This is a genomic window from Gordonia amicalis (assembly GCF_022059885.1).
In the GTDB taxonomy this organism is placed as follows: domain Bacteria; phylum Actinomycetota; class Actinomycetes; order Mycobacteriales; family Mycobacteriaceae; genus Gordonia; species Gordonia amicalis.
Genome location: NZ_CP091855.1, coordinates 2,997,019 through 3,111,241, shown reverse-complemented (window position 1 = coordinate 3,111,241; position 114,223 = coordinate 2,997,019). Strand labels below are relative to the sequence as shown.

The window sequence follows — 114,223 nt, the reverse complement described above, 5'->3', positions numbered from 1 at the left end:
GGTGTTCTCGGTGATCTCCCCCTGGTCGGCCAGCCAGCGCTCGGCGTCGATCGCGGCGGCACAGCCGGTGCCGGCCGCGGTGATGGCCTGACGGTAGGTGTGGTCGACCAGGTCGCCGGCCGCGAAGACACCCTCGGTGGAGGTGGCGGTGGTCGGCGACTGCACCTGGACGTAGCCGGCGGCGTCGACGTCGACCTGGCCCTTGACGAGCTCGCTGCGCGGGTCGTGGCCGATGGCGACGAACATGCCGGTGACGTCGAGCGTGGACCGCTCGCCGGTGACCGTGTCGCGGACCACCAGGCCGGTGACGCTGTTCTCACCCAGCACCTCGACCGGCTCGGCGTTGGTGACGAAGCGGATCTTCTCGTTCGCCTTGGCGCGCTCGAGCATGATCCGGGACGCGCGGAACTCCTCGCGGCGGTGCACGAGGGTGACGCTGCGGGCGAACTTGGTCAGGAAGGTGGCCTCCTCCATCGCGGAGTCGCCGCCGCCGACCACGACGATGTCCTGGTCGCGGAAGAAGAAGCCGTCGCAGGTGGCGCAGGCGCTGACGCCGCGGCCGAGGAGCTTCTCCTCCCCCGGGATACCGAGGTAGCGGGCAGCGGCACCCATCGCGAGAATGACGGCGCGGGCGTAGTACGTCTCACCGTTCGCGACGACCTTCTTGACCGGGCCGTCCAGCTCGATCTCCTCGACGTCCTCGGTGCGGATGTCCGCGCCGAAACGCTTGGCCTGCTCGCGCATCTCGTCCATGAGATCCGGGCCCATGATGCCCTCGCGGAAGCCGGGGAAGTTCTCCACCTCGGTGGTGGTCATCAGCGAGCCGCCGAACTGGGTGCCCTCGAAGAGCAGGGGCTCGAGCTCCGCGCGGGCGGCGTAGACGCCGGCCGTGTATCCGGCGGGTCCGGAGCCGACGATGATCAGGTCGTGGATGGTCGCGTCAGTACTCAATGAGGAGCCTTCCGTGCGGCCCCCGCAGGGGCGAAGAGGTGGACGTTGTCGGTCAGGAACGGGCGGGCTCGGCGGTCAGTTCTGCGATCAGCGCCTCGACCTTCGCCTTGATCTCGTCACGAATCGGGCGGACCGCGTCGACACCCTGACCGGCCGGATCCTCGAGAACCCAGTCGCGGTAGGACTTTCCGGGGAAGACCGGGCACGTGTCGCCGCAGCCCATCGTGATCACCACGTCGGAGGCCTGTACCGCGTCCACGGTGAGGATCTTCGGGGACTGCGTCGAGATGTCGATGCCGACCTCGGCCATCGCCAGGGTCGCGGCGGGGTTGACCTGGTCGGCCGGGGCGCTGCCCGCGGAGCGGACCTCGATCCGGTCACCGGCCAGCGCGGTGAGGAATCCGGCGGCCATCTGGGAGCGGCCGGCGTTGTGCACGCAGACGAACAGGACCGACGGAGTGGCGTTCGGGGAATCGGTGGTCATCGAGAACCTTTCGGGAAGATGGAGGGGTCAGGCCTGGGTGGTGGTGGTGAGTTCGGTGAGCAGGCCGCGGACACGAATATCGATCTCGTCGCGGATCGCGCGCACCATGTGCGGCGATTGCCCTTCCGGGTCGGGTACCGACCAGTCGAGATACCGTGTGCCCGGATGGACCGGGCAGGCGTCGCCGCAGCCCAGGGTGACCACCACGTCGGCGACGGCGACGACCTCGTCGGTCAGCGGCTTGGGATACGCGGCGGCCAGGTCGATTCCGGTTTCGGCCATCACCGCGAGGACGGCGGGATCGATCCCGCCGGTCGGGGCCGAGCCCGCCGAATGGACGTGGACACGGCCGCCGCTGTGGTGGTCGAGCAGCGCCGCCGCCATCTGCGAGCGGCCGGTGTTGTGGGCGCAGACGAACAGCACCTCGGGCGCCGTCTTCACCACGGAACCGTCGGTGTGGGCGCGGGCGGTGAGGCGTTCGGCGGCCAGCCTGGGCGCGAGCGCCGTCAGATGGGTGTGCACCGTGGCGGTCTCGCGGAGCGCGGCGTACGACTCGAACACCGTCCGCTCCACCGTTTCCGGGGAGAAGACCCCGACGTATCTGCCGGCGAGATGCTCGGCGGCCCGCCGCAGGACCGCCTCGGGGACGAGTAGTTCGGACTGATGGCGGTCGACATGCTGGGACATGTTCGTCTCCTGGCCTTCTCGGGTCACGAAGCGATGGGTGCGGGAGAGTCCGTGCGGTTGAAGCGTTTGCGTAGCGCGAGGGAGACGTAGACCAGGCCGACGAGGACGGGGACCTCGATCAGCGGTCCGACGACCCCGGCGAGGGCCTGGCCGGAGGTGACGCCGTAGGTGGCGATGGCGACCGCGATGGCGAGCTCGAAGTTGTTGCCCGCGGCGGTGAACGCGAGGGTGGTGGTGCGCTCGTAGCCCAGTCCCATTGCGGCGCCGAGTGCGTAGCCGCCGCCCCACATGATCGCGAAGTACGCGAGCAGCGGGATCGCGATCCGGACGACATCGAGTGGCTGCGAGGTGATCTGGTCGCCCTGTAGCGCGAAGAGGATCACGATGGTGAACAGCAGGCCGTAGAGCGCCCAGGGGCCGATCTTCGGCAGGAACCGCTCCTCGTACCACTCGCGGCCCTTGGCCTTCTCCCCGAAGTGGCGGGTGAGGAACCCGGCGAGCAGCGGGATGCCGAGGAAGATCAGTACGGACTTGGCGATCTGCCACGGTGAGGTGTCGATGGTGGTCTGTTCGAGGCCCAGCCAGCCGGGCAGCACCGAGAGGTAGAACCAGCCGAGGACGGCGAACATGATTACCTGGAAGACGGAGTTGATCGCGACCAGGACGGCGGCCGCTTCGCGGTCGCCGCAGGCGAGGTCGTTCCAGATGATGACCATCGCGATGCAGCGCGCGAGGCCGACGATGATCAGACCGGTCCGGTATTCGGGCAGGTCGGGCAGGAAGATCCAGGCGAGCGCGAACATCAGCGCCGGGCCGAGGACCCAGTTCAGCAGCAGGGAGCCGAGGAGGAGTTTGCGGTCGCCGGTGACGGTGTCGAGGCGGTCGTAGCGCACCTTCGCGAGGACCGGGTACATCATGATCAGCAGACCGAGCGCGATCGGCAGGGAGATGCCGTCGAGTTCGACGGCCCCGAGTGCGTCACCGAGGCCGGGGATCATCCGGCCCAGGAGCAGGCCGGCGACCATCGCCACACCGATCCACACCGGCAGGAACCGGTCCAGGGTCGAGAGCTTGCCGACAACAGCGGGATGGGTGGTCGTCTCGGTCACCGGGCCACCTCCACGACCGCAGCTGCGGGCACGCAGGCCGAGCCTTCGACGACACCGACCTCGGACGCCAGCACCGCCGACAACTGCGCGAGCGCGGACGGGATCACCCGGTAGTAGACCCAGGTGCCGCGGCGCTCACAGTCGAGCAGACCGGCCTCGCGCAACACCTTGAGGTGATGCGAGATCGTCGGCTGCGACAGCTCGAACGCCGGGGAGATGTCGCACACACAGCTCTCGCCGTTCTCGTGGCTGGCGATCAGACTCAGCATCCGCAGACGCACCGGATCCCCGAGCGCCTTGAACATCCGGGCCAGGTCAGAGGCCCAATCTGAGGTCAACGGCTCCCGCGTGATGGGCGAGCAGCAGGCCTCGACCCCACTCGACGATTGATTCGACATACGTCTATATTGACTCTTATCGATTCAACTCGTCAACCGAACGGCCGGTGAACACGGCCACCCCGGAAGGATCCGAGCGTGAACAAACCTTCGGTGCTGTTCGTCTGCGTGAAGAACGGCGGCAAGTCCCAGATGGCGGCCGGGCTGATGCGCAAGGCCGCCGGCGACGCGGTCGAGGTGCACTCGGCCGGCACCAAGCCTGGCGCCGCGGTCAACGCCCTGTCCGCGCAGTCGCTTCTCGAGGTCGGCGTGGACATCACCGCCGAGACCCCGAAGGCGATCGACCCGCAGCTGCTGCGGGCAGTCGACGTGGTGGTCACCCTCGGCCGCGAGGCCCACGTCGATCCCGTCCCGGGGACCCGGTTCGAGAACTGGGACACCGACGAGCCGTCCGAACGCGGCATCGACGGCATCGACCGCATGCGCCTGGTCCGCGACGACATCGCCGCCCGCGTCGACCGGCTCGCCGCCCAGCTCACCGCCCCCACCCACCCCTGAGAACTGAGAGGCCCCCCTGATGACCCGTATCGAGGTTTTCGAGCCCGCACTGTGCTGCAACACCGGAGTGTGCGGCGACGACGTCGACCAGGCCCTGGTCACCTTCACCGCCGACATGGACTGGATCAACACCCAGGGCGGCGACATCGCCCGCTTCAACCTCGCCAATGAGCCCCTCGCCTTCGCCGAGCGGGAACCGGTCAAGGCGTTCCTGCAGCTCTCCGGCTCAGAGGGCCTGCCCCTCGTCCTCGTCGACGGCGTCACCGCCGTCACCGGCCGCTACCCCGACCGCGCCCAGCTCGCCAAGTGGGCCGGCATCGCCCCCGAACCGGTGGCCGCGCCCGCCGCGATCCAGATGCTCGGCCTCACCGACACCACCGACGCCGGATCCACCCGTGGGCCTGGGTGGTCAACAACTCGATCGCTGCAGCTCACCCGACATCACCGCTGCTCCGACGGCGTGCCGGGACAGAAGTCGTCGAGATCAGCTCCATCACCAGCACACACAACCGGAGTGCGATCGTGCCGATGCTGGCCACTGAACCTGTAGGGATCAACGCACTGAATGCACTGACCCGCCCGTCCGAGACGACCCAGTCGAACCTCCCGCCGACCTAGAATCTCCCGCACCACTGGAACTTGGTCTGGTCATCCAATTCCCGACGTTCTTTTGAACTTCGGCGTGCCGCTGGTTCACTGAACGACCGTCTCGCCCTGAGCGGATCAGCGAGCCGACGGGATACCCAAGTCGGCCAGGCCTGTTCGGCCGTACGGGCCCGATCGGTCGAGGACCGTGAGCTTGCGGATCGCCGCGTCTCGGCTGGTCTCGAGCCCTTGGATTTCGCCGAGCCACCCGTTTGTTCGCGCTTCAGCGATCCTCTCGCGCAGGTTCGCGATGATCGCGACCAATCGTGGTCGCGCCCGGGGGTCGACACGGAGCATCGGGCAACGGATACAGGCGTGTTCATGGTTGCAGGGGGATCCGTAGGGGCGACCGCAGGTGCCGAGTTCAAGCTGTCGGGTCGCGAAGTGCTGCTCGAACTCAGCCCACTCTGTATCGGTGGGTTCCCGGTACTCGACGGCGGGGCGCATCGCTCGACGGTGGTCGAGGTAACGGCGGTAGGACCCGATCAGCTCATCCTGGAAAACCGCGACGTACCCCTGCGTGGTGGTGATGTTGGCGTGTCCGAGGAGCTTGGCGGCGATGTGGACCGGGAGTCCGCCCGTAACCGCGTCCGTGGCGAACAATCGCCGGAAGTCGTGCGGTGTGAAGTGCAACGGCTCGCCGGCCGCGTCACGAAGGCCGATGCGCTCGATCGCCTCTTCGAGAAGGCGTCGCAGGGTTCCGTACCCGATCACTGAACGTCGGTGCCCGTTGCGGCACTGGAAGAGGTGCGGAAGCGCTGGACCTGTCGTCCGCTCATGCTTGTCGTATCTGGCGACCAGCGGGATCACTCCATCGTTCTCACCGCGTAGTCGAGTGATAATCGAGGCGAGGACGCTGGCGAGTTCGGGGCTGACGAGCAGCAGGCGCTCCTCGTTGCTCTTCGAGGGAAGAATCTGCAGAAGTGGCACCGTCTCGCCCGTATCCGGCGGCCTGTAGGTGACGAGTGCGAGGTGAGTGAGTTCGCCGAGCTCTTCCACTCGTATTCCGGTGTGGCGCAGTGTCTCGATAACAGCCCAGGTCCAGAAGGCGTCGTCTTCCTCCTTGACGACGTCGATGCGCCGGCCCGCTGGATCGATGACGTGAACGAACGTCGTGTTGCCGTTGACGCGTCGCTTGTCGCTGGGGTCGACCCTGCGGTATTTCGTTGCGCGGTACTCGAACTCTTCGCCGGGTTGGGCCCTCCGCGCATGGTCGAGAAGCGCCGCCCGGTCTTCGCGATGGTCGTTTGCGCTGTCCACGAGACGGTCGAGATGTGGAAGCCGAGTGCGGACGCGTTGGTGCATCCGGGCTTGTCGGGTGCGCTTGGCCTTCTCGATTCCCTTTGTGTCCATACGGTGCACGGGAGACGGAGCCGCCCACGGAGCCCAATAGGGATCCGCGAGGGCCCACTCCTGGATGTCGAGGTAGAACGCGCGCACAACCATCAGCACGTCCAGGTAATTCAGCCGCGGTCTGGTGGACCCATCTCGATTCGTGACGGTACGCAAGCGCAGCTTCCAATCTCGCGCGGCATTGTCGCTGAGGTGCAGGGAGTCGACACCCGGATGGTGGGCTTCGATATCAGCCCAGAAGGAGCCGAGTAGGCGGGCTGTTGAGTCGAAGGAGGTGTAGTCCAGCGCTGGCTTCCTCTCGTTGAGATAGCGAACGAGGAGATCCCGGATAGCCGAGTTCTGGATGGCGAATCGGTCGATGATCTGTTCGGCGCTGCGCTGGCCGACTCTCAGACACGTCAGCAGGTCGTTGTCGGGAATGGGGGCAATCCCGCGGACGAGATCCCAGGCCGCGTGGACGCCGTTCGGGTTGGACCCGTTGGAGTGCCGGTTGTCTGCAAGATAGTCGGTGAAGTCATGTAGCTGCAGTTGGTTGAGGTCTCGGCCGGTTGCCAGGACCATCTTGCTCAACACCAACCGCGCTTCGCGGAACTGGTACGCCGTCAGTTTGGCGCGCGGTGCGTTGGCGGCGATGCGTTCCCAGAGATCGGGGCGGAGCCTCTCTCGAACCGTCTCGTACAGGCTTCGTGCCCTGTATGCGCGCAGGAACGCGTAGTCGACGATCACCACTCGATGGATGAGGAGCGCCGGCACTGTGTCGATCACGTTCCTGCGGGCGACTCCGCGCGCCGAGAGATGCTCGGTCATGGTGGTGATCCAGCTCGGGTAGTCGTTCCCCGATGCGGCTGACCACCGCTCTTGCCAGCCGGTTCCGGGGAATGTGGAGAGCCACTCGAGGATGCCGCGCAGCGCGATCGCGGCCCGCTCGCCGCGTACCGGGTGATTCCGCCAGCGAAGGTCTGCCTCCACGGCGGCAAGCACCTCATCGATCGAGTGGCCGTCGTGGTGTCCGTGAACGCGCTCGGGGCGGACGGTCACTGAGGGAGTTGCCACTGTCGTCAGCACAGATCCTCACCGCCAAACAGAACAGACATGTCATGGTCCCGGTATCCCAGCGACTTCCCCGCGAGGGGGTGTGGTGGTGAAGGCCTGCTCAGGTGCTCGAGTACACGCGACGCCACCTGGACATCTGATTCGTGCAGGTACACCTGGACGGTCGTGGCGATTTGTCGGTGGCCGAGGATTGTCTGAACGTCACGGAGCGAGAGCTTCGAGTCGTCGGCCATACGTCGTGCGGCAGTGTGCCGCAGATCGTGCATGCTCCAGTTGGTTCCGAGCGCGACGTTGGTGCGACGGAAGACGCCTCGGAGCGTTTCGTAGTTCATCGGTTGGCGGGACGCACCAGCCCGACGATTGCGGACGCGAAGGGTCCACCACAGTGGGGCGTTCGGTTGCACATCATCGATCTCGGACAGATACAGGCGGAGCCACAGCAGCGCCTCCGCGCTCACAGGTAGCCATTGTTCGTCCCGTGAACCTTTACGAGTCACCCGCACCAACTGCTCGCCCCAGTCGACGTCGGCCATCCGCATCCCGAGGATCTCCCCAGCTCGGGCACCATTGCTGACCGCCATCGACAGCAGTGCCCTGTCGCGATTGGAGGTGAGCGCACCGAAGAGCCGAACCCATTCCGGATCGGGAAGGACCCTCGGACGACGTTTCGGTATGGGCGGGTTGTAGCGAAGCCGGCCGTCGGTTCGGAATGATTCGAGGGGGTTGTGGTGCGCATGGGCGCGCCGGCTCGCGTTGCGCAACTGGACTGGGTTTACCAGGGGCCCAGTCCCTTCGATGATGGCCCATTCGTAGAAGGTGCGCAGCACCGCATTGCTGTGGCGGATGGTCCGCGGCTTGTAGCGGTCGTCGAGGTACTGCTTGCGTGTGACGGCGTTGATCGTGCCCGCGGTCGAGACGGACACGGTCCGCCGACCACTTTCCGGCTTGATGGCATCAGACAACCAGAGAACGAACTCGCGCAGGTCTTCTTGTGTGGCACGGTTCCACGGCCGGTCGATCACACGCAACCAGCGCCACCATCGCAGCAGGTCATACGCATAGCTCCGAACCGTCCCGGCGCGGTGACCACGAGTGACCAACTCCTTCAGAAACTCGCCGACCGGCTCGATCTCACGATCGTCCGGTCCAACCAGAGACCAGAACGGAACCCCATCTACTGGGTTCACACGACCCCAGGCCGGAAGCCTCGTCGGCACACCCTTCGCGTCTTCACGGTTCACGGACACTCCCTTCAACAGTGCCCTCGACAATGACCACGCTGACCGCCCCCGCCTCGATCGTCCTCGGCGTGTCCGAACTTAGTCCGGTCAACATCCCGTGGGTCGTGCCTGGTTGTCCGGCGGTGCCGAAGAACAACGCATACAACGACCACAACAGCGCCGCGGTGGTGCCGACCGAGATGAGGGTGTCCATGGTGGCCGCACCGTGGCGCAGGTTGAGCAACGCGGCGCGATGAAACGGCCATGCCGCCCACACGATCACTGGCGCGGCCAACGTCAACGACGCCCACTGCCAGTAGGTGAACTGCAACGCCGGGACCATTGCCAGCGCGATCACCGGTACCGAGAGAACCACCGCACCGATCAGTCGGTGACGCAAGGCCACGAGCTCCCCGTCGTCGTCCGAAGGGTCATCGTCGGGGGCGGCACCTTTGGTGGGAGTGGCGGGCAGCGCAGCGTGGTATCCGGCCTGTTCGATGGTCTCGATCAGCAGGTGTGGGTCGACACCGGCGGGTGCGCTGACGTGAGCTTTTTCGGTGGCGTAGTTCACCGAGGCGCTCACTCCGTCGAGTTTGTTCAGTGTGCGTTCGATGCGTGCCGCGCACGATGCACACGTCATGCCCGACACGGCGAGTTCGATATCGACGGCGCCTGTCTGCTCGGCGGTGGCCGCAGGTGGGTGGATCGGAGCTGAGGTGGTCATGGGGGGTTCCTCGTTGGGTGAATGCCTCGGCGCAGTGCCCCGGGTGGCGCTGGTCAGCGAGTTAGTGTCCGGCGTGCGGATCGGCCGAGGGGGCCGTGGAGTCAGGTGTCGGGGCCGGGGCGCCGGTGGGGACGTCGAGAACGAAGGTGGCGGTATGCACAGCGCCCTGGACCTGGAAGTCGAGGTAGAGCAGATAGCGGCCCGGGGTGGGGGCGGTGGTGGCGAAGCGGACCTGTGGTCCCGCGAGTTGACCGGCGGTTGGTGCCGCGCCTTCTGGGTGAACATGCAGGTAGGCCAGGTCACCCTGTCGCAGGGCCACCAAGTGACCGAAAGCGCCCAGATACGGCTGCAGGGTGGTGACTGGTTGTCCTGCTCGGCGCACGGTGACGGTCAGTTCGGACTCGGCTCCAGCGCGCAGGTGCCCGGCCAGTTCGATGTCGAACCCGTCGACGGGTGACTGTCGTGATTCGGCGGCGGGTGGGGCCGGCTGGTAGTCACCGCTGACTTCGACGGTGCTGGTGAGGGTGAGGGGTTGGCCGGTGGCGGCGGGCACGAAGTCGGCGTAGATCCGGTAGCTGCCTCCCGTCGCCCACTGCCAGGGCAGCGTCCAGCGCCCTTCGGGCGAGAGAGTGGGGTGCACGTGTCGGAAGTGGGTGCCATCCGCGCGGACGACGATCAGGTGCAGCTGCTTGTCGTGCTCGGCGGCGAAGTCGGTGACCGCGGCCCCGGCGGCGTCGAGGATCTCAAAGCTCAGCGGTGCCTGCACCCCGGACGCATGGGGTGCCACCACATTCCCCAGGATGAAGCCGGCTGCTGCCATCGAAACTCCGCGAACCTGATCGGCCCCCGGAGACGAGGCGGATGTTCGCGACTGTGGTGCAGCATTGTGATCGGCATGGGCGGACTCAGCCGGGGAGGTCGACGCCCTGTCGGGAGCGACACCAGCGGCGATGGCGTACGCCGCAGCGAAAACTATCAGCAGGGCCGCGGCGAAGACGCCGAGCTTGGTTGGAACATTCATCGCTGGATTCCTGTCATCGGTGGTGGCGACACCCACGCCGCCCGGGAGAGGCTGAAGTCGCCAGTGGGGCAGACACTTCAGCCCCCCATCGGCTACTGCGCCAGGTGGTAGCCGGCCTCTTCGATCGCGCCGCGGATCGCGTCGGGCTCGATCGGGGCCGAGCTGGAGATGGTGACGTGCCCGCTGGCCACGTCGACGTCGACGTCAGTCACGCCGGCCAGTGCTCCGACTTCTTCACGCACCGACGACGCGCAGTGCCCACACGTCATTCCGGAGACGATCACTGTCGATGTGCTCATGAGATGTGCCCTTTCGGTACAGCAGTGGTGCCGACGACCCTCAGGGGGTCTGTCGCTGTGGCGTCTCGCCACACCACATTCATACCTTACCCCCCTAGGGTAATCAATGGGTTGTGGTGGGCTGAGCTTCGGTGGTGGCGGTGAAGCCCAGCCATCCGCGGCGGTGCAACAGCAACAGGGCTGACGCCGCCGCCATGCCGGTGAGGACTAGAGCGATCCACACCAGTTCGGGCATGTCGCGGGTGGTGGCCGCGCTGAACAGCCACCCGGTCGCGGCGTTGCCGAGCAGAATCCCGATCCCGACGATGGTGTTGTAGAGCCCGTAGTGGGTGGCGACAAGCGTGCCGCGGGCCAGTCCCACCACCGTGTCCATTTCGAATGGGAACACTGCTGCGGTGGCGGCGGCGAGCAGAGCTGCGGTGAGTAGCAGGGCGGCGATGTTGAGGGCGATGTTGCGCTGATGCGTTGCGGTGCTGGCGACTAGGGGCAGGAAAGCTGCAGCCATCAGCGTCATTCCCACGCTCAGGCTGCCGGTGCTGCCCCAGCGGTTGCCGAACCATGTGGTGATGCGTAGCTGGCCGGCGATGGCCACCAGACCGGTCACCACGAACATTGCGGTGACAACACTGGTGGCGAGGGTGGGGTTGTCTGCTATGCGGTCGGCATGTAGGGGCAGGGCGAGGTAGACCTGGAAGGACAGCACGTAAGAGCTGGCCATCGCCGCAGCGAAGAGCAGGAATCGCCGGTTACGGACGACGCTGCGCCAGTCCTGAATGATTGAGGTGCTGCTCGGGGCAGGTGTTGTTGCGGGTAGCGCTTTGATCTGCACGAGGGTCAGGACCGCGAAAACTGCTGCCGCACAGAGAGAGGTGAGCCGGAAGTCCAGGGCGGTCAGGGCTAGTCCGACCAGCGGCCCGAGCAGGATCCCGGCCTGGTAGAACACGTTGAACACGGCGAATGCTTCGATGCGGCGCTCACCGGCGTCGGCGGCCAGGTAGGCCCGTACGGCGGGGTTGAACAGCGCCCCGGCGAATCCCGTTGCCGCCGAGGCGATCAGGATCGCCGGCAGCGAACTGACCAGGGCCAGTAGGACGAATCCGATGACCCTCATCAGGCATCCGGCGATGATGAGCGGTTTGTAACCCCAGCGGTCAGCGAGTGTTCCCCCGATCAGGAACATGCCCTGTTGGGAGAAGTTGCGTATCCCCAGGACCAGGCCCACTGCCCATGCGGCCAGGGCCAGCGGGCCGGCGAGGTAGGCGGCGAGGTAGGGCATGAGCATGTAGAAGCCGAGATTGATGGTGAACTGATTGACCATCAGCACTTGGCTGGGGCGATCGAAGCTGCGGAAACTGCGGTAGAGGCGTCGCATAGATCAGCTCGTGGGCTCGGCGTGCGGCACGCAAGTGGGGTCGATGATGGTAGGGCACCACGTCCAGCTGCTCGCGACCTGAGTGAGCGGATCGCTGATGGTGCGGGGTTCAGTGGGCGGCGCCGGGGCGCCGATCAGGTCGTGAGCGCGGCAGTACTCATCGTTGTAAATGGTTCCGTAGTAGCGAGCGGGGCCATCGGGGAACACCGCCGCGATGCGCGTATCGGCCGAACGAGTACGCGCCAGCCAGCCCGAGACCAGGGCCACCGCGCCCACGCTCCAGCCGCCGGTGGCGTAATGCGTGGCGGCCAGGGTGCGACATGCCCAGACTGCCTCGGCCGGCGCCACCCAGTGCACCTCACTGAACTGGTCATAGGCAACGTTGCGGGGGTAGATACTCGAGCCGAGTCCCCGCATAATCCGTGACTGTGCCGGCTGGCCGAAAATCGTCGAGCCAATGGTGTCTACGCCCACAACCTCCAGCTCAGGGTTGAACTGCCGCAGAGTATGAGCCACACCGGCTGAGTGCCCACCGGTGCCCACCGAGCACACCAGCACATCGATATGTCGCAGCTGCGCGATCAACTCCACACCCAACGAGCTGTAACCGGTCACGTTGTCGGGGTTGGAATACTGGTCGGGACACCACGCAGCCTCGTCGCGCTCGAGCAGGGTGCGCACGCGGTCGCGGCGGGCTTGTTGCCAACCCCCGACCGGATGGGGATCGCTGACGACATCGACCTGGGCGCCGTATGCGGCGAGCATCTGCCGCAAGATCGGTTCCAGTCCTGGATCGGTCACCAAGGTCACCGGATGCCCGAACACGATGCCCGCTAAAGCCAGGCCTAATCCCAGTGTCCCACTAGTTGATTCGATGATCCGCGCCCCCGGGGCCAGCTCTTCACGGGCGCGGGCGCGTTCCACCATGTGCAGCGCAGGCCGGTCTTTCATACCACCGGGGTTGAAGCCTTCCAGCTTGGCCCAGAAGCCGCGCCCGTGCTCGGCGAAGGGTTCCTCGATGCGCAACACCGGGGTGCCGCCCACCAGCTGACGACTCAGCCCAGCACGGGGCGACGCGGCTTCGGCGGGGAAGGTACTGGCGAATGGATCACTGGTGGTGAGGCTGTAGGAGACAGTCACACGGGCATCCTCTGCGTTGTTGAACAGGACGCCGCCGGGCAGAAATCAGATCATCAGTGTGAGAGGGAACTGTGTCGTAACGTTCCACCCGGCGACACCGCCACCTTGCCCACCGAACCTCAAGGCTGATCGGCAGCGTGGATCAAGATCTGCTCAAGAATGCCCACGAGGTTGGATGATCGTGTAGACCACCGCCACCATAGGAGCGTGCCCCAAGATCGCAACGTCGTCGACGACCTCCATATGCCGGTGGTCCGACCACCGCACGGTCTGCACGCCCTGGTGATCGAAGATGAGCCCGACATTGCCGAAGTCGTTGCTGACTACCTGCAGCGCAGCGGATTCACGGTCACCGTTGCGCCCGACGGCCAGGAGGGAGTCGCCGCCGCACGCACGGCGAGTCCGGCAGTAGTCATCCTCGACCTGGGCTTGCCGTCACTCGATGGCGTCGAGGTCTGTCGACAGTTGCGCACCTTCACCAACGCCTACATCGTGATGGTCACGGCCCGCGCGGACGAAGTCGACACAGTCGTTGGCCTGTCGGTGGGGGCCGATGACTACCTCACGAAACCATTTCGCCCTCGTGAGCTGATGGCGCGCATCGACGCCATGCTGCGCCGACCACGGCCGACCCCAACCGGCGAGTCGCACCCGCGGACGATAGGGGAGCTCACCCTCGACCCTCAGGGTCGTGAAGTCCAGGTGGAGAGCACACCCGTGGAGCTGACTCGGACTGAGTTCGACGTTCTCGAAGCGCTCACGCGGCGGCCCGGTGTTGTGTTCAGTCGAGAGCAACTGCTCACCGAAATCTGGGGACCCGACTGGGTCGGCGATGCCCACGTCGTCGAAGTCCATGTCGCCAGTCTGCGCCGCAAACTCGGTGACAGCGCCGTAGCCGGCCGATTCATCCGCACCGTTCGCGGAGTGGGCTACCGGATGGGTGACGGCCAACCTCGAGGAGCCAGCGATGAACGATGAACGTCGACGGTTACGTATCCCCGGCAGCTTCGGCTCCCGGCTCATGCTCGCTCAAGCTATCGTCATCGCCGGCGGCGGCATCAGCGTCGCGATCGTGGCACTATTCGTGGCTCCACACACCTTCCACGACCACCTCGGCCAAGCTCGCCTCGAGCCAGGGTCAGTTCAGGCCGACCATGTCGAAGCCGCGTTCACTTCCTCGATCGTCGTCTCAATGTCTGTCGCATTGATCACCTCGACGATCCTGGCCACGGCCGTCAGCTGGTTCCTGGCTCGCCGCGTACAACAGTCAGTCGCCAGTGTCGCCCGCTCAGCCGTGGCTATTGGCGCCGGCAACTACCGCACGCGCGTACCCGATCGCCAGCTCGGCACCGAGTTCACCCAGCTCAGCCGAGCTATCAACCAACTTGCACAACGGCTGGATTCACAAGACGACATCCGTAAGCGGATGCTGTCAGACCTTGCCCACGAACTGCGCACCCCACTGACCACCATCGGCGCGATCACCGACGCCATCGAAGACGGAATCCGGGCTCCCGACTCACAGACCTTTGACGTCGTGCGCACCGCCACCACCCGCCTGCAGCGTCTCGCCGAGGACATCGCGACCGTATCCAGCGCCGACGAGCATCAGATGCCCCTCCACCCGGCGACGATCACTGTCAACGAACTGCTCATCGCGACCTACGAAGAAGCCGCCGACCTGTTCACCGACGCCAAAGTCACGCTAGGCATCGTCACCACCGCCGCGCGCGTACACATCCATGTCGACGCCGAACGAATGAGCCAAGTACTGCTCAATCTGCTCACCAACGCGCTGCGACACAGCTCCCCGGGCCAGCGAGTCGTAGTGAAAGCCGACACCGCCCCGGCACACGCGGTGCGCATCAGCGTCGTCGACTGCGGTGACGGCATTCCCCCTCAACACCTTCCACACATCTTCGACCGCTTCTACCGCACCGACTCCTCACGCACCAGAGACGCCGGCGGCAGCGGAATCGGCCTCACCATCGCCCGCTCTATCGTCGAAGACCATGGGGGCACCTTGCTCGCCGAAAGCCTGGGAGCCGGACACGGAGCCACCTTCACCATCACGTTGCCGACCACCACCCGACGTCACATCCACCGCAGCACCCCTGGAACCGAATTCTCCGTGGCCTTCAAACACCGCCCGCGTCGCGGCGCTGCCGATGCGCTCCAACGGGACCAAGCTACTAACTGAGGTAGTCCGTCGTAAGATTGACCCGCATCTAGAGATGGTGGGTGAAAATGACTGGGCTGGGTTCACTGGAACGCGCAGTGATGGACGTGCTGTGGTCAGCCGGTGCGGCGATGTCGGTGCACGACCTAGTCGAGGAACTCCACGACCGCGAACCGGCCTACACCACAGTGCTCACCGTCGTCACCAACCTGCACAAAAAAGGGTTCGTCGGTCGAGAAAAAGTCAGCCGCGCCTACCGGTACTTCCCCATGCAGACCCGTGAAGAGGCCACCTCACGCACCTTGCGTCAGGTCCTCGACGCCAGCGGGGACTCCGCGGCAGTACTGATGCACTTCGCCCAGACCGTGACACCCGCCGAGCGTGAAGTGCTCAGCGAATACCTCACCCTTAAACCTCGCCACACCCGCGGCGGCGGCACCAAAGCCTAAGCCATAGAAACCCTCCGACAAGGGAAACTCCGGCGAGGCCCAGGCCCGACTACTCAACCGGTCGCGCGCCCCTTGACTGCTGGGAGTAGACGCGCCACCAGCGCACCGGCCACACCCGCAGCGAAGGCCGCAGCACTCAGAGCCGACACCCAGTCGTGCACATCCACAGCGGTCAGCACCCGCAGCTCAACCGGATCACCGCGCCCGACTCCTGAGCGGGGGTCGGATGGCACGAGATCCGACGTTCGGAGCAGCATCACCAGCCAGAACGCGGCCACCGCCTCAAACATCACCACAGCAAGACCCACCGCACGGGAGATCGTACGGGCAGGACCGCGCGGGCCGAACCGACCCGCACGCCGCACCGCGACACCGTCAGTCATGCCTCACCACCTCCCCGCACACCCGCATCACACCCCACTTCTACTAACCACCTTCGTATTTTGTGGCCATCGGGCGTGGGCGCCGGGAACGAGGGTCTCGAAGCAATCACCACAGGAGGCCGGCCGGGCCAGGCGGAAGACTATCGCGGCCACCAGACCGAAAATCGCGATCACACTGCCAGTACGGACCCACCTCGGGGGTCGATTGAGCTCTGCCCTCAACGCCAACTCGGCAATCGGATCAGCAGGCACCACACCACCCTCGATCGGCCCGCCCGTGGCGGCGAACACGATGAACACCCACATCGCCGAGGCCATCCACACGAGCGAGTCCACCATCACCGCCAACGACGCGCCGTGCAGACGAGCAGAAGACAGCATGAACGCCCCAACACAGAGCAGCGCCAACACGATAGCCGCCGCGAAAAAGCCCTGGGGAGCAACCACCATCACGCCGCCGGCCGCACTCACAGCAAGCGCACACGAAACGAGCGCCCGCCAAGCCTCCCCACCTCGACCCGGCCGACGGGCAGCGGCGACACCACACGCTACGACCGCACCGAACAGCCCCAAGAGTGCCCCTTGGGCCACAACGCTTGCGATCACCGCGCCTCCAACAGCCATCTTGAAACTAATCCAAATAGTAGTTCAGATGAGCCGGAGGACGCTGAGCGGAGGGGGAGTAGCCCTACCCCATGGATGAACCGAGGCCTCCCGAGGCGAGGAACCCTGGGCCGCGCTCACACCAGTCCCTAAAAGGTGTCTGCCACCCGACTTCGAGAGTGACCGCGCGGTACACGCCAAACTGGCGTGCCCGTAACTGGAAGCGCAACAACCAAGTGCTCTCTGGTATCAGATCTCCTGGCAGGTCCCCGATAGCCGGTCCAGGCAGGGGTCACGGTAGTAATGGCGCAAAAAACAACGAAGTTCGCGTAGTGCCTGGTCAGCGGGTAGACGGACGCTCTTGTTGGTGGCCGCTATCGGTGGCTGCGGTCGGGGCCGATGAGGCTGGTGATGCCGCGCATGGCTGCCGGTGAGGGTTTGAAGTAGCGGCGTAGGTTCTCGGGTTTGCGGTGGCGGGACTTGGCCATCAGCTCCACCAGGCTGGCACCGGCCTCGCCGAGATGCGTCAGGCCGGAATGCCGAAGTTCGTGCAGATCCCAACCGGTGCCGGGCCCATTCGTCGCGGTGGCGGCATCCAGCACGGCGCGGGCCTGGCCGTAGGACAGCCGGGCCAGCCCGGTGTCGGGGCAGATGTCCCGGTCGGCGGCGGCCTTTCCGGGGCCCGGTCGGCGGTGGGTGACGAACAGCGGTCCGCGGGTGCGGCCCTTGGTGAGGCGTGGCAGGAGCCGGGCGGTGCCCGCGTCCCAGTACACGAGCTCGTGCGCGTACTCGTGGTAGGTGGCACCGCGGCGGCGGGTGCGGGGCTTGGCGCCCTTGGACTTCACCGGGCAACACCGCCCGGCCAGATCGAGGTCCTCGATGTTGACCTGGAGCAGTTCCTCGGTGCGGGCGCAGGTTTCGTAGAGCATCCGCCACAGCGTCTTCTCCCGGAGGTCGATGTCGCGGCGGGCGATGAGCCGGTCGATCGCGGTGCGCGAGTGCACCGGGGTGGTGGAGTCCGGTGGAGTGGAGCGTTTCACCCAGGCCGGGACCGCCGGGGCGGTGTGGCCGTGCTCGCGGCACCACGCCAGCCACGACGCGACCGCGGCGCGGCGGGCGTTCCAGGTGTTGACTGCTGAGGAGCCCCACAGGGTTTCGAGGGTTTCACCGATCTCATCGTCGGCGACGTCGGCCAGCCGCCGGGTCTCGCCGAGCGTGGCGGTGGTCTTGTCGACGGCGATGCCGTAGGCGCGGCGGGTGTTCGGGGAGCCGATCGAGTCGAGGAAGCTGTCGCCGGCGGCGCGGACGGTGATCCCGGACGGCACGGTGGTACCTCCCTCACTGGGCTTGCCGCAGATAACAGGTCCGCGTCGCGCACCGCCGGAGCGGAGTCGGCGCAGGCCGGATGTCATGATGCTACAGATAACAGGGTGTTATCCGTGGCAGTCGGAAAATGGCCTCACCCGAGTACCGGGCGATGCTCATGGGGTGTCTATGCGCCGATTTCGCGGTGGACGCCGCCGGCGGCGGTGTTGACCGCTTCGGCGAGGGTGGGGTGGATGTGGATGGCTTGGGCGAGTTGGGTGTAGGTGGCGCCGGTGGTCATGGCGATGACGGCCTCGTGAACGAGGTTCCCGCCGTCGGGTCCGGCGATGTGGCAGCCGAGGATACGGTCGGTGGCGGCGTCGGCGACGAATTTGACCAGGCCGCGGGTGTTGCCGATGGCGCGGGCTTTCACGACGCCGGTGAAGTCCTGGCGCCCGACGACGACGTCGTAGCCGGCGGCGCGGGCGGCAGGTTCGGTGAGCCCGACGGCGCCGACTTCGGGGTCGGTGAACACCGCGTGCGGCACGATGCGCCCGGTTGTGGTGCGGTCCTGGCTTCGGAATATGGTGCGGTAGACGATGTCGGCGTCGTCGCGGGCGGTGTGGGTGAACATGGGCCCGCCGCGCAGATCGCCGAGCGCCCAAACATTTTCGGCGTCGGTGCGCAGGGAGGCGTCGACGGTGAGGAAGCCCTGTGGGTCGGGTTCGAGACCGAGGTACTCGAGGCCGAGATTGTCGCTGTTGGGGGTGCGTCCTGTCGCGATCAGCAGGTGGCTGCCGGTGATGTCGTCGGCTTCGCTGCCGGTGCAGCCGAGCCGGATGTTCCCGGTGGTGCCGGTGGCCGCGGTGCAGGTGGTGCCGGTGAGCACGGTGATGCCGTCGGCGGTCATGCCCTCTCTGACGGCGGCGGAGATGTCGGGGTCCTCGCCGGGCAGCAGCCGGTCGGCGCGTTGGATGAGGGTGACCTCGGAGCCGAATCGCCGGAACATTTGGGCGAACTCGCAGCCGACGTAGCCTCCGCCGACGACGAGCAGATGTGAGGGCAGGTCGGTGAGGTCCAGCAGGGTGCGGGAAGTGAAGTAGGGGACGGTGTCGAGGCCGTCGATGGCGGGGATGGTGATCCGGGTCGGGGCGGACAACACCCCGTGGCCTTACGGGCGCGGCGCCGCAGGGTGTAGCCGACGGCGGCGGCCACGACCAGCACGCCTGCGGCAAGCAGCCACGGGCTGGTCAAGACACCGCCGAGACCGGCGAGCACGCCGCCGGCGATCAGGGCGGGACCGGCGCAGCAGGCGACCATCACCAGCACGCCACCGGCCACTGCGAGCAGACCACCGAACCCGCCCGAGTCGTTGTCGGGTGTGTTCATCGCCTTGTTGTCGGGTGTGTTCATCGCCGCCCACTACCGTCCGCGGCGGGGATGCGCGGGCAGCAGCCCAGCGCGGCGGAGTTGTCGGCCGCCAGCGACCGCGCCAGCATCACCAGGTCAGCTACCCGCGGATCACCCACGGAGTACCGCAGTTTCTTCCCGTCGCGGCGCGCGAGGACATACCCGCAGTCGGCCAGGCAGGACAGGTGTACCGACACCCGGGGCTGCGAGATGCCGGCGTGTTCGACGCAGTCGGCGGAGGTGCGCTCCCCGGCGAGGATGAATTCGAGGAGCTTGAGCCGGGTCGGATCCGACAGGGCGCGAAAAAACTTCGCCGTCGTATCCAGATGCGTACACGCCGACTCGGCACCGGGCACGGTGACAGTGGCGGTGGTGGACCGGGCCATGGGATCGCCTCCACGAGACTTGAACTATTCGGATAAGCGCATAATATGGTTCCGGTAGATATTCGTCAACACGAATAGCAGCCGTTGTCGGTTCAGCGGTTGCCCGACCAGGAGGCACCCTCGTGACCTTGACAGATTCCCGCGCCGATCTGGCGATCATCGGTTCCGGCTCGGCGGCGTTCGCCGCCGCCATCGCCGCGGTCAACCTCGGCAAACGGGTGGTGATGGTGGAGCGCGGGACGGTCGGGGGCACGTGCGTGAACGTCGGGTGTGTGCCCTCGAAGGCGCTGCTGGCCGCCGCCGAGGCCCGCCACGCCGCCGAGGCGGCGGGCCGGTTCCCCGGGCTCACCCCCGCCGAGGTGCCGCTGGATTTCCCCGCCCTGATCGCGGGCAAGGACGCGCTGGTCGGGCAGCTGCAGGCGGAGAAGTATGTCGACCTGGCCGCCGACTACGGGTGGGAGATCGTCTCCGGCACCGCGGTGTTCGACGGCAGCGCCGAGGCACCCGTGCTGCGGGTCGCGCGCGCCGAGGGCGGTGTACGGGTGATCGAGGCCGACCAGTATCTGATCGCCACCGGTGCCGCGCCCTGGGCTCCGCCGATCGACGGCCTCGTTGAGGCCGGGTATCTGACCTCGACCACCGCCATGGACCTCCAGCAGCTGCCGGAGTCGCTGATCGTGGTGGGTGCGGGCTATGTGGGGCTCGAGCAGGCCCAGCTGTTCGCCCGCCTGGGCAGCAAGGTCACGGTGATCGCGCGTAGCCGGCTGACCTCGGGTGAGGAACCGGAAATCTCGGCCGCGCTCGAGGCCGTCTTCGCCCACGAGCGCATCGACGTGCTCACCGCCGCCACCGTCGAGAAGGTCCTCGCCGACGACGGGCACAAGGTGGTGACCGTGCGCACCGGCGGCGGCGCCAGCACCGAGCTGCGGGCCGAGCAGGTGCTGATGGCCACCGGCCGCCGCCCCAACACCGCCGGGCTGGGCCTGGATGCGGTCGGCGTCGCCGTCGACGAGCGGGGCGCGGTCGTGGTCGACGACCGCCAGCGCAGCAGCAATCCGCGCATCTGGGCGGCCGGGGACGTGGCCGGGGATCCGCAGTTCGTGTACGTGGCCGCCGCGCAGGGCACCCTGGTCGCCGACAACGCCCTGGCCGGTGCCGATCGCGTCCTGGACTACACCACGGTGCCGCGCGTGACGTTCACCAGCCCCGCGATCGCCTCGGTCGGACTGACCGACGCGCAAGCCGCCGCGGCCGGGCTGGCCTGCCAGTGCCGGGTGCTGGGGTTGTCGAGCGTGCCGCGGGCGCTGGTCAACCGGGACACCCGCGGCCTGGTCAAGATCGTCGCCGAAGCCGGCACCGGCCGGATCATGGGCGTGCACGCCCTCAGCGACGGCGCCGGGGACCTGATCACCGCCGCCACCTATGCGATGACCGCGGGTCTGACCGTCGACCGGCTCGCCCACACCTGGGCGCCGTACCTGACCATGGCCGAAGCGCTGAAACTGACCGCGCAGACTTTCACCACCGACGTCACCAAACTGTCCTGCTGCGCAGGCTGACGCCGTCGGACGGGAGGCAGTGATGAACGGACACATGACGATCGGGGACCTCTCGGCCCGCACCGGGGTGCCGGTGAAGGCGCTGCGCGAGTACACCGACCTCGGCCTGATCTACACCCTGGGCCGCAGCCCGGCCGGCTACCGCCTCTACACCGACGACGCGGAGTGGTGCGTGCGGTTCATCGGCGAGCTGCGCGGCCTCGGGCTCACCATCGCCGAGATCTGCCAGCTCACCTCCACCGACCGTGACGACCACGGCCGTTCGGTCGGCGCCCATCTCGCCGAGCTGCTGCAGCGGTCGCGGCAGCGGCTGCGCCAGCGCATCGCCGATGCCGAGCAGATCCTCGACCGCATCGACGCCTTCGAAACCGCACACCGTGCGCATCTGGCCACCGACGACCTGTGCTGGGCCGGTGACCCGTGCGGATGCGAGCTACGGGCTTGACCCTCACCCCGGGGACAGACCCTACCGTCGGCACCGTCACTGTCCGATCGCCCTCGAGGAGTCCGATCCCATGAGTACCGACAACCTCACTGCCGACGTTTTCGCCAAGATCCTGCCCGCCGGCCGGGACCGGGCGCTGATGCGCGCCGCGCTGCGGCTGCTCACCCACGGCACCCCGGTCACCGTCACCGAACTCGCCGCCGCCGCGGGAGTGCCCGACCTCGACCCCGCGCAGACGCCGATCGGCGCCGACGTCGAATACGACGAGGCCGGCCGGATCGTCGGCTGGGGCCTGACCCTCAACCCGACCCCGCACCGGTTCAGCGTCGGTGGCCACCAGCTCTACACCTGGTGTGCCCCCGACACCCTCATCTTCCCCGCCGTCATCGGCGCACCCGCCTGCATCGAATCCGACTGCCCGATCACGGGCACCACCGTGCGCCTGACCATCGACCCCGTCACCGGGGTCAGCGACCTGGAACCGGCCACCGCGATGGTGGCCTTCGTCGACCCCGACCGGATCCAGCCCGGTCACCTCCGCGCCACCTGCTGCAACCCGCAGATGTTCCTCGCCACCTCCGACGCCGCCCACCACTGGCAGGCGAAATTCCCAGGCATGACGGTGCTGCCGGTCACCGACGCCTACCACCAGCTCGCCCGCCCCCTCGCCGACGCGATCACCGACCCGACCACGACCACCGGAACCAGCGCCTGCTGCTAGATCGCGCCGCCGCCGATCCGGGCCGGCGCTGCGGGTCAGAACAGGGTGTCCCGCACGCGCAGCGGCCGGTACCCGGTGGGGCCGAGCTGGGCGAGTTCGGCGTCGATGTCGACCTCGATGGCGCCGAAGAAGTTGATGTTCTCGCTGTGGGCCGGGGAGATGTGCGTCAGCACCTCGTCGTCGATGCGCCGCCCGGCCCGCCGCATCTGTTCGGTCGCCAGCCCGTAATACTCTGTGGTCCAGGCGATGACGGCGTTGGTCGCCAACGTGAGGCACCATGCCTGTTCGGTCTGTCCCTCCAGGTGCCTCGCGCGCACGGCGCCTTCGTGCGCGTAGAGCAGGTCGCGGCGGAGCGCGTGCAGGGATTCGCCCTTGTTGAGCTGTCGGGAGATCTTGCGCCGATAGCCCGGGTCGGACAGGTACCGGGCGGCGTAGATCGTGCGCCGCAGCGCCCCGTATTCCTTGAGCGCCGCCGCGAGGGCGTTCTGCCGGCCCGACGCGGAGAGCTTGCCGACCAGCAGCGACGCGGTGGCGTGCCCGAACTTCAGCGACCCGCTCAGCCGGAGCAGGTCGTCGTAGTGCTCGGCGATGAGATCCAGATTCAGCTTGCGGGTCAGCAGCGGCCCGGCGTGCGGGAACGCGGACTCCACCTGGGCCCGAGGCGCCGCCCGATACAGGGTGATCCGGCCCAGGTCCCGGATGCGGGGCGAGAGCTGCAATCCGAGCAGGTCGAACAGCCCGAAGTTCACGAGGGTGACGCCGTGCGTGTCGGTCGCATGCTCGGTGATCGGCAGATCCGTTGCATTGCCGAGGATTTCGTCCAGCACGTAGTGAGCTTCGCGTCTCGTCGCGACGATGACCTTGGTGCCGTAGGTGGCGTGCTGATCGGTGACATGGGTATACGTGCTCAGTCCTTCGTTCGCGAAATAGCGGCTCAACGCTCTGGCGGTGACCGATTTGCCGCGGGTCGGGAACCGTTGCCCATCACTCGACGACAGGGTGCCGGCGCCGAAGACCGGGGTCAGCGGCAGCCTTTGGTGGTAGTCGATGATCGTCAGGTTCGCCGCCCGCAGCGTCTCCTCCCGCACATACCATTCGCTGGTCCAGGCCAGGATGTCGTAGGAGAGGCCCGACGCCTCGGCCATTCGGGTCAGCCCGAGGTTGGTGGAGTAGGCCAGCAGGACGGCGATGAGGTTGCGTTTCAGCTCCGGGCTGCGGGCCTGTTTGCCGCCGGCGTGGGTGAAGCAGTCCAGGTAGCCGGTGCGTTTGTCCAGCTCGATCAGCAGCGACACGATCGGCGCGAACGGCAGCATCTCCGTCAGCTCGGCCTTGAGCGCCGTCGCCTCCGCGGGCACATCCTCCGCCGACAGCGGTGAGATCACCAGGTCACCGGCCTCATCGAGACGGACCGGCCCGTCGCCGCCGGCGAGCACCTTCTCCAACTCGCCCATAGCGGCGTCGAGCTCGTCGGTGGCGGTCGCCAGCGCGCGAGCGGGATCAGCGGACTTGCCGACCAGGCGGCAGAACTCGTCACGCTGCGGCTCCCACGCCTGCGGGGTCAGCAGGTACGCGGCCGGGTCGGCGTAGCGGCGCGACCCCGGCACGAACACATCCCCGCTGCGCAACCCGTCACGCAGCCCCAGCAGCACGCACAGCTCCCAGTAGTGCCGATAGGCGGTGGTGTTACCGGCTTTGCGGGCCTCGTCGAGGTAGCCGCGCCACTTCGTCGGCACGAACCCGGTCGGCGCGTCGTCGGGCACCTTGCGGGTACCGGTCGCGTTCAGCTCCCGCAGCATGTGCACCCCGATCAGCAGCTCGGTCGCGGCGGTGCCGCCGGCGAACCGGACTGTCGACAGCACCTGCGGGGTGAACTGCCGCAGGTAGGAGTACGAGCTGTCCAGAGCGGCCAGGTGCCCGTGATCGCGCGGCAGCCGAGGCTTGGCCTGCGCGACCGCGGCCCGCAACCGCTCCCATCCGATCCGATCGCCCCGGATCAGGCCGCCGATCTCCTCGTCGGGGATCTGCAGGTCACAGACGATCGCCAGCAGGTCGTCGAGCAACCCCTGCCGATCCTCTCCGGCCTTACCGCGCTCGGCCAGCTCGTCGCGCATCCGGCGTTCGGCCTTGCTCAACCTGGCCGAGATCGCCTGATCGAACAGCTGCACCACCTCGTCGAGCACATCGGTGGCCGACTGCGCCAACACGGTGAGCAGAATCGGGTAGCGGCGTTGCGGATCCCGGCGTTCGAGGGCTTGGCCCGTCAAGCGGCGGCCCACCGTCGCCAGGAACCGCCGCCGCTCCGCCGGCAGCACCGACATGTCCAGCTCATCCGCGCCCAGGTTGCGCAGGAACACCAGCTTCTCGACCTCGGCCTTCACCGCGGTCGCCGACGCCTCCACCGGGCCGGTCGACAACCACCGCAACCGCGACATCTCGATCGACGGGTCGACGACCAGCAACGCATTCAGTTCCTTACACCGCTGCGGCGTGAACTCGCGCGCCAACCGGTCGTAGGTCTCCCGCTGCGCCCGCGTGCGAGCGTGCGCGACCCGGCGGACCACCGTTTCCGGGCCCGGCCGGATCACCCGCGCCGAGATCAGGTACTCACACGCCAGCCGGAACAACAGCGTCGGCGAATCGTGCTCCATCGCCCGCGCCAGCAGAAACTCATCCAGCTCCTTCAACTCCATCGCCCCGGCAGGCCGCCACCCCAGATACTGGGCCACCAGCCGCACATGCTCGGTCCGCGTCTGCGCCCGCTTGCCATACGAACGAAGCTGCGCTGCATCGATATTCAGCTGATCCGCCAGCCGGGCCACCGCCACCGGCGGCGCCGACGGCACCTTGTCCGGCACGAACCCCAGCCACGGCAAGGTGCACAACGCCACCGCCAGGCCCAGACGGACCGCAGGGCCCCTGCCCTGCGGAGCAACAAACGCCAGATCCGCCGGGGTCAGCGTGAAGTACCGGAACAACTCCTCACGACTGATCTCCGGGAACTCCCGCAGGCGCTGCAACTCCTCGTCCGCGAATACCCGCGTCGCCACGAACCCCAGCCTCCAACACGCCGACCAACCTCATCGGCAGACAAGCCAAGCACCAACCACCCCGGCCCGCAGCCCGAACCGAGAAATCGCCGCTGACCAGGCACTACGCGAACTTCGTTGTTTTTTGCGCCATTACTACCGGGACCCCAGGCAGTTCTAGAGCCAGTTTCTTCTAGCTGTCGGTCAGTCGATCTCGCAGCCCACAGGGTGGTGCTGGTGGGTGCATCGGGCAGCGTACTCGGCCGGGGTCTGGTAGCCCAGCGCCGAGTGGCGGTGCCGGTGGTTGTGGTCGTCTTTGAAATCGTCGATCACCACGCGAGCTTCGAGCAGGGTGGGCCAGCAGTTGCGGTTCAGGCACTCGTCGCGAAGCCGGTTGTTGAACGATTCGATGAATCCGTTGTTCCACGGCGTGCCGGGCGGAATATAGGAGATGCCTACCGACCCTGCACAGAACGCCTGGAGCGCCTCTGAGATGAACTCAGGGCCGTTGTCCATGCGTAGCACCATGGGTGGGCCACCCCAGATCGCGAAGGTCTTCTCCAATTCCTCGACCAACCGGTCGGCGGTGATCGAGCGATCCACGATGTTGAGCAACGACATCCGGGTGTGTTCATCGACCATTGATGCGATCTTGACCTTCTTGCCATCCACGGTCGAGTCAAACTGAAAGTCCAATGCCCACACCACCTTCGGCGCATCCGCCGCCACGATCGGCACTGACGATTGCCCGGCTCGTTTGCGCCGCGGCGCCCGGCGCACCTGCAGGCCCTCCTCCGTCCACAGCCGATGCACCTTCTTCTTGTTCACCTCGATACCGTCGTCGAACCGCAGGTGCGCCCACGCCCGCCGGAACCCGTGTCGCGGGTGCTTGCGGGCGTAGGTGCGTAGCTGTGCACGCATACCAGCGTCCGGGTCGGCCGGTGTCTGAGCCAACGGCAGACGCCGGTAGGTAGACCGTGAAAGCCCAACAACCCTGCACGCCATACGTTCTGACATGTTCTTCACGTCTTTGAGCATGTCGATCGCGGCGCGTTTGGCGGTCGGGCTCAGAATTTTCCCTTGGCGATCTCCCGCAGCGCGTCTTTCTCCAACTCGGCGTCGGCGAGCAGGCGCTTGAGCCGGCCGTTCTGCTCGCGTAGCTTCTTGAGTTCCTTGGCGGCATCAGCGTCCATACCGCCGTACTGGCGGCGCCAGTTGTACAAGGTGGCCGCCGACACCTCGAGGTCGGCGGCGATCTCCTCGCCGTTCTTGCCCTCGGCCGCCAGTTCATCGGCTCGGCGCAACTTGCGCACGATGTCCTCAGCCGAGTGACGCTTCCGTCCCGCCATGATCCCTATCGTCCCTTCTCCGCCCTCAACAGGGCAATCAGGACTCTAGAACCACCCGGACCGGTTCACGGGGGACACGCCACTCCGACCGTGGGTGAGTGCGATTGACGGGCTTTGCAGCCGAGGCGCGTGCCGCGCCGTGTGCCGTTGATCGCGACCGCAAGAGTGTTGCGGCTCAATCTTGTGTCTGCGTGAACGCTGGTAGCAGGATCGCACCGATGAACCACGGGGCGTCGTCAGCGTCAAGGCGTCCGGCGCGTACTTCCTCGGCTGCCGCGTTCATCACCACGTGGGTGGTGGTCAGGAGCCACGTCACGGGCAGATCAGTTCGGAACGCATCTTCGCGTTGTCCACCTCGATCGGATTGCTGGTCGCCGGCCCGGTTGTCGGGCTGTGGTTCGTCATCCGCCAGCTGCGCGCTCAACGTCATCATCGGCTGGGTGCTCACTACAGCCGTCGTGGCCGGGGTGAACCGTCTGATCAACCGCTCCTAACCTCGGGTGCGACCTTCGAGATCACCCTCGACCGGCGGAGCCGCTGACGTTACGTCAGAGAATGTTCAAATACATACTCCCCCAACGCCTTTCAGCTGGTAGCGAGACGTGTTGAAGTAGGACGAGTAGCGACGGGAGTGCAGCGTGCCGTCCACGACACCAACCGGCCCGTGCGGCGAGCGCTACCAACAGGCACTGTAACCGCCACCCCACCATCCTCACCTCGAGCAGACGTATGCAGGGAGGAGTGGCACAACCACGCAGGGCCACTACAGCGAGTGGTCGGCAAAATGCGCGACACGCTGTCCACACCTCGGACGATCGTTGACAATGGCTCAATGGATGCTTCCGCCATCGTTGCCGCGATTGCCGCCGCCATCACTTTGGCTGCCCTGTACTTCACGCGACGACAAGTCAAGACCGCAGAAGAACAGACCGCAATCCAGCGGGGAATGTACAAAGATGCCGCTCAACCGTACGTCTGGGCAGATATCCGACCTCACGCCCAGCATGCTTCATTCATGATGCTCATCCTGAAGAATGAAGGACCGACCGTCGCTACCGACGTCTCACTGAAGATTAATCCAGGATTGCCGTCTGAATGGGCCCGGAACGAAGACCACGAGAAGTTCGCGAGCATGCGCTGCTTTGATTCGCTACCACCTGGACGTATGATGCAGTGGAATCTCGGATTGCCACAAGACCTCTTACCATCCCCCGATACTCCGGGTAACGGTGATGGGCGTTTCAAAATATCGATCTCTTTTCGTGGACCGAACGGGACGAAAACCACTTTAAGTTATTCGATAAACCTAAGCGAGTACCGATGGGTCGCAAAGACGACACCCGGCACCCCAATGACTATCGCAAAGTCAGTGGACGACGCCACCAAGACCCTATCCAAGGCAATCAATAACGTTGCGATACAGCTTTCCGAATAGCTTTTTCACGAACGGCAGCAGCGCAATTTCGGAAGCAGGGCTGTCAGTAGTATAGCTCCTAGTCTGGCAGCCCTCCCTCTGAGCGTCGCTCTTGAATTAAAGCATCAAGAACAGCTTGATCTCGAAGCATGGACCGCGGAATAGGTGCAGGCAGGCCGAGTTGATCAAGTAGCTCTCTCAATGAGACGGGGACAGGGCCAGGCTGTAACGTCGTCCACGAACCCAATAGATCAGCGATGTCTCTGGGAGTCGTGGAGAATGCTTCACCGAGGCCCTCGAACAACGCTAGGTCACTCAGCCTCAGTGGCACAGGGGCTCGCGCGGAGCCCCGCAACTCCTCGAACGGCGCAGACCTTGTAATCCAATCCAACCGGACGGAGGTTATGTTTGCGAGACCGTTATTCGGCACAACAACGTACGGTATGAATACCGGATTCGCCTCAACTCCAAAGGATAAGTGCTCCCTAATCAATCTCGCAGTTGACAAAATCTGGTTGAACTTGCTTTCGACAAACGAAGTATCCATATCTTTGTCGTAGGCAGAGACGTCAGCAAGACCTTGAGCAAGCCTGGCACTCAGGTGGTGATTCGTTGCGTCAATGAGAATGCAGGCACGTCCCGCAACCAACAGGAAATCGCAGACCGAAGGGGCTTCCCCTTTAGTACTAGACCACTCCTCCCGCATTTCGCTTTCATATACTACCCTCGAAATTTTGGAACTATAGGATGCAATCCGCCCCAGAATGTCACCAGCGACACGCTCGAACGCATAATTCATTGCAAGGCTGAATGCCTCGGCCGCTGAACCTGGCTTCGCAGGACCAAACGAGAAAAATGTTTGCCAATACAACTGCGAACCAAAGAACCTATCAACAATCCATTGATATCGGAGCGCAAAAACTGTGTCGTCGTCGTCCCGAAGAAATGGACGTTCCGTGAAAACGTATCGCTGATTCGTAACCGGACCCTGCTCGCGATCACGACGAAGCCTGCGCGCATAATCATTCGCCGAATATGCCATGTTCTTAAGTACGAACTCTACGGCGCATTCGGTAGCACCAGCACGCACTAGGTCCGAGCGTCGAACAACGAACCGCCCAGAGGAAACGATCTCGCTAATGATCTGGCCTGCAACCATGACATCGAGCAGCGGGATGCCATTTGCGAGTTCGAAAGCCTCAGCCGGGTTGGCACCTACTCGCGCGTCACTCACGCGTGCCGGCCAAGGCCGAAACCACAGATCGTACGTTAGAGCCTTGATCAACTCGATCTTGACGGGTTCATTGCTAAGGAAATTCGCCATATCATCCAATGCATGCTGACGAATCGCCGCGATGGTCTCGTCAGAGGTATACGCTTCGATCTCTGCGATGTACGCACCGACGTCGGCGGGGTCTGGGTTCGCCATTGAATCGAGTGCGTTCTGTACGCTTACGTGTTCCGTCGTAATGGACATAACTAGCTCAATCACGTCACTTGTTTCGATATCACGTACCCCGGATGATCCCTCTGTGACTGGACACGACTCAAAGACTTCTCGTATGAGTTGCGTTACTGATCGAGGGGGTACGAGACGATGGGTGACCCCGATCATCGGAGACAGCCGGTTAGCCCACTCCGCCCCAACTTCTGTCAGGAGTTCACGTTCGACACTCACCTCTGACCAGTCAGTCGTAGTAGCAACGTCAAGTCGAGACTGCATTGCTGCCAACGCATGAAGAGCCGATCTCTGGGAAATCTGTCCAAGTCGCTGAACCCGCTCGGCGTGGCTCAATGCGGTCAGCCCCGCGTGGTCAGAAATGATCGCGAATAGCGGTGCAGGCTGTCCGGTGGGTAGACGCTTGGGCGCCATGGAAGGTGACGTTCCGGGGCGCGCCCCGTTCGACCGCCTCTCGCGACGCCGTTGTTTGGTTGTCTTACCCGTACGAGGCTTGCCTCGCTTCTTCTTCGACATCTTAACCTCCGCGATCACGTCGGGAATTTGTGATATTCGCACCACTGCCTATACAGAATAATGGCAGCGTAAGTCATGCGCCGTTGTCAACGATTGAATACGTCTCTTGCGTATGCCGCCGCAGCAGAGACCGAATTTCGCTCGATCGTCGCAGGGTACTACCCAAGCATGTGTGGAAGGAATCCCATTCGAATTATCCCCCCAGTGTCGGACTTACATGATCAATCGTCGCCCAAGTTGCTCACATATTCTGCGTACGTTGCAGCAGCTGCCACAGCATGTCGCTCGATCGTCGCGGGGGAGTAGCCTAGGGCATCCGCGAGGATCGCGGGGAGCAATGATCAGAACCTGTGGATGACCCTCGGTGAGGGGGCGTTGAAAGTGGGCGCACCTTCCCGAGGATGATCTGAATATCCGAAGGTCCGATCATGAGCCGGCGTTGGCGCGCTGGTTCGGGAAGGTACGCCCATGCTCACCGTAGTTCACGATGCCACCGAGGCCACTGAAAGCACCGGCGGTGCCGGTCGGTCGTTATTGGACGAGATCGTCCGCGACGGCGCCCGGCAGATGCTGGCTGCAGCACTCAAAGCCGAGGTCGCCGCCTACGTGGCCCAGTTCGCCGACCAGCTCGATGAGGACGGCCATCGGTTGGTGGTCCGCAACGGCTACCACCAGCCGCGTGAGGTGCTGACCGCGGCCGGCGCGGTCAAGGTGAAGGCGCCGCGGGTCAACGACCGCCGCGTGGACCCCGATACCGGTGTGCGGCAGCGGTTTTCCTCGGCGATCCTGCCGGCGTGGGCACGTAAGTCTCCGCAGATGAGTGAGGTGTTGCCGCTGCTGTACCTGCATGGGCTGTCCAGCGGCGACTTCACTGCGGCGTTGGAGCAGTTCCTCGGCTCGGGTGCGGGGTTGTCGGCCTCGACGATCACCCGGCTGACCGCGCAGTGGCAGGACGAAGCCGCGGCGTTCGGGCGCCGTGATCTGTCCGGTACCGACTACGTCTACCTGTGGGTCGACGGCATCCACCTCAAGGTGCGCCTGGAGCAGACCAAACTGTGCCTGCTGGTGATGATTGGCGTGCGTACTGATGGCCGCAAGGAGCTGGTGGCGATCACCGACGGGTATCGGGAGTCCACCGAGTCGTGGGCCGACCTGCTACGCGACTGCAAACGCCGCGGGATGACTGCCCCGGTGCTGGCCGTGGGCGATGGCGCCCTCGGGTTCTGGAAGGCGGTCCGCGAAGTGTTCCCAGCGACCCGTGAGCAGCGGTGCTGGTTTCACAAGCAGGCCAATGTCCTTGCCGCACTGCCTAAGTCGGCACATCCGTCGGCGTTGGCGGCGATCAAGGATATCTACAACGCCGAGGACATCGACAAGGCACAGGTCGCGGTCAAGGCATTCGAGGTCGACTTCGGCGCCAAATACCCCAAGGCCGTCGCCAAGATCACCGACGACCTTGACACCCTGCTTGAGTTCTACAAGTACCCGGCCGAGCATTGGATTCACCTGCGCACGACCAACCCGATCGAAAGCACTTTCGCCACGGTGCGACTTCGGACCAAGGTCACCAAGGGGCCTGGATCACGCGCGGCCGGGATTGCCATGGCCTACAAGCTGATAGACGCCGCACAAGCCCGCTGGCGGGCCGTCAACGCCCCGCATCTGGTCGCCCTGGTCCGTGCCGGCGCGGTCTTCCACAAAGGCAAACTGCTCGAACGGCCCACCGACATCACCCCACCGCAACCGCCTTCAAACGGTGACGAGCGCACCGGAACGGAGGTCGCCTGAAACACCCCGATCCACAGGTCTTGACAATTTCTCCGATCGCGGGTGGTGCGAGCTTTGTGAGTTCGTGAAGTGTTCCAAGGCGGGCCGCCCTGGTACTGCAGATCGTCGTGAGGCACGTTCGTAAGTACCCCGGGTTGATATGTTGACCAGGCATGTACCCGCGGAACACCCATGTTGTGGCCGGATGCGCAGCGGTGTTCGCGAGCTCGCGCTCGCCAGCGAGGTAGCGGAATGGCTCATCAAGGGGCTCGGGCAGGGCGATGGCGATGTCGCCGAGCGTTACTGTCACAAGCTCGTCGGAGACAATCACGTCGTCCCACGTGAGTTTGACGACGCGATCGATCTGCTGGCCGAAGACGAGTACCAGGATCGCCGCAGCTCGGTCTCGAGGATTCAGCGCCAGTTTGTTCGACGTGATGCTGTCGACGGCATCGTGCTGGTCCTCAGTACTCATCTTGCGACTGCCACGACGGTGCGGCGTCATCGTTAGGTTCGCAGGGACCAGCGTGGTCTTGATAGCCCACGAAAGGAAGCGTATGGCGAACTCTCTCGTGCTCGGACCTTCGGCTTGCCAAGCGTCTAGGTCGGGCTGAGACAGGCCCGTAATCGAGATGTCCCGAGCGGTGAGCCAGTTGAGGAAGTCGATTGTTACAGTGACGGTTTGCTTGGATCTCAAGAAGGTTCCTTGCGACACCGACTCCATCGAATGCATCTGACGTAGATGGTGCCAACGAATATAGCGGTTTACGACGTCACGATGTTCCTCGGATATTACACGGCTGAGGGCTTCGTTGGACCATTCGATATAGCGGTGGAGCAGTCCGTCCCTAGGCGAAAGGATCTCGTGGGCCACCAACAGTTCTCGAACGTACTCGCGTGTTCGTGACTTCGGTAACGCATCGACCACCTCATGAGTCACCGCTGGCGACTGTGCAAGGTCAGTGAGAAATGCAGTGACGTGCGGTTGGTTGATCCACGTGAGTCCGCTATTGGCTCGTTTCATGGACTTCAACGCGGCCGCGAAGGGTTTGAGCTCAGCGTTGATGGCCCCCGTCTCTGGGTTCGTCAGGATCCGGTCAATCGTCGATCCGAAGACGCATCGCCAGCACCGCCCCTTGGCATAGAGCTCTTCTTCTGCGCCGCATTCCACGCAGTCGACGTTCAGTTTGATGCCGCTGCAGGCACGGCAGGCGGGTCGACCGTTGATGATTCCGGGCAGGACGCCGTTGTGGCCACATGCGCACACACCGCGGGTCCGTTTGGCCGCTTGGTAGCAGTAACCACAGATCTCTAGCTCCTGCCAGGTAACGACGCATTCGCGGTGCTCTCCGCAACGCTCGCAGGGGAGCCAGCGCTCTGGGTCTTCTGGCTTACGTGGGCGTGCCATCGTTACCGTCATCTCGGACGATCTTGATCCTGCGTGCCACGGAGCGCTTCTCACCTACGCCTAAGTCCGCCGGATTCGCCGGCGCGTCTGCGGTGGCCGCGGCTCGCATCTCGACGTAGGGCTCAAACAGATCGTTGGGTGTGCATTCGAGGATGTCGCATAGGGCAGCGAAGGTACGAGCCGGGATCCGTTCGGGAGTACCAGTCACCAATCGGTGCACTTGGGCGTTGGAGAGGTTGATCCCACGTGACTTCAGCAACGGGATGAGTTCCGTTGTCTTCCAAAGGTTGTGGTCGGCCATTCGTTGGCGCAGATTCCAGTGATAGCCGATTCGGCGTTGCTCGCTCACGGGTACTTCTTACTCCCACTTTCGTCACGAGTGACGATTCTCTGTTGGATCATCCTCTGGATGGTCTTCTGTTTGAAGTCTGCAGATACCGATGTGTAGAGGGCGGTGGTCGAGGAGTATGCATGGCCGACTTGCTGTTGTACGAACATTGGGTCGTATCCCGCCTCGAGGAGATGTGTGACGTACGAGTGGCGCAGGCAATGCATCTTGAGCTCCTTCGGCAGGCCGGCCATGTCGCGGACTGCGGTGAAGGTTCGATTGAAGTTTCGGATACCCGTGGCGCCGGCGCGTTCGGATGGCCACAGTGATGCCGAGCGGTCCGCAGTCGCAAAGAGCTCACGCCCGTGCTGCGACATCCAATGTTCGAGAATGCCTACGACCCAGTCGAACTCAGGCACAGTCAGGACCGTGCGTCGCCGTGGGCCCGACCCTGACATGCCCTTGGCGTAGCGGACTTGAACAGCGCCGTAGTGTCCATACTTCTCGACATGCGGATTCGGGCCGAAGTCGTAGTGTTCCAGCATCGCCAACTCGCGGCGCCGGAGACCGTAGGCATAACAGACCTTAAACGCTGTCGAGTCTCGCATGAGCGGGAGCCAGCGTTTCGAGCCCTTCGTGAACTCCTGGTCTACGAGGTCATCACACGCGTCAAAGAACGTCTGTAATTCGACCTGGGTGAAGCTACGCCGATTGGCCGGAATCGCGTCATCTGTCTTGTGGCGCGGCGTGTTCCACTCGAAGACAACTTGAGCGGGAACGTCATCGAACGCTTTGCTACAGAAGGTAGCCCACCCGTACCTTTCGTCAGTGACGTAATAGCAGAACGCCCGAATAGTGCCAGCGTTCGCGCGCAGCGTCGACACCGAGACAGCTTTGGGACCGGTGCGCCGATCAGCGAGGAACTCATCGACATGGATGGGTTGCCAGGTCCACGGATACTCGTTCGAGTGCTCCTGGAAACGCGCCACCAAGCTGCAGGACGACCGGATAAACGGCACACCTAGGCCACGCGCCAGCATCTGCGCCCGCCAGCCGTCCAGCATCGCCTCGAACACTCGGTCTTCAGGCCGCAAGAGACCGACGACACCGTTGGCGAGGAACTCAGGGAGCCGGCCCGGGACGCTCTGCATCAACTCAATGTACGCGAGAATCTCTCATCTGTTTGGCTAAACCAGCACCGAAGTGCGAGAACGATGACCCGAGCGAGCGGCGGCACGCCACACGCACCGGCGCAACCTGCACGGTCACTCGAGATGGACTGGGTCGAGTCCTCTCATCTGTTTCTACTCGGCCTCGTTGAGTGCCGATAAGATACATTATGTCAAGTCGAGCACCGTGTACTACATCAGCTGCGCAACGGGCTGGCCTAAGCCAACCCCTACCTCACGCTGCCGCCCAAGCACCCCCTTGGTCGAAAACGATGGCCGCAGCGCCTTTGGCGCATGGTCGTCTCGTGCTGCGTTTCTGTCCGACGTCTCGCCAGCGGACTGGATCACCCGAATTCGCGACGCGTGGAAGTCGCTTGTGCTGTTCGGGCCTCCTGAGTTCGAGGAGGATGCGCGTGTCCGTTTTGTTCCAGATCCAGTCCACAGGCACCAGCGCTATCCGACCGAAGACTTCACGCAGGCCGTCTATGCGGGCGACGAGCACGCCATCATCGCCAGGACGTGCAGAGCCCTGGCAGCGGCGACGCGCAGCTCCGACGACTGCTACTTCGCGATTTGGGCCGGCTACTCAGGTGGCGTTCCTCCCCTACCGGGAGGGCCTCGGATGCTTATCCCGAACCGCGACTACCACCTCTACGCCGGCACACTTTCCGACATCAACGAGTGGGAGGAGCCGTGGACACCCAAGACGCCTGCGCTACTTCACGACCCGCCGGCCTTCGTATGGCCCGCCGACCACGCCTGGTGCCTGGGTGGCATTCACCCTTGTAACGTGCTTAATCTCGACGATCCGTATCCCACCCTCGCCAGTCTGACCCGCTCACAACCGGTCAGCCGAATCGCCGGCTCATCGTTTTTTCTCGTGACCGGGTGGGACGTGATCGCCGAGGCGGTCGCCCGGCCTGAAGACTTCTCCTCGAATCTCACCTCCACCATGGTGTGGAAGGACGACGGAACCGTCGAGGAGTACCCGATCGCCGATCTGGGTCTCCGATCCACGTGCTGGCCACCGCGGACGACCCCTTCACAAGCAGCACCGCGCGATGGTCATGGTCATGCCGTCGTTGGTGGCCCAACGCGTCCGTGCCATCGAACCCTTCGTCGACCGCACCCTGGACCGTTTGTGGGATGACGGTGTCCAGGACAGCGAGATCAACTGGGTGACGACTGTTGCGCAACGCCTGCCGATGGCGGTAGTCGCCGAGCTGCTCGGTTTTCCACCTATGACATCGACGATCTGGTCCGGTGGTCGTTTGCGGCGACCGTTCTGCTCGACGGAGTCGTGACGCAGGCCCAGCTCGAGACCGCCGCGGAGGCGGTGGGCGAACGTCTATCTATCGACTGCGTTTGACGGCGCAGCGCACCAACCGGCGAGAACGTGATGGGAGACCTGGCGCGTCTGGTCCCCACCGGGGCCCTCGACCGCGACACCGCGGTCATGATCAGCCTGCAACTCGTGGCTGCGGGCGCGGAGTCCACGGTGAGCCTGCTGGGCAGCGCTGTGTATCTACTCGGCCGGAATCCGCACATCATCGACGAGCTCTGCGGCGATCGCGACCTCGTCTCTCCGTTCATCGAGGAGGTACTACGGCTGGAGTCGCCGTTTCGTGGACATTACCGACATGTCGTCGCGGACACCGTCCTCGGCGACGTTGATTTGCCGGCCGGATCGCACCTCTACCTGATGTGGGGCGCGGCGAACCGCGACCCGGAGAACTTCGATCGACCCGAGGAGATCGACCTAACCCCGACCGCACGCCGCTCGCATATGGCGTTCGGCAAGGGACTGCACCTGTGCGTGGGCGCGGCTCTCGCCCGGCTCAAGGGAAGGGTCGCGATCAACCATTTACTCGACAAGGCGCCCAACGGATTCGTCGTCGACACAACAGATCCCGACTGGGAGCGCAGTCTGCTTGTCCGCCGCCTGCGACGACTACCTGTCCGGCTCGGCACCTGATGTTGCCTCCGATCGCGCCTATCACGGCTCTCCTCACCAGCTACGCGGAGCGGTTGGATGCCGGGGACCTACGCGGGGTGGCAGCTCTCTTCAACCGGGCAGAACTGCTGGTCTCCGGCGAGCGCATCGGAGCCGGAAGCGAGTCTGCGACCGCTGGGACCGACAGTTCTTCCCCGACTGCGAATGCGAACACCCCTGGGGAGTACACACCCACCCCACCTGGAGCTTCCCCTGCGGCACCTTCTGCGGCTGCCCGATCTACCGGCAACAGGCCATCCCTGCTCGCGGCCAGTCGCCACCCGCAGACGTGTCTAGGGGCCGGTATAACTGAGGTGGTAGTACGCAGCTCGGACGATAACCGCGCAAGCCCGAGCAATGATCAGAACCTGTGGATGACCCTCGGTGAGGGGGCGTTGAAAGTGGGCGCACCTTCCCGAGGATGATCTGAATATCCGAAGGTCCGATCATGAGCCGGCGTTGGCGCGCTGGTTCGGGAAGGTACGCCCATGCTCACCGTAGTTCACGATGCCACCGAGGCCACTGAAAGCACCGGCGGTGCCGGTCGGTCGTTATTGGACGAGATCGTCCGCGACGGCGCCCGGCAGATGCTGGCTGCAGCACTCAAAGCCGAGGTCGCCGCCTACGTGGCCCAGTTCGCCGACCAGCTCGATGAGGACGGCCATCGGTTGGTGGTCCGCAACGGCTACCACCAGCCGCGTGAGGTGCTGACCGCGGCCGGCGCGGTCAAGGTGAAGGCGCCGCGGGTCAACGACCGCCGCGTGGACCCCGATACCGGTGTGCGGCAGCGGTTTTCCTCGGCGATCCTGCCGGCGTGGGCACGTAAGTCTCCGCAGATGAGTGAGGTGTTGCCGCTGCTGTACCTGCATGGGCTGTCCAGCGGCGACTTCACTGCGGCGTTGGAGCAGTTCCTCGGCTCGGGTGCGGGGTTGTCGGCCTCGACGATCACCCGGCTGACCGCGCAGTGGCAGGACGAAGCCGCGGCGTTCGGGCGCCGTGATCTGTCCGGTACCGACTACGTCTACCTGTGGGTCGACGGCATCCACCTCAAGGTGCGCCTGGAGCAGACCAAACTGTGCCTGCTGGTGATGATTGGCGTGCGTACTGATGGCCGCAAGGAGCTGGTGGCGATCACCGACGGGTATCGGGAGTCCACCGAGTCGTGGGCCGACCTGCTACGCGACTGCAAACGCCGCGGGATGACTGCCCCGGTGCTGGCCGTGGGCGATGGCGCCCTCGGGTTCTGGAAGGCGGTCCGCGAAGTGTTCCCAGCGACCCGTGAGCAGCGGTGCTGGTTTCACAAGCAGGCCAATGTCCTTGCCGCACTGCCTAAGTCGGCACATCCGTCGGCGTTGGCGGCGATCAAGGATATCTACAACGCCGAGGACATCGACAAGGCACAGGTCGCGGTCAAGGCATTCGAGGTCGACTTCGGCGCCAAATACCCCAAGGCCGTCGCCAAGATCACCGACGACCTTGACACCCTGCTTGAGTTCTACAAGTACCCGGCCGAGCATTGGATTCACCTGCGCACGACCAACCCGATCGAAAGCACTTTCGCCACGGTGCGACTTCGGACCAAGGTCACCAAGGGGCCTGGATCACGCGCGGCCGGGATTGCCATGGCCTACAAGCTGATAGACGCCGCACAAGCCCGCTGGCGGGCCGTCAACGCCCCGCATCTGGTCGCCCTGGTCCGTGCCGGCGCGGTCTTCCACAAAGGCAAACTGCTCGAACGGCCCACCGACATCACCCCACCGCAACCGCCTTCAAACGGTGACGAGCGCACCGGAACGGAGGTCGCCTGAAACACCCCGATCCACAGGTCTTGACAATTTCTCCGCAAGCCCTCCGGTCGATGATGTGGGCTTTGCCCTCTCGGACCGCCGCGGAGTGGAGGCTGCCAATGGCGTAGTTCATGCTGTATCCCTGGTCCAAGTATTCCGCGGATATGTGGCCGAGGCCGACCAAAAGTGCTGAATCTACTTCGTACGCGAGTTGTCGTCGCACTGCAGCGAGGTATGCCAGTTCGTCGTCTGTGTATCCCGGCCCCATGACCAGCGAGGAGGACTCGTCGGGCCGGTCGTCGGAAGCCAGGTTGACGATGATCACGCTGGCTCCAATAACCGCGAGGACTGCGATGCTGACGACAGCGAGCCCTATGCGGAACCGTTTGCGTTCGTCGTCGTCAGGAGTCGGCGACTTCTGCCCGGGCTTGGGCCGGTACTCGGGGTTGGGCTGAATCATGAAACCGTGACGTTCTTCGAAAGCGGTCATGCGAGTTCTCCACTTGTAGCGTGGCCTCGCCCGTCTTGAAGGTCACTCAGTCCCCGACGCGATTCGGGTGGCGTCACTAAGTGAATAGGCACGTCGACGAGCAGTGTTACGCGAGTTAGCCCTCGCGCGATCCGTTCCGGGATTACAGCCCGGGTCCGTGGTCGCGGGAGCGTTCTGCGGGTGGCGTCGGCGAACACACAGCCCCGCAAGTTCATCGCGGACAGGGTTACCCCGTCCACATGAGCGCGTCGCAGCGATGTAATTGTGGCGCGGGAACGCCGGCTTGCTCAGTGAGATCCCGATCCAACGCCATGAGTTGCAAGAACGTGTCCGAGCCACGCGTCCAGTGCCATCCCGGCCGGTCGCCGCAACCGCCCGTCCGGGTCGAGGATTTTCGGTATCGCGATCCGACGACAGGCACAGAGACGCCTTCACTCTGATCCTGACTCAGCAGCCGTTCCCAGTGCTGCGGTCTCCGCACGCACCTGCTCTACCTGCTCAGCAATCACCTAGTTGGCGACCAGCTGACATCCAGTCATCCGGACGCTTGGACCTCACGTACACGGGGTCGAAACGAAGTCGTTGACCAAGGGCCCAGTCGCGGCCAGGGATGGGGTCGATTCCAGCGAACAGTTCAGCGGGTGGTGCCATTTCCGCACGGTAACAGTGTCGCGTGTCGCTCCAAGAGTTCTCGACAAACAGTCGTGGGACACGTCGTCTCCCGACGTGTTCGACGCAGGGTAACGGTGAGGCAGAGTTTGCGGATAGGGACTTAACAGGCAAGTTCGGAAGCCGGATGAGTTGGAGTTCCCAAGATGTCTATACCTCCGCGGGAGCCCTCGGCCGAGCGGTCGCCCGACGGCGAATCGCCGAAGCAGAGCGGGGTCCGAGACGGGCCTAAAAACTCGCTGTTAAGCCGCCGACGCCTTCTCATTGTGGCAGCGATCGCAACTGTCGCTCTCGTCGTCGTGGCAGCGGTGGTGCTCTACGCCCAGACACGGCCTACGTCCGACACCGCTTGGACAGGTTTCCCGCGCAGCCAGTCCTGCGCGGTGTCTCCTACAGCCGACGAACTTTTTCGGGGCGACCCCAGTTACGTTTCCGGTGTGCCCGCCCAGTCCGTACAAGCCGAGGAGGTGTTCATCGAGGACCTGGGCGACTCGACAGTGCGCCTCACGGTCACCTTTGCCGGGACACCGGAGCCGGTGCCGCAGGTCTTAATCCCCGGTTATGACGGCGCTCATCGAAATTCCCCAGTGATGCTCATCTGAATTCCCCACCCGTGTGGCTCCGCCAGAGTAGGCGGGCCTCCCGTGATGCTGATGGTCTCTGACCACTCACCAGCAACCTCGGGAGGCCCGCTTTCATGTTGACACGGGAGAACGATGTGGAAGTACATGCACTGCACAACCGGGGGTGGACGATCTCGGCGATCGCCCGCCACACCGGCCACGATAGAAAGACGATCCGGGCCTACCTCAACGGTGAGCGCACCCCGGGCCAGCGCAAGAGGCCGGCGGTTGATCCGTTCGACCCCTACCTCGACTATGTCCGGGCCCGACTCGACGAGGACCCGCATCTGTGGTCACGCACGTTGTGCGATGAACTCGAGGACCTCGGCTACACCCAGTCGTATCAGACCCTGACCCGCCAGATCCGGACTCGCGGTCTGCGACCGAAGTGTGCGGACTGCGCGCAGGTCACCGAACGGGCGAATGCGATCATCGAACACCCGCCGGGTGAAGAGACACAATGGGATTGGGTGGAGTTGCCGAATCCTCCAGCGCAGTGGGGTTGGGGTTCGACCGCATTCCTGCTGGTCGGGTCACTGTCGCATTCGGGGCGGTGGCGTGGCTATCTGGCACCGGATATGACCCGCCCGCAGGTGATCGCCGGTATCGACCGCATCACCCGCCGCTTGGGTGGGGTCACCAAGTCGTGGCGGTTCGACCGGATGGCCACGGTGTGTCACCCGGCAACCGGCGCGTTGACCGCCGAGTTCGCCGGCGTCGCCAAGCATTACGGCGTCTCGGTGGCCGTGTGCCCACCCCGGCGCGGGAACCGCAAGGGTGTGGTGGAGAAGTCCAATCACATTGCCGCGCAACGCTGGTGGCGCACACTTCCTGACGAGCTGACCGTCGAGCAAGCCCAGACCAGTTGCGACACGTTCTGCCGGACCCGCTCGGATGTTCGGGTGCGCCGAACCAAAGATGGGCGCTCGAACGTGGCCACCATCGCCAAACGCGAACCCCTGAGCGCCCCGCCAGCAGCTCCGTACCCGACGACGGTCACCGAGGTGCGGAAAGTGTCTCGCCAGGCGCTGGTGGCATGGAAGGGCAACCAGTACTCGGTGCCCCCGGAGTTGGCGATGAGCGACGTGCACGTCAGTGAGCGTCTCGGTGACGGGCATATCGACATCGCCACCGACTCGGGCATCGTGATCGCCCGCCACCGCCTGGCCACTGCCGGCTCGGGAGCCCAAGTGCGTGACCACGGCCATGTCGTCGCCTTGGACACCCTGGCCCAGGCCGGCGCCTCATCGAGTCGCCGACCGCATCGCCGCAAGGAACGCATCCCACCCGGCCAGACCGCCCGACAAGCTGCAGAAGCGCTGCGCCGCGCAACCGCCCACCCCGCCACACCGACCGAGGCGTCGGTGATCGATCTGAGCGTGTACGAACGCGCCGCACAGAACAGGACCCAACTCCCATGACCAACAAGACCGACGAAACCACCACCACCTCCAATCCGAACAGTGATGCACCGCAGTCACAATCGGCGGTCTCGGTGTATCAGCAGCTACGTGGGCATCTCGCCGCACTCAAACTCGACTCCGCCGCGCAAGCCCTACCGCAGGTGCTGCAGACCGCCGCCGAGCAGGAGTGGACGATGACCTACACCCTCGAGCACCTCCTCGGCATCGAGGTCGATGCCACCGAGGCCCGCCGCCTGGCCGGGCGGCTGCGGTTCGCCTGCCTGCCCACCCCCGCCACCCTGGACGGGTTTGACTACGACGCCGCCCCCGGAGTCGACCGAGCATTGATCCGCGAACTGGGCACTTGCGCCTACCTCGAATCGGCCACCAACGTGCTGCTCATCGGACCGCCCGGCACCGGCAAAACCCACCTCGCCGTCGGGCTGGCGCATGCCGCGGTGCACGCCGGCTACCGCACGTATGTGACCACCGCCGCGGATCTGGCCGCCCGCTGCCACAAAGCCGCCATCGAGGGCCGCTGGGCCACCTGCATGCGATTCTTCGCCGGTCCCACCCTGCTGGTGATCGACGAACTCGGATACCTGCCGCTACCGGCCGAAGCCGCGTCAGCGCTGTTTCAAGTTGTGGCACAACGATATTTGAAGACAAGCATCGTGATCACCACCAACCGGTCAGTCGCCGAATGGGGTGAAGTCCTCGGCGACACCACCGTCGCCGCCGCCATGCTCGACCGACTGCTACACCGCTCCGTCGTGCTCAAACTCGACGGCGATTCCTACCGGCTACGCGACCACCACGCCCGCACCCAAAACCAGCGCACCGCCACCGCACCAACCCGACGGACGCTACAGTAGGAGCCGCCCACGGGTGGGGAATTTCAGTGAGCACACCTGGGGAAGTTTCTTGAGCCCCGTCAGTTACGGTGATCAGCGGATTCCTCAGCCCGGGGCATGGGAGTTCACGATCTTTTTGTACCCGCGGGGTTTCGACGCGAAGTACCCACCGCCCATCTATTTCCACTCGGACAATTACGACCCCGGATGGACTGGCTGGCAAATAGACGGCTTGGACGGCGAATCGCGCTATCTTCCGGTCGACGATTGGGCCTTTGAGGGCCACACCTTTACTCTCACCGCTGACTTGTCGGGTTACTTCGGCATTCCGAAGGGCGACGCGTTTTCGACAGACATCTGGGTCATGCCGAGTCAGCACAACTCTCCTCCAACCGGATACGAATCCCCCGCCAGCTATTTCCCCTTCTACAGCTACCCAACCTACGTCTGCCCACAAGCCAGCGCCCACCAGCGGCAGAACCCTCAGCCGACCACCTCAACGGGTGGACCGAGCGCTTTGCAGCCGCGTTCGACGTCTATCGCCCGAAACTCTCCTCAGCAGTTTGCGGACATGGACGAACTTGGCTTTCGGAACTCCCACGCCCGCTGTGATGCCGACGACGAACCTGCGGCGACGGCTCGGACGGCTCAGTCGCAGTTAGTGATCTGTGTTCAGAACGATTACAGCTACTACTATCGCGGTGTCAGGCTGAGCGACCAGGCCCCTAGCGAGTATTGGAATGTGCAGGCCAACTACATAGGGTGGGTAGTCACCAACGGGTCAGTCACCTACACCATCTCGGAGGACGGTCTTGAGATCGCTGACGCGGGTGATGTTCTCGCACACGAAGCAATGATCGAATACCGTGCCGGATAAGCAGTGTCGGAAGCATGTAGGCGGCCGATAACTGCAGCCTGGGCCGCAGGGTCTCCACGATGGTGCCGAGGTCCTTCTGCTGGGCGCGCCGGCCATCTTTGGCACGTACCGGGCAAGAATTGCGTTCCACACGCCCGACGTACGGTCGCACCTTGCCGTCAGTGGAGAACAACCGAAGATCTCAGCGGTGAATCTCAGTCCACCGGTGTGTGGGCTGCATCGCTACCGAACGCGACATCACCTACATCGCCGCCACATTGGAGGCCGATTGTCGGCCCGTCGCCGAACCTGGCCTGTGGGCCATCCGCGGCGGCGACGTCTTCGTCGTCGGTCCCACCGTCGCGCGATCCGCCGGTGAACGTCGCCCCGCCGAACCATGTGTCCCCGGTGAACGTCGCCCCGCCGAACCCCCGGCGGTCCCGGTTAGGACGGACTGCGGCAGACTAAGGGTGATGGATCGACCACCTTCGAGGTCGAGGTCGCCGTCGATGCGGGCGCCGATCAGGCGGATGGGTAGCTTCTCGTCAACGAGCAGGTGACGCAGGTAAACGGCGCGCACGACGCGGTCGTCGGTCCAGCCGACGGCATCCTCGACGGTCGGTTTCCAGGACCCTTTGCGTTCGGTGTCGGTAGGCAAATCGCATCGGTCGCCGGTATGGGCGGCGGTCAACAGCTGGTGTTCGGCGGGGGTTGCGGGCTGCACTGCTGGTTGCACTCCTTGCACCAGCGTGTGCTGGGGCTCCAACTTGGGGCGAGTCTACGGACGCAGCTGATCCTATCGGCACGTCACCATTTCGAGAGGTCCAATATCGCACTAGCCTCTCGTGGCAACGGGTTTGAAGCCCGTCCAGTGTTTCGTTGGCACGCACAAGGGCCGTGTCAGTTCTTTCCGGTGAAAGATAAGTGCGAGGACCGGACGCGCCGTCGAGGGTGTCAATCGGCCAAGGTGAGCGGCGGGCGTCTGCCCAGTCCCGTCGGCCGCGTCAGGGATGCGGTGGGCGAATCGCCGGTAGGCGTTCGCGTGTCGATCGCTAGAGGCGCACACCGCCAGGTGTGATTCATATATCGTTTTGTCACTGGTAACTAAATGTCAAGCCGCACAACATAATTCGTTGATATTCTACCTCATGCCAAGTCGAGTACTGCCAACTTTATCTGCGCATCACCTGTCCCAGTCCTCCGACTACGGAACCTCCAGCAACAGCGCCAACTGATTCCGGTACGCCAGCGCCAGTTCACGCGCGACCGAACGGCACGTCAAACCCGGCGTCGTCAGCGCACAGCGAGCTCTCGAGACCGCCTACTTCGGCTCGGACGGGAAGACGCCTAGCCCCCATCGCCTTCAGCGTTTCCTGAAGAGCAGCCATCGCTGGTGAACGGAGCGCACCACGGATCGCCCAAGACCGGTGACCGGAATCCTCCCTGCTGCACTACGACGAAGCCGGCGCCTCGGCCAGGGAGCCTGCCACCACCAGGCGATGACATACGCTCGTGGTCAGGTTGCACCGGAGTTGCCACTCGCCACGCGTCCGCCGTCAGCGGTGCTGAACCGTCCGATACCGGATGACCTGTAGTGGCTCCATCGTCAGCACGACCCGGCCATCGGCGTCGACGAGCTGTCCAGCGCAGCGCAGATCTGCGCGGTCTGTGGTCGGTGCGTCACCGCGGAAACGCGGAGAAACTCCGAGGATCGTGATGCTGGCCGTGTGAATGACGTCCGGGCGAAGCGGATTGGGCAGACGCATGCGTTCGATGCCCTTGCCGGCCACCAGGGCCAGCCGAGGAACGAACATGCGCGAAGCCAGACCGGAGTAGAGCGCCAGAGAATGCGCCGCGCTTCCGATGATGCCGCCGAACGGCCCGTTCGCCGCCACTTCCCGGCTGACATGAATCGGCAGCGGATCGTACTGGCTCGCGAAGTCGATGATCTCGACTTCGGTCACGCTCGCCGTGCCCAACTCGAAGACCTCCCCCGCTGACAGGTCCTCGGCATACAGCCTGGTCATCTCGCCTGAGGCGTGAGGGTCCGACAGTCCCGACCCGGGCGACGCTGGAGTCATAAATCTAAAGTAGCTAGATTACGAGGGGTCAGCAAACCGGGCGGAGTCCAACCGGGCCGGGCTGATCTGACGCACTGTCCACGACCGACAGTTCCGACTCAGGTCGCGGCGGGATAGGTGACCTGATTCTGCGGGCCGACGACCGCGCCGGCACTCAGATGCGCGGCATCGACATGGCCGGCGCCGAGAATGTGCCACACGTCCTCGCCGCGGGCGAGCAGATGGTCGGCGATGATCCGCCGGTGACACCGCCACCACACCGCCTCCGAGCACATCAGCGCCACGCGCGAGTCCTGCCCCCTCCCGCGCAGTCCGGTGAGTGCATCTGCGAACTCGTCGGACAATGCATGGTCGGCATAGTTGTGGAAGCTGCGGTTCTCCCACCACCCGTTGACATCGACCGGCACGTCCTGACTCACCGGACGCCGCCCGGTGAGTCCTTCAGCGTGCCAATACCCGATCCCCGATTCGTCCAGGCTCCCCGTGAGCGCGTCCTGGTCGAATTGCGGGTATCGAGTCGAGCCGGGGAGCCTCCGGACGTCGGCAACCACCTGAATGCTGCTCGCGGCGAGCAGATCGATGAACTCGGCAAGGGTCCGAGTGGAGTGACCGATGGTGAAGAACGGCTCGCTCCGGATCGTCTGCGCTGATCGCCCACTTCGCGGCATCTCCCCATCGTAGGTAGACGACCACAACCCGGCGCGGGACATTCACCTGTCCGTGAGACACATTCTCCGAATTGTCCCGATCCGCCCATATGGCGACGCTCCACCTGATCCAATGACTGGCAGCTACATCGTCGGCAGTGTCTGAGAGGTCGGAATGGCGCATCACTACCCGGAACTGGCGGAGCGCGTCACCCGGCAGGCCGACGAGTTACCCGAGCTGTACGGCGATTTCGATTTCGCCGTCACCCCGGAGCGTTTCACCACCGATCCGGGTGTGAAGTCAGCCCTGCTGACTCGGTTGGGCGATCGCTCCAGGTACCTGAACGATCCGCGCCTCCTGGAGTTGGTGCACACCTCGACATTTCTGGCCGACGTCCCCGCGGACCGAGTGGCAGCACTGGCCACGCGGTATCCGGTCGCCGAGCTGGTGAGCTTGGTTCGCCGCGTGTGCCGCGAGGGCGCGGAGAACGTCCCCGAGGCTCCACCCGAGATCGCCGAGCTCATCGCGGTGATGCAGGAGAAACCCGATTGGATCAACTTCGATCTCGTCGAGGACGGCGCCACGTACTCGCGCCTGTATGCCGCGCTCGTCTCCCCCTTCATGACTCGGGGCGCGTTCCTCGCGACGTTCACCAACAGCTATGCGGCACTGCCGATGACGATCACCGGAGCACTGTCGGGCACCCGTGCCGCGCATCGTGTCAACGAGACCACGGCCTACTTTGCGGTGACGGCACTACCCGGCGGTCTCGAACGCTTCAGCGCGGGCTTCGAAGCCACCGTCATGGTGCGACTCATGCACTCGATGGTCCGGTTCAACGCCCTGCAACGAACCGGCCGCGGCCACAACAGCAAGAAGCGGACCTGGGACACCAGGATCTACGGGTTGCCGGTCCCGCAGATCGATCAGTTCCCGGCCGGAATGATCGGTCCATACCAGAAGGCGGACAAGGCAGTGCGGGCCAACCGCGAACTCCCCTACGACGAGCGGGCGATGGTCGAGTTCCACCGCTACCGCGGCTACCTGCTCGGACTTCCTGAAGAACTGCTACCCGGATCTCCGCGGGAGATCGTCGATCTGTTCAACGCGCGCGCCGCGACGCTGCGACACGGCTACGACGACGAATGCCGCAAACTCGTCACGTCCACGATGAATGCCTACCTGCGCCCGTCCGGGAGCACCTTCGACCGCGCCGCCGATGCCGTCGAAAAGAGTTACAGCAAACTGGCATTCGCTGCCGCCTTCTGCGAGGGCAATCTGAAGAAGGCAGCCGACATGGGCGTCGACCTCTCGGTCAACGACTTTGCCCGCGCCGCCGTGACAGCGCCCTTGCTGACCGGTCGGTTCGCCGCCGTCCGCATCGCGGGCAAGGTCCCCGTGCTACAGGATGTCGCCGATCAGTACATCACCGCCTTGGTGAAACGACGCCTCGACGATTACGGAATCCCGGCGTACACAACCGATTCCCGCGAATACGCGCACTGACGACGCCCACACGCGCGTCGAACGGCAGCTCGTGCTCCCGCTGCCGCGGGCGAGTCAGTTGAGCTTCCTGGCCCGTGGAGCCGCATCTGTAAGGGAGGCCGCCGGGACGACCGCGCCTCGGATCACTCGGAGTGCACGGCTCTTCCCGCGACCAGGCGTTTCCATCCGGCGTTGGACGACGTCCATGCCGAGGGTGAACACGGTCAGGCCAATGGGGGCGAACAGTCCCACGATGAGTCCGGCCATGTCTCATACCTTTCGTTCTTCCGACACGTGAAGCGCGAGGGTTACATAACCATCCGGCTCGGCGGGTAAACATCGCCGCGGTCGGAGCCGTCGGGAATGAGTCACCGAGGATCGATCCGGAACACTCCACATCGTCCGGCGACAGCAGCGAAGGCGTCCGGCGTGACATCGGTGACCACGCCGGCGTCCTTCATCATTTTCGGGCCGTCGCTGCCCGCAAGCTCGGGCCAGGCACGGAGCACCGGAACCGCCTGGTCCGCGGGCAACTCGGTAAGTCGGACGTCGGTCACGTCTCCGCGAATCGACAACTGCGCGAGTCCATCGGCTGCGCGGACGTTGCGCGCCCAGTCGGCGCCGGGAAATCCCTCGAGGAGGTAACGCTCTCCATCCAGAGTGATCACGGTCAGCGGAGTGCGCCGCGTCTTTCGACTCTTTCGGCCGGTCACGATCAGGACCGGCAACTCCTTCATCGCACCGAAGCGCTGCATGAACAGGAACATTTTGTTCATCGGCTTGAGCCAGCGGGGCGCGGGGGTTCGCCGTGACGTGGGCATGATCGATCCTTCCGACACCTTACTTCGTACACCGTATCGGGTTCATCCCGCGTAAACCGCCTTATCTCGCTCCGCTCCCGGCGACGGGTTCGCCCACACCACCAGCGGCACGATCAGCGTTGTACGTCGATCACCAGTCGCGTCGGATTGGTCAGCACGTCGACGCTGAACGGCCTCGCGGGTTCGGATACGCCGATGAAAGACTGTGTGACACCTTCGAATACGAGCGCGCTCCGCACCTCCACCACCGAGCCGCCGGGTTGCGCGCGAACCGGATCAGGACCGTCATAGGGTTCGACGCCGCTGTCGAACGGGTACGCCGACCCCGTGATCCGAACTTCCAGGATCGCGTTGCCCGCGACGTCGACCGGGAATCCACTGCCGTCCTGGACAGCCTCGTCGACGTAGGACACCCGCCAGCCAGGCAGACCCGTACCACCGAGCTCGTAGACGACTCGATCGAATCCGTCGTGCGTCCCGATACGGATATCGGTAACGGTGAGTCGCGCACCCTCACTCGCGGGCGCGCTCTTCGGACCGGCATCCCCACCCTCAGTGGTGATCTCGGAGTTCGCCGGACTCGTCTCCATCGGAGGCGTTGACGTCACCGTCTCGGTGACAGTCGCCGCGACGCCGCCTTCACCGTCCGTCGTCGAGCAACCCGCCACCACCAAAGCAACGATGGTCGCGACGACCGAGGACCATATCCGGATCATGAGCGACCAGCGTACCGGCGGATCAGGGCCAGAAGATGGTGCCATTCAGGAAGTCCTGGGCGAAACGACCACCGCTGCGATATTCGCCGCCGAGGGGGACGCCGTAGTAGCCCTTTGCGCCGCCGTGTGCACGCCACTTCTGCAGGATTCCACCCCACACGATCTGGGCGCCGCCGGCCTTGGACCACGTCACGACACCCCCCTGGAAGTCGTTGCTCCGCCCGCTTCCCGACTTGTACTCGTTGGTGACGGGGAATCCGAGCGCACCGCGCTCGGCTCCGACCTTCTGCCAGCGGGTCCGGATGGCGCCGCCGACCTGGTGTGCCGTGCCGCCGTCGACCGCAGGATGCCAATAGAACGACGCGTCGCGAGCGAACGTCTGGTAGCGGCCGCGCTTGGCAGAAGCACGTTCGGGCCCGGTCGGTACACCCCACTTCCAGAACCCGCCACTCTGTGCGTAGGCCTCTTCGATCTTCCCTCCGACCAGGATTCCGTTGATCACCCGATCGGCCTGCGCGCTCGGCGCCAGAACGACGAGGGACATCACAGTCGCCAGGATCGCCAGGCCCAGCGACGCGAACCGAGGCCGGGTGCGACCGGCGGCTGATCGGCTGACACGGGAGGTGTACTGAAGGGAAGAGGAAAGACCGGGCATGCGCGTGATCATACGGACACACCGCGCATATCGTTAGGTCAGCTCACAACGCCCGTCCCTAACCTGTCGGTTGCGGGAGGGCACGACGATAACAGAGCATGCGCTCTGTTATCGTCGTGCCATGCCGCGGCCCAGAACGCACGATCTCGAGCGGTTGCTCGATGCTGCCGAAACGCTGGCGGTCGAATCCGGCGCTGCAGCAGTGACGGTGCGGGCCCTCTCAGATCTGACGTCGGTCTCCAACGGCGCGATCTATCACGCGTTCGGGTCCCGCGCGGGGCTCGTCGGGCGGGTGTGGCTTCGCGCTGCGCGGCGCTTCCTGGGTACGCAAGGCGCTGCGGTGGATGCCATCCTGGCCGGCGGCGAGGGTCATGGTCATACCACCGCGGTGGAAGCCGTGGTCGCAGCGGCTGACGCGCCGGCCCGCTTCACGCTCGACCACCCGACGTCCGGGCGGTTCCTGCTCACGGTGAACCGCCACGAACTCCTCGGGTCGGGTGAACTACCCGACGACCTGGCCGATGAACTCCGCAACCTCGACCAGGACCTCGTCGACCTGTTCGTGAAGCTGTCGCAAGCGGTCTGGGGACGAACCGACCGCCAGACGGTGGAGATCATCAGGGATTGCGTGGTCGAACTCCCGACCGCGCTTCTTCTTCGCGGTCGACGCACGGCGGATGCGGCCGTGCGCGAGCGCCTCGCAACCGCCGTCCGTGCCGTGCTGACACTCGATCCTCCCGGATCCGACTCATCGTCAACTGCCTCAACGTCTCTCGACAGATAGGAAAACCTCCGATGGCTACAACCCTCGACTTTCATGACGACATCGCCGTGCTCACTCTCGGTGAGGACGAGAACCGCTTCTCCCCTGCGGTTCTCGAGTCCATCGACGAACACCTCGACAGAGCCGAGTCCGCAGCCCGCGGCCTGGTCACCGTCGGCTCGGGCAAGTTCTATTCCAACGGACTCGATCTCGAGTGGCTTCTCGCCAACGGCGACAAGGCTGACGCGTATGTCGAACAGGTGCAGGAACTCTTCGTCCGGATCCTGACCTTCCCGCTGCCGACGGTCGCCGGTGTGAACGGTCACGCGTTCGGCGCAGGGGCGATGTTCGCACTCGCTCACGACTATCGGCTGATGCGCGAGGACCGCGGCTACTACTGCTTCCCCGAGATCGACATCAACATTCCGTTCACGGCGGGCATGGCCGCCCTCATCCAGGCCAAGGTGACACCACAGACCGCAGTCACCGCCATGACCACCGGACACCGGTATGCCGGACCGGAAGCTGTCGCAGCCGGTCTCGTCGACGCCGTCGCCGATGAGAACGACATCGTCTCCGGCGCGCTCGATCGACTCAAGCCGCTCGTCGGCAAGGACTCGAGCACCCTCGGTGCGATCAAGTCCACCATGTTCCGTTCCGTCACCGAAGCACTGCGCCAAGGCCGTACCCGCTGACCCCAGCGGACTTCCTGTGCCTCACAGCGTCCTGTGGACGCGTAGGTCAGTCGGGGGACGTTTCGCGCGTTTTGCGTCGATTTTGAAGAACGCCGTCTAGCTTTGGTTCCGACCTGAGCGGCGGAGGCCAGATGAGCGACCAGACATCCCAGGACGATACGAACGAGGTGTCCGTCGAGTTCGGCTACACACCGGAGCTGAAACGGACCCTCGGCTCATTCCAGGTGTTCGCCGTGTCCTTCGCGTTCATCTCGGTCGCGGTCGGCATCTTCGGCACCTACGGCATGTTGCTGAACAATGCGGGCCCAGTGGGCATCTGGACCTGGCTGATCGCGCTGGCGGGACAGATGCTGGTGGCATTGGTGATCGCCCAGTTCGCCGCCCGCATCCCGCTCAGCGGATCGTCGTACCAGTGGGCGTCCCGACTCGCCAACCCACGCGTGGGTTGGATCTTCGGTTGGCTGACCTTCTGTTACCTCATCGTCGGACTGATGGCGATCGACTTCGCGATGGCCAGCCAGTGCTTGATGCCGCTGTTCAACATCTCTCCCGACGAGCACACCGCCCGCGTCCTCACCGTCGTGATCCTGCTGGTTCAGGCGACGCTGGCGATCGCATCGACTCGACTCGTCGGGCTGATCAACTCGCTGGCAGTGGGCGTCGAGGTCACGATCGTGGTGGTACTCGTGATCGCCCTGTTGGTGGCGGTCGCGGTGACCGGGGACGGTTCGGCCGGCAATCTCGGATCGCGCGGCGTCGCATCGGATTCAGCTGATTACTTCGCCTTCGGCGGCGGATTGATGGCGGTGATGATCGTCGGACTGGCAACTCTGGTGGGTTTCGACTCGGCAGCCAACATGGCCGAGGAAGCCAAGGATCCGCACCGGACCGTGCCCCGGGCCATCGTCGGTTCGGTCGCAGCGGCCGGCATCCTGGGGATGCTGTTCCTCATCGGGCTGACAGTGGCGATCGACGACATCGACAAGGTGACCGCCTCGGAGTCGCCGGTGGCGACCATCATGCGAGACCAGTTCGGGGCACCGATGGAGCGAATCCTGTTGGTGGTGATCGCGATCGCCTTCTTCGACGGCGGACTGGTGTCGATGACGTCATGCGCGCGCATGGTGTTCGCGATGGCGCGCGACGGGCGGTTCCCGGCGCATCAGCTCATGCGACGGGTCAACAAGCGATCCCAGACCCCGATCGCGGCCACCGTGCTCCCGCTGGTGATCGGGATCGTCGTGATGATCGTGCTGCCGGGCGACGCGCTGATCGAACTCATCACCGCGGGCACTCTTTTCCCCGCGATCACCTACGGACTCGTCGTCATTCTGTATCTGGCCGTCCGTAAACGCCTGGACCGTAAGCGCGGCGCCTTCGACCTCGGCCGGTTCGAGTTGCCGGTGGCCGTCGCCGCGCTGGTGTGGTCGGTCTGCGCCGTCGTCATCCTGCTCTCCCCCATCGACGCGACCGTCCCCATGATCATCGTCGGCGGGTTGATCCTCGTCGGTGGACTCTATTTCGGTTTCCTGCTGGTGTTCCGGCGAGAGGTCCTCGACAGCGAGCCCGGACAGGACGTGTTCTCCGACACCGACCGTCGCACCGACCCGGACCCGCAGGACGCCGGCGTCTGATCAGCCGGACCGGCCGCCGTGGACTAGTCGTAGACAACGTCACGACCTTCCCGGCGCAGCACCTCCAACCCCTCGCGAAATCGTTGCAGGAACTCGGGCGAATGGGGTGTCCAGTCGGTCATCTCCCCGACGACCCGGACGGGCCGGTCGCTGCGAAACGAGTGCGTCGGGTTGCCCGGGAACTTCTTGTCGGTGACGTTCGGGTCATCTTCCACCGGGCCTTCGGGCTCGACGACGTAGACCCGGCACGGACCGTCCCCCTGCGCCATCTCGGCGGCAAGCACCGCTCCGTCGAGCACTTTCGTCATGTAGACGTAGTTCGCTGTGTGTTCAGGTCGGTAGTTCGACCGGTGACCTGGCACCAGGTGGTCCCCGACCTTCAGGTCGGCCTTGGTGCCGTGAAACCAGACGCCCGATTCGTGCACCGTGAATCGTTCGGGTGTATCTGCCATCTCCGCCAATGCGAATCCTTCCGTCCGTGACAGTTGCCGAGCAATTGTGCACGCTCGCCGGGGCCTTGCCGCAAGCCCCGTTCCTGGCGTTATTCTGAAAGTGGAAAGAGACGCGTCCGTCGTCTCCGGTCACAATTCCCCACCCCGAAATCACCGCCGGCGTGTTTGAATTCGGCGTGCGCGTATGTCATCTGATCTCAACAGCCACTGTGGCTCTCGTCGTCATCGGGACCGCCGGATGCTCCGCCGGGTCCGATGAGCCGGCTCCACAGTCGTCGTCGGTGAGCGCGACAACTCACGCGCCCACGGCAGCACCACCTGTCCCCCAGAGCTCAGATGGAATCGACATCGAGCGAATCGAGTACCTCGGTCCCGCCGACGCCGACCCTGCCGAGAACTGGGCAAACCTGTACCTACCTGCCGGGGACCACGAGGACGGATCCGTCCCGCTGGTCACCATCGTTCACGGCGGCGGTTGGGAGAGTCGCGCCGGCGCAGAGCAGTTCGACGAGATGGCCCGCGACCTCGCCGGCCGCGGACTGGCCGTCTACAACGTCGAGTATCGCCGGGTCGGCACCGGTGGCGGCTGGCCGACGACCTTCCACGACGTGGCCCGAGCACTCGACCACGTGCCCACGATGGCCGAGACCCATCCGCAGCTCAGCATCGACGACGAGCTGGTGATAGGCCACAGTGCCGGTGCACAATTGGCGGTCTGGGTCGGCACCCGACACCGGCTCGAGGATGACGAAGTGGGCTCTCGCCCAGCGTTTGTCCCGTCCCGGGTGGTGTCCATCTCAGGTCCCTTGGACATGCGCTATGCCGTGAACCACGGCAACGGCCGGGTCATCAAGCAGATCCTCGGCGGCACACCGGAACAGGTGCCTGGTCGCTATGCCTCGGTGGACCCGATCCAGAACCTCGACCCACAACTGCCGGTGATCCTCTTCCACGGTCTCGCCGACGACGACGTGAATCCGGACAACTCGCGGCACTACACCGCCGCCGTCCGAGCGGCGGGCGGCACCGCGGAACTGCACCTGGTCGACGGCGAAACACACACCTCGCTGGTGCATCGCCAGTCCCCCGCCTACCAGCAGATCATCGAGCGACTGACCGCCGTGGCCAGAGCAGAACTCGAGAAGTTGCGAGACGAGTGACCAGACGCTCGTGACCGATCCACGGTGTAGTCGATTCCTGCCGGTGTCCGCGCTACATCGTTGCAGCCGAATCGATGTGGCCTTCGAATCCGAAGCGCTCTGACAGGGAACGATACTGCTCAACGAGGTCCGGATAGGAGGGGTCAGCGCGCGCTCGGGCCAACAGGGCGCGCACGTGTGCCGCTGTTGCCCGCGCTGTCATCCAGTCGCCGGTGTTCGGAACGCCCAGTAATCGGTCGAGCGACCTCTTAGCCTCGACGAGGTCGACTTCGTCCCCGCGGTCCACCAGAACCTCCGCCAGAATCCCGGAAGCCGGCATCGCGTAGCCACAAGAGGACGATCCCCACCGCATACTCCGCGAACATCAAGGCGTTGTCATCGGCAACCCGCTCCGATGTCCGCAGCACCTCTTCACCGATGTGGAGGGCACGATCATCGGCGCGAAGAACTACGAACTGTATCGCCGCTGCAACGGTCCAGACGAAAACGAGGGCGAAATGCTGGGGATTGTTGTCACGCGCCAACTCGATGGCAACATCGAGGTCTTGTCGCCAACCTGAACGGCCCTTGACCCACCCGACCAGACCTCGGAAGGCAGTCGCGGTCGCCAACGGCGATCCGAGTCCGAAACCTACGCCTTTGGCCGGATCACCGGCAGCAAGATCGATGATCACTTCCGCCCAGCGCGTCACCTCGTCGAGCTCTCCCGCTTCCAGTCTGCGCGTCGTCGACACTTCCGTGATGCCGACTCTGCCGTCGGGGCACACGAACGCGCCGACGATGATGCTCGCGCACCGAGGCGCCGAGATCCTCTCCCGGGGCGCGTAGTGTCTACACGGCTGATGTTTGGACTCTCCGACGTCCCGGGTACGCCCGTCGGGTGCGTAGCAACTCACCGGTGAACACACACCACGACACGAGTACCTCGCTCGCTCTGCCGGGAGTCGTCCTCGGCATCGGTCTCGGTGGATTCGTCGACGGCATCCTGCTCCACCAGATATTGCAGTGGCATCACATGCTGACGAGCACCGACGACGACCGCGTCGGCGTCGCCTACTACCCTGCCGATACGGTCCACGGACTGGAGATCAACACGCTCTGGGACGGACTGTTCCACACTTTCACCTGGCTGGCCGTGCTGATCGGCTTGGCCCTGCTGTATTCGCGTGTCACCCGTGCACGACAGCGGTTGTGGACTTCACGATCACTGTGGGGCTGGGTCCTGGTCGGATGGGGACTGTTCAACCTCGTCGAAGGAATCATCGATCACCACATCCTGGCAATCCACCATGTCCGGAGCGGTGACCACCAAACCCTCTGGGACATCGGCTTTCTGATCTTCGGTGCAGTCCTCGTAGCCATCGGATGGGCCCTACAGCGGACCGCAACACCACTCACGGCGCCCCCGCGGACAGAGCAGCGCAACCCGACGTCGTGAACACTGCTCATGAAGCGGGTTCCGGTGTCATCTCCGCCGGTGTCCTGCCGGCGATCGGTGCACTAGCTCTGCCGGCGATCGTCTACCTCATCGCCGCCCAGCGATGTCATCGACAGCCGCGCGGATGGAACCACTGGCGCACCGCGAGTTTCATCGTCGGACTGGTCATCCTGGGTATGGCACTGCGTCCGAGCACATCCGACTCGTTCCAGGATCACATGCTCGGCCACCTGCTGCTGGGCATGTTTGCACCGCTGGCCCTCGTTCTCGGCGCACCGATGACTCTGGCACTGCGGACCACTCCGGCCTCGGTGGCCAAACCACTTGTGCATCTGTTGCGTTCGCGACCCGCGCGGATCGCCACTCATCCCGCGGTACTCTTCATCGCGACGGTGGGCGGCCTCGCGGCACTCTACTTCACCCCGCTGTTCACGCTCACCGAACGCCACGGAGCCCTCCACATGGTCGTTCACGCCCACTTCTTCGTGGCCGGCTATCTGTTCGCGTGGATGATCGCCGGTCCGGACCCCGGACCTGACCGTCCGTCGGTCCGCATGCGTCTGGTGGTCCTCGGCCTCGCCATCCTCGGCCACGCCGTCATCGCCCAGCTGCTGTACGCCGGATTGTTCGTCGCGGTCGATGCACCGCCCGACGAACTTCGGGCCGGTGGATCCCTCATGTACTACTGGGGTGACATCGCCGAGATCCTGTTGGCCCTGGCACTTCTGCTCACCTGGCGTCCGGACCACCGCGGATTCGGCGCTCGCTCGAGGGCACGAAACCACCCGAAGTCGTCGCCGCGGCGCGCAACCGACCTCCGGCCTCACCGACCGTCGCCGGCCGGCAACTCCGGTTCGGCGGGTCGAAAGGGCTGGACGATCTCGGTTCGCCAACCCGCCGGGTCGGTGGAGGGATCGCTGAAGTAGACCTCCCAGGGATCGCCGACCTTGCCGCCGTGTTCGTTCACCCACGTCTCGAGCGCCTTGTACGCCGGCTCCATCGCGTCGTAGGGCCCGACGTGGACGGTGACGGCGACCTGCCCGCCCGGTAGCTCAGAGGGCCCGACGTCGCCGACCGGATCGATCGGCGACGTCGTGGGAAACCCTGCCTCGATCTCGAATCGGCCACCCCCGAGCATGCGATAGCGAGCGAAGGGCGGCCCGGTGGGACCTGCCTGACGTTCCGACAGCACGCGATCGATGTCCCCGTAGCTCTTCTTCAGCCACGGCCCGATCTCCTCGACTGCGAGCGTGGACCTGACGACTGCTGTCACCTGGGCTATCCGGGACTCCTCATGTACCTCATAGTCCTGCATTCTCACAGGATCGCTCTGCGGAGCAACCGGTCACAGGGCCATTGGTCAACTGTTCGGGATTCGTTCGGTCCGTCGCGACCGCGCCGAGGTCGGCTTCCGCCGGATGGCGATGGCACACGCCGCTTCCTCATCGGCGTGGAACCCGCCGCCGTTCTCCGCCAGGGCAACTCGCGCGCCGTCCACCTGACGCCGGCCGTCGGGCCGTGGAGGCTCTCGGCTATCTAGTCGACTTCGAGCGGCAACGACTCGTCTGCACCCCATTCGTACATCGACGCGTCGTAGACCGCGACGTCGTCGCGGCCCAGGATGGCGAGCTCGAAGGCGAGCAAACTCGCGGCGAGGCCCCCGCCGCAGTAGGTGATGACCTTCTTGCCGGAATCCAGTGCGCCGATCTTCTCGTAGTCGGCGCGCACCTCGTCGAGCGGCCGGAGCAGTCCTGTCGCGTCGATGAGATCGGGATACGGAAGGTTGACACTTCCGGGGATGCGACCGGGCCGACCGTAGGTGTCGGTCTCTCCGCGGAAGGTCGCGGGATCGAGCGAATTGACCAGGAGAACACCGTCGTCGTCGATGGCTCGGAGCACTGTCTCCTTGTCGGCGTACAGCTCGTGTCGTCGCGACGCCTTGAAAGTGGCCACGGGATAGGACTCGACCCCTGGTCGGGTGGGTTGCCCAGCGAGCTGCCAGGCGGGCAACCCTCCGTCGAGGATGGAGACGCTGTCGAATCCTTCGAGATGAAGATTCCACCAGAGACGTGACGACCAGATGTTGCCTCCCTGGTCATAGATCACGACGTGGGAATCCGGACCGACGCCCAATGCGCCGAGGCGTTCGGCGAAGGTCTCGCTGTCGAGGGCCATGAACGGCACCGCCGCATCCGGGTCTGCGAGGTCCCGATCCAGATCGGCGTGCACCGCACCGGGGATATGCGCTCGCGCGTACAAAGCCGGGCCGAGAGAGGGCACGGGACGGCCGGAGCCATCGGGGTGTCCGCGCTCGGCCGTCGCGTCGAGAACCCGCACGTTCTCATCGTTGAGGTGCTCGGTGAGCCATGCGGCGTCGACGAGGAGAGGGTGGGTCGTCATCGGTTCGGCAATCCTTCTGAGTTGTCTTGTCCTGCGACTGCAGAGCAGCCCAGATCGTATGCGGCAAAGACACACTCCACAGCATTCAGATCGCTGGATCTCGGCGTTTCGATCACCGGAGATCGAACCCTTGACACCGCAGTGGGCCTCGGCGCGCGCACGGATTGCGTGATCCACGTCATACCGGTCCGTTCACTCGACATCGGTGCGCAGTCGCCGACCGCGCACTCCGTCGACATCGCATCGCGTCGCCGAAGAGCGGAGACCAGACGCCCATGACTGAGACCACGACCATCGGTGGCGGCACACCGTGTCGAGCAGTATGGGATCGTTCTGGGCCGGGATGACCGGCGGGCGTCCCGTGGCGGACAGTGCACGCACCGTCGTTCGGCCGGCGACGATCGGCCCCGACGGACCCACCGGGACGCTGCAGGACGAGAACGGCATACTCCCCTGGTGAAGGCGGGTTCGAGCGTCCGGCTGCGGGGTTACGCTGGGTCATGGTCTTCCAACGCGACGTCGCACCCGGAATCCATCGCCTCGAGCATGCGTACACCAACCAGTACCTCGTCGAGGACGACGACCGGCTCGTGATCGTCGACGCCGGACTGCCCCGCTCCTACGGGCCGCTCGTCGAGGCGGTCCACCACCTGGGCCATGACGTCGACGCGGTGTCGGCATTGATCATCACCCACGGACACTTCGATCATGTGGGCACCGCGCGACGCCTGGCCAAGCAGTTGCACATCCCCGTGTACGTCCACCGAGACGATGCGTGGCTCGCCGCCCATCCCTACCGGTACGCGCATCAGAACGCCACCCGGTTCGGGGTCCCACTGCGCAACCCGCCATCGTGGAAGTTGCTGAGCCGCATGGCATTTGCCGGAGCATTCACCGTTCGGGGAATCGACGCCGCGCATGTGTCCGTCTTCGACGACGACGCCGTGCTCCCGGGAGCGGCCGAGGTGGTGCCGACCCCGGGCCACACCTTCGGCCATGTGTCGCTGCACTACCCCGACCGCGACGCGGTCATCGCCGGTGACGCACTGGTCACCCTCGACCCCTACACCGCCGCGCAGGGCCCCCGCATGATCGCCGGCTCGGCGACCGCCGACCTCGAGCGAAACCGCGCCTCGCTCGACGCGCTGGCCGCCACCGGCGCGAAGTCCGTCCTACCCGGGCACGGTGTCCCGTGGCACCACGGTGTGGCGGCGGCCGTCGCGCGCGCACGCCACACCGACGGTTGACAGCGGGCGGCGTCACCACGGATCAGTCGAGGCGTTCATAGATCGTCGCGTTGGCGAGACCGCCTGCCTCACACATGGTCTGCAGCAGATAACGTCCACCACGCTGTTCCAGCGCGTTCAGTCCCGTGGTCGTCAAGCGTGCACCACTGGCACCCAGCGGATGACCGAGCGCGATGGCTCCGCCGTTGACGTTCACCTTGGCGAGGTCGACGCCGAGGTCGCGGGACCAGGCCAGGACGACCGGGGCGAAGGCCTCGTTGACCTCGAACAGGTCGATGTCAGCGAGATCGACCCCGCTGCGCGCGAGCACCTTACGGGTTGCCGGGATGATCGCGGTGAGCATCAGCAGCGGATCGTCCCCGGCGACCGCGATGGTGTGGATCCGTGCGCGCGGACGCAATCCGAGTTCGGCGGCCTTCTCCTCACTCATGACGAGAACGGCCGCCGAACCGTCGCTGATCTGGCTTGCACTGGCCGCGGTGATCCGCCAGTCGATCTCCGGGAATCGCCGGGCGATCACTTCGTCGTAGTAGGCGGGCCGCAGGCCGGCCAGTCCGTCGAGGGTGCTGCCCAGCCGGATTCCCTCGTCGGCGGTCAGACCGGAGATGGGCGCGAGCTCGTTGTCGAACAGTCCGTTCTTTGTCGCCCGGGCCGCCAGTTCGTGAGAACGCAGGGAGAATTCGTCGATCTCGGCACGAGAGATGTTCCATCGTGCGGCGATGAGTTCGGCGGAGATGCCCTGCCCGACCAGCCCGTCGGGATAACGCGTGTCGAACGCGATGCCGTTGAGGTCCGAGGCGCCGACCGCGGCCGAGCCCATGGGTACTCGTGACATCGATTCGACTCCTGCGGCCACGACCGCGTCGTAGGTCCCCGCGATGACGCCCTGGGCGGCGAACGCGATCGCCTGCTGTCCGCTGCCACACTGACGGTCGACCGACACGCCGGGCACCGACTCCGGGTAGCCCGCAGCCAGCAGGGCACGACGTGCGAGGTTGAGGCTCTGCTCGCCGACCTGGCTGACGACTCCGGTGATCACGTCGTCGATCTCGGCCGGATCGATCCCCGTGCGGTCGACGATGGCCCGGAAACTGTGCGCGAGAAGGTCGACGGGGTGAACGTCGTGCAAGCCGCCCGACGGCTTCCCCTTGCCGATCGGTGTGCGCACCGCGTCCACGATGACTGCCGTTGCCATGACTGCCCCTCCATCTGTGGGTTGGACCGTCCGCGGACGGTCCGAACGTGGCTGACTTTTGCCTGCCATAGTCAGAGGTCTACGCCCTGACTATAGTCTTGTCAAGTCAGGCTAGAATGGACGGATGATGAAGCTGGTGGGCCCGCTCGCGGAACGTGACCGGTGGGAGGCGACGCACTGTTCGATCGCCAAAGCGGTCGAACTCGTCGGCACGCGGTCGGCGATTCTCATCCTGCGCGAGGCCTTCTACGGCGCGACCCGGTTCGACCAGTTCGCCCGTCGCGTGGGGATCACCGACGCGGTCGCGTCCGCCCGGCTGAAAGAGCTGACCGAGGCCGGCATCTTCACCAAGGTCCCGTATCAGGAGCCCGGCCAGCGGGTCCGTTACGAATACCTGCTCACCGACATGGGGCGCGATCTGTTTCCGGTCGTGATGTCGCTGATGCAGTGGGGCAACGAGCATCTCCAGCCCGATGGCCCGCCGCTCACCGTCACCGACACGTCCCGGAACCCGATCCGGGTCGGCGTGGTGACCGGCGAGCAGGAGACCCTCGGCCCCGAGGATGTCGAGGTGAGGGTCACCCGCCGGTCGAGCTGAATCCGGCCCCCGTCGCCGTATTACCCGGCAGCCGTCCGACGCAGCTTGGTGTTGACGAATTCGCCCAGACCCCAACGTCCCAGTTCACGGCCGTAGCCGGAACGCTTGACCCCGCCGAACGGCAGACCCGGCAGCGTGGTGCCGTGTTCGTTGACGTAGGCCATCCCCACCTCGAGTCGGTCGGCGACCTGCTCGGCCTTCGAGATGTCGTTGCTCCACACCGAACCGCTGAGACCGAACTGCACGTCATTCGCCAGATCGACGGCCTCATCCGCCGAGGACACCTTGTAGACCATGGCCACCGGCCCGAAGATCTCCTCGGAGTAGGCGTCCATGTCCGGGGTGATGTCGGTCAGCACGGTCGGCTGGAAGAAGGCACCGTCGCGGTCGATCGGAGAGCCCCCGGTCCGCAGCGTTGCTCCTTGGTCGACAGCGGTCTTGACCTGTTCGGCGACGGTGTCTCGCGCGGAGATCGATGACAGCGGCCCCATCCGGGTCGACGAATCAGCCGGGTCCCCCACCTCCGTGGCCTCGAACTTCTCGACCAGCCCGCGCACGAAATCGTCGTAGAGCTCGTCGGTGACGATGAAGCGCTTGGGCGAGTTGCAGGCCTGCCCGGCGTTGGACAGCCGCGCCCGAGCGGCGATCGTGGTGGTGCGGTCCAGGTCTGCGGAGTCGAGGAGGATGAACGGGTCCGAACCGCCCAGCTCCAGGACCGACTTCTTGAGGTTCTCGGCGGCGACCTTGGCCACAGCCGCGCCGGCGCCCTCGCTGCCGGTCAACGAGACCCCACGGATGGCCGGATTCGCCAGCAGCTGGGCGACCTGCTCGCTGCTGGCGTACACATTCGCGTAGACATCCGGCGGCACCCCGGCGTCGTGCACGATCTCGGCCATCAGCGCCGATGATGCCGCGCAGATGGACGCGTGCTTGAGGATGATCGTGTTACCGGCCAGCAGGTTCGGCGCGGCGAACCGTGCCACCTGGTAGTAGGGGTAGTTCCACGGCATGACCCCGACGAGCGGTCCGATCGGCGCCGTCTGCACGATCGAGGACTGCGCACCCTGTGGATCGAGTTCCTCGCTGACCAGCAGATCCGGACCGTGCTCGGCATACCACCGGTAGATGTCGGCGGCGAGTTGGACCTCGCCGGCCGCCTCCTTCGCCGGCTTGCCCATCTCGGTCGTGATCGCCGAAGCCAGTTCCTCCGCACGCTTCTCGTAGAGGTCCGCAGTCCGGGACAGGATGTCGGCACGCTCCGCCACCTCGGTGCGCCGCCAGCTGTCGAACGCCTCGAGGGACCGCGCCGCGAGCCCGTCGATCTCGTTGTCGGCGAGTCCGGGAAACTCCTGCTCGGTCCCTCCTGTGGTGGGATTCGCGGTGACATAGGTGCTCACAGAGAGCCGTCCTTCCGATGTCGGTGGTTCTGATCGGCTGCGTTGATGAACCCACTCGATGGGGCACGGCCAGCCTCTCGGTCGGGTACCCGCGCGACCTCTGCGCAAACACGAGCCAGGAGCCCACTCCCGCCAGACTGACTCGTCCGTTCGGTCGAAAATCTGCGAACCACCCTGCAGCGACGCGCCGAGACCGGTCCGATACCTCGGCGGTTCGGCCGCGACTACGCCATCATTGAGCAAGTCATCGCCGGCGCGGAGCGGGGGGCACCCGTCGGAAGATCCCAAAGGGGGGAGCAGTGTCGAAATGGCCGAGAGCCGTGGCGCTCGCGTGCGCCGGCGTCATCGCCATGACCGGAAGCCTCGGCGTCGCGGAGCCTGTCGCAGCTGCGCCGCACGATACGAATGCTCATGAGGTCGCACGCGTCCTGTCGATTTCGCCGACAACCCCGACGCGGGCAACGGTGACGGTCTACTCTCCCGCGATGCAGCGACCCGTCCGGGTCAGCGTCCTCCTACCCTCGGATCGCGAGAAGCGTCGCCCGACCCTGTACCTCCTGGACGGGATCGACGGAGGCATCTACACCAACTACACGCAGAGCGGCTGGACATTCCAGACCGACATCGTGAAGTTCATGGCTGACAAACCGGTCAACGTCGTGATGCCCATCGGCGGCATGGCCGCGTACTACACGGACTGGCAGAAGACCGATCCTGTTCTGGGACGGAACAGGTGGGAGACATTCCTGACGAAGGAACTACCCCCACTGATCGACAAACGCTTCAATGGCAACGGCCGCAACGTCATCGGCGGGTTGTCGATGGGAGCGCTGGGCGCGATGTCGATCGCGGTTCGCCACCCCGACCTCTACCGCGGCGTCGTAGCGTTCAGTGGATGTCTCGACCAGGGTTCACCCGAGTACCGTCAGGCCACGGCCGCGTCGGTGTCCACCCGCGGCGGCAATCCCGACAATATGTGGGGTCCGTTGGGCCACTCGAGTTGGGATGACCACAACCCGGCCGCACACATCGAGGTACTGGACGGCAAGCCGATGTATGTCTCCGTCGGCAACGGACTGCCCGACCCGTCGCTCGGTATCGCAGGCCTCGCGTCCCCGGTGGGCGGCGTTCTCGAGGGCGTCGTTCTCCAGTGCACGCGGAGCTTCAAGCGCCGAGCCGACGCGGCCGGTGTGAAGGTCACCTACGATTTCAGGTCCGGGCTGCACTCGTGGGGCTACTGGAACCAGGATCTCCATCGTGCGTGGCCGACCATTGCCAAGGGACTCGGCGTCCGGCGCTGACGCCGCCTCGTCCCCGCGCGTGGGACGGGCACAGCGCGCCCGTCCCACGCGTAGGTCACCGACCTGCGGCGACGGCTGCGGCTCGCCGGGACTGGCTACGGACCGGGCGGTGCACGCCGGCCGGCGCCTCCCCGATGTCGAGCGTTCGACGAGCCACATCCAGGTGGTGGCGGGCGATGCCGAGCGCGGCGTGATAACCGACCCGGAACTCACTGTCGTCGGCGTCGGCAGCCCACCGGCCCTCGCGCTCGAGCCGGTCCACCAGCCCCTGGACGACGTCGAAGTCCCGGCGCAGACCCCCTGAGAGCACAGCTGCGCCGACGAACGCATCGGGACGGAGCGACTCGGTGGTGATCTCGTCGAGGACGCAGATGCGGGCGAACGTCATGCCCGCCCGGAACCCCCGAAGGAGTTCGGACTGCGGCCGCTCGACCGTCGCCAGGGTCGAGAAGCGGTCGTGGAGATAGGTGAGAACCTCTACGAGGCGCGTGTGCTGTGCCACGTCATCCAACATTCTTTCGTTTCCGAATGATCGAATTGTCTTCATTCGCGCGCTTTTTCTCCCGCCGCAACTTCAATTCTTGGCGACGCTTTTTCGAACTTGAATTTTTCTCTGCCATGATTCCTCGCTGACATGATTGATGAAAGTGGGTCTCGGACCCACTCACCTCCGTGACCATAGCCCAGAAAGAAAAAAAGTCCAGTCGCCGCCGACCACCCCTCGGCGCGCGGTCGACACTTTGCTGAATCTACTGCAGAACAGCGGATTTCAGTCACCACTCCGACGACGAACCCGAGCGAGCTGGCTTTTGCATTTTTTTCGGCTAGAGTCCGTGGGACCGGCCCGGAAGGCCGGTTTTTCAGCGAAAGGAAGAGTGGCCGTGAAAGCGGTTGTCATGGAATGCCGTATACGAGTATGCGGATCGACGGGGCGGCTCAGAGAATTCATCGACCAGGCGTCGTCACGGGCATTGAATGCTTTTCCGAATCCTGTGAAGCACTCACTCGTGGTGGAAGATTCCGACTCACTGCTCCTGCGTCGGCAGTGGCATCGGGAAAATGACGTCGACGACTTCGGGGTACCGGTGGGCAAGGACGTCTGCTTCGCGTTCGCGGACTCCTCGGGTCGGCTCACCGCGTCGAAGCTCGAGAGTCTGTCGCGGGACATCCTCGCCGATCTCGAGCTCGACCCGTGGGCCTCCGAGTTGCCGGCCGGTTCGTCGACGAGCGGGGCCGCCGAGTCCGTGCCCTGGATTCTCACACTGAGCACCGATGTGGACCGTGCCTCGCGAGAGGAGATCGCCGCACGACATCCGATGCTCGATCTACGCGCGAAACCCTTGATCACGACGTCCTGACCGTCACGTCGTGGACATTTCGTCACCGAAGCAGAGGAGTCAGCGATGACCACCGCCACACCTGTCCCGAACTCTCCCCTGACCCGAGAGCTTCTCGAGAACGAGCTGGCCGCGAGGTGCCGCGAACGAGCCTCCGTCAGCGCGGAGGTGCTCGAGCACCGTACCGCCGGAGATCTGGACAACAACGACGCCTACCACCGCGCACTGGCCCGACTCGACTCGCTCGACCGGCGGATCGCACAGCTGTACGCAGCGCTGTCCACCGCAGAGGTCGAGCCGTCTGCCGACGGGACCGTGCAGGTCGGCTCGATCGTCACCGTCGCCTTCGATCACGATCCGACCGACGTCACCACCTTCCTGGTGGGACCTCCGGAGCAGTACGCCCTGGTGCGCGTCGACGTCTGCTCGCCCGACTCACCACTCGGTCAGGCGGTCATGGGTGCCGACGTCGGCGACGTTCGCACCTACCGCCTCCCCAACGGAAAGGAGTGCACGGTCGCGGTGAAAGAGCACCGGATCGAGCTTCTCTGACGCAGCGTCGCGGTGGGCTCGCGGTCACGGCCGACGGGCGGCGTCCCGATGAGGGTCGTCGCAGGATCGGCCGAAGTCCCGGAGACCGGACTCCGGCCGCCTCCACTCCCGACGCGGAACTCCGCACCCGCGGCCGACGTCCTGGTGATCGGACGACCGGGTGCGCTGATGACCCGGTTGCGCCGGGTCCTCCGTGAACGAGGGCTGAGCACGGACGTCTTGGACGTCCGGTCCTCGGGCACGGGGTCCCGGGACGACGCCGGCGACGCGGAATCGATCCGGCGCATCCCGGTGGGTCTCAGATCGTGCGTCGCGCTGCTCGATCCCGCATCCCGGCCCCGGCGCGCGTGGTGGGACCGGCGAGGGCGCCGGCTCGAGAAGCAGCACGAGGACGCACTGATCGACGCGGTCCTGGACGCCGCGTCGAACAGCCGGAAGCTCGCGCTCCTGGTGATCGCGGAGGCCTCCACGTCGCACGAGACCGGCGTCGCCCGCGAACGGGCCCGACACGTCGCGCGCGCCGCCGACTACGAGTCGGCCATCAACGGCAACCCCCTGACCTCCGCTTTCTATCTCGTGACGAGTGCAGCGGACCGGTCATCCGGGGCATTTCCGGCAATCATCGACTGGGCTCAACGCCGACCGGATTTATAGATACTTCCTGTCGATCGATAGGCTGCAGGATGGCGGTGACCGATTTGGGGGTCCACCGCCTTTCCCAGAGGTATCGAAAAGGAAGTGGTGGCCACCGTGGCCGTGCTCGACGAGAAGATCAGCGATCTGTACGAACAGGTGGTTGCGCGCAACCCCGGAGAAGCCGAATTCCACCAGGCCGTTCGTGAGGTCTTCGACAGCCTCGGCCCCGTCCTGGCCAAGCACCCGCACTATGCCGATGCCGGAATCATCAAGCGTCTGACCGAACCCGAGCGGCAGATCATCTTCCGCGTGCCGTGGATCGACGACCGCAACCAGGTACAGGTCAACCGCGGCTTCCGCGTCGAGTTCAACTCGGCGCTCGGACCGTACAAGGGCGGGCTGCGCTTCCACCCGAGCGTCTACCTCGGTGTGGTGAAGTTCCTCGGCTTCGAGCAGATCTTCAAGAACGCACTGACCGGCCTGCCCATCGGTGGCGGCAAGGGCGGTTCCGACTTCGATCCCAAGGGCCGCTCGGACCACGAGATCATGCGGTTCTGCCAGTCCTTCATGACCGAGCTCTACCGCCACATCGGTGAGTACACCGACGTCCCCGCCGGCGACATCGGCGTCGGCGGTCGGGAGATCGGCTACCTGTTCGGCCAGTACAAGCGCATCACCAACCGGTACGAGTCCGGCGTCCTGACCGGGAAGGGACTCGCCTGGGGCGGGTCACAGGTGCGCACCGAGGCCACCGGCTATGGCGCGGTGTTCTTCGTCCGCGACATGCTCGCAGCAGTGGACGACAAACTCGACGGCAAGACGGTCGTCGTGTCGGGGTCGGGCAACGTCGCCATCTACGCCATCGAGAAGATCGAGCAGCTGGGCGGCCGTGTCGTCGCCTGCTCGGATTCGAGCGGCTACATCGTCGACGAGGCCGGCATCGACCTGGAGCTCCTCAAGGAGATCAAGAACGTCCAGCGGGGTCGCATCGGCGACTATGCGGACGCCCGCCCCTCAGCGCGACTCGTCACCACCGGCTCCCTGTGGAACGTGCCCACCGACATCGCCATCCCGTGCGCGACGCAGAACGAACTCAACGGTGCCGACGCCACCCAGCTGGTCAAGAACGGGGTCCGCATAGTCGCGGAGGGCGCCAACATGCCATGCACCCCGGAGGCCGTGCGCATCTTCGGCGAAGCCGGAGTCCGCTTCGCGCCCGGTAAGGCGGCGAACGCCGGCGGTGTGGCCACCAGCGCACTCGAGATGCAGCAGAACGCATCTCGCGACTCGTGGACGTTCGGCTACACCGAGGATCGTCTCTCCGAGATCATGACCTCCATCCACGATCACTGCCTGCACACCGCCGAGGAGTACGGCGCTCCCGGCAACTACGTGATGGGTGCGAACATCGCGGGCTTCACCCAGGTCGCCGATGCCATGCTGGCTCTCGGCCTGATCTGAGCCGCCACCCGCTCTGAATCCGTATGACGTTGTGCCCGGTTTCCGGGTACGACGTCATACGGCTTTCAGCGGACCCTTGACACCGCTCCGGCCCCGGCGCTTCAGTGTGCTCACTGACGGTTTGTCCGGCCGCAGCGATCGGCCTGTCCCCGAAAGATGCACTGTCCGAACAGCAATACCGAGCATTCTTGAGCGGTGGCGGGATCGGCGGCAGCCGTGACGCCGCGAGGATCATCGACGCCTGCCTGATCATCTTGACCAACACCACCGGTCGCCCGATGTTCGGCAACTCCGTTGTCGGAAGCTACGGCCTGTACGTGAACAAACAGGGCATGCTGCAGAGCCCCGCGAACGCGAGCGCGCCCACGCGACAGGTCAATTCGCTGATCGCTCCCGGCGGCTACGTCGGTACATGGCTGCGCAACAACGGGGCGATCGACACCCTGCTGGCGCTCTATCGGTCGGCCTACCCAGCCCCAACGGTCAAGTGCCCTACAGCGAGTAGGCGTCGTACTTCGACTGAGCGGATCGGGTCGTACTCGGACCGCGGTACGCGATCAGTACTCAATCCGTAGTACAGGGTCGCGCTGCAGCGGACGGTTGCGCTGTCGCGATGAGTGTCGTCGCGATCTCCCGACCCACCGTCGACTTCCGTAAGGGCCGGTCACGCAGTCTCATCGCGAGTTCGCCGGTGACCACGACGAGGATCTGCTCGGCCAGGTGGTCGGGATTCGCGCACGGCAGTTGCGCGGCGAGCTCGCGGAGGGTCTGTCGCATGTGGTCGGTGTCGCGCGTGACCGCGTCGGCGATCTCGGGCGGCGGGTCGGACATCTCGGCAGCGGTTCCCAGGAACGCGCACCACCGCGCGCCGTCGGGTCGGGCGGCGAACTCGTCGATGGCGTCGAAGATGGCCAGCAACCGGCCCTCGGCGTCGGGCGCAGCCGCGATGAGACTCCCCCACGTCTCGCGCCAGCGCTCGTGTCGTCGTGCGAGGGAGGCTGCGACCAGCGCCTCTTTGCTGCGGTAGCCGCGGTACAGGGTCGCCGCCGACACGCCCGCCCGCGCGAGGATGGCGTCGACGGGCGTCGATTCGATTCCGCGCGAGAACACCAGGTCATCAACTGCGTCGAGCAGTTTCTCCTCGGAGCTCTTGCGCATCGGCATGGCAATCAGCCTAGACTCGAAAATATGAAACGCACGTTTTCGTTTGGTCTCGGTCGTGAGCCATCGGTCATCGTGGCCGGCACAGCTTTCATCGCGGCGACCTACGGACTGGTGCGACTCGCATACGGGCTGTTCCTACCCGACATCCAGGCGGACCTGGCTCTCGATTCGGCCCGTGCGGGGTATATCTCCTCGGGGTCGTCGCTGGTCTACTGCCTCGCGGCGTTGTGCGGGTTCCGCTACGGACGCCGAAATCCTCGGGTCTTGATCGTCGTCGCCACAGCCACCGCGGCGGGTGGGGTCTGGGGCATGGCCGCCGCCGGGGACCTGCTCACCTTCGGACTCTTCGCCGTGATCAGTTCTGCGGGAGCAGGCCTGGCGTCGCCCGCTATGGTGAGCGTCGTCCGGCGCAACATCGCCGCGAATCGCGTGGACCGGGCGCAGTCGATGGTCAACTCCGGCACCGGACCCGGACTCGTCGGCGCCGGGGCGCTGGCACTCGCCTTCCTACCCGAATGGCGACTGACCTGGGCGATCATCGGCGTGGTCACCGCGGTCATCGCGGTCGCCCTCCTCATCACCGACCAGCCGGGTTCCGCCGCCCAGGACGAGCAGTCGCACGCCCTGTCCGTCGGGTGGATCCGCCGCCACGGCACCGCACTGACCATCGCGGTTCTGCTGGGCGGGGCGTCGAGCGCCATGTGGACGTACGGCCGTGCGATCCTCGTCGACACCGGCGGATCATCCCAACGTGGCACGATCATCGCGTGGATCATGATCGGAATCGGCGGCGCCGCAGTGGCTCTCACCGCCACACCGTTGGCGAGGTGGTCGGCGACCTCGGCGTGGACACTCAGCTGCGGAACGATGACGGTCGGGATTCTCCTGGTCGCCGCTGCTCCGGGACAGATGGCGGTCACGCTCGTCGGCTGCCTCTTCTTCGGGTGGGGTTTCACCTCGGCGACATCCGCGCTCATCGCCTGGACCTCGACCATCGATGCGGCACGATCGGCTGCGGGTACCGCACTCCTGTTCATCGCGTTGATGTTCGGGCAGGCAGTGGGTGCCACCGCCCTCGGTGCCACTATCACCGCCGCGGGTTACGGGCTCGCCTTCGTCGTGGCCGCGGTGGTGTCGAGTGCGTCCATCGCCGTGTCCGCACTCGACCGCACCGGTCACCGGGTGCCCGCGGACCGCGCGGACCACTCAGGCGAACCAGGACATGAACCGTCCGCGGGACCAGCACCGGCCGAGCGCGTCGCCGGCGACATCGAAGCGCGGCAATGCGGTTGACGGCTCGAACACGGTCAGCCCGATGATGCTGTGCCCAGACGCCGGACGATCCCCGAGGGTCGGAATGGTGGGCGCGACCCCGACCCCTTCGACCGACACCCAGGCAGTCCTCCTCGCCGAGGAGAGCTCCTCCAACGCATGCACGAATCGGCGTCGTCTCTCCGGCGAGAACCGCGACAGCGACCAGGTGGTGATGACCACAGGCAGCGCCCGATCCGGGACACACGAGACCGCATCCGACAGCGTCGTGATCGGATCTCCCGAAATCTGTTGCGGTGGAAATGATTCTGCGAGAGCGAGCTCGTCGTCGAGATGGCGTGACCGGTCGTCGGCCAGCCGGATGCGATTCCGGTGCTCAGGGTTACGCATGTCTAGCGGCGCGCGGTCGACCACGATCCGCGCCGCGACATCCGGCATCGGCACACTCGGAATCCGACGATCGCCCACCACCGAGCACTCCAGCTGCACGGGCGATGACACATCGCCAAGGGTCTGATCGTCTCCGTAGAAGATGCCGACGCGGTCGACGTTGAGGTTGAGACCGGCGGGACGGCCGACATCGATCAGCCCCACGCGCTCGGCGGCGCAGCGTCGGGCCGCCTCGGCGATCGCCGGATAGAGGACCGCGTACCGCCCGGTGTGATCTGAGAGCTTCACCGAGACCATCAGGGAGAGCCCCCATCTGACGCGACTCCCCGGACGCTCGTGCCGACCGGTCCGCCAGCGTCGCGAAGGCCGTCCGCAGCTCCTCCGGGCCGATCACCTCGACATCGGCATCGAATCGCGCGAGCGAAGCGCACAGACCGGCAGCGATCCCCGACGTCGCCGTGCAGTACACCGACGCATGACGCTCACGCCTGCTGTCGCTTTATCATCTCGGTGATCCAGGTGGGTAGTCGAGCGGCCGTGTCACCGGTAGCCCACAACGCCGAAGCGAGGTCGTGCTGGGTCTTCAGACGTTTGGCGACGGCCCGCAGCTTGGTCAGATTGACGCCGTGGTCGTCTCCGTGCCTCTCGTTGACCGCGCGGATCTTCGGGTCCTCGAGTTCGGCGAGTTCCGCGAGTACCCGGGCGACGGCAGCCTCGGTGTCGGCGGTTTCGGTCACGACGTCTCCGGTCTCCACCCAGATAGGTTATCGGCCCACGGACACCGTTCCACGGGCCTAGTCTGGGCGGATGGCGTTGGTACTGGGTCCGATCCTTCGGCACGTCGACGAGACATCCGCGCTGGTCTGGGTCCAGACGGACGGACCCGCGGAGGTGGAGGTCCTCGGCAGCCGCTCGCACACCTTCGAGGTCGTCGGAAATCACTACGCGCTCGTCGAGGTCACCGGTCTGACGCCGGACACCACGACCGAATACGAGGTGTTCGTCGACGGTTCTCGGGAATGGCCCCTGCCGGATTCCGACTTTCCGCCCAGCATCATTCGGACGCGCGGACCCGAAAGCGCCCGCCATCACCGGCTCGTCTTCGGGTCGTGCCGCTACCCCAAGGCGGAGGACCCGAAGGTCGACGAAAAACTCGGACTCGACGCACTGGACTGTTATGCGGTCCGCATGCGCCACCTGCCCGTCGACGAATGGCCCGACACCCTCATCCTCCTCGGCGATCAGGTCTACGCCGACGAACTGACGCCGCAGGTCAAGGAGAAGCTCGAGTCGACCAGGACCTCGACCGCCGGTCCGTCTGACGAGGTGGTGAGCTTCCAGGAGTACGAGGGTCTCTACCGGCACACCTGGGGCGACCCGGAGATACGCTGGATCCTGTCCACCGTCCCGACCGCGATGATCTTCGACGACCACGACATCCGCGACGACTGGAACACCTCGGACACCTGGCGCCGGCAGATGGACGACCAACCCTGGTGGCGTGACCGGATACGCGCCGGACTCGCGTCGTACTGGGTGTATCAGCACCTCGGCAACCTGTCCCCCGCGGAACTGGACGCCTCCGACGACTACCGCCAGGTGAGGGAGATCGACGGGGACTGCTGGCCGCATCTGGTCGATCTCGCCGACCGCGCCGATTCCGAAACCGACGGCGTCAAAGGGATCCGGTTCAGCTTCCGGTGGGATCTCGGCGCGACGCGACTGACGATGATCGATTCACGTAACGGCCGCATTCTCGCCGGTGGCGTCCGGAAGATGTTGAGTGACACCGAGTTCGATTGGATCGAAGACCAGGTCAACGACGACGTCGAGTCGGTGGACCACCTGGTGCTCGGGTCGTCGTTGCCGTGGCTGCTCCCGCCCGTCCTCAGCGACGTCGAGACGCTCAACGAGATCGGGGCCCGCCACGACGGCCGGGTCGGACAGCTGGCCGAGAAGATCCGGCAGGGTGCCGACCTGGAGCACTGGCCCGCCTTCTTCGATTCCTTCACCCGGCTGAGCCGGATGATCAGTGGGGTCGCCGGCCTCGGCAACAGCGATCGAACCCTCGGTCCGGCGACCATCAGTGTCCTGTCGGGCGACGTCCACCACAGTTATGCCGCGCGAGCGGATTTCGCCGAAACCACCGGTGCGGTGGTCTATCAGTTGGTGTGCTCACCGGTGCACAACGCCATACCGCCGTACATGAAGGGCGTGTTCCGGCTCGGCTGGTCGCCGCGTCTTGCCAAGATCGTCCGACGCTGGGCCGGTTCCCGCGGAGCGCCGCAACTCCCCGTCACGTGGCACAACGCGCTCGGCCCCCTGTTCGGTAACACCATCGCCTCCCTGATCGTCGACGGACGGGACGCGCGGGTCACGTTCGAACAGCCCGACCTGGACGGCACCCTGCACGTCGCAGCCGACATGTCGCTGACGGACGAATCCGTCGAACGCGTGGGGACATAGCGTCGTCGTCTGCTACGAAATGCGCTCAGTCCAGGCAGAATTCGTTGCCCTCGGGATCACGCATGACGATGTGCCCGGCACCGAGAGGCGGTTCCGGCTCAACTCGTCGAACGCGAGTTGCACCCAGGACCACGAGGCGGGCCGACTCCGCCTCGAGCGCGGCGAGGCGGTCGTCACCGGTCAGGCCGGGTGCGGCCCGGACGTCGAGGTGTACCCGGTTCTTGGCTGTCTTGCCTTCCGGCACGCGCTGGAAGAAGATCCGTGGACCGCGACCGTCGGGGTCGGTGACCGCAGACGCGTCGTTCCTGCGTTCCGGCGGGACACCCATCGCATCGAGCGCGGCGTCCCAGCTGTCGAACCCCGTGGGCGGCGCCTGAATCCGGTACCCGAGCACCTCGGACCAGAAGGCGGCGAGTGCCGCGGGATCAGCGCAATCGAACGTCACCTGGATTTCTGTGGACATTCCTCCACTGTGGCGCACAACGAGGACAACTGCGGTCCTCATCGCGAAGAACTTCGCCGGCGAATCAGCGAAGCCGCTCGCCGTAGACGCGCTTCACCGACATCACCATCAACACCCGACGATCAGAGACCATTACGCTGCGGTACTCGTCCCAGTCCGGGTGCTCCCCCGCGGCCTTCCGGTAGTAGTCGACGAGGGCCTCTACCTCGGGTCCGTGGGGATCGGTGCCGGGACCGATCAACACGACGTCACCTTCGGCCGTCGCCCACGTGTAGCGGTCGGGCCCGGTGACCTCCAGTGCTGCCCGCGGGTCGCGCCGCAGGTTTGCCGTCTTGGCCCGGCCCTCGGTCATCGACACGTAGATCGTGTCGGCATCACGGTCGTAGTACGCGGTCACCGGGGACAGCTGCGGGAGGCCGGAGGACTTGATCGTGGCGAGAACACCGAGCGATGATTCGGCGAGGAGGTCGCGCGGGTCGTACTTCGAGGTGGTCATGGTCTGGGCAACTGCCGAAGATCGGCGACTATTCCGGTGCGACGGCGACACCGACCCCGGTTCGGAACCCCGGCGACGGACAACGGGGACCGGTACTTTCGTACGGTGTTCACGATCGGAGTGGTGGCGGCTTCGCTCGCCGCGGTGGCCTACGGACTGTCGACGGTCCTGCGCGCACTGGGTGCACGGAACGCGGCCGGTACCACCGAGACCGCGTCGGTCACGACCGAGCGCGGACCGTCGCTGCGCTCCACACTCGACACCTTCCGCGATCCGGCCTTCCTCATCGGCACGCTCATGGTGATCCTCGGTTTCGCCGGCGGTGCCGTCGCGGCGCGGCTTCTCCCCCTCTTCCTGGCACAGACGATCGTCGCCGGGAACCTGATCATCACCGCGCTTCTCGGCAGCGTTCTGCTCGGCACGACGCTGAGAGGTCGGGACCTGGCCGCGATGGGCGTCGTCGTCGCCTCGCTCTGCATGCTCGGCGCATCGGCATCGCATGAAGCCGCGACCGCGCACGACATGGCGTTCCACTGGGCGCTGTTCATCGTGTCGACCACTGTCGCCGTGGTCGGTGTGGTCGTAGTGCATCTCCTGGGACGACGCGGCGCCATCCTCGCGGGAGCGCTTGCCGGCGCGATGTACGGCGCCTTGGCGGTGGCGGTTCGCGTTCTGGACGGCGTTCATCCGTTCGACGCCGCGGCGCTCGTCACCGACCCGGCGGCCTGGACGATCGCCATCGCCGGCGCCGTCGCGTTCTACGTACAGACGGTCGCGCTGCAGCTCGGACCGGTCAACGCCGTCACCGCTGTGCTGGTCGTGGGCGAGGTGGGCATCCCATCGGTGATCGGCGTCCTGTTCCTCGGCGACCGCGCCGTCGACGGACTCGGTTGGCTCGCGTACGTCGGTTTCGCGGGAGCGATCGCCGGCGCGTTCGTCGTCGCGTGGCTCACGTCGGAACCCGAGTCCGGGGCCGCGGCCCGCGGACTCACCGCCGGTTCACCCCCATGACGTTGCGACATTCTTCTCTATCTGTGTCTTTGCCCGTACGATCGGTGCCATGGACGTGCGCGAGATGCTGACCACCACCCCGACCGACACCGCCGAGGCGCTCGAGTTGTTCGACTCCTGCGACGCGGTCGAACCGGAGTTCATGATCGGCACCTGGCGCGGTGCGGAACTGCCGACCGGACACCCCCTCGACGGGTTCCTCGCCGCCAGCGGCTGGTGGGGAAAGCAATTCGTCGACGCCGAGACCGTGCACCCGTTGCTCTTCCCCACCCGCGACCACACCGCTCTCTGGGCGATGAACCCGGGGATCGCCTTCAGTGGACTCACGATCGCCGAGAAGGCACCACAGGTCAAAGCGATGTCTTTCGCCACACCGATCGCAGCGACCCGCCTGCTGAGCCAGACCCGCAAGGCACGCGCGCGGCTGCGTACCACCCGCTACCGCGGCACCGACACCGCCACGATGATGTACGACCAACTCCCCATCAACGACGTCTTCCGTCGCATCTCCGACGATGCGGTCATCGGCGCCATGGACCTCAAGGGCTCGCCCGCGCCGTACTTCTTCGTCCTTCGACGCGACGACTCGTTGCGTCTGATCTGAGGCTGTCACCTCGCCGGAAGTGGAGCACCGTCGGCGCACGCGACCTCAGAGATCCGTGACCGCGGCCCTCAGCTTGTTCGACTCGGCAACCGCGTCGCGCAGCGCCACCTTGGCGTCCGACCGGCCCCGCTCGGCGGTCGACAGTCGCTGACGCGCGAAGCGCAGTGAGTCCTCGACCCGCGACAGCTGCTCGCGCAGTTCCCGCGCCCGTGCGACGAGTTCGTCGACCTCTGAGGACGCCTCGTCGACCGCGGTCGACGCATCGCCGAGACCGTCGCGCGCCGTCCGCTCGTCCTCTTCGGCCCGGGACAGGCGTGCCTCGAGTTCGCGTCTGACCGCGGCGTCCTCGTCGGTCTCGCCGGTCTCGTCGGTCTCGTCGGTCTCGCCGGCGGCCACCGCGTCGACATCACTCGAGGCATCCACGCCGTCCTCGGCCGCGTGTTCCGGCTCGGCCGGCAGATCGGGCACGACGAACACCCCGGCCGGACCGAAGCCGCTGTACTCCGCGGAGGTGACGAGGCTGCCGCGTCGAAAGCGTTCCAGGGTCTCGGCGTCTGCGATCGCCGCGCGCAGCGTTGCCGCAACCTCGCGAACCGCACTGTCGGACAACCGTACTCCGAGGGAGTCTGCGGTACCGGCCACCCCGTCGGCGGCGGAATTGATCAACTCCTGGCGTCGGCGGGACAGCTCGCGCATCGCGTCCACTGCCGAACGCCGTTGCGCTGCAGACAGGTCCGCGGCGAGTGCGGTGATCTGACCGCAGTCATCGGGATTCGCTCGGACCCACTGATTGATCGCCCAGGCAGCCTGCGTGGGCCTACGGAGTTGCGAGATGTTTTTGGCCAGAGCGGATTCCCCCTCGGCCTTGACCTCCTTGGCGAGCTCGTTTCGGCGTTTCACGAACAGATCCGGCGTCAGACCGTACAGTTCGTCGACGATCTCGTCGTAGCGAGACATCAGGTCACCCACGGCCGGCAGGACGTCGCTTCCACATGAGCCGATCGTACGTCGTACCCGCGTCACGATCCGACACATCGACAGCACCCAAACTTGAACCATTCCAGAAAAGTGTGCATACTCGAGTCATGCTCACCGACGACGACTGCGCCACCAAGCTGCGCGCAGCACGACTCCGCGTCACCCGACCGCGGGTCGCCGTCATGCGTGCGGTGCATGCGCATCCCCATGCCGACACCGACACGGTGCTTCGCGAGACGCGAACCGAAGTGCCCGACGTGTCGCAGCAAACCGTTTATGACGTGTTGGCGGCGTTGACATCTGCCGGTCTCATCCGTCGTATCCAGCCATCGGGTCACGTGTCCCGCTACGAATCGCGGATCGGCGACAACCACCATCACGTGGTCTGCCGTTCCTGTGGGGCGATCGGCGACGTCGACTGCGCGGTCGGCGCGGCCCCGTGCCTCACCGCGTCCAACGACCAGGGCTTCGTCATCGACGAGGCCGAGGTCGTCTACTGGGGCCTGTGCCCCGACTGCCGGTCCTGACCGCAGCACTGATCCACCACCGATTCACCGTTCACCGTTCGCCGAAAATCAACACATCCGACCGACCGGTCCACATCAAGGGGACCGGGCGCGGTCACGTCTGCATCAGTCACCATCCATCACCATTTCCCGAAAGGAACGACATGGCACAGGAACACCCGCCGATCGCCGAGGCGAACACCGAACCGAAGGCCGGCGGCTGCCCGGTCATGCACGATCGTGCCAAGCAGCCCACCGAGGGTGGCGGCAACCGTGACTGGTGGCCGAACCAGATGAATCTGAAGATCCTGCAGCACAATCCGGATGTCGTGAATCCGCTCGACGCGGATTTCGACTACCACGAGGCCCTCAAGTCCCTCGACGTCGACGCCCTCAAGGCGGATCTGACCGCCCTCATGACCGATTCGCAGGACTGGTGGCCCGCGGACTTCGGTCACTACGGCGGCCTCATGGTTCGCATGTCTTGGCATGCCGCGGGCACCTACCGCGTCCAGGACGGCCGCGGAGGCGCGGGAGCCGGAATGCAGCGCTTCGCACCCCTGAACAGCTGGCCCGACAACGCCAACCTCGACAAGGCACGTCGCCTGCTGTGGCCGATCAAGAAGAAGTACGGCCAGGCCGTCTCCTGGGCCGACCTGCTGGTCTTCGCGGGCAACGTCGCTCTCGAGTCGATGGGCTTCGAGACCGCCGGCTTCGCCTTCGGCCGCGTCGACGAGTGGGAGCCCGACGACGTCTACTGGGGTCCCGAACTCGAGTGGCTCGCCGATCAGCGCTACCAGGGCGACCGCGAACTCGAGAAGCCGCTGGCCGCCGTCCAGATGGGCCTGATCTACGTGAATCCGGAAGGCCCCAACGGTAATCCGGATGTCCTGGGCTCGGCCGCCGACATTCGCGACACCTTCGCCCGGATGGCGATGAACGATGTCGAGACCGCAGCACTGATCGTCGGTGGCCACACCTTCGGCAAGACTCACGGCGCCGGCGACGCGAGCCAGGTCGGCCCGGAGCCCGAGGCCGCAGCACTCGAGGACAACGGCCTCGGCTGGCGCAGTTCACACGGTGACGGCACCGGCGCCGACGCGATCACCAGTGGCCTCGAGGTCATCTGGAACCCGACGCCGACCCAGTGGGACAACGCCTTCCTGGAAACCCTCTACGGCTACGACTGGGAGCTGTACAAGAGCCCGGCGGGCGCCAACCAGTGGCGTCCGAAGGACGGCGCCGGCGACGGCACCGTGCCGAAGGCCTTCGGCGACGGCACGACCCACCCGTCGATGCTGACCAGCGATCTCGCACTGCGCTACGACCCCGAGTACGGCAAGATCACCCGCCGCTGGCTGGATCACCCCGAGGAGTTGGCCGAGGAATTCGCCAAGGCCTGGTTCAAGCTGCTCCACCGCGACATGGGTCCCGCGATCCGCTACCGCGGCCCGCTGGTTCCCGAGGTCACCTACGGCTGGCAGGACAACATCCCGGCGCACGAGGGACCGCTCGTCTCCGATGCCGACATCGCCGCACTGAAGACCATCCTGCTCGAGTCGGGACTGTCGGTCTCGCAGCTGGTGAAGACCGCGTGGGCGGCCGCATCCTCGTTCCGCGGCAGCGACTTCCGCGGTGGCGCCAACGGCGGTCGTCTCCGCCTGCAGCCGCAGGCCGACTGGGAGGTCAACGAGCCCGAGGAACTCGCCGGCATCATCGAGACGCTCGAGGGTGTCGCCGAGTCGTTCACCGGTGAGGCCGGCGCGAGGATCTCCTTCGCCGACCTCGTCGTGCTCGGCGGCGTCGCGGCGATCGAGAAGGCCGCTCGTGATGCGGGTATCGAGGTCACCGTCCCGTTCACCCCGGGCCGCACCGACGTCTCGCAGGAAGACGTCGACGTCGAGTCGTTCGCCTACCTCGAGTCCACGGCGGACGGCTTCCGCAACTACGTGGGGAAGGGTCTCACGCAGCCGGCCGAGTTCAAGCTGCTCGACAAGGCCAACCTCCTCACCGTGAGCGCACCCGAGATGACCGCACTCATCGGCGGCCTGCGCGTGCTGGGAGCGAACTACCAGAACTCGACGCTGGGCGTGCTCACCGACAAGCCGGGCGTGCTGACGAACGACTACTTCGTCAACCTGCTCGACATGGCGACCGCTTGGTCGAAGACCGACGACGTGAACGTCTTCGTCGGCACCGACCGCGCCACCGGCGAGCAGGCCTGGACCGGCAGCCGCGTCGACCTGGCGTTCAGCTCGAACTCGCAGCTGCGTGCCCTGGCCGAGGTGTACGCCTCGGACGATGCCAAGGAGAAGTTCGTCAAGGACTTCGTCGCGGCCTGGGACAAGGTCATGAACCTGGACCGGTTCGACATCTGAGTCGATCCATCGATCAGTTGAATCGCTGATCACCTCTCACACGACGATGCGGTGGTGCCCGGTACGGGTGCCGCCGCATCGTCGTCTGTGGCGGCGGGTGCCGTTCTGCCCGGCAGGATCGCGGATTCGGAACTATGCTGGCGCTTTCCTCGAGGTGGCGGGTGACCGTCGTGGCAGAAGGAGATCGCGATGTCCGGCGAGCACACATCCCTGGGGCACATCCGACTGACCTCGCACAGCGGCGGCGTCGACGCCCCGCCCATCCACTGGGGCGCGCCTACCGCCGCCGAGCGGGGACCGGTCATCGGCACGACCGGAGTTCGCGCCCACCGCAACGTGATCGGCACCCACAGCGGTTCATACAGTGTCTACCGCGCGCTCGCGGTGGCCGCCGGCGCACTGGCCCGAGACCATCGCGCAGATCTGACCAACACCTCGCCCACCGACCACATCGGTCCGTACCCACAATGGGGAGATCCGACGGCGATCGTCTCCCTCGATCCCTGGGGCGCCACGGTCGCGGAGAGCTTTCCCGAAAAGATCGCCGCCGGCTACGACATCCGGCCGACCATCGCGGTCACGAAGGCACATGTCATCCTCCCCGAGATCGCCGAGGCCATCGACAAGGGCCGACTCGTCCCCGACGGCAGATTGCTCCTGCCCAGCGGCGCCGCCCTGGTGACCAAGGCCGCGGTCGAGCTGGTCTGGCATCTACCCGGCGTCGCCGAACGATTCGGCTGTTCCGAGGCCGAGTTACGGCGGGTCCTGTTCGAGGAGACCGGGGGCATGTATCCCGAACTCGTGACGCGCTCCGACCTCGAGGTGTTCCTGCCACCGATCGGCGGGCAGACCGTGTATGTCTTCGGGAACGCCCGCGATCTCGCCGATCCCACGGTCGAACTGACCGCTCGCGTCCACGACGAATGCAACGGCTCCGACGTCTTCGGCTCCGACATCTGCACGTGCCGGCCGTACCTCACCCACGCGATCGAGGAATGTATTCGTGGCGCCCAGGGCGGTGGCGTCGGTTTGGTCGCCTACTCCCGCAAGGAGGGCCGGGCGTTGGGCGAGGTCACCAAGTTCCTCGTCTACAACGCACGCAAACGCCAAGCGGGTGGCGATACCGCAGACCAGTACTTCGCCCGCACCGAATGTGTTGCGGGAGTTCAGGACATGCGGTTCCAGGAACTCATGCCCGACGTCCTGCACTGGTTCGGGATCACCAAGATCCACCGCCTCGTGTCGATGAGCAACATGAAATACGACGCGATCACCGGTTCGGGAATCGAGGTCGGCGAGCGGGTCAACATCCCCGACGAACTCGTCCCGGCCGACGCCCGTGTGGAGATCGACGCGAAGATGGCCGCCGGATACTTCACCCCCGGACCGGTTCCCGACGCCGAGGCGTTGCGAAAGGTCAAGGGCCGGGGGCTCGAATGAGGGGCACTGCGCAGAAGGACAGCGACGACCCGACCGCCGAAACCACCGCGGCCGCGCTGCTGCGAACGAGCACCGCGGTTCGCGAACGCTCCCGCCAGCTCCTCGACCGTACGCGCGGTGGCCGGTCGTCCTGGTTCACGGTCCACGACGACGCGCTCGCCTCCGCCGCCGACATCGTCGTCGAGATCACCCGTGAACGCCATCCCGACGGTGCGATCCCCTTCCACAGTCGCTGGCGCCATTTCGAAGCCGGCGGCATCGACCGACTCGGGTCGCTCCGGGACATGCTTCCGCCCGCGAACTCCCCTGACCACATCCGCGCACTCATCGACGTCGTCCTGGTCAGCGTCCTCCTCGACGCCGGAGCCGGTCCCGAATGGTCCTATCGGGAGGAGTCGACCGGTCTGGTCCTGACCCGCTCGGAAGGACTCGGAGTCGCCAGCTGGGAGGCGTTCGTCGGCGGACTGTTCTCCGGTGATGCTGCGCAACCGTCACGGGTCGACGCCGCGGGCCTACGTGCGGTGACGGTCGAGAGTCTGAGCGCCGCGTTCCAGGTCTCAGCGGGTAACCCGATCACCGGACTGGAGGGCCGCGTGGAGCTGCTTCGCCGCCTCGGCACCACCCTCGCCGATCAGCCGGCGATCTTCGGTCCCGCCGGCCGACCCGGGGGCCTCTTCGACCACCTGATCGCAGACGGTCGCGGCACCGTGAGCGCCACCGCGATCCTGGACGCCCTCCTGACCTTCCTCGGCCCGATCTGGCCGTCGGACAACAGGATCGGCTCGGTACCGCTGGGCGACTGCTGGCAGCACGAGGCGGTGACCGGTCCGGGCGCCACCGCCGGCTGGATTCCGTTCCACAAGCTGTCCCAGTGGCTGACCTACTCGCTGCTCGAACCGTTCATGTGGGCCGGCGTTGAGGTGACCGGCATCGATGAGTTGACCGGCCTGCCCGAGTACCGCAATGGCGGACTCTTCCTCGACACCGGCGTTCTCGCGCTTCGGGACGAGGAGTGGGTGGACGTCGAATGGGAGGTCGGCGATCAACTCGTCGTCGAATGGCGCGCCCTCACCGTCGCACTGCTCGACGAGATCGCCGACCTCGTCCGCGATCGTCTCGGGACCGACTCGACGGCGATGCCGCTGGCCTGCGTGCTCGAGGGCGGCACCTGGGCGGCCGGTCGTGCACTGGCGGCACGGTTGCGGAACGGGTTGCCGCCCTTGTCGATCCGCAGCACCGGAACAGTCTTCTGAGCACCACGATTAGGGGAACCATGGGCACCGTCGCCGTCATCGATCATCCGCTGGTACAGCACAAGCTGACGCTGATGCGCCGGAAGGACACTTCCACCAACGACTTCCGTCGTCTACTCAACGAGATCTCCACGCTCATGGCCTACGACGTGCTGCGCGACACCCCGATGCACGAGATCACCATCGACACACCGCTGGAGACCACCACCGCGAGCGTGATCGACGGTAAGAAACTGGTCTTCGCAGCCGTCCTGCGGGCCGGCACCGGAATCGCCGACGGAATGCTGACCGTCGTACCGGGTGCCCGCGTGGGCCACATCGGCCTCTACCGCGACCCCAAGACCATGGTGGTGGTCGAGTACTACTTCAAGATGCCCTCGGACCTGGATGAACGCGACGTGGTCATCGTCGATCCGCTTCTGGCCACCGGCTTTTCGGCGGTCGCGGCAATCGATCGAATCAAGGAGTACTCGCCGCGATCGATCAAGTTCGTGTGCCTCGTCGCCTGCCCGGAGGGCATCGACGTGTTGCACGAGGCGCACCCCGAGGTCCCCATCTACACCGCCGGGATCGACCGGGAGCTCGACGACAACGGTTTCATCCGCCCGGGGCTGGGCGACGTCGGCGACCGGGTGTTCGGGACGGCTTGACAGGACAGGCTCACGACACATTCCACGCCACCGCCGCGCCGATGGCGCCGGTGGCGTTGAGAGCCCAGTGCAAGGCGATCGGAGCGAGGAGACTCGTGGTGCGCTGCCGTAACCAGCCGAGCACGAGACCTGCGACGCCGGTGGCGACGACCGCGCCCGCGATCCCGACGACCTGGGCGGCCGTGCCCGATCCGAGGACATCGCTCAGGCCCTCGTTGCCTCCGGTGAGTCCCGTCGAGGACAGGATGTGCCACAGCCCGAAGGCGATGGCGCCGAACACCAGGGTCGCCCTCGGCCCGCACAGCCGTCCGAGAGTCCCCTGCAGGACGCCGCGGAACATCAGCTCCTCCGGGATCACCGTCTGCAGGGGGATGACGACGAAGGCGGCGAGCAGCGCCTCGGATGTGTCGTCGTAGCGATCGGACAGGAAGAAGTCCCGGGTCGCAGGGACTGCCACGGCCGTCGACACGATGGCTGCGACCACGATCACCGACGCCACGGCGAACGCGATACCTGCCCGTAGTTCCGCTCGGCTCAGACCCAGTTCACGCCAGTCGAGTCCGCCGAGCCGCGCGACGAGCAACAGCACGATCGCCGCCACCGGGATGACCACCACCGCGAGCACACCGGCCGACCGGTGCGCGGCGATGTTGGCCGCGATCAGGACCGCGACCACCACCACGAGGAGTGCGGCGTCGTGGCGTCTCGAAGATCCGGTCACCCGTCGAGTGTCGCGCGGCACCGTGCCCGGTGCCGCCGAACGACGGGCAGTGGCCCAGAATGGTGCAGTGCAAGCCACCGCCACGGTCCCCGAACGTCTCGAACAGCACCAGGTCGCGTTGTATCTCCTCGCGATCGGCGCCGGTCTCGGCCTCGGCCTGACACTGACCTCGGCGGCCCAATCGATGGACGTGGCGGTCACCCCGCTGCTCGCCGCACTTCTCTACGTCACCTTCCTACAGGTGAAGGCGACCGATCTCGCTGCCTCCCTCCGCGACCGCAAGTTCCTCGCAGTGGTGTTGTCGGTGAACTTCGTCATCGTGCCCGCGGTGGTCGCGGCGCTGTCTCCGCTGCTACCGGCGGACGACGCCATCCGGGTGGGCGCTCTGCTCGTCCTGCTGTGCCCGTGTGTCGATTACGTCGTCGTCTTCGCCGGGCTCGCAGGCGGTGACAACCAGCGCCTGCTCGCGGCGACGCCGCTGCTGTTGCTCGCCCAGATGCTCATCGTCCCGGTGTATCTGACGCTCCTGCTCGGAGATGGCCGGGCAGCGATCGATCCGGAACCGTTCCTGTGGGCCTTCGCAATCCTCATCGTCGTTCCGCTGGCGCTGGCCTGGGTCACGCAGGCATGGGCTGCGCGAAGCGACGTCGGACGTCGTGCCGGCGACGCGGCCTCGACCACGATGGTGCCGCTGATGATGGCGGTGCTGTTCACCGCGGTGGGTTCTCAGATCCCGCGTATCGATTCACGATTCGACGACATCGCCGGGGTCATCCCGGTCTACGTCGCATTCCTCGCGCTCATGACGATCATCGGTCTCGTGGTGGTGCGCGGATGTCGCCTCACACCGACCTCCGGAACGGCCGTGGTGTTCTCCGGCGCGACGCGCAATTCGCTTGTCGTGCTACCGCTGGCGCTGGCACTCCCGGTCGGTGCCGAACTCGCCGCGGCAACGGTGATCACTCAGACGCTCGTCGAGCTGATCGGGATGGTGATCCTGGTGTGGGTGTTCACTTATGCGGCACGTCGGCGCTGAGTCCGCCGTCCATCACGAACTCCGCACCGGTGGCGTAGGACGATTCGTCGCTGGCGAGGAACACCACGAAGGTCGACACCTCGCTTGATTGCGCCGCCCGGCCCATCGGAACCTTGACCATGTCCTCCGGGATGCCCTCGGTCATCGGCGTGCGGACGAGACCGGGGTGGATCGAGTTGACCCGGACGTTGTGCGGGGCGAGTTCGAGTGCGACGGACTTCGCGAGTCCGCGGACACCCCACTTGGTGGCGACATAGCCGTGCGCCCACGGGCTTCCACGAAGGCCTTCCACCGAGGACACGTTGATGATCGATCCGCCGCCGGCCTCGATCATCAGATCCGCAACCGCCTGGATGCCGAGGAAGGTGCCGGTGAGGTTGACGTCGAGGATCTGCTTCCACTTGTCGAGGCGGAACTGCTGGATCGTCGAGCCGTTGACGATGCCCGCGTTGTTCACGAGGACATTGACCCTCCCGAACTCGTCGACCGCGGTCGTGACGGCGGTCTGCCAGTCCTCCGGTGAGGTGACGTCGAGGTGGACGTACCGCGCCGCGGCACCGAGTTCGGCGGCCAGGGCTTTGCCCTCGTCGTCGAGGATGTCGCCGATCACGACCTTGGCGCCCTCCGCGACCAGAGCCCGGGCGTGCTCGGCGCCCATCCCCCGCGAACCGCCGGTGATCACTGCAACCTTGTCGTCTACGCGTCCCATGGCGAGCCACGCTACCTCGGTCGTAGCGAAAATAGAACAGGTTCCACCAAGAAATGGTCTACTGAACAGACATGAGTCCGGACAGGTGTTCACATGACCCGTCCGGCGGATGCCAGCGCAAGGAGACTCTCGCCATGCCCATTCGGGTTGCCCTCGTCGGAACCGGCAACGTCGGCCGGTTGTCTCTCACGCAGTTGATCCAGGACTCGCGATTCGAACTCGTTGCGGTGTGCGTGTCCACGCCGGAGAAACTCGGCGTCGACGCCGCGACCCTCGCCGGCCTCGAGACCCCGACCGGCGTCCGGGCGGTCGACGACCTCGGCGTGGTGATCGCCGCGAAACCGGACTGCGTCGTCTACTGCGCCATGGGCGACACGCGGCCGGTCGAGGCGTTCAACGATGTGGTGCGCTTCCTCGCAGCCGGGATCGACGTCGTGGGCTCCTCGCCGAACACCCTGCAGTACCCGTGGGGAGTGATGCCACAGAAGGCCATCACCAAGATCGAGGAGACCACTGCGGCGAGCGGCGCGAGCCTGTTCGTGACCGGCGTGGATCCCGGGTTCGCCAACGATCTCATCCCCTTCGTGTTCGCCGGGACCTGCCAGCGCATGGAGCAGGTCCGCTGCATGGAGATCGCCGACTACGCCACCTACGACGGCGCGACGGTCATGTTCGACGTGATGGGCTTCGGCAAACCCCTCGAGGAGACGCCGATGCTGTTCCTGCCCGGGGTCCTGGGCCTGGCTTGGGGCACGACAATCCGGCAACTCGCCGCGGGGCTCGGGGTGACGGTCGACGAGATCGAGGAACTGCACGAAAGCGATCCCGCACCAGAGGATTTCGACATCGTCGCGGGCCCGATCGCCAAAGGCACCCGCGCGGCGGTGCGTTTCCAGATCATCGGCAAGGTCGAGGGACGTCCGGCGATCGTGATCGAACACGTCACCCGGCTACGCGGCGACCTGCGTCCGGACTGGGCCCAGCCCGCGCAACCCGGCGGGTGCTACCGGGTCGAGATCACCGGCGAACCCTCATACACCGTCGACATCTGCCCGACCAGCCTCAAGGGCGATCACAACCACGCGGCGATCGTCGCGGCGGCGGGCCGCATCGTCAATGCGATACCGGCGGTGGTCGAAGGGCCCGCGGGACTCCGCACAACCCTCGATCTGCCGCTGGTCACCGGACCCGCGCTCACACCACCCCTGCGGAGTGATGCGGTCCGAGTGAAGTAGTACTTCTCGACCGAACCGGACGCCGCCGACCCGGCGTCGGCGACGTATGGTCGCCGGCGGTAGCCGTCCAGGCACAGTATTGGGCCGAAGTGGACACAGCCCATGTCGCCGAGAAGGGTTCGCTGCTAGCGTTCTTCGGGTTCTGGAGAAAAGAGGAACCCACGTGTCGTCGTCGACCCATGCCAGCGACCCCGTCGTCGAACCTCCTGCCGATACCTCGCCCGGAACCGCCGAGGAGCCCCGCACTCCCGCCGGGAGCGGTGCTGATGACGCGCGTCCGGCATGGTGGCGACGCCGCCTGGACCGCTTCTCCTGTGTGGGCCTGAGTGTCGCGCTCGTCTTCCTCTGGCTGTCGATGACACCGTCGTTGCTGCCCCGTGGCGCACTGTTCCAGGGCGTGGTCAGCGGCGCGTCCGCGGCAGTCGGATACTCGCTCGGAGTCTTCTTCTCGTGGCTGATCCGCTTCATGATCTCGCGCGACAAACCCTGGCCGGCGCCGATGTACCGGGTCTGGGTGGCGCTCGGCCTCGCCGCGGTCGCCGGAACCGTGGTCATGCTGGTGATGTTCCAGCGGTGGCAGGATCAGATCCGCACCATGATGGGCGTCGACTTCCTGTCCTGGACCGCCTATCCGCAGATCGTGATCATCTGCGTGGTGGTGTTCCTCCTGCTCACCCTGATCGGTCAGGCGTGGGGCGACGGCGTCGTCTGGCTGGTCCGGAAGCTCAACCGCATTGCGCCGCCGCGGATCTCCGCGATCGCGGCGCTGGTCGTCGCGATTCTGATCACCGTCTTCGTCCTCAACGGCGTGGTCGCGAACTACGGCATGAAAGCGCTGAACTCGTCGTTCGCCGCGGTCAACGACGAGACCACCGCCGATTCCACGCCCCCGACGTCACCGCTTCGCTCCGGCGGTCCAGGGTCGCTGGTGACGTGGGATTCACTGGGACGCCAGGGACGGATCTTCGTCTCGGTCGGCCCGACCGTCGAGGAACTGTCGGCATTCAACGGCGCCCCCGCGTTGGAACCCATCCGCGCCTATGTGGGACTCGGGTCGGGCGACGACCTGCGCGCCAACGCACAACTGGCGGCCGACGAACTCGTCCGTACCGGCGGACTGCAACGGAAGGTCGTCGCGGTCGCCTCGACCACCGGCACCGGCTGGATCAACCAGGCGACGGTGGACTCCATCGAATACATGTACAACGGCGACACGGCCACGGTCAGCATGCAGTACTCGTATCTGCCCAGCTGGCTGTCGTTCCTGGTCGACAAGGAGCGGGCGCGCCAGGCCGGACAGGCGTTGTTCGAGGCCGTCTCCGAACGGGTGCGCGCGATCCCGGAAGCCCAGCGACCCAAGCTCGTGGTCTTCGGCGAGAGCCTCGGCTCGTTCGCCGCCGAGTCGGCCTTCGGCACGATTCCGTCCCTCAACGCCCGGACCGACGGAGCGCTGTTCGTCGGCCCGACCTTCAACAACAAGCTGTGGGTCGACACGACCGGCAACCGCGACGCGGGCACGCCCGAATGGCAGCCGACCTACGAGGACGGCCGACAGGTTCGCTTCATCGCCGACGCCCCCGACCTGTATGCGCCGACCGCAGAATGGGTTCCGGGCCGTGCGGTCTACCTGCAGCATGCCTCCGATCCGATCTCGTGGTGGTCGCCACGACTCATCTTGCGCGAGCCGGACTGGCTGGAGGAGAAGAAGGGACGAGATGTCCTACCGGCCATGCGGTGGATTCCGTTTGTGACATTCCTGCAGGTCAGCGCGGACATGGCAGTATCGACCGGAGTGCCCGACGGTCACGGACACTTCTACCTCGCCGCCATCCCCGCGGCCTGGGCCGAGATCCTGCAGCCGCCCGGTTGGACCCCGGAGAAGACCGAGAAACTCATCCCGCTGCTGACCCGCGACTGATTCGACGCGGGAGCCGTCGGGAAGCGAGCAAGATCGGTCGGGTCGAAACAGGCGCCGGCATCCCATACTCGTAGGGTGACCCCGTGCCCCACTGACCCGACAGCCGACGACCCGACAGCCGACGACCGTACCGGCGGCGATCGTGACCGGTTGCGCGAACTGCTCGACGCCGTGCTGGCCGACGAGCATTCGACTCTGGACGAGATGGCCACCGGCGCGTTCTCGTCACCGTTCCACTTCTCCCGCCAGGTGAGCCGGGGTGCGGGCGAGTCACCGGTCGCGCTCCGTCGGCGAGTACTCCTCGAGCGCGCGGCCTGGCTGCTGCAACACGGCAAGACCGTCACCGAGGTGGCCTTCGACTCCGGGTATGAGTCCGTCGACGGTTTCGCACGAGCATTCACGCGGGCCTTCGGCCGCAGCCCGGGTCGCGCGGCCTCGACCGGGCGTACCGCACCGACCGAGCACAGCCACTGGCTGCCCGCACCCAACGGCATCCACTTCCATTCGCCTACAGTGCTCTACGTCGACAGCGGTACACCCACCACCGAGAGCGCCGGCGATGTCCTGATGATCATGGTCAGGCACGATCTCGACGACATCGAGACCCTGCTGGACGCCGCCAAGGGGGTCGACGAACGGCAATGGACGCGGCGACGACTTCCCGGCCATGAACCGCTGCACTGGAACGGCCCGGAAGAGTCACTCGCACAGGTGATGTCACATCTCGTCGCGGACAAGCAACCCTGGCTGGCGACCATAGAGGGTGCCGACATGCCGCCCGGTCCGCCGTCGGACCTGTCCGCCCTCGTCGAACTCCAGCGCGAACTGACACCGAGGTGGCTCGCGCTGGTCCGCGACATCGACCGCCGTAACGCCTGGCAGGACCGCGTCATCGACGCACTGTGCGATCCACCCGAATCGTTCCTGCTCTCGCAGATCGTCGCGCACGTCCTGACCTTCTCCGCACATCGTCGTCAACTCGCGCGGTGGATGCTGCGCGACGCAGACGTCGACGTCACGACGCTCGACCCAGACCCGATCATGTGGCACCGCAAGCACTCCGGAGGTTTCTGATGGCATTCCGCTACTACACCGCGACCACTCTCGACGGCTACCTCGCCGACGATCACGACAGCCTCGACTGGCTGCTGACCCAACCGCTCGAAGACGGCGGCGCGATGAACTACGACGACTTCTTCGCCGGGATCGGCACCGCCGTGATGGGATACACCACCTACCAGTGGCTTCTCGACAACGAGATGGCCGACGGCAAGCCGTGGCCCTATGAGATCCCGTCCTTCGTGTTCACCCACCGGACGATCACTCCGGTCGCCGACTCGATCACCGTCCTGGACGGCGACCCCACCGCCCATCGCGACCTGCTGACCGAAGCAGCTGCGGGTAAGGACGTCTGGGTGGTGGGTGGAGGCGATCTCGCCGCTCAGTTCGCCGAGGCCGGGATGCTCGACGACATGATCGTCTCGATCGCGCCGGTCACCCTCGGGTCCGGACGGCCGCTCTTCCCCCGCCGCTACGACCTCGCACTACAGGAGTTCGGCCGCAACGGCGCCTTCCTCTGCGCGCGTTACTCACTCGTCGGAGCACGCAAGCCGCTCGCCGAGGTCTGACGCCGCACGACCGGCGCGAGCGCTCAGCCCTCGCCGACCGATTTGCGCAGCACGTCGGACACCTCGCCGCGAGCCCACTTGGGCAGGATGAAGATCCCCTCGGCCTCGGCGGTGACCTTGCCGTCACGCGTGATCGTGCCGGTGACAAAGGTTTTCACACCCTCGACACGGTCGACCCACGCCTCGCCGCGGATCCGGCCGAGTGGCGTCGCACTGCGATATCGGACGTTGAGCGTGCCGGTCATGCCGGGAACGCCCTGGAACTCCGCGGTCGAGCCGAGGAGCTGGTCGAGGATGAGTGCGAGGACACCACCGTGGACGAGTCCGGCCGGTCCTTCGTAGGCCGCTCCGAGATCGACTTCGGTCCAACTGAATTCGGCTTCGTGATGCAGCTCGACGGGCGGTGCGATCGGATTGCGCCGCCCCAGAACGGCATTGCCCCAGGACCGCTTGGTGCCGTCGGTGTTGAACCGGATGCCGTAGGCACCGGGCAACTGGTCCTTGCGCAGGATCTCGGTCGCGGCCTCGATGAGGCGCCGCGCCTCGGCGATGTCGGCCTCGCCGACCTCGGTGCGCACCGTCGCGTCGATCAGTTCGCGCACGCTCCCGGCGATCGACGACGCGAGCTCCGAACGATGTGCGAGCTCCTCGGGGTCGATGTCCTCCTGGATGTATCCGCTCATGGGTTCATCTAACAGGGCGCCACCGGCGGTCCGCCCGCCGGACGTCCTGACTGCCGAGTAAGCTCCGTCGCATGACAGACCAAGCCTGGAATGACCGCGACTGGACCGCGTTCGACGTCACCGTCGCCGACCACATCGCCGAGGTCGCGCTCACCGGCCCCGGCAAGGGCAATGCGATGGGCCCCGACTTCTGGCGCGAGCTCCCGGAGCTGTTCGGCTACATCGACGCCGATCCCGCCGTGCGTGCGGTGGTGCTGACCGGCGCCGGCAAGCACTTCTCCTACGGACTCGACCTCGTCGCGATGGGCGGCACCCTGGCCAACGTCCTGGCCGACAACGCCAAGGCGGCGGCCCGCACCGAGTTCCTGGAGGCGCTGCGCAAGCTGCAGGCCGGCATCACCGCCGTCGCGGACTGCCGCAAGCCGGTCGTCGCCGCGATCTCGGGCTGGTGCATCGGCGGCGGCGTCGACCTGATCTGTGCGGCCGACATCCGCTACGCGAGCGCCGACGCCACGTTCAGCATTCGTGAGGTGAAGGTCGGCATGGTCGCCGACGTCGGCACGCTCGCGCGCCTGCCGTTCATCATCGGCGACGGGCACATGCGTGAACTGGCGCTGACCGGCAAGGACTTCGACGCCGCCCGCGCCGAGAAGATCGGCCTGGTCAACGACGTCGCCGACGACCAGGAAGCCGCTCTCACGCTCGCCCGCGAGACCGCCCGGGAGATCGCCGACAACCCGCCTCTCGTGGTCCACGGCATCAAGGATGTCCTCGACCACTCGCGAAGCGCCGCCGTCCACGACAGCCTGCGCTACGTCGCGGCCTGGAACTCGGCATTCCTACCCAGCGAGGACCTGTCCGAGGCCATCACCGCCGTCTTCGAGAAGCGCAAGCCGGAGTTCAAGGGTCGCTGAGCCCACGGGCGCCTGACGCTCGCGGGGGTGTTCACAGGTTGCTGCGGTGAACCTCGGCGGCCAATGGGTGCGCGTCGCCGAGATCCGTGAGCAACCGCACTCCGTCGAGCGGTTGCCCGTACGGCGCCCCGATGTCGACGCCGGGCGCGCGTTCGCCCACGACGTCGACGAACCGTCGTCTCAGGCGGTCGTTGGACGTCATCACCGTTCCCATCCAGCTGATCCGAGCGTCGTCGCCGGGTCGGTGGCCACTGCGTTCCAGCGCGGCGACCGCCGACTCGGCGAGTTCGTCCGCGGCGCCGTCGATGACCCGCTGCGCGACATCGTCGCCGGCCTGTGCCGCCGCGTCGACGACCCGGGCGAATCCGGCCACCCGCGCCACGCGGCCCGGATCTCCTTGGATCACCATGTACAGCTCGTCGAGCGGCCCGAAGACCTCTGCGGCACGCTGTTGCAGTAGCGTCTCGCTCCCCCGACCGTCGAAGGCACGCAACGCAGCACTGATCCCGGCGCGGCCGATCCAATAAGCGCTGCCGGCGTCGCCGAACAGATACCCCCAACCGTCCACACGGTGCACTCCGGCGGGTCCGACGCCGAGCGTCACGACACCGGTACCGACCGCGGTGACCACACCGAACTCGTCCCGATTCGCGGCCAGGTAAGCGGTCACCGAATCGTGTGCCAGCGCAACCGCCGTTACCCCGAGATCGGCGACCGCGGCGAGCAATGCCGACGGCCTCGCCGCTTGCGGTGTGAGTCCGGAGACCCCTGCGGCCAGCGACCAGGTGCCCTGCGGTATGCCGGCGTCGCCGACGGCCTCTCCGACCTGTTCGACGACCGGCCGGTCCGTACGAATCGGCCCGAGTTCGCGGTCGTCGCTTCCGCTGGGCGTCTCGATCCGCAGACGCATTCCCGTCTGTCCGCCGTCGACCAGAATGCGTCCCGCCGTGTGACCGCCCATGATGTGCACGCTATCGGAGGACGACACGGACGTGTCGGTTCACCACGGTGCCCCGGGCAACGTGCCGACCCGGGGACGGTGTCATGTCACACTAGGCGGATGAAGGTGCGGCGCAGGCTTGCGATCAAGATCGGATCGATCCCCTGGATGCCTCGTTTTCTCCCGCAGATCGTGGTGGGCGACAACGCCATTCAGACCGTCACCGGCAATCGGATGACCCTGCTCGACATCGCCGATCTCCCGAACATCACCATCCGCGTGGCTGGTCGCAAGACCGGCGAGCTGCGGACCACACAACTTCTCGCCGTGCCCGACGGCGAGGACTGGCTGATCGCCGGCTCATACTTCGGTGGGCCGAAGATGCCCGCATGGGTGTACAACCTCCGCGCCGCCGACACGATCGAGATCGTCGTCGGCGGAAAGGTTTCCGTCGCCGTTCCGACCGAACTGGACGGGGCCGACCGCGACGCGGCGTGGCAGAAGCTGCGTACGGTGTGGCCGAACTTCGACCTCTACGAGAAGCGCACCGAACGTCGGATCCCGGTCTTCCGGTTGCGGCCGGCGCCGGCCGGATAGGCAAGCCGGCGAGGTCAGGTGGCCGGTTCGGCGGTGAACGTCGGTGTGCCGGCGGTGAGGTCGACGCTCCCCACCAGATATTGGGTGTCGGTCGTCTCGACGCGGGGTCCGGTCCGGTCGAAAGCCGGGGTGTAGGCCACCCGCCACTCGACGGCACCGGGGACGTCGACCGTGCCCAGATCTTTCTCATCCGGTGCCGAGTCGGCCCCCGGAGCCGGCCGCCGGAGCAGATACCGCAGGCCCGACAGGTCGCGCGGAGCGGTCCACCGCACGCTGCCGTCCACCGCAGACCGGAAGAGTCGCTGCGTGCATCCGGGCACGTCGGCACCGGCATCGGACCGGGTCGACGCGGCGCACCGGCTGAGCTGTGCCGAGACCGCATCGCTCACCGCCGAGACGCCGGTGGGACTGAGCTCGGCCACCACCCGGACCGACATCGGTTCATGCGGACCGAACGGCGCGGCCTCGACGGTGTGTCCGATGAAGTCGACGTCGCGCGAACCCCAACGCTGGGGCCCGGGGAAGAGGAAGACGGTGTCGCCGGCCTTGACCTGAGCCCCGAACAGCCTCGGGCTCGGCATGAACAGCGACTCGATGCGCACCTCCACCGCACCGTCGACGACCGCCCAGCCGTCCCCGGCCCGCCTCACCTTCACCGGGATGTCGACGTCACGGGACCCGAGGCGATACCGCGCCTGGACACTCTGTCCGGACTCCCCCGGATCGTCGACCTCGATGTCGGTGATCGGCGCTTCGGTTCGCTGCTGCCGCAGGACCCCGTCGGTGAGGAACCGGGTGTCCGGGCGTGGGTCGATGACGGCGAGGGCCGCCGACGCGTCGGCGTCGGCGAGCGCAGTCAGATAGGTGCGGACGGCGTCCTCCGGGGTGCGGGCCCGCTCGTCCTCGCGGGAAAGCCCCACGAGGAGAGCGGACACCAGCACCACGGCGAGGATCAGCGCCCCGACGCCGACGGTGATCGTCCACCTTCGGCGATTCATTCCGGGCGACCGGCCCGGTGCGTCGGGAACCCGATCAGGAATCCGATCCGGCCCCGAACGACTCGGTCAGGCTGCCCGCGAGCAGCTTCGCGAACTCCGCCGGATCCTCGAGTTCGCCGCCCTCGGCGATCACGGCCATGCCGTAGACGAGCTTCGCGGTCGGGACCAGCTTGTCGTGGTCCCCGGCGGCGTAGGCCTTGTTGAGCGCTTCCACCAGCGGATGATCGGGGTTGAGCTCGAGCGCACGCTTGGACTTCGGGAACTGCTGTCCCGATGCCCGGTACAGCTTCTCCAGCTGCGGCGACATCGAGAACGTGTCCCCCACCAGGCAGGCCGGCGATTCGGTCAGCCGCGACGACAACCGGGTCTCGCTGACGTCGTCGGACAGAGTGGTGGTCAGCCACGACAGCAGGTCGGCGTAGGCCTTGTTCTGCTCCTCCTTCGACGTGTCGTCGGACTCCTCGTCGTCGGCGCCGAGATCGACCGCGCCCTTGGCGATCGACTGGAACGGCTTGCCGTCGAACTCGGCACCGACCGACACCCACATCTCGTCGACCGGATCGGAGAGGACGAGCACCTCGATCCCCTTGGCGCGGAACGCCTCCATGTGTGGGGAGTTGACGATCTGCTGCCGGGACTCGCCGGTCATGTAGTAGATCGTGTCCTGGCCGCTCTTCATCCGGCCGATGTAGTCGGCCAGCGTCGTCAGTTCCTCCTCCGAGTGGGTGCTCGCGAACGACGACGCCTTGAGCAGTGCGTCGCGGTTGTCCGGATCGTTGACGAGGCCTTCCTTGAACACGCGGCCGAAGCCGTCCCAGAAGGTGCGGTAGTCGTCGGGCCGACTGTCGCGCATCTCGGTGACCGTCGAGATCACCTTCTTGGTGAGGCGACGACGGATCGCGCGGATCTGCCGGTCCTGCTGCAGGATCTCGCGCGACACGTTGAGCGAGAGGTCCGCGGCGTCGACGACGCCCTTGACGAAGCGCAGGTACTCCGGCATCAGCTCGGCGCAGTCGTCCATGATGAACACGCGCTTGACGTACAGGTGGATGCCGACCTTGCTGTCGCGCATGAACAGGTCGAACGGCGGCTGCGTCGGGATGAACAGCAGCGCCTGGTACTCGAAGGTGCCCTCGGCCTGCAGGGTGATGGTCTCCAGCGGCGCATCCCAGGCGTGGGACACGTGCCGGTAGAACTCCTGGTACTCCTCGTCAGACACCTCCGAACGCGACTTGGCCCACAGGGCCTTCATCGAGTTGATGGTCTCCGTCTCGACGACCGTCTTGGTCTCGGGAGTCTTGTCCTCGTCGGACTCGGTGTCGGAGTCGGGCGTCTCGACCGGGACCGTCTTCTCGACGTCCATGCGGATCGGCCACGCGATGAAGTCGGAGTAGCGCTTGACCAGCTGACGCAGCTTGGACTTGTCGGCGTAGTCGTACAGGTGGTCCTCGGTGTCGACGGGCTTCAGTGCCAGCGTGACCGAGGTGCCCTGCGGCGCGTCCGGCACGTCGTCGATCGTGTAGGTGCCGTCACCGGTCGACTCCCAGCGGGTACCGGTGGTCTCGCCGGCCTTGCGCGTCACCAGGCTGACCTTGTCGGCGACCATGAACGTCGAGTAGAAGCCGATGCCGAACTGTCCGATGAGTTCCTCGGCGGCGGCGTCGGAGACGCCCTTCTCGCGGGCCTCGGCGAGCGATCGGCGTAGTTCGGCGGTGCCCGATCGGGCCAGGGTGCCGATGAGTCCGACGACCTCGTCGCGCGTCATGCCGATGCCGTTGTCGGCGACCACGAGGGTGCGCGCGTCCGAGTCCGGGGTGAGCGTGATGTGCAGGTCGGACGTGTCGACGTCGAGGTCCTTGTCCAGCAACGACTCCAGGCGCAGCTTGTCGAGCGCATCGGATGCGTTCGAGATCAGCTCACGCAGGAAGCTGTCCTTGTTGGAGTAGATCGAGTGGACCATGAGATCCAGCAGCTGCCGGGTCTCCGCCTGGAACTCGTGAACTTCGGGCGCAGCGCTCATCGCAGACCTCCATGTTCTGTTCTCGCGTGTTCGTGTGGTTTCGGTGGCACGCGTCCGGCGCCGGGCACAGGCCCGACGCGACGACACGTCGTGACGGACACCGACTTTACCGAGCGCCGGTGTGGCTACCCTGGGTCGGGGACCGACTACCCCCGTTGCGGATGGTGCCCGAGAGGCATCACACGCGGGGAACGATCAGGAAGCCAGGTGGATGGGTACGCCTCGACTGCTGCTGGTGCACGCACACCCCGACGACGAGTCACTGTGGACCGGCGGACTCACCGCCCGTCACGTCGACTCCGGCGGCGAGGCGGACCTCGTGATGTGCACGTGGGCGGAGGGCACGATCCGGCACCGGGAGCTGACCGACGCCGTCGACATCCTCGGCATGCCGCGCCCGCCGATCATGCTCGGCTACGCCGACGACCGCCGGCCCGAGTCGGCTCCCGACGCCCCACGGCTGTGTGCCGCGTCGTTCGACGACCAGGTCCGGGCACTCACCAAGCACATCCGTGAACTCCAGCCGGACATCGTCGTCACCTACGACGCTCTCGGCATCTACGGACACCCCGACCACGTCCACGCCCACCGTCTGGCCTGTGCCGCCGCGGACGCCGCCGCCTCGACGAAGCTCTATCACCGGGCCGGGCCGGCCTGGCGGGTCCGGTCCCTGTACTTCGCCACGATCCCCGAATGGATGATGGACCTGCTCGCACCGAGCCTGTTCCCCGAGATCCCTCGCGAACAACTACCCGGTACACCCGATTCCGAGATCGACGTGGTCGTCGACGTGTCCGACCTGGCGGCACGCAAGAAGGCGGGTGTCGTCGCACACCGGTCGGAGATCGCCCGCAGTCGCGCGATCGCGGGATTCATGTCGCTCCCCGAGGAGCTTCAGGACAGGTTGCTCGGCGTCGAGTGCTATCAGCGCCGCGATCTCGTCCCGGGTGGATGTGACCTGTTCTGACCCTTCGAGGCTCGCTTCGCTCGCACCTCAGGGAGCAGTTCGATGTCGCTTCGCTCGCACCTCGGGGAGCAGTTCGATGTCGCTTCGCTCGCACCTCAGGGATCAATCCGAGGGTTTCGCGGCGAGATCGCGGTGACCGCGGAGCGCAACCCGCTGGCGCGTTGCACGCGTCGGTTGACGGCCGCCGCGAGGACCTCGGCGGTTCCGACGATGCGCACGCGACTTCGGGCGCGGGTGATGGCGGTGTACAGGAGCTCGCGGGTCAGGAGCTCCGAGCCGGCCGGCGGGAGCACGACGGTCACTCGATCGAACTGGCTGCCCTGGCTGCGGTGGATGGTCATCGCATGGACCGAAACGACGTCGGCGAGTTGGGTCGGGTGGAGCAGCCGGATTTCGCCGCCCCGGCGGAACGCCACCCGGATCGCTTCCGGCGAACCGGATCGATTCGACGTCTGCGCATCCGAGTCCGGATCGACGATCACCACACCTGTGTCGCCGTTGAAGGTGGCGGCCTGGCGATCGTTCGCCGTCACCAGGATGGGTTGTCCCACATACCAACCCATGTGCTCGGCCTCGGTGGTCCCCAGCCAGTCGGTGATGCGCGTGGTCCATCCGCGCACACCCCACGAACCCTCGCGGTGCGCGCACAGGACCCGATGACTGTCGAGCTCGTCCAGGGCACCGGTCGCATCACCCTTCCGGGCGGCCGCGCGCAGATCCCGACCCCAGGCCAGGATGTCGCCGGCCACGTCGTCGAGTTCGTCGGGCGCCACCAGTTCGACATCGTCGATGTCCGGCGAGGTGACGAGCTCGAGGACCGCGTCGGGATCGCCGGCGTTGACGGCGGCCGCGACCTGCGAGATGCCGCCGCCGAACCGGAACTGCGTGCGCAAGGTGATGACGCCGTCGGCCAGCCGCGCCACGTCGTCGGGATCGAGGTCCTCGGCGGCGGGATCGAGGCCCACCGCATCGAACGCCTGCGTCGGTGTCGTCAGCGGCACATCCTCGGCCCCGGTGTCCGGCAGGTCGGTCCGTTCGACGAGGTCGGCGAGCACCGCACCCGCCTCCACCGAGGCCAGCTGGTGGGGATCGCCGACGAACACGACGCGGGCATCGGGTCGCACGGCGTCGAGCAGCCGGCTCATCGCGGTCATCGACAGCATCGACGTCTCGTCGACGACGATGACGTCGTGGGGCAGCGTGCGCCCGCGCCCGTACCGGGGGTTCGAGCCGGGGCGCCAGCCGAGCAGCGAATGCAGGGTGACCGCATGGGCCGTGACCGGCAGGGTGGACTCGGACTCGACCGAGGCCTGCAGCTGCGCCGCCGCGCGTCCGGTGGGTGCGCACAGACCGATGCGCAGACCCGGTCCTTGGAGACGGTCGAGGACGGCGAGGATGCGGGCGACGGTGTACGTCTTGCCCGTTCCCGGACCGCCGGCGAGGACCGTCGTCCAGCGCGTCGCCGCCACCGCAGCGGCCAGCTTCTGCAGGGCGCCGTCGTCGGGCGAGGAGTAGACCGTCGCGATGGCCTCGCCGAGCGCCTCCGTATCAACGGCGGGTGATGTCCGGGCCCGCCGGTCGAGGATCTCCCGGATCGTCTGTTCCTGCCGGAAGTACTTCTGCAAGTAGACGAGTGGTCCGTCGACGGAATCCCGGACCACCAGCGGGCGCAACGGTCCGGCCGCGCTGCCGGTGACGAGTGGGCTTGCGACCAGCGCGTCCAGAACATCACGGGGCGAGGGCATCTCGACCTCGGCGGTGTCCCCCGTCGTCAGTTCGCCGATGCGGTCCAGGGCTAGGCAGGTGGAGCCCAGGCGCACGGCCCGAACGGCGAGGGCGGCGCCGAGCCGGGCCTCCACGGACACCGGTTCAGCGCACATCCGGATCAACCGGTCGGTGATGTGCAGATCCGCGGCGGCAAGGAGGCCCGCGGCGTTCCAGTCGGCCAGGGTGCCGGTCGCCGAATCGACGTGCTGGACATCGGGTGTGCTCATCGACCTCTCCCCCCGGTCCCGGCGGACGCGTTCGGCTCCACCCCGGCCAGTGCGTCGGACAGACCGGCGACGAGACCGCTGGGCAGCACCCATTCGAAGACACCGCATCCGGGCGGAGTGTCCGGTCCGGCCATGCCGCGCACGAAGTGGTACTGCACCGGACCGAGGTGACGATCCGGGTCGTAACCGGGCAACCGCCACCTCAGATACCGGTGCAGCGCAACCGAGTACAACATCGCCTGCAACGGATAGTGGGCGGCGATCATCTCACCGGCCATCGCCTCGGCGTCGAAGTCCTCGACCACGAGGTCGCCCGGGCGGATGCGGTTGGTCTTGTAGTCGACGATCACGTAACGGCCGTCGGGGATCCGCAGCACCGAGTCGATACTGCCGGTGAGGAAACCACGAAGACGCCGACCGGGCACCGCGCGCAGGTGCGTGGCGTACGCTCGCAGCGGATCCGATTCCGGCAGATGCAATTCCATCAGATCGGCGAGGCGCCCGAGCGTCGTGCCCCCGCCGGATGTCCGCTCGTCCGCGGGGCCGAGCGGCAGTTCGAAATCGAGTTCGGCGAGGCGATCACGCGGATCGATGCTCCACAGATCCCCGAAACCGAGAGGTGTGGTGAGCACGCCGACCAGCGCGGCGACGAGCCGGTCGGGGTCGATGTCACCGGCCAGCGCGCCGAGCACCCGAGAACACAGTTCCCGGACGTGCGCTTCGATGTCGGGCGCAGAGGTGTCGACGTACTCGAGAACCTCGTGGACCAGGGTGCCGAAGGCCGCGCCGAACGGTAGCCCGTTCATCAGCGATGCCATCCCCGGACGACGTGCGTCCGAATCGGTTCGGGCGTCGTCGACCACGTCGTCCGGCCGGGCGATCGGCTCGTCGTCGAGGATGTCGGTCACCTCGTCGTCGGGTTCGCTGCCGGTCTCCACGACGGAGGTCGGCGGCCCTCCGGGTGCACCGTGCGCGCCATGCGCGACGTCGGCGGTGAGTGCCGAATACGAGGTTCGACGCCAGTCCTGGTCTATCCGGCGATCGAAGTGCGCGATGCCCAGAGCATCAGCACCCTCCCCGTCGCCGGCGGGTGGCGCCACGACATCCGCATCGAGCCGACCGGCCGGTTCGACAGAGATCGCGGGATCACGTTCGGTGAGGGTGCGCAGAACACCCACACAGTCGACGTCGGCCTCCGGAATGGGCACCTCCCCGGCAACTGTCCATTCCGGTTCTCCGGTCGACGACCGCACCGCGTTCTCGCGTCCGAAGATCAACCGGTGCAGTGGTCCGGTCGTGGTGTTCCGCGACGGCGCCCACCAGGCGACGACCTGTGACTGGGCGCGGGTGAGCGCGACGTAGAGCAGCCGCAGGTCCTCCCCCGCGACCTCGTCGGCATAACGTCGGCGTCGGGCGGCACGATCCGGTGCCTGCTGTCCTCCCACATCGAGCCGGCGGGTCCCCGATTCGTCGTGGTAGGTGATGTTCCCGCGATCGTTGACCCACGTGCCGTCCCACCCGTAGGGCACGTACACGATCGGGAACTGCAGTCCCTTGCTCGCGTGCACGGTCATGATCTGGACGGCCTGGGTGTCGCGGTCGAGGCGACGACTCTGGTCCTCGTAGCGCCGGCGTGACGAGGTGTCGGCGATCCGCTCGGTCAGCCACTCGACGAGCGCGCTGAGCCCCTCGCCGGTCTCGACCACATGTTTGTTGCACAACGCCGACACCTGGATGAGGTCGGTAAGGGTTCGTTCCCCGTTCTCGACGGTGAGAACCCGGGCGGCCACCTCATGCGCGTCGAACAGTCGTTGGGCCATCGCGGCGAATCCGCCCTGTGCGAAAACCCTGGCGAGCATGGACAGTTCGGCGCCGAGTTCGGCGACCTCCGGCTCGGTGGCGGTCGCGACCCGTTCGGTGGACCAACCGAAGAGCGTGGTCAGTGCGGCCATCCGCACCCGGTCGGGGCGTGACGGCTGTTCGACGGCGCGCAGAACCCACAGCCAGTGCTGGGCGGCCGAGGTCGAGAAGACGTTGATGCCCGACCCGATCACCGAGTTGATGCCTCGTTCGGCGAGTTCGGCCTGCAGCGGTTCGATCGTGCTGTTGAGCCGGACGAGGATCGCGATGTCCCCGGGATCGACCGGCCGGGACACCCCGTCGATGTCGATCCGGTCTCCCCGTGCCAACACGGTCGCGATGTCGTCGGCGACATCGGCGGCGATGCGCGATCGCACCTCCTTGACACCCGGGAGGTTGAACGAGTTGAGAGACGCGAAGTCGCCGCGGAGAAACGCTCGGAGCCGCAGCGGCGGGCGGCCCTCGAGCCGACTGCCGGCGAATGCGGCCCGGACGGGACGCGCAACGATGTCCGGATGCCCCAGGGTCGCTCCGCCGTAAAGGTGCTGCAGTGCTTCGACGAGTGCGCCGTCCGACCGGCGGTTCACGTCGAGCGCCCGGAGTGTGTCGGCCGACGACACCGCCGCGAGATAGCTCAGCACCTCGGCACCGCGGAAACCGTAGATGGACTGCTTCGGATCGCCGACGAGGATCATCCGGCGGTGGCCGTGGAAGCAGCGGCGCAGGATGTCCCACTGCAACGGATCGGTGTCCTGGAACTCGTCGACCAGCACCACGGTGAACGTGTCGCGGATCCGTTGGCAGGCACGGTCGCCCACCACCGGATCGTTGACGATGCGGTGCAGGATCGCCTGGAGGTCGTCGTAGGTACGGACGCGGGCGTCCCGTTTGCGGGTCTCGACGTGTTGCCGGACCGCCTTGGCGAAGCTGACCCGGCGTGCCGCGACGTCGTCGGCGGCCGACCCCCCGGACGGCTCGCTCGTGTCCGGTGCGAGTTCGACCGTCGCCTGACGCACCGCGTCGCGCGCGATCTCCCGTGCGTCGGCGAAGCTGAATTCCGGTGCGTCACTGGCCCAGAAACCGCGCAGGTAGAGATCGAGCGCGACCTCCTCGGTGAGTTCGTCGACTTCTTCGACGATGGAGTAGACGAGTTCCCGTTCGCCGAGGAATCCCAGCGCCTCCAGCATCCGGTTGCAGAACGTGTGGGTGGTGGCGATCGTGGACGCATCGAAGTCACTCAGTGCGCGGGCGAGATTCCGTCGGCGCGCGAGGACCTCCCCGGGTGTGCCGCTCGCCAACTGCCGCAACAACGCGTCGGCTGCATGAGCGGACCCGGACAGGACCTCCGCGGGATCGGCCAGGGCGTCGAGCAGTTCCCGCACACGCGCCCGCATCCGTTCGCGCAGTTCGGCTGTCGCCGCCCGGCTGAACGTGACGAGCAGCATCTCCGCGATCGGCACACCGTCGGCGAGATACCGTGCCGCGAGTCCCACGATCGCGTACGTCTTGCCCGTCCCGGCGCTCGCCTCGAGCACCGTGGTGTGTTCCGGGAGTTCGGCGGTGATGTCGAAGGTCTCCGGACGTCTCATGAGCCCTCCCGGTGCTGTCCGACGGGGACCCACACCGCCCGGGCGAGTCCGCTGAACAGCGGCTCGTCCTCTGCCACGGCCAATTCCACCCCGCCGAGGGCGCGGTCGCCCGGTGCCCGCTCCTCGAGCAGGGCGTCGAACTCGACGTCGGTCAGGACGTCGCCGCCGAAGGCCAGTTTGAGGTAGCGATCGTGGCGGGGACCGAAGGTGTCGTCGAACACCTTGCGCGCGCTGTTGAGGGCCCAGTGGCTCCGGCGACCGGGACCGTCGTTGTCGACGAACGTGAACGCGGGTTCCAGCGGCAACGGCAGCGGACGGCGCAGACCTTCGTCCCGTAAGCGGACGAGCTGGTCGAGGAGCGGCACCGGATCCTCCGGGCGTCGAAGGGTGAGCGTGGTGGTTCCACCCCCACGGGCGGCGCGACCGACGGACACCGCGGACCCGACCTTCCCCGCGCCGGCGTTGCCCTGGGTCGCGGCCGCCGCGACCGCGAGCAGCGTGATCCAGGCGCTCAGTTGCTGTTTCGCCTTGAGGCGCGAGTACGTCGCGCGGACCAGCCGGGCCTGTCCGTCGTCGGCGGTGAACACCTCGCCGACGGTGCCGTGCACGCGCCGTCCGTCGGGCAGTGTCACGAGGATGTCGAGGGTTTCCGGCGATCCCGGACGCAGTGGCGCCACGACGCCGTGCAGCCGCGTGACCGCTCGCGAGATGGCCGCCAGCTCCCGGGTACCGAAGGCGAAGGGCGGCAGCGTCCCACGGCGCAGTTCAGCAGCTTCACAGTCCACGATGGAAACCCCGGCCAGCATCCGGGTGAGGAAACGGTCGCCGATCCCCCACTTGTCGAGCGGGTCGAGTTCGACGTCGAGCTGGTCGTCGTGAGGTGTCTCGTCGTCGGGTATCCGGGCGCCCAGGCGTTGCCGGACGAAGGCGGTGATCGGATCGACGTGGAAGTCGATGAGCGACGCGAGGTCGATGTCGGCGAGTTCAAGGGTCGGCTCGGGTGCGGGGAGGATCTCCCGGGCGGACGGGACGACCGGATCGGCCGGTCCGCGCAGGGCCGTCGCCCCGGCCAGAAGCGAGGCGTCGTGGCTGAACGGTCCGGCGATACCGCGAACACCCCCGTCCACGAAGTTGCGGGCGTCGAAGCCGTGCAGTGAGTGCCGCCGGACGATCGTCGGCCGGTCCGAACCGGTGAGACCGTCGACGGTGTCGATCAGTTCGCTGACCACCACGGCGGGCGGGATGTGCCGGCCCGACACCGGGTCGGCTCCGCTGTAGAAGACGAGCAGGTTGTCCTGCGCCGCACCGATCGCGTCGAGGAAGCACTGGCGGTCCTCGTCGCGCGGATTGCGTTCGCCCACCAGCGGATCGACACCGAGCACGTCGTCCCCGTCGATACGCTGCACGCGCGGGAAGACCTCGGCGTCGATGCCGAGCAGCACGATGACCCGGTGGGGCACCGAACGCATCGGCACCATGGTGCATACGGTGAGCTCACCGGTCCGGAAATTGGATCGCGTGGGTCGCCCGGCGATCAGGGCCGACAACAGGTCACGCACGTCGGCGAGACGCAGGACCTCCTCGGTGGTGCCGAAGGCGTCCTCGAGCATCCGGATGGCCTGTGCTCGTTGCCAATCGTCGGCGGGAGCGGTCGCGGTGAGCGATCCGACGGCCTCGACGAGGGTCTCGGCCCAACGGTGGGCGGGCGCGGTCGTGGTCAGGTCCGCGAGGACTCGGCCGAGCCGGTCGAGGAATTCGTCGAGCCGGCCGACGAGGTCGATACCGGTACTCTCCACACCGGCGAGTGGCAGGGCGGTGCCGAGCCATTCGTCGTCGGTCTCCTCGGCGACCACACCGAGGGCGATGCGGTCGAGACCCGCGTCGAAGGTGCCCTGCCGGAAACGTTCGAGACCGAACCGCGCACGTTCCGCGGTTCCGAGCCCCCAGCGGACATTGCTGTGGCCCAGCCATTCCCGGACCAGGGCCAGGTCGTCGTCGGTCATCGCGAAACGCGTCCGGACGGGTTCGGCCCCGAGCAGATCGAGGACGTCGCCCGCGGTCACCCGACCGGCCGCGAGTTCGACGACGCCGACGACGGTGTCGATGACCGGGTTCACCTGACGCACGCCGCGGTCGGCGAGGCGCACGCGCAGATCGAAAGCGGGATGCGGCAATCCGGCCTGCCCGAAGGCACCTCGGATGAGGGGCGCGAAGGTCTCCACGTCGGGGCACATGATCAGGACGTCACGCGGTTCGAGGGTCGGGTCGTCGGCGAAGAGGTGCAGCAGTCGGTCCCGGAGCACCTCGATCTGCCGTTCCGGACCGTGGCACGCGTGGACCTCGACCGACCCGTCGTCGGCGCATTCGGCAGGCGGGGACACTCCGGTGTCGTCGCGGGCCCCTGCGTCGTCGCGGATACCCGCCTGCAGGGCGCCGAGCAGCGTGTCGGGCAGCGGGGTGGCCGGCGGATGGTGGACGTCCCGGTCGACGACATCCCCCAGACGCAATTGCAGTTCCTGGAGATCGCGGGACAGCCCGGCCAGCAACGGATTCCGGAGTTCGGGTACCGGGCGCCCACGCCGCCGGGGCGGGACACCCACCGTCGAGGTCGCCGCGGACACTCCTCCGCCGACGGCTCGGAGTTCCTCCCACAGACGGGGACTCGCGTGCGGGACGAACAGGTGGACATCGTGGTGCGCGCTCACCGCGGAGATGATGTTCCGGAACGACTCGGTGATCCGCGTGGGGCCGAACACGGACAACCGGCCGGGAAGGTCGGCGACGCCGGGATCGGAGCGCAGGCGCTCACACACCTCGCCGAGGACCTCCGCCGGATGCGGCTGCCCGATCTCGGCACGCACCGCGCGCCAAAACCCCGCCTGCCAGGCGAGGTCGTCGCGCAACGGAGCACCCGCGCCGTCGAGGTCGTCCCCGTCGGCCCAGCCGGCGATCATCGACGGTCGGGAACGTCCGTACCGCTCGAACAATTCGGCCAGGTGGCGTGCCGTCGCATAGCGGCGTCCGACCCGGGGCGACTCGGCGTCACCCGCACCGATGTGACGGGCGATCACCGTCAGATCGGGGTCGTCGATCCGTTCGTCGAGGACTCGGAGCACCGGCCAGGTCAATTCCGTTGCGCGCCAGGGGTTCACCGTCGACAACGGGGTGTCGGCCGTGAACCGGTCACCGGCGAGCACCGCGGCCGAGATGGCGTCGGCCAGCCGTCCGGGACCGGTGAAGTCGATGTTGGCGGCGATGCCGTCCGACAGTCCCGCACCAGAACCGAGCCGGCGGGCGAGGTGCTGTGCGAGCCAGCGTTCGACACCGGCCGCCGGGACCGACACGATCTCGGTACGCATCGGATCGTCGAGCGGTGTCGAGAGGACGTCGGCCAACGCCTCGGCCAACGTATCGGTGCGCTCGGCGCGGTGAAGGATCAGCATCCGGTCAGGCCCGGGGGTCCGGGGTCAGTTCGCGGTGGCGGTGCGTGGCGCATGGAACCGCGCCGGCTCGCCGAGGGCCGCGGTCAGGACGTCCCGTAGGTCGTCGGGTATCGGCGCCGGCCGACCCGCCGCCGGATCCACGACGACCATCGTCGTCTCGGCCGTGGCGCACAGGACCCCTTCCTTGTCGTACAGGCGGAGTGCCATCACGAACGACAAACGGCCGATCCGGCCGACGCAGGAACGCACCAGGACGGGGTGCGTCGAGTAGTGCACGGGCGCCGAGAACTCGACGTCCTGGCGTGCGACGAGGAAGGAGAAGTCCCGCGGACGGTCCGGTATCCACTCATGGAACGACCGGACACGCGCCTCCTCGAACAGGCGCGAGATCTGCACGTTGTTGATGTGGTTGTTGATGTCCATGTCACCCCACCGCAGATGGACGGGGATCTCGAGAACATAGTCCGGTGCCGGGGATTCAGAAGCCACGGCAGCAACCATAACGGCGGGACACGCGCACCGTGAACTGCGGTGCCGACCGTGTCGAGACCGTAGAATCGCGCCCGGATCGCCGAAAGTGAGGGGCCTCGGGTGAACATCGACACGGCACGGGCACGTCTGCGCCCGGTGTCCGCGATGGACATCGACGACCTCGTCCATCTCGACAGCGACCCCGAGGTCATGCGCTTCGTGAGCGGCGGCACACCGACCCCGCGGACGGTCATCGAGGACTGGGTCCTGCCGCGGGCCGAGTCGGAGCGGCGTCGGTACGGAACCGGCACGTGGGTGCTGTGCGACCCGGCGACCGGTGCGTTCCTCGGCTGGGCGTCGTTGCGCACCCCGCGACACAGTCGTCGCCCCGAACTCGAGTTGAGCTACCGCATCCGCCGGACGGTCTGGGGACGCGGTCTGGCCACCGAGGCCGCGTTCGCCCTCATGGCGTTCGCCTTCGACCACCTCGCGACCGAACGTGTCTTCGCGAGCACGGTCGCGGGCAACACCCCCTCACGGCGGGTCATGGAGAAGCTCGGCATGACACTGTCGGGAATACATGTGGGCGACGAAACCGACGATTCCGGCATGACCCCGCATCCGCTGCACCTCGGTCCCGACCGGTACGAGGTGGAGTATCAGATCCTCCTGGCCGAGTGGCAGCGACGATCTCTGCGCTGGTCATCGGCGGGTGACCTCACCGCATGACGGTGAGGCGGGCTCGGCCGACCGAACGTGACCTCGGCTACCGGCCCGGCTGCACCGTCCTGGTCGCGCCGGGTCGCGCATCATTGACTACCGTTGTGGGCAAGTACGGTTTTGCCTCGACCGTCGCCCGACGCGGTTCGGCCACGTGACGACACGGACCCTGCACGGCGCCGAAGCACAATCGTCCCCCAACGAGCGAGAAGGAGATGTCTGGAGATGAGCAGCCCCGCCGTCCAGGCCCCCGCTGTAGCGGCCACCGACCGCAGGAAAGTGGTCATCATCGGCTCCGGCTTCGGCGGATTGTTCGCCGCCCAGCGTCTGGCGAAGGCCGACGTCGACGTGACGCTGATCGCCAAGACCACCCACCATCTCTTCCAGCCGATGCTCTACCAGGTCGCCACGGGCATCGTCGCCGAAGGTGAGATCGCCCCAGCGACCCGCGTCGTGCTGCGCAAACAGAAGAACACCTCCGTGCTGATGGGCGACGTGTTCGACATCGACCTCGAGGCCAAGACGGTCACCTCGCGACTGCTCGAGCGCATCACGGTCACCCCTTACGACGACCTGATCGTCGCGGCCGGCGCCGATCAGTCGTACTTCGGCAACGACCATTTCGCCGAGTACGCACCGGGCATGAAGACCATCGACCACGCGCTCGAGCTCCGCGGACGAATCCTCGGCGCGTTCGAGCAGGCCGAGCTGTCCCATGACCCCGCCGAACGCGCCAAGCTGCTGACCTTCGTGGTCGTCGGTGCCGGTCCGACCGGTGTCGAACTCGCCGGGCAGATCGCGGAGATGAGCGACAAGACCCTTAAGGGCGCCTTCCGCAACATCGACCCCACCGAGGCCCGCGTCATCCTCCTCGACGCGGCTCCCGCCGTGCTGCCGCCGTTCGGCCCCAAGCTCGGCGGGAAGGCCGCGGCCCGTCTCGAGAAGATGGGCGTGGAGATCCAGCTCAACGCGATGGTCGTGGACGTCGACTACGACGGTCTGGTCGTCAAGGAGAAGGACGGCACCACCCGTCGCATCGAGTCGCAGTGCAAGGTGTGGTCGGCCGGTGTCCAGGCCAGCCCGCTCGGCCAGCAACTCGCCGAACAGTCCGGTGTCGAACTCGACCGCGCGGGCCGGGTGAAGGTCGGACCGGACCTGACGATCCCGGGTCACCCGGAGGTCTTCGTGGTCGGCGACATGATGGCCGTCGACGGCGTGCCCGGTGTCGCACAGGGTGCGATCCAGGGTGGTCGCTACGCCGCCGATGCGATCAAGGCCGAGCTCAAGGGCCAGACGCCGGACCAGCGCAAGCCGTTCAGCTACTGGGACAAGGGTTCGATGGCGACCATCTCGCGGTACTCCGCGGTGATGCAGGTCCCGATCCCGGGCTTCAAGAAGCCCTTCGAGACCGAGGGCTACTTCGCATGGCTGGGCTGGCTCGCGCTGCACCTCGTTTACCTGGTGGGCTTCCGCAACCGGCTGAACACACTGATCAACTGGTTCTTCGCGTTCACCACCCGCGGCCGCTCGCAGCTCGCCGTCACCGAACAGCAGGTCTACGCTCGCACCGCGATCGGACAGTTGTCGGCATTGGAGAAGCAGGCCGCGGAGAGCAACGGAGCCGGACCCGACGCCGAGGCCGCGAAGACCGACACGGGGACCGTGGACTCGAAGGCCACCGACGCATCCGGCTCGGTGCCCACCGAGGGCAAGGACGCCGCCGGCAAGGATGCTGCAGGCAAGGAGTCCGAAGCCGAGGCCAGCTGAGGCCCGGGCAGACAGACCTACCGCAGCGCTGGTCCCCTAACCGTTGGGGACCAGCGCTGCGGTGTCGAGAGCGTCGGTCAGGCGGCGCGTGGCCGTCACCGACGTGCCGAGTGCGCTGGTGAGTGTGGCTTCCCCGGCCAGGCGCAGCCGAGCCGCGAACTCGCTCGGATGCACGGCTTCCGGGCGGTCATCCGGGAAACGGAAGACGTTGCTCATCGCACGATGACCGATCGCGGCGGCGGGTGTCGACGCGCCCAGCATGACCCGATGTGCCAGCCAGACCTCACCGCCGACCGTCACCCGTAGGCCACCGGTCCAGGAGCCGGTTCGGTCGCGGTCGATCCGGTCGAGATCCGTGGTCGTCGCCCGGTCGATCTGGACAGCCCGGCCGATCTGCACGTGCTCGTACAGATCGAGAATCCCGGTCGGGTCGATCTCGACGACGACGTCGGAAGTGTGGACCGCGCCGCCGGCCACCACAGTCGGCTGCGGATCGAGACGCAGACGACCGCCCGCACCCACCTCGATCTCCCACCGGGCCCGGGAATCGGCGCGGTGCCGCGCAGGCAGCGCGATCGTGGCGGCGACGGTGCCCACGCTCAGATGTGCGCCGGGCTCCACCCGGATGCGGACCGCGATCTCGTCGCCACCCAGCGGCGTCGCCGCGGTACCGATCAGCTGGACGTGGCCGGGTGCGGTCACCCGGACGGCGAGACCACCGGTCGCGCGGTGCCGCACACCGCGGTCGGCGGTCGCGGTGATCTCGACGTCGGTACGCATCGCTAGCCGGTCGTCACGGGTGCCGCGAGCTGCTCGCGGACCCAGGCCAGCACGTCGGTGGCCGCCGGATCGTCGGTCAGTGAGATCATCGCCGTCGGACGTCCCTCGCGTACCTTGTCCGCATCGCGCCGCATGACGTCGAGGTCGGCGTTCACGCGCTCGGCCAGATCGGTTTTGTTGATCACCAGCAGATCCGAGAACGTGACGCCCGGACCGCCCTTGCGGGGCACCTTGTCGCCACCGGCCACGTCGATCACGAAGATCTGGACGTCGATGAGGCCCGTCGAGAACGTCGCCGTGAGATTGTCGCCACCGGACTCGACCAGGATCAGATCGAGCGGCGGATTCGCCTCGACGAGGTCGTCGATGGCGTCGAGATTGGCGGTGATGTCGTCGCGGATCGCGGTGTGCGGGCACCCCCCCGTCTGGACCGCGGTGATCCGCTCGTCGGGCAGGACCGCGTTGCGCCGCAGAAAGTCCGCGTCCTCGGTCGTGTAGATGTCGTTGGTCAGCACCGCGACCGACAGCTCGTCGCGCAGCTGGCGGCAGAGCGCGGCAACCAGGGCGGTCTTCCCGGATCCGACGGGGCCGCCGACGCCGATGCGCAGCGCCTCACCGGGTTCACGCTTCCGGCGGGGACGGTCGTGGTCGTGGCTGTGGGGCTGCCCGTCGATGAGATGCGGGGGCATCGTCGACTCCTCTCGGTCGGGGCTTCAGGACGATTTCCGGTAGACCCGGATTGTCAGGACATGAAGAGCGGCATCGATTGTCGCTCATGGCGTTCGGCGAAGATGTCGAGGACCGGGTCGGACAGGTCCGCAAGCCCCACGGCGGCCTCGGCCGCGACTCGTTCGCATTCGGCACCGAGGTCGGCGATCATGATCGAGACATCCGCCGGATCGAGGGCGAGCAGGCGCTGGCCGGCGGTCGCCGAGCCGCTCATCGTCGTGTAGACGAGAATCAGTGCGGTGTGGAATCCGGACAGGGACGACGCGGCGCCGATCGATCCACTGATGACCGGCAGATGTGTGGCCGGCCGGTGCACCGTCCAGTCGTGGTCGGGAAACATGCGGCGCGCAAGCCGGACCATTCCCCGGCCCTGCGCGAGCGACGCCTTGCGGGCTGCGGCCGACGGGGTGCGTGCATTCACCTCACGTTGCGCCGCACCGACTTCCAGTGCCCCATCGGCGACCGCAGCGGCGACCGACGCCGCCACGAGACCGCTCGTGGTGACCCTGCGATACAGAAAGTCCGCCAGATCCGTTGCCGTGCGGATGAATCCGTCGGCGATCGCCTGTTCGACGCCGCCGGAGTGCACGTGCCCGCCGACGGGAAGCCGGGAGTCGGCAAGCGCCAGCATCATCGCCAGCGGCGCGTGTGCGGGCGAGGACGGGGACGATTCCGAACGGTCGGTCATCAGAACAGGAAGTACCGCTGTGCCATCGGCAGTTCGGACACCGGCTCGGCATCCCACACCTCGCCGTCGACCTTCACCGTGAACGTGTCGGGATCGACCTCGATCGTCGGGCACGCGTCGTTGTTGACCATGTCGGCCTTGCCGACCCCGCGGGTGTTCTTGACCGGGACCAGTCGGCGATCGACACCGATCCGCTCGGCGAGGTCGGGGTCCGCGCCGGGGGCGACGAAACTCACCGACGTGGCGGCCGCCAATTTCGGTGCGGCACCGAACATCGGACGCGGCAGGACCGGTTGCGGCGTGGGAATCGACGCGTTCGCGTCACCCATCGCCGCCCACGCGATCGCACCGCCCTTGATCACCAGATCGGGCCGGACGCCGAAAAACGCGGGGTCCCAGAGCACGAGGTCGGCGAGCTTGCCGACCTCCACCGACCCGATCTCGTCGTCGAAGCCGTGCGCGACGGCCGGGCAGATCGTGTACTTGGCGATGTACCGCCGGGCCCGGTTGTTGTCGGCGCGACCGTCTCCGAGCAGCGCACCGCGCTTGCGTTTCATGACGTGGGCGGTCTGCCAGGTGCGCAAGACCACCTCGCCGACACGGCCCATCGCCTGCGAATCCGAACCGATCATCGAGATCGCACCCAGGTCGTGCAGCAGATCCTCGGCGGCGATGGTGGACGGCCGGATCCGGCTCTCCGCGAACGCCAGATCCTCCGGCACCGTGGGGTTGAGGTGATGACACACCATCAGCATGTCGAGGTGCTCGTCGAGGGTGTTCACGGTGTGCGGCCGCGTCGGATTGGTCGACGACGGAAGCACATTCGCATATGCCGCGACCGTGATGATGTCCGGCGCGTGGCCACCGCCGGCGCCCTCGGTGTGATACGCGTGGATGCTGCGGCCGGCGATCGCGCCGAGCGTGCTCTCCACGAAGCCCGCTTCGTTGAGCGTGTCGGAGTGCAGGGCGACCTGCACCCCGGTCTCCTCGGCCACCCGCAGACACGCGTCGATCGCGGCCGGTGTGCTCCCCCAGTCCTCGTGCAGTTTGAAACCCGAAGCGCCCGCCCGGATCTGTTCGTGCATCGCGGCCGCGCTGACCGTGTTGCCCTTGCCGAGCAGCGCGATGTTCATCGGCCAGTTGTCGGTCGCGGCGAGGATCGACGCGAGATGCCAGGCACCCGGGGTGACGGTGGTGGCCTTGCTCCCCTCGGCCGGGCCCGTCCCCCCGCCGATCAGCGTCGTGATGCCGTTGCCGAGTGCTTCGTCCATGATCTGCGGGCAGATGAAGTGCACGTGGCAGTCGATGGCACCTGCGGTGATGATCTTGCCGTTGCCGGCGATGATCTCCGTCGAGGGTCCGATGACGAGGTCGGGGTGGACGCCGTCCATCGTGTCGGGGTTTCCCGCCTTACCCAGCGCGACGATGCGTCCGTCGCGAATTCCCAGGTCCGCCTTGATGATTCCCCAGTGGTCGAGGACCACGACGCCGGTGATGATCGTGTCGGGTGAACCGTCGGCGCGGGTCGCACGGCTCTGACCCATCGATTCGCGAATCACCTTGCCACCACCGAAGACTGCTTCCTCACCGGCGCGCCCGGGGCCGCCCGAGAGGTCATCAGTGACCTCGATGAGCAGATCGGTGTCGGCGAGGCGGATCAGGTCGCCGGTCGTCGGACCGAAGAGCTGCGCGTAGCGATCGCGGCCGAGTGTTGCCATGTCACTTGCTCCCGTCGGCGCGATCCGTCATGGGAGCGGGAGCACCCACCGGTCCGCATTCGCCCGGCGGATCCAGCGAGATCCCGTACACCTCACGGGTTCCCCCGAGCGGGACGAGGCCGACGGTCATCTCGATACCCGGTTCGAACCGCACTGCGGTACCGGCAGGGATATCGAGGCGTCGTCCGTGCGCGAGCGCTCGGTCGAAGTCGAGCGCGGGATTGGACTGCGGGAAGTGCACATGGCTCCCGACCTGGACCGGGCGGTCGCCGGTGTTGACCACAGTCAACTCGACGGTGTCGGCGCCGGCGTTCAGCTCGATCGTGCCCTCGGCGGGGATCACCTCACCCGGGACGAGTGAGGAGCGTGTTGCGGTGGGTGGCGTACCCGACATCTCGGTCTCTCTTCAGCAGCTCGGATCGGTTGGCGGAGCAGCGGTCAGACGATCGGGTCGTGGACGGTCACCAGCTTGGTGCCGTCGGGGAACGTCGCCTCGACCTGGACGTCGTGCAGCATCTCGGGCACGCCGTCCATCACGTCGTCGCGTCCGAGCACCTCACGACCGGAGCTCATGAGCTCGGCCACCGATCGACCGTCGCGGGCACCCTCGAGGACGTGGTCGGTGATGAGCGCAACCGCTTCGGGATGGTTGAGCCTGAGTCCGCGTGCCTGCCGTCGTCGCGCGAGTTCGGCCGCATACGAGATCAACAGCCGTTCTTGTTCATGCGGCGACAGTCGCACCGAGATCGCTCCTCGCAGATCGCCGACCCGGGAGGTCGTGGTCGATGGCAGTGGAGACATCCTGCCACGTCGGCGCGGCCACGGCTCGCCGACGCCGATCCGCCGCCCG

General features: G+C 66.2%; 110 protein-coding genes and 4 pseudogenes (1 of these 114 cut by a window edge). 53 read left to right on the top strand and 61 right to left on the bottom strand.

Features of this window, described 5'->3' with window-relative positions:
- The 5 genes in view from trxB to IHQ52_RS14255 are tightly spaced (at most 52 nt apart) and all read right to left on the bottom strand, a layout consistent with a single transcriptional unit that may run on beyond the window.
- On the bottom strand, window positions 1-951 hold the 5' portion of the coding sequence (trxB, locus tag IHQ52_RS14275; RefSeq protein ID WP_005195324.1) for a thioredoxin-disulfide reductase. 33 nt of this gene lie to the left of the window's left edge; the window shows 951 of its 984 coding nt (coding positions 1-951); the start codon lies at window positions 949-951; the stop codon falls past the left edge of the window.
- A gap of 52 nt (window positions 952-1,003) precedes the next feature.
- Window positions 1,004-1,435 (bottom strand): arsenate reductase ArsC, encoded by a 432-nt coding sequence (locus IHQ52_RS14270; RefSeq protein WP_005195323.1) that lies wholly within the window; start codon window positions 1,433-1,435, stop codon window positions 1,004-1,006.
- A 27-nt stretch (window positions 1,436-1,462) separates the two neighbouring features.
- The gene (locus IHQ52_RS14265) at window positions 1,463-2,122 is read right to left on the bottom strand and encodes an arsenate reductase ArsC (protein WP_005195321.1); all 660 of its coding nucleotides are present in this window, start codon (window positions 2,120-2,122) and stop codon (window positions 1,463-1,465) included.
- Between the two features lie 23 nt (window positions 2,123-2,145).
- On the bottom strand, window positions 2,146-3,231 hold the full coding sequence (gene arsB, locus IHQ52_RS14260) for an ACR3 family arsenite efflux transporter (RefSeq protein WP_005195320.1): 1,086 nt from the start codon (window positions 3,229-3,231) through the stop codon (window positions 2,146-2,148).
- The gene (locus IHQ52_RS14255) at window positions 3,228-3,629 is read right to left on the bottom strand and encodes an ArsR/SmtB family transcription factor (RefSeq protein WP_005195318.1); all 402 of its coding nucleotides are present in this window, start codon (window positions 3,627-3,629) and stop codon (window positions 3,228-3,230) included. The genes arsB and IHQ52_RS14255 overlap by 4 nt, the downstream gene beginning before the upstream one ends.
- A 78-nt stretch (window positions 3,630-3,707) precedes the next feature.
- Between IHQ52_RS14255 and IHQ52_RS14250 the strand changes: the two genes are divergently transcribed.
- Both IHQ52_RS14250 and arsD read left to right on the top strand, forming a co-directional pair.
- Entirely contained in the window at window positions 3,708-4,127 is a 420-nt protein-coding gene (locus IHQ52_RS14250) for an arsenate-mycothiol transferase ArsC (RefSeq protein ID WP_005195317.1), read from the top strand.
- Between the two features lie 19 nt (window positions 4,128-4,146).
- A pseudogene (arsD, locus tag IHQ52_RS14245) lies at window positions 4,147-4,530 on the top strand (arsenite efflux transporter metallochaperone ArsD); the annotation flags it as partial.
- 320 nt (window positions 4,531-4,850) lie between these two features.
- Here arsD and IHQ52_RS14235 read toward each other — a convergent pair.
- The 7 genes and pseudogenes from IHQ52_RS14235 to IHQ52_RS14205 form a co-directional block, all read right to left on the bottom strand.
- Entirely contained in the window at window positions 4,851-7,178 is a 2,328-nt protein-coding gene (locus IHQ52_RS14235; protein ID WP_157226812.1) for a tyrosine-type recombinase/integrase, read from the bottom strand.
- Window positions 7,179-7,183: 5 nt separating this feature from the next.
- Window positions 7,184-8,419 carry a tyrosine-type recombinase/integrase gene (locus tag IHQ52_RS14230; protein WP_005195314.1) on the bottom strand — a complete coding sequence of 412 codons (1,236 nt, stop codon included), beginning with the start codon at window positions 8,417-8,419 and terminating at the stop codon, window positions 7,184-7,186.
- Between the two features lie 84 nt (window positions 8,420-8,503).
- Window positions 8,504-9,122: pseudogene (locus tag IHQ52_RS14225) on the bottom strand (cation transporter); the annotation flags it as partial.
- A 61-nt stretch (window positions 9,123-9,183) separates the two neighbouring features.
- Window positions 9,184-10,143, bottom strand: coding sequence for a hypothetical protein (locus tag IHQ52_RS14220; RefSeq protein WP_024499316.1), 960 nt, complete (start codon window positions 10,141-10,143; stop codon window positions 9,184-9,186).
- A 92-nt stretch (window positions 10,144-10,235) separates the two neighbouring features.
- The gene (locus IHQ52_RS14215; RefSeq protein ID WP_024499317.1) at window positions 10,236-10,442 is read right to left on the bottom strand and encodes a heavy-metal-associated domain-containing protein; all 207 of its coding nucleotides are present in this window, start codon (window positions 10,440-10,442) and stop codon (window positions 10,236-10,238) included.
- A gap of 103 nt (window positions 10,443-10,545) precedes the next feature.
- Window positions 10,546-11,814 (bottom strand): MFS transporter, encoded by a 1,269-nt coding sequence (locus tag IHQ52_RS14210; RefSeq protein ID WP_024499318.1) that lies wholly within the window; start codon window positions 11,812-11,814, stop codon window positions 10,546-10,548.
- Between the two features lie 3 nt (window positions 11,815-11,817).
- A complete protein-coding gene (locus tag IHQ52_RS14205) occupies window positions 11,818-12,954 on the bottom strand; it encodes a PLP-dependent cysteine synthase family protein (protein ID WP_024499319.1) in 1,137 nt (378 codons plus the stop codon).
- Window positions 12,955-13,197: 243 nt separating this feature from the next.
- On the opposite strand from IHQ52_RS14205, the gene IHQ52_RS14200 reads away from it, so the two are divergent.
- From IHQ52_RS14200 to IHQ52_RS14190, 3 genes are read left to right on the top strand one after another with little or no spacing between them, the layout of a single operon-like run.
- Window positions 13,198-13,932 (top strand): response regulator transcription factor, encoded by a 735-nt coding sequence (locus IHQ52_RS14200; RefSeq protein WP_005180009.1) that lies wholly within the window; start codon window positions 13,198-13,200, stop codon window positions 13,930-13,932.
- On the top strand, window positions 13,922-15,154 hold the full coding sequence (locus IHQ52_RS14195) for a sensor histidine kinase (protein WP_005195289.1): 1,233 nt from the start codon (window positions 13,922-13,924) through the stop codon (window positions 15,152-15,154). Before IHQ52_RS14200 ends, IHQ52_RS14195 begins: the two co-directional genes overlap by 11 nt.
- 47 nt (window positions 15,155-15,201) lie before the next feature.
- Window positions 15,202-15,582 carry a BlaI/MecI/CopY family transcriptional regulator gene (locus IHQ52_RS14190; RefSeq protein WP_005180013.1) on the top strand — a complete coding sequence of 127 codons (381 nt, stop codon included), beginning with the start codon at window positions 15,202-15,204 and terminating at the stop codon, window positions 15,580-15,582.
- Window positions 15,583-15,635: 53 nt separating this feature from the next.
- On the opposite strand, the gene IHQ52_RS14185 is transcribed toward IHQ52_RS14190, so the two are convergent.
- The 5 genes from IHQ52_RS14185 to IHQ52_RS14165 form a co-directional block, all read right to left on the bottom strand.
- Window positions 15,636-15,965: a hypothetical protein gene (locus IHQ52_RS14185; protein WP_005195283.1), complete on the bottom strand. Its 330-nt coding sequence runs from the start codon at window positions 15,963-15,965 to the stop codon at window positions 15,636-15,638.
- A 27-nt stretch (window positions 15,966-15,992) separates the two neighbouring features.
- Window positions 15,993-16,436, bottom strand: coding sequence for a hypothetical protein (locus IHQ52_RS14180; RefSeq protein WP_231742666.1), 444 nt, complete (start codon window positions 16,434-16,436; stop codon window positions 15,993-15,995).
- A 506-nt stretch (window positions 16,437-16,942) separates the two neighbouring features.
- A complete protein-coding gene (locus tag IHQ52_RS14175) occupies window positions 16,943-17,893 on the bottom strand; it encodes a tyrosine-type recombinase/integrase (RefSeq protein ID WP_005195278.1) in 951 nt (316 codons plus the stop codon).
- A 167-nt stretch (window positions 17,894-18,060) separates the two neighbouring features.
- The gene (locus tag IHQ52_RS14170) at window positions 18,061-19,035 is read right to left on the bottom strand and encodes a dihydrolipoyl dehydrogenase family protein (RefSeq protein WP_005195276.1); all 975 of its coding nucleotides are present in this window, start codon (window positions 19,033-19,035) and stop codon (window positions 18,061-18,063) included.
- A 247-nt stretch (window positions 19,036-19,282) separates the two neighbouring features.
- A complete protein-coding gene (locus IHQ52_RS14165) occupies window positions 19,283-19,669 on the bottom strand; it encodes an ArsR/SmtB family transcription factor (RefSeq protein ID WP_004018626.1) in 387 nt (128 codons plus the stop codon).
- Window positions 19,670-19,791: 122 nt separating this feature from the next.
- Between IHQ52_RS14165 and merA the strand changes: the two genes are divergently transcribed.
- From merA to merB, 3 genes are all read left to right on the top strand, one after another.
- Window positions 19,792-21,228 (top strand): mercury(II) reductase, encoded by a 1,437-nt coding sequence (merA, locus tag IHQ52_RS14160; RefSeq protein WP_005195274.1) that lies wholly within the window; start codon window positions 19,792-19,794, stop codon window positions 21,226-21,228.
- 34 nt (window positions 21,229-21,262) lie between these two features.
- Window positions 21,263-21,673, top strand: coding sequence for a MerR family transcriptional regulator (locus tag IHQ52_RS14155; RefSeq protein ID WP_004018624.1), 411 nt, complete (start codon window positions 21,263-21,265; stop codon window positions 21,671-21,673).
- 70 nt (window positions 21,674-21,743) lie between these two features.
- The gene (gene merB, locus IHQ52_RS14150) at window positions 21,744-22,394 is read left to right on the top strand and encodes an organomercurial lyase MerB (RefSeq protein WP_005195267.1); all 651 of its coding nucleotides are present in this window, start codon (window positions 21,744-21,746) and stop codon (window positions 22,392-22,394) included.
- A gap of 35 nt (window positions 22,395-22,429) precedes the next feature.
- Here the strand turns inward: merB and IHQ52_RS14145 are convergent, their stop codons facing one another.
- The 3 genes from IHQ52_RS14145 to IHQ52_RS14135 form a co-directional block, all read right to left on the bottom strand.
- On the bottom strand, window positions 22,430-25,441 hold the full coding sequence (locus tag IHQ52_RS14145) for a Tn3 family transposase (protein ID WP_005195266.1): 3,012 nt from the start codon (window positions 25,439-25,441) through the stop codon (window positions 22,430-22,432).
- A gap of 183 nt (window positions 25,442-25,624) precedes the next feature.
- A protein-coding gene (locus IHQ52_RS14140) for an IS3 family transposase (RefSeq protein WP_085950783.1) occupies window positions 25,625-26,769 on the bottom strand; the annotation gives its coding sequence in 2 pieces (ribosomal slippage) (window positions 25,625-26,502 and window positions 26,502-26,769; 1,146 coding nt in all).
- Between the two features lie 175 nt (window positions 26,770-26,944).
- On the bottom strand, window positions 26,945-27,217 hold the full coding sequence (locus IHQ52_RS14135) for a hypothetical protein (RefSeq protein WP_024497892.1): 273 nt from the start codon (window positions 27,215-27,217) through the stop codon (window positions 26,945-26,947).
- A 384-nt stretch (window positions 27,218-27,601) separates the two neighbouring features.
- On the opposite strand from IHQ52_RS14135, the gene IHQ52_RS14130 reads away from it, so the two are divergent.
- Window positions 27,602-28,204 (top strand): COG1361 family protein, encoded by a 603-nt coding sequence (locus IHQ52_RS14130; protein WP_139180018.1) that lies wholly within the window; start codon window positions 27,602-27,604, stop codon window positions 28,202-28,204.
- 58 nt (window positions 28,205-28,262) lie between these two features.
- On the opposite strand, the gene IHQ52_RS14125 is transcribed toward IHQ52_RS14130, so the two are convergent.
- On the bottom strand, window positions 28,263-29,612 hold the full coding sequence (locus IHQ52_RS14125; protein WP_139180017.1) for a hypothetical protein: 1,350 nt from the start codon (window positions 29,610-29,612) through the stop codon (window positions 28,263-28,265).
- Window positions 29,613-30,626: 1,014 nt separating this feature from the next.
- Between IHQ52_RS14125 and IHQ52_RS14120 the strand changes: the two genes are divergently transcribed.
- Window positions 30,627-31,946 (top strand): IS256 family transposase, encoded by a 1,320-nt coding sequence (locus tag IHQ52_RS14120; protein ID WP_006438912.1) that lies wholly within the window; start codon window positions 30,627-30,629, stop codon window positions 31,944-31,946.
- Here IHQ52_RS14120 and IHQ52_RS14115 read toward each other — a convergent pair.
- The 3 genes from IHQ52_RS14115 to IHQ52_RS14105 are packed head-to-tail and all read right to left on the bottom strand — an operon-like array spanning window position 31,888 to window position 34,812.
- On the bottom strand, window positions 31,888-33,333 hold the full coding sequence (locus IHQ52_RS14115; RefSeq protein ID WP_238063600.1) for a Fis family transcriptional regulator: 1,446 nt from the start codon (window positions 33,331-33,333) through the stop codon (window positions 31,888-31,890). The genes IHQ52_RS14120 and IHQ52_RS14115 overlap by 59 nt on opposite strands.
- Window positions 33,317-33,682, bottom strand: a complete 366-nt coding sequence (locus tag IHQ52_RS14110) for a helix-turn-helix domain-containing protein (RefSeq protein WP_024497890.1) — start codon at window positions 33,680-33,682, stop codon at window positions 33,317-33,319. The genes IHQ52_RS14115 and IHQ52_RS14110 overlap by 17 nt, the downstream gene beginning before the upstream one ends.
- Window positions 33,679-34,812, bottom strand: a complete 1,134-nt coding sequence (locus tag IHQ52_RS14105) for a tyrosine-type recombinase/integrase (protein ID WP_035760292.1) — start codon at window positions 34,810-34,812, stop codon at window positions 33,679-33,681. Before IHQ52_RS14105 ends, IHQ52_RS14110 begins: the two co-directional genes overlap by 4 nt.
- 277 nt (window positions 34,813-35,089) lie before the next feature.
- Here IHQ52_RS14105 and IHQ52_RS14100 point away from each other — a divergent pair, with 277 nt between their 5' ends.
- From IHQ52_RS14100 to IHQ52_RS14090, 3 genes are all read left to right on the top strand, one after another.
- Window positions 35,090-35,980, top strand: coding sequence for a hypothetical protein (locus IHQ52_RS14100; protein ID WP_232512986.1), 891 nt, complete (start codon window positions 35,090-35,092; stop codon window positions 35,978-35,980).
- Window positions 35,981-36,229: 249 nt separating this feature from the next.
- Window positions 36,230-36,805 carry a cytochrome P450 gene (locus IHQ52_RS14095; RefSeq protein WP_232512987.1) on the top strand — a complete coding sequence of 192 codons (576 nt, stop codon included), beginning with the start codon at window positions 36,230-36,232 and terminating at the stop codon, window positions 36,803-36,805.
- A 506-nt stretch (window positions 36,806-37,311) separates the two neighbouring features.
- Window positions 37,312-38,631 (top strand): IS256 family transposase, encoded by a 1,320-nt coding sequence (locus IHQ52_RS14090; RefSeq protein ID WP_006438912.1) that lies wholly within the window; start codon window positions 37,312-37,314, stop codon window positions 38,629-38,631.
- On the opposite strand, the gene IHQ52_RS14085 is transcribed toward IHQ52_RS14090, so the two are convergent.
- Window positions 38,573-39,100, bottom strand: coding sequence for a hypothetical protein (locus IHQ52_RS14085; RefSeq protein WP_157753397.1), 528 nt, complete (start codon window positions 39,098-39,100; stop codon window positions 38,573-38,575). The two genes, IHQ52_RS14090 and IHQ52_RS14085, sit on opposite strands and share 59 nt — an antisense overlap.
- A 935-nt stretch (window positions 39,101-40,035) precedes the next feature.
- Between IHQ52_RS14085 and IHQ52_RS14080 the strand changes: the two genes are divergently transcribed.
- From IHQ52_RS14080 to IHQ52_RS14065, 4 genes are all read left to right on the top strand, one after another.
- A complete protein-coding gene (locus IHQ52_RS14080) occupies window positions 40,036-40,371 on the top strand; it encodes a hypothetical protein (protein WP_238063599.1) in 336 nt (111 codons plus the stop codon).
- 95 nt (window positions 40,372-40,466) lie between these two features.
- Window positions 40,467-41,813 carry a Mu transposase domain-containing protein gene (locus IHQ52_RS14075; RefSeq protein ID WP_024498618.1) on the top strand — a complete coding sequence of 449 codons (1,347 nt, stop codon included), beginning with the start codon at window positions 40,467-40,469 and terminating at the stop codon, window positions 41,811-41,813.
- Window positions 41,810-42,670: an IS21-like element helper ATPase IstB gene (gene istB / locus IHQ52_RS14070; protein ID WP_024498619.1), complete on the top strand. Its 861-nt coding sequence runs from the start codon at window positions 41,810-41,812 to the stop codon at window positions 42,668-42,670. The genes IHQ52_RS14075 and istB overlap by 4 nt, the downstream gene beginning before the upstream one ends.
- Window positions 42,671-42,719: 49 nt before the next feature.
- The gene (locus IHQ52_RS14065) at window positions 42,720-43,526 is read left to right on the top strand and encodes a hypothetical protein (protein WP_238063597.1); all 807 of its coding nucleotides are present in this window, start codon (window positions 42,720-42,722) and stop codon (window positions 43,524-43,526) included.
- Window positions 43,527-43,767: 241 nt separating this feature from the next.
- Here IHQ52_RS14065 and IHQ52_RS14060 read toward each other — a convergent pair whose 3' ends face one another.
- The 3 genes from IHQ52_RS14060 to IHQ52_RS14050 form a co-directional block, all read right to left on the bottom strand.
- A complete protein-coding gene (locus IHQ52_RS14060) occupies window positions 43,768-44,229 on the bottom strand; it encodes a hypothetical protein (RefSeq protein ID WP_024497551.1) in 462 nt (153 codons plus the stop codon).
- 832 nt (window positions 44,230-45,061) lie between these two features.
- Window positions 45,062-45,469: a MaoC/PaaZ C-terminal domain-containing protein gene (locus IHQ52_RS14055; protein ID WP_157753398.1), complete on the bottom strand. Its 408-nt coding sequence runs from the start codon at window positions 45,467-45,469 to the stop codon at window positions 45,062-45,064.
- Window positions 45,470-45,684: 215 nt separating this feature from the next.
- Entirely contained in the window at window positions 45,685-46,254 is a 570-nt protein-coding gene (locus tag IHQ52_RS14050; RefSeq protein WP_051349549.1) for a DUF488 domain-containing protein, read from the bottom strand.
- Window positions 46,255-46,408: 154 nt separating this feature from the next.
- Here IHQ52_RS14050 and IHQ52_RS14045 point away from each other — a divergent pair, with 154 nt between their 5' ends.
- Entirely contained in the window at window positions 46,409-47,740 is a 1,332-nt protein-coding gene (locus IHQ52_RS14045; RefSeq protein WP_024497548.1) for an oxygenase MpaB family protein, read from the top strand.
- Between the two features lie 54 nt (window positions 47,741-47,794).
- Here IHQ52_RS14045 and IHQ52_RS14040 read toward each other — a convergent pair whose 3' ends face one another.
- The 4 genes from IHQ52_RS14040 to IHQ52_RS14025 form a co-directional block, all read right to left on the bottom strand.
- Complete coding sequence (locus tag IHQ52_RS14040) at window positions 47,795-47,986, bottom strand: hypothetical protein (RefSeq protein ID WP_024497547.1); 192 nt, start codon at window positions 47,984-47,986, stop codon at window positions 47,795-47,797.
- Between the two features lie 101 nt (window positions 47,987-48,087).
- On the bottom strand, window positions 48,088-48,540 hold the full coding sequence (locus IHQ52_RS14035) for a nitroreductase/quinone reductase family protein (protein ID WP_024497546.1): 453 nt from the start codon (window positions 48,538-48,540) through the stop codon (window positions 48,088-48,090).
- A 113-nt stretch (window positions 48,541-48,653) separates the two neighbouring features.
- The gene (locus tag IHQ52_RS14030; RefSeq protein WP_024497545.1) at window positions 48,654-49,256 is read right to left on the bottom strand and encodes an AMIN-like domain-containing (lipo)protein; all 603 of its coding nucleotides are present in this window, start codon (window positions 49,254-49,256) and stop codon (window positions 48,654-48,656) included.
- A 22-nt stretch (window positions 49,257-49,278) separates the two neighbouring features.
- Window positions 49,279-49,911, bottom strand: coding sequence for an LGFP repeat-containing protein (locus tag IHQ52_RS14025; RefSeq protein WP_024497544.1), 633 nt, complete (start codon window positions 49,909-49,911; stop codon window positions 49,279-49,281).
- A 121-nt stretch (window positions 49,912-50,032) separates the two neighbouring features.
- On the opposite strand from IHQ52_RS14025, the gene IHQ52_RS14020 reads away from it, so the two are divergent.
- The 3 genes from IHQ52_RS14020 (at window position 50,033) to IHQ52_RS14010 (ending at window position 53,003) form a co-directional block, all read left to right on the top strand.
- Complete coding sequence (locus IHQ52_RS14020) at window positions 50,033-50,695, top strand: helix-turn-helix domain-containing protein (protein WP_024497543.1); 663 nt, start codon at window positions 50,033-50,035, stop codon at window positions 50,693-50,695.
- Window positions 50,696-50,706: 11 nt separating this feature from the next.
- Entirely contained in the window at window positions 50,707-51,369 is a 663-nt protein-coding gene (locus tag IHQ52_RS14015; RefSeq protein ID WP_024497542.1) for an enoyl-CoA hydratase/isomerase family protein, read from the top strand.
- 131 nt (window positions 51,370-51,500) lie between these two features.
- Window positions 51,501-53,003, top strand: coding sequence for an APC family permease (locus tag IHQ52_RS14010; RefSeq protein WP_024497541.1), 1,503 nt, complete (start codon window positions 51,501-51,503; stop codon window positions 53,001-53,003).
- Window positions 53,004-53,026: 23 nt separating this feature from the next.
- On the opposite strand, the gene arr is transcribed toward IHQ52_RS14010, so the two are convergent.
- Window positions 53,027-53,455 (bottom strand): NAD(+)--rifampin ADP-ribosyltransferase, encoded by a 429-nt coding sequence (gene arr, locus IHQ52_RS14005; protein WP_024497540.1) that lies wholly within the window; start codon window positions 53,453-53,455, stop codon window positions 53,027-53,029.
- A 281-nt stretch (window positions 53,456-53,736) separates the two neighbouring features.
- Here arr and IHQ52_RS14000 point away from each other — a divergent pair, with 281 nt between their 5' ends.
- The gene (locus IHQ52_RS14000; RefSeq protein WP_232512988.1) at window positions 53,737-54,615 is read left to right on the top strand and encodes an alpha/beta hydrolase; all 879 of its coding nucleotides are present in this window, start codon (window positions 53,737-53,739) and stop codon (window positions 54,613-54,615) included.
- 248 nt (window positions 54,616-54,863) lie between these two features.
- Here IHQ52_RS14000 and IHQ52_RS13995 read toward each other — a convergent pair whose 3' ends face one another.
- Window positions 54,864-55,382 carry a hypothetical protein gene (locus IHQ52_RS13995; protein ID WP_232513161.1) on the bottom strand — a complete coding sequence of 173 codons (519 nt, stop codon included), beginning with the start codon at window positions 55,380-55,382 and terminating at the stop codon, window positions 54,864-54,866.
- On the opposite strand from IHQ52_RS13995, the gene IHQ52_RS23780 reads away from it, so the two are divergent.
- From IHQ52_RS23780 to IHQ52_RS13985, 3 genes are all read left to right on the top strand, one after another.
- On the top strand, window positions 55,357-55,443 hold the full coding sequence (locus IHQ52_RS23780) for a hypothetical protein (RefSeq protein WP_232513130.1): 87 nt from the start codon (window positions 55,357-55,359) through the stop codon (window positions 55,441-55,443). The genes IHQ52_RS13995 and IHQ52_RS23780 overlap by 26 nt on opposite strands.
- A 70-nt stretch (window positions 55,444-55,513) precedes the next feature.
- Window positions 55,514-56,053, top strand: coding sequence for a DUF2243 domain-containing protein (locus tag IHQ52_RS13990; RefSeq protein ID WP_191834944.1), 540 nt, complete (start codon window positions 55,514-55,516; stop codon window positions 56,051-56,053).
- Window positions 56,050-56,979, top strand: a complete 930-nt coding sequence (locus IHQ52_RS13985) for a cytochrome c oxidase assembly protein (protein WP_024497536.1) — start codon at window positions 56,050-56,052, stop codon at window positions 56,977-56,979. Before IHQ52_RS13990 ends, IHQ52_RS13985 begins: the two co-directional genes overlap by 4 nt.
- On the opposite strand, the gene IHQ52_RS13980 is transcribed toward IHQ52_RS13985, so the two are convergent.
- Complete coding sequence (locus tag IHQ52_RS13980; protein ID WP_024497535.1) at window positions 56,877-57,368, bottom strand: GyrI-like domain-containing protein; 492 nt, start codon at window positions 57,366-57,368, stop codon at window positions 56,877-56,879. The two genes, IHQ52_RS13985 and IHQ52_RS13980, sit on opposite strands and share 103 nt — an antisense overlap.
- A 221-nt stretch (window positions 57,369-57,589) precedes the next feature.
- Window positions 57,590-58,453 (bottom strand): sulfurtransferase, encoded by an 864-nt coding sequence (locus IHQ52_RS13975; RefSeq protein ID WP_024497534.1) that lies wholly within the window; start codon window positions 58,451-58,453, stop codon window positions 57,590-57,592.
- A 310-nt stretch (window positions 58,454-58,763) separates the two neighbouring features.
- On the opposite strand from IHQ52_RS13975, the gene IHQ52_RS13970 reads away from it, so the two are divergent.
- On the top strand, window positions 58,764-58,913 hold the full coding sequence (locus IHQ52_RS13970; RefSeq protein WP_232512989.1) for a hypothetical protein: 150 nt from the start codon (window positions 58,764-58,766) through the stop codon (window positions 58,911-58,913).
- Between the two features lie 40 nt (window positions 58,914-58,953).
- Complete coding sequence (locus IHQ52_RS13965; RefSeq protein WP_024497533.1) at window positions 58,954-59,700, top strand: MBL fold metallo-hydrolase; 747 nt, start codon at window positions 58,954-58,956, stop codon at window positions 59,698-59,700.
- 22 nt (window positions 59,701-59,722) lie between these two features.
- Here the strand turns inward: IHQ52_RS13965 and IHQ52_RS13960 are convergent, their stop codons facing one another.
- Window positions 59,723-60,895 carry an acetyl-CoA C-acyltransferase gene (locus tag IHQ52_RS13960; protein WP_024497532.1) on the bottom strand — a complete coding sequence of 391 codons (1,173 nt, stop codon included), beginning with the start codon at window positions 60,893-60,895 and terminating at the stop codon, window positions 59,723-59,725.
- Window positions 60,896-61,019: 124 nt separating this feature from the next.
- Between IHQ52_RS13960 and IHQ52_RS13955 the strand changes: the two genes are divergently transcribed.
- Window positions 61,020-61,493: a winged helix-turn-helix transcriptional regulator gene (locus IHQ52_RS13955; protein ID WP_024497531.1), complete on the top strand. Its 474-nt coding sequence runs from the start codon at window positions 61,020-61,022 to the stop codon at window positions 61,491-61,493.
- Window positions 61,494-61,513: 20 nt separating this feature from the next.
- Here IHQ52_RS13955 and IHQ52_RS13950 read toward each other — a convergent pair whose 3' ends face one another.
- Window positions 61,514-62,890, bottom strand: a complete 1,377-nt coding sequence (locus IHQ52_RS13950) for an NAD-dependent succinate-semialdehyde dehydrogenase (protein ID WP_024497530.1) — start codon at window positions 62,888-62,890, stop codon at window positions 61,514-61,516.
- Between the two features lie 299 nt (window positions 62,891-63,189).
- Between IHQ52_RS13950 and IHQ52_RS13945 the strand changes: the two genes are divergently transcribed.
- Complete coding sequence (locus tag IHQ52_RS13945) at window positions 63,190-64,191, top strand: alpha/beta hydrolase (protein ID WP_024497529.1); 1,002 nt, start codon at window positions 63,190-63,192, stop codon at window positions 64,189-64,191.
- A 55-nt stretch (window positions 64,192-64,246) separates the two neighbouring features.
- Here IHQ52_RS13945 and IHQ52_RS13940 read toward each other — a convergent pair whose 3' ends face one another.
- A complete protein-coding gene (locus tag IHQ52_RS13940) occupies window positions 64,247-64,693 on the bottom strand; it encodes a hypothetical protein (RefSeq protein WP_232512990.1) in 447 nt (148 codons plus the stop codon).
- Window positions 64,694-65,201: 508 nt separating this feature from the next.
- Between IHQ52_RS13940 and IHQ52_RS13935 the strand changes: the two genes are divergently transcribed.
- The 5 genes and pseudogenes from IHQ52_RS13935 to IHQ52_RS13915 all read left to right on the top strand — a co-directional run.
- A complete protein-coding gene (locus tag IHQ52_RS13935; protein WP_232512991.1) occupies window positions 65,202-65,549 on the top strand; it encodes a hypothetical protein in 348 nt (115 codons plus the stop codon).
- Window positions 65,550-65,594: 45 nt separating this feature from the next.
- Window positions 65,595-66,080 (top strand): GreA/GreB family elongation factor, encoded by a 486-nt coding sequence (locus IHQ52_RS13930; RefSeq protein WP_024497526.1) that lies wholly within the window; start codon window positions 65,595-65,597, stop codon window positions 66,078-66,080.
- 48 nt (window positions 66,081-66,128) lie between these two features.
- A complete protein-coding gene (locus IHQ52_RS13925; protein ID WP_024497525.1) occupies window positions 66,129-66,734 on the top strand; it encodes a hypothetical protein in 606 nt (201 codons plus the stop codon).
- Window positions 66,735-66,818: 84 nt separating this feature from the next.
- Window positions 66,819-68,177 (top strand): NADP-specific glutamate dehydrogenase, encoded by a 1,359-nt coding sequence (gene gdhA / locus IHQ52_RS13920; protein ID WP_024497524.1) that lies wholly within the window; start codon window positions 66,819-66,821, stop codon window positions 68,175-68,177.
- 128 nt (window positions 68,178-68,305) lie between these two features.
- Window positions 68,306-68,663, top strand: a pseudogene (locus tag IHQ52_RS13915) (hypothetical protein); the annotation flags it as partial.
- Between the two features lie 78 nt (window positions 68,664-68,741).
- On the opposite strand, the gene IHQ52_RS13910 reads toward IHQ52_RS13915, so the two are convergent.
- Window positions 68,742-69,341, bottom strand: a complete 600-nt coding sequence (locus tag IHQ52_RS13910; RefSeq protein ID WP_024497522.1) for a TetR/AcrR family transcriptional regulator — start codon at window positions 69,339-69,341, stop codon at window positions 68,742-68,744.
- A gap of 24 nt (window positions 69,342-69,365) precedes the next feature.
- Between IHQ52_RS13910 and IHQ52_RS13905 the strand changes: the two genes are divergently transcribed.
- Window positions 69,366-70,634 carry an MFS transporter gene (locus IHQ52_RS13905; protein WP_024497521.1) on the top strand — a complete coding sequence of 423 codons (1,269 nt, stop codon included), beginning with the start codon at window positions 69,366-69,368 and terminating at the stop codon, window positions 70,632-70,634.
- Here IHQ52_RS13905 and IHQ52_RS13900 read toward each other — a convergent pair.
- Together IHQ52_RS13900 and IHQ52_RS13895 are read right to left on the bottom strand one after the other, a co-directional pair.
- A complete protein-coding gene (locus IHQ52_RS13900; protein ID WP_394854769.1) occupies window positions 70,548-71,291 on the bottom strand; it encodes a DUF2332 family protein in 744 nt (247 codons plus the stop codon). The two genes, IHQ52_RS13905 and IHQ52_RS13900, sit on opposite strands and share 87 nt — an antisense overlap.
- Before the next feature lie 236 nt (window positions 71,292-71,527).
- Window positions 71,528-71,758, bottom strand: a pseudogene (locus IHQ52_RS13895) (DNA alkylation repair protein); the annotation flags it as partial.
- A 52-nt stretch (window positions 71,759-71,810) separates the two neighbouring features.
- On the opposite strand from IHQ52_RS13895, the gene IHQ52_RS13890 reads away from it, so the two are divergent.
- A complete protein-coding gene (locus IHQ52_RS13890; RefSeq protein ID WP_024497518.1) occupies window positions 71,811-73,469 on the top strand; it encodes an alkaline phosphatase D family protein in 1,659 nt (552 codons plus the stop codon).
- A gap of 25 nt (window positions 73,470-73,494) precedes the next feature.
- On the opposite strand, the gene IHQ52_RS13885 is transcribed toward IHQ52_RS13890, so the two are convergent.
- Window positions 73,495-73,932: a VOC family protein gene (locus IHQ52_RS13885; protein ID WP_024497517.1), complete on the bottom strand. Its 438-nt coding sequence runs from the start codon at window positions 73,930-73,932 to the stop codon at window positions 73,495-73,497.
- 64 nt (window positions 73,933-73,996) lie between these two features.
- Window positions 73,997-74,428, bottom strand: coding sequence for a PPOX class F420-dependent oxidoreductase (locus IHQ52_RS13880; RefSeq protein ID WP_006357521.1), 432 nt, complete (start codon window positions 74,426-74,428; stop codon window positions 73,997-73,999).
- Between the two features lie 105 nt (window positions 74,429-74,533).
- Here IHQ52_RS13880 and IHQ52_RS13875 point away from each other — a divergent pair, with 105 nt between their 5' ends.
- Together IHQ52_RS13875 and IHQ52_RS13870 are read left to right on the top strand one after the other, a co-directional pair.
- The gene (locus tag IHQ52_RS13875) at window positions 74,534-75,439 is read left to right on the top strand and encodes a hypothetical protein (RefSeq protein WP_024497516.1); all 906 of its coding nucleotides are present in this window, start codon (window positions 74,534-74,536) and stop codon (window positions 75,437-75,439) included.
- A gap of 49 nt (window positions 75,440-75,488) precedes the next feature.
- Window positions 75,489-76,043 (top strand): DUF4334 domain-containing protein, encoded by a 555-nt coding sequence (locus tag IHQ52_RS13870; RefSeq protein WP_006357519.1) that lies wholly within the window; start codon window positions 75,489-75,491, stop codon window positions 76,041-76,043.
- A 45-nt stretch (window positions 76,044-76,088) separates the two neighbouring features.
- Here the strand turns inward: IHQ52_RS13870 and IHQ52_RS13865 are convergent, their stop codons facing one another.
- Window positions 76,089-77,000, bottom strand: a complete 912-nt coding sequence (locus IHQ52_RS13865; RefSeq protein WP_024497515.1) for a hypothetical protein — start codon at window positions 76,998-77,000, stop codon at window positions 76,089-76,091.
- Between the two features lie 128 nt (window positions 77,001-77,128).
- Between IHQ52_RS13865 and IHQ52_RS13860 the strand changes: the two genes are divergently transcribed.
- From IHQ52_RS13860 to upp, 5 genes are all read left to right on the top strand, one after another.
- Window positions 77,129-77,548 (top strand): Fur family transcriptional regulator, encoded by a 420-nt coding sequence (locus IHQ52_RS13860; protein ID WP_006357517.1) that lies wholly within the window; start codon window positions 77,129-77,131, stop codon window positions 77,546-77,548.
- 143 nt (window positions 77,549-77,691) lie between these two features.
- Window positions 77,692-79,905 carry a catalase/peroxidase HPI gene (gene katG, locus IHQ52_RS13855; RefSeq protein ID WP_024497514.1) on the top strand — a complete coding sequence of 738 codons (2,214 nt, stop codon included), beginning with the start codon at window positions 77,692-77,694 and terminating at the stop codon, window positions 79,903-79,905.
- Between the two features lie 189 nt (window positions 79,906-80,094).
- On the top strand, window positions 80,095-81,345 hold the full coding sequence (locus IHQ52_RS13850) for a GTP cyclohydrolase II (protein WP_024497513.1): 1,251 nt from the start codon (window positions 80,095-80,097) through the stop codon (window positions 81,343-81,345).
- Complete coding sequence (locus tag IHQ52_RS13845; RefSeq protein ID WP_024497512.1) at window positions 81,342-82,598, top strand: URC4/urg3 family protein; 1,257 nt, start codon at window positions 81,342-81,344, stop codon at window positions 82,596-82,598. The genes IHQ52_RS13850 and IHQ52_RS13845 overlap by 4 nt, the downstream gene beginning before the upstream one ends.
- 20 nt (window positions 82,599-82,618) lie before the next feature.
- Window positions 82,619-83,248 carry a uracil phosphoribosyltransferase gene (upp, locus tag IHQ52_RS13840; protein ID WP_024497511.1) on the top strand — a complete coding sequence of 210 codons (630 nt, stop codon included), beginning with the start codon at window positions 82,619-82,621 and terminating at the stop codon, window positions 83,246-83,248.
- Between the two features lie 10 nt (window positions 83,249-83,258).
- On the opposite strand, the gene IHQ52_RS13835 is transcribed toward upp, so the two are convergent.
- Window positions 83,259-83,969 carry a CPBP family intramembrane glutamic endopeptidase gene (locus IHQ52_RS13835; protein WP_024497510.1) on the bottom strand — a complete coding sequence of 237 codons (711 nt, stop codon included), beginning with the start codon at window positions 83,967-83,969 and terminating at the stop codon, window positions 83,259-83,261.
- Window positions 83,970-84,036: 67 nt separating this feature from the next.
- On the opposite strand from IHQ52_RS13835, the gene IHQ52_RS13830 reads away from it, so the two are divergent.
- Window positions 84,037-85,005 carry an arsenic resistance protein gene (locus tag IHQ52_RS13830; RefSeq protein ID WP_024497509.1) on the top strand — a complete coding sequence of 323 codons (969 nt, stop codon included), beginning with the start codon at window positions 84,037-84,039 and terminating at the stop codon, window positions 85,003-85,005.
- Here the strand turns inward: IHQ52_RS13830 and IHQ52_RS13825 are convergent.
- Window positions 84,980-85,714: a glucose 1-dehydrogenase gene (locus IHQ52_RS13825; protein WP_024497508.1), complete on the bottom strand. Its 735-nt coding sequence runs from the start codon at window positions 85,712-85,714 to the stop codon at window positions 84,980-84,982. The two genes, IHQ52_RS13830 and IHQ52_RS13825, sit on opposite strands and share 26 nt — an antisense overlap.
- Window positions 85,715-85,848: 134 nt before the next feature.
- Between IHQ52_RS13825 and IHQ52_RS13820 the strand changes: the two genes are divergently transcribed.
- The 4 genes from IHQ52_RS13820 (at window position 85,849) to IHQ52_RS13805 (ending at window position 90,495) form a co-directional block, all read left to right on the top strand.
- On the top strand, window positions 85,849-86,949 hold the full coding sequence (locus tag IHQ52_RS13820) for an NAD(P)H-dependent amine dehydrogenase family protein (RefSeq protein WP_024497507.1): 1,101 nt from the start codon (window positions 85,849-85,851) through the stop codon (window positions 86,947-86,949).
- 163 nt (window positions 86,950-87,112) lie between these two features.
- A complete protein-coding gene (locus tag IHQ52_RS13815; RefSeq protein WP_024497506.1) occupies window positions 87,113-88,867 on the top strand; it encodes an alpha/beta hydrolase in 1,755 nt (584 codons plus the stop codon).
- A gap of 75 nt (window positions 88,868-88,942) precedes the next feature.
- Window positions 88,943-89,941, top strand: a complete 999-nt coding sequence (locus IHQ52_RS13810) for a helix-turn-helix domain-containing protein (protein ID WP_024497505.1) — start codon at window positions 88,943-88,945, stop codon at window positions 89,939-89,941.
- On the top strand, window positions 89,941-90,495 hold the full coding sequence (locus IHQ52_RS13805) for a dihydrofolate reductase family protein (protein WP_024497504.1): 555 nt from the start codon (window positions 89,941-89,943) through the stop codon (window positions 90,493-90,495). Before IHQ52_RS13810 ends, IHQ52_RS13805 begins: the two co-directional genes overlap by 1 nt.
- Before the next feature lie 23 nt (window positions 90,496-90,518).
- Here IHQ52_RS13805 and IHQ52_RS13800 read toward each other — a convergent pair whose 3' ends face one another.
- Window positions 90,519-91,178 carry a PaaI family thioesterase gene (locus IHQ52_RS13800; RefSeq protein WP_024497503.1) on the bottom strand — a complete coding sequence of 220 codons (660 nt, stop codon included), beginning with the start codon at window positions 91,176-91,178 and terminating at the stop codon, window positions 90,519-90,521.
- A gap of 71 nt (window positions 91,179-91,249) precedes the next feature.
- Between IHQ52_RS13800 and IHQ52_RS13795 the strand changes: the two genes are divergently transcribed.
- Entirely contained in the window at window positions 91,250-92,092 is an 843-nt protein-coding gene (locus tag IHQ52_RS13795) for a crotonase/enoyl-CoA hydratase family protein (protein ID WP_024497502.1), read from the top strand.
- 31 nt (window positions 92,093-92,123) lie between these two features.
- Here IHQ52_RS13795 and IHQ52_RS13790 read toward each other — a convergent pair whose 3' ends face one another.
- Entirely contained in the window at window positions 92,124-93,053 is a 930-nt protein-coding gene (locus IHQ52_RS13790; RefSeq protein WP_024497501.1) for an N-acetylglucosamine kinase, read from the bottom strand.
- Window positions 93,054-93,152: 99 nt separating this feature from the next.
- Between IHQ52_RS13790 and IHQ52_RS13785 the strand changes: the two genes are divergently transcribed.
- On the top strand, window positions 93,153-93,629 hold the full coding sequence (locus tag IHQ52_RS13785; protein WP_024497500.1) for a nitroreductase family deazaflavin-dependent oxidoreductase: 477 nt from the start codon (window positions 93,153-93,155) through the stop codon (window positions 93,627-93,629).
- A 14-nt stretch (window positions 93,630-93,643) separates the two neighbouring features.
- Here the strand turns inward: IHQ52_RS13785 and IHQ52_RS13780 are convergent, their stop codons facing one another.
- Together IHQ52_RS13780 and htpG are read right to left on the bottom strand one after the other, a co-directional pair.
- Window positions 93,644-94,627, bottom strand: coding sequence for a hypothetical protein (locus tag IHQ52_RS13780; protein ID WP_024497499.1), 984 nt, complete (start codon window positions 94,625-94,627; stop codon window positions 93,644-93,646).
- Between the two features lie 34 nt (window positions 94,628-94,661).
- The gene (gene htpG, locus IHQ52_RS13775; RefSeq protein WP_024497498.1) at window positions 94,662-96,647 is read right to left on the bottom strand and encodes a molecular chaperone HtpG; all 1,986 of its coding nucleotides are present in this window, start codon (window positions 96,645-96,647) and stop codon (window positions 94,662-94,664) included.
- 211 nt (window positions 96,648-96,858) lie between these two features.
- On the opposite strand from htpG, the gene IHQ52_RS13770 reads away from it, so the two are divergent.
- A complete protein-coding gene (locus tag IHQ52_RS13770; protein ID WP_024497497.1) occupies window positions 96,859-97,614 on the top strand; it encodes a PIG-L family deacetylase in 756 nt (251 codons plus the stop codon).
- Between the two features lie 95 nt (window positions 97,615-97,709).
- Here the strand turns inward: IHQ52_RS13770 and recD are convergent, their stop codons facing one another.
- Genes recD through IHQ52_RS13750 form a run of 4 tightly spaced genes read right to left on the bottom strand, consistent with a single transcriptional unit; the run spans window position 97,710 to window position 107,001 of the window.
- The gene (recD, locus tag IHQ52_RS13765) at window positions 97,710-99,608 is read right to left on the bottom strand and encodes an exodeoxyribonuclease V subunit alpha (protein WP_238063594.1); all 1,899 of its coding nucleotides are present in this window, start codon (window positions 99,606-99,608) and stop codon (window positions 97,710-97,712) included.
- A complete protein-coding gene (locus IHQ52_RS13760; RefSeq protein WP_024497495.1) occupies window positions 99,605-103,057 on the bottom strand; it encodes a UvrD-helicase domain-containing protein in 3,453 nt (1,150 codons plus the stop codon). The genes recD and IHQ52_RS13760 overlap by 4 nt, the downstream gene beginning before the upstream one ends.
- Window positions 103,054-106,500, bottom strand: coding sequence for an exodeoxyribonuclease V subunit gamma (gene recC / locus IHQ52_RS13755; RefSeq protein WP_024497494.1), 3,447 nt, complete (start codon window positions 106,498-106,500; stop codon window positions 103,054-103,056). The genes IHQ52_RS13760 and recC overlap by 4 nt, the downstream gene beginning before the upstream one ends.
- A 24-nt stretch (window positions 106,501-106,524) precedes the next feature.
- Entirely contained in the window at window positions 106,525-107,001 is a 477-nt protein-coding gene (locus tag IHQ52_RS13750; RefSeq protein ID WP_096274060.1) for an acyl-CoA thioesterase, read from the bottom strand.
- 90 nt (window positions 107,002-107,091) lie between these two features.
- Between IHQ52_RS13750 and IHQ52_RS13745 the strand changes: the two genes are divergently transcribed.
- Window positions 107,092-107,700 carry a GNAT family N-acetyltransferase gene (locus tag IHQ52_RS13745; protein ID WP_024497492.1) on the top strand — a complete coding sequence of 203 codons (609 nt, stop codon included), beginning with the start codon at window positions 107,092-107,094 and terminating at the stop codon, window positions 107,698-107,700.
- Window positions 107,701-107,916: 216 nt separating this feature from the next.
- Window positions 107,917-109,458, top strand: a complete 1,542-nt coding sequence (locus IHQ52_RS13740; protein WP_024497491.1) for an NAD(P)/FAD-dependent oxidoreductase — start codon at window positions 107,917-107,919, stop codon at window positions 109,456-109,458.
- A gap of 36 nt (window positions 109,459-109,494) precedes the next feature.
- Here IHQ52_RS13740 and IHQ52_RS13735 read toward each other — a convergent pair whose 3' ends face one another.
- From IHQ52_RS13735 to IHQ52_RS13710, 6 genes are read right to left on the bottom strand one after another with little or no spacing between them, the layout of a single operon-like run.
- The gene (locus IHQ52_RS13735) at window positions 109,495-110,238 is read right to left on the bottom strand and encodes an urease accessory protein UreD (protein ID WP_024497490.1); all 744 of its coding nucleotides are present in this window, start codon (window positions 110,236-110,238) and stop codon (window positions 109,495-109,497) included.
- Window positions 110,239-110,240: 2 nt separating this feature from the next.
- Window positions 110,241-110,927: an urease accessory protein UreG gene (gene ureG, locus IHQ52_RS13730; protein WP_006435513.1), complete on the bottom strand. Its 687-nt coding sequence runs from the start codon at window positions 110,925-110,927 to the stop codon at window positions 110,241-110,243.
- 53 nt (window positions 110,928-110,980) lie between these two features.
- Window positions 110,981-111,655, bottom strand: coding sequence for an urease accessory protein UreF (locus tag IHQ52_RS13725; protein ID WP_024497489.1), 675 nt, complete (start codon window positions 111,653-111,655; stop codon window positions 110,981-110,983).
- Window positions 111,655-113,373, bottom strand: coding sequence for an urease subunit alpha (locus tag IHQ52_RS13720; RefSeq protein ID WP_024497488.1), 1,719 nt, complete (start codon window positions 113,371-113,373; stop codon window positions 111,655-111,657). Before IHQ52_RS13720 ends, IHQ52_RS13725 begins: the two co-directional genes overlap by 1 nt.
- A gap of 1 nt (window position 113,374) precedes the next feature.
- Complete coding sequence (locus IHQ52_RS13715; protein ID WP_024497487.1) at window positions 113,375-113,767, bottom strand: urease subunit beta; 393 nt, start codon at window positions 113,765-113,767, stop codon at window positions 113,375-113,377.
- Window positions 113,768-113,811: 44 nt separating this feature from the next.
- A complete protein-coding gene (locus IHQ52_RS13710; RefSeq protein WP_024497486.1) occupies window positions 113,812-114,114 on the bottom strand; it encodes an urease subunit gamma in 303 nt (100 codons plus the stop codon).
- Window positions 114,115-114,223: the final 109 nt, after the last annotated feature.

Coding starts and splice junctions, on each gene's coding strand:
- IHQ52_RS14270 (WP_005195323.1), bottom strand. CDS start 1,435: ATGACCACCGATTCCCCGAACGCCACTCCGTCGGTCCTGTTCGTCTGC.
- IHQ52_RS14265 (WP_005195321.1), bottom strand. CDS start 2,122: ATGTCCCAGCATGTCGACCGCCATCAGTCCGAACTACTCGTCCCCGAG.
- IHQ52_RS14255 (WP_005195318.1), bottom strand. CDS start 3,629: ATGTCGAATCAATCGTCGAGTGGGGTCGAGGCCTGCTGCTCGCCCATC.
- IHQ52_RS14220 (WP_024499316.1), bottom strand. CDS start 10,143: ATGAATGTTCCAACCAAGCTCGGCGTCTTCGCCGCGGCCCTGCTGATA.
- IHQ52_RS14215 (WP_024499317.1), bottom strand. CDS start 10,442: ATGAGCACATCGACAGTGATCGTCTCCGGAATGACGTGTGGGCACTGC.
- IHQ52_RS14210 (WP_024499318.1), bottom strand. CDS start 11,814: ATGCGACGCCTCTACCGCAGTTTCCGCAGCTTCGATCGCCCCAGCCAA.
- IHQ52_RS14200 (WP_005180009.1), top strand. CDS start 13,198: ATGCCGGTGGTCCGACCACCGCACGGTCTGCACGCCCTGGTGATCGAA.
- IHQ52_RS14195 (WP_005195289.1), top strand. CDS start 13,922: ATGAACGATGAACGTCGACGGTTACGTATCCCCGGCAGCTTCGGCTCC.
- IHQ52_RS14190 (WP_005180013.1), top strand. CDS start 15,202: ATGACTGGGCTGGGTTCACTGGAACGCGCAGTGATGGACGTGCTGTGG.
- IHQ52_RS14185 (WP_005195283.1), bottom strand. CDS start 15,965: ATGACTGACGGTGTCGCGGTGCGGCGTGCGGGTCGGTTCGGCCCGCGC.
- IHQ52_RS14165 (WP_004018626.1), bottom strand. CDS start 19,669: ATGGCCCGGTCCACCACCGCCACTGTCACCGTGCCCGGTGCCGAGTCG.
- IHQ52_RS14155 (WP_004018624.1), top strand. CDS start 21,263: ATGACGATCGGGGACCTCTCGGCCCGCACCGGGGTGCCGGTGAAGGCG.
- merB (WP_005195267.1), top strand. CDS start 21,744: ATGAGTACCGACAACCTCACTGCCGACGTTTTCGCCAAGATCCTGCCC.
- IHQ52_RS14130 (WP_139180018.1), top strand. CDS start 27,602: ATGGATGCTTCCGCCATCGTTGCCGCGATTGCCGCCGCCATCACTTTG.
- IHQ52_RS14125 (WP_139180017.1), bottom strand. CDS start 29,612: ATGGCGAACCCAGACCCCGCCGACGTCGGTGCGTACATCGCAGAGATC.
- IHQ52_RS14120 (WP_006438912.1), top strand. CDS start 30,627: ATGCTCACCGTAGTTCACGATGCCACCGAGGCCACTGAAAGCACCGGC.
- IHQ52_RS14115 (WP_238063600.1), bottom strand. CDS start 33,333: ATGGCACGCCCACGTAAGCCAGAAGACCCAGAGCGCTGGCTCCCCTGC.
- IHQ52_RS14105 (WP_035760292.1), bottom strand. CDS start 34,812: ATGCAGAGCGTCCCGGGCCGGCTCCCTGAGTTCCTCGCCAACGGTGTC.
- IHQ52_RS14095 (WP_232512987.1), top strand. CDS start 36,230: ATGGGAGACCTGGCGCGTCTGGTCCCCACCGGGGCCCTCGACCGCGAC.
- IHQ52_RS14090 (WP_006438912.1), top strand. CDS start 37,312: ATGCTCACCGTAGTTCACGATGCCACCGAGGCCACTGAAAGCACCGGC.
- IHQ52_RS14085 (WP_157753397.1), bottom strand. CDS start 39,100: ATGACCGCTTTCGAAGAACGTCACGGTTTCATGATTCAGCCCAACCCC.
- IHQ52_RS14075 (WP_024498618.1), top strand. CDS start 40,467: ATGTTGACACGGGAGAACGATGTGGAAGTACATGCACTGCACAACCGG.
- istB (WP_024498619.1), top strand. CDS start 41,810: ATGACCAACAAGACCGACGAAACCACCACCACCTCCAATCCGAACAGT.
- IHQ52_RS14050 (WP_051349549.1), bottom strand. CDS start 46,254: ATGCCGCGAAGTGGGCGATCAGCGCAGACGATCCGGAGCGAGCCGTTC.
- IHQ52_RS14045 (WP_024497548.1), top strand. CDS start 46,409: ATGGCGCATCACTACCCGGAACTGGCGGAGCGCGTCACCCGGCAGGCC.
- IHQ52_RS14040 (WP_024497547.1), bottom strand. CDS start 47,986: ATGGCCGGACTCATCGTGGGACTGTTCGCCCCCATTGGCCTGACCGTG.
- IHQ52_RS14035 (WP_024497546.1), bottom strand. CDS start 48,540: ATGCCCACGTCACGGCGAACCCCCGCGCCCCGCTGGCTCAAGCCGATG.
- IHQ52_RS14030 (WP_024497545.1), bottom strand. CDS start 49,256: ATGATCCGGATATGGTCCTCGGTCGTCGCGACCATCGTTGCTTTGGTG.
- IHQ52_RS14025 (WP_024497544.1), bottom strand. CDS start 49,911: ATGCCCGGTCTTTCCTCTTCCCTTCAGTACACCTCCCGTGTCAGCCGA.
- IHQ52_RS14020 (WP_024497543.1), top strand. CDS start 50,033: ATGCCGCGGCCCAGAACGCACGATCTCGAGCGGTTGCTCGATGCTGCC.
- IHQ52_RS14015 (WP_024497542.1), top strand. CDS start 50,707: ATGGCTACAACCCTCGACTTTCATGACGACATCGCCGTGCTCACTCTC.
- IHQ52_RS14010 (WP_024497541.1), top strand. CDS start 51,501: ATGAGCGACCAGACATCCCAGGACGATACGAACGAGGTGTCCGTCGAG.
- arr (WP_024497540.1), bottom strand. CDS start 53,455: ATGGCAGATACACCCGAACGATTCACGGTGCACGAATCGGGCGTCTGG.
- IHQ52_RS23780 (WP_232513130.1), top strand. CDS start 55,357: ATGCCGACTCTGCCGTCGGGGCACACGAACGCGCCGACGATGATGCTC.
- IHQ52_RS13980 (WP_024497535.1), bottom strand. CDS start 57,368: ATGCAGGACTATGAGGTACATGAGGAGTCCCGGATAGCCCAGGTGACA.
- IHQ52_RS13975 (WP_024497534.1), bottom strand. CDS start 58,453: ATGACGACCCACCCTCTCCTCGTCGACGCCGCATGGCTCACCGAGCAC.
- IHQ52_RS13965 (WP_024497533.1), top strand. CDS start 58,954: ATGGTCTTCCAACGCGACGTCGCACCCGGAATCCATCGCCTCGAGCAT.
- IHQ52_RS13960 (WP_024497532.1), bottom strand. CDS start 60,895: ATGGCAACGGCAGTCATCGTGGACGCGGTGCGCACACCGATCGGCAAG.
- IHQ52_RS13955 (WP_024497531.1), top strand. CDS start 61,020: ATGATGAAGCTGGTGGGCCCGCTCGCGGAACGTGACCGGTGGGAGGCG.
- IHQ52_RS13930 (WP_024497526.1), top strand. CDS start 65,595: ATGACCACCGCCACACCTGTCCCGAACTCTCCCCTGACCCGAGAGCTT.
- IHQ52_RS13925 (WP_024497525.1), top strand. CDS start 66,129: ATGAGGGTCGTCGCAGGATCGGCCGAAGTCCCGGAGACCGGACTCCGG.
- IHQ52_RS13910 (WP_024497522.1), bottom strand. CDS start 69,341: ATGCCGATGCGCAAGAGCTCCGAGGAGAAACTGCTCGACGCAGTTGAT.
- IHQ52_RS13905 (WP_024497521.1), top strand. CDS start 69,366: ATGAAACGCACGTTTTCGTTTGGTCTCGGTCGTGAGCCATCGGTCATC.
- IHQ52_RS13890 (WP_024497518.1), top strand. CDS start 71,811: ATGGCGTTGGTACTGGGTCCGATCCTTCGGCACGTCGACGAGACATCC.
- IHQ52_RS13885 (WP_024497517.1), bottom strand. CDS start 73,932: ATGTCCACAGAAATCCAGGTGACGTTCGATTGCGCTGATCCCGCGGCA.
- IHQ52_RS13880 (WP_006357521.1), bottom strand. CDS start 74,428: ATGACCACCTCGAAGTACGACCCGCGCGACCTCCTCGCCGAATCATCG.
- IHQ52_RS13870 (WP_006357519.1), top strand. CDS start 75,489: ATGGACGTGCGCGAGATGCTGACCACCACCCCGACCGACACCGCCGAG.
- IHQ52_RS13865 (WP_024497515.1), bottom strand. CDS start 77,000: ATGTCTCGCTACGACGAGATCGTCGACGAACTGTACGGTCTGACGCCG.
- IHQ52_RS13860 (WP_006357517.1), top strand. CDS start 77,129: ATGCTCACCGACGACGACTGCGCCACCAAGCTGCGCGCAGCACGACTC.
- katG (WP_024497514.1), top strand. CDS start 77,692: ATGGCACAGGAACACCCGCCGATCGCCGAGGCGAACACCGAACCGAAG.
- IHQ52_RS13850 (WP_024497513.1), top strand. CDS start 80,095: ATGTCCGGCGAGCACACATCCCTGGGGCACATCCGACTGACCTCGCAC.
- IHQ52_RS13845 (WP_024497512.1), top strand. CDS start 81,342: ATGAGGGGCACTGCGCAGAAGGACAGCGACGACCCGACCGCCGAAACC.
- upp (WP_024497511.1), top strand. CDS start 82,619: ATGGGCACCGTCGCCGTCATCGATCATCCGCTGGTACAGCACAAGCTG.
- IHQ52_RS13825 (WP_024497508.1), bottom strand. CDS start 85,714: ATGGGACGCGTAGACGACAAGGTTGCAGTGATCACCGGCGGTTCGCGG.
- IHQ52_RS13820 (WP_024497507.1), top strand. CDS start 85,849: ATGCCCATTCGGGTTGCCCTCGTCGGAACCGGCAACGTCGGCCGGTTG.
- IHQ52_RS13805 (WP_024497504.1), top strand. CDS start 89,941: ATGGCATTCCGCTACTACACCGCGACCACTCTCGACGGCTACCTCGCC.
- IHQ52_RS13800 (WP_024497503.1), bottom strand. CDS start 91,178: ATGAGCGGATACATCCAGGAGGACATCGACCCCGAGGAGCTCGCACAT.
- IHQ52_RS13795 (WP_024497502.1), top strand. CDS start 91,250: ATGACAGACCAAGCCTGGAATGACCGCGACTGGACCGCGTTCGACGTC.
- IHQ52_RS13790 (WP_024497501.1), bottom strand. CDS start 93,053: ATGGGCGGTCACACGGCGGGACGCATTCTGGTCGACGGCGGACAGACG.
- IHQ52_RS13785 (WP_024497500.1), top strand. CDS start 93,153: ATGAAGGTGCGGCGCAGGCTTGCGATCAAGATCGGATCGATCCCCTGG.
- IHQ52_RS13780 (WP_024497499.1), bottom strand. CDS start 94,627: ATGAATCGCCGAAGGTGGACGATCACCGTCGGCGTCGGGGCGCTGATC.
- htpG (WP_024497498.1), bottom strand. CDS start 96,647: ATGAGCGCTGCGCCCGAAGTTCACGAGTTCCAGGCGGAGACCCGGCAG.
- IHQ52_RS13770 (WP_024497497.1), top strand. CDS start 96,859: ATGGGTACGCCTCGACTGCTGCTGGTGCACGCACACCCCGACGACGAG.
- recD (WP_238063594.1), bottom strand. CDS start 99,608: ATGAGCACACCCGATGTCCAGCACGTCGATTCGGCGACCGGCACCCTG.
- IHQ52_RS13760 (WP_024497495.1), bottom strand. CDS start 103,057: ATGAGACGTCCGGAGACCTTCGACATCACCGCCGAACTCCCGGAACAC.
- recC (WP_024497494.1), bottom strand. CDS start 106,500: ATGCTGATCCTTCACCGCGCCGAGCGCACCGATACGTTGGCCGAGGCG.
- IHQ52_RS13750 (WP_096274060.1), bottom strand. CDS start 107,001: ATGGTTGCTGCCGTGGCTTCTGAATCCCCGGCACCGGACTATGTTCTC.
- IHQ52_RS13740 (WP_024497491.1), top strand. CDS start 107,917: ATGAGCAGCCCCGCCGTCCAGGCCCCCGCTGTAGCGGCCACCGACCGC.
- IHQ52_RS13735 (WP_024497490.1), bottom strand. CDS start 110,238: ATGCGTACCGACGTCGAGATCACCGCGACCGCCGACCGCGGTGTGCGG.
- ureG (WP_006435513.1), bottom strand. CDS start 110,927: ATGCCCCCGCATCTCATCGACGGGCAGCCCCACAGCCACGACCACGAC.
- IHQ52_RS13725 (WP_024497489.1), bottom strand. CDS start 111,655: ATGACCGACCGTTCGGAATCGTCCCCGTCCTCGCCCGCACACGCGCCG.
- IHQ52_RS13720 (WP_024497488.1), bottom strand. CDS start 113,373: ATGGCAACACTCGGCCGCGATCGCTACGCGCAGCTCTTCGGTCCGACG.
- IHQ52_RS13715 (WP_024497487.1), bottom strand. CDS start 113,767: ATGTCGGGTACGCCACCCACCGCAACACGCTCCTCACTCGTCCCGGGT.